Origin of the sequence: Micromonospora sp. CA-244673 (assembly GCF_050948395.1) — a bacterium.
In the GTDB taxonomy this organism is placed as follows: domain Bacteria; phylum Actinomycetota; class Actinomycetes; order Mycobacteriales; family Micromonosporaceae; genus Micromonospora.
The window spans coordinates 4,642,002-4,757,344 of record NZ_CP192019.1 but is presented as its reverse complement, the minus strand read 5'-3'; the positions used below and the strand labels follow the sequence as shown (position 1 = coordinate 4,757,344).

The window sequence follows — 115,343 nt, the reverse complement described above, 5'->3', positions numbered from 1 at the left end:
CCGCTCGCCACCGCGACCGGACCACCGATCGGTTGCGGCAACCACGACGCCTCGCAGGTGACCGGCGAGGCCGGCGCGGTCGACACGGTCCCGGATGGTGACGCCGCGAGGACCGGCGTGTCCGGAACCGGCCGGCCGGCCGCCCCGCTGAGCTGGACGGCGCCCACGACGCCGAGCCCGCCCAGCACCGTCACCGCAGCGATCCCGCCGACGCGGCGGCGCCGGCGGCGACGCCGGCCGTCCCGGACCGCACGGCCCACGTCAACCCGCGGCTCGGGAACCGGCGCCGCCCGCAGCAGCGCGGCAATCCGCTGGTCGTCCAACGTGCTCATCTCGAATTCCTCCCGGCCGTCTCGGTGACGTCGAGCACCTGGCGGACCGCCACCAGCGCCCGGGCCGTCTGTGACTTCACGTTGCCTTCGGAACAGCCCATCGCTGCCGCCGTGTCGGCGAGCGACATGTCGCACAGGAACCGCAGGACCAGTACGGTGCGCTGGCCGCGGGGGAGATGGGCGAGCGCGGTGACCACGCTGTCCCGCTCGGCCAGCGCGTCATGCGGCGTGACCGGCGGGCGCTCCGGCTCCGGCACCGACCCCAGCAGCCGGACCTTCGCCCAGCTCAACCGCTTCTCGTCGACCAGCTTGTGGACCAGCATCCGGTGCACGTACGCGTCGACGTTGTCGGCCCGGCTGACCCGGCGCCAGTTCACGTACAGCGCCGTAATCGTCTGCTGCACCACGTCATCGGCCAGGTGGGCGTCGCCGCACATCAGGAATGCGGTCCGGTGCAGGCTCGGCAGTCGCGCGGAGACGTACTCCACGAACTCATGCTCGGCATCCGCCATCGAGGCTCCCTCCTCCGCTCGCTTGACGGGTCCGGACGACCATCGGGTTGCGTCATCGCCGTGACGAGATGATCCGCGAGATGTGGGAGCCGGACGGCATGTCGCCTGCACTGCTTCAGTCAGCCACGGCCGGCTGTTCACCTCGTGCCCGCTCATCATGCAGCCGGGATTCAGACGTCTCGCCGACACAGCGTGGGAGCTGCCCTCAGGGCGGCCGCGGCCGTTCCCCTTCCGCCGCCGAGGCCGAAGGGGAACGGGCCGCGGGCCGCAAGGATGTGATCACCTAACTAGCCTCGGCCGCGGATCATCGACATCAGCAGCCCGTGGGTCTCGGCGTCCCCGGCCACCACAAGCCCGCGGCCTGCCGGCCCCGTCGGGGCGCCGTCGATCCCGGTGACCACGCAGCCGGCGGCCCGGCACAGCGCGATCCCGGCGGCGAAGTGCACGCTCCCGGTCAGGTCACCGCCGTCGGTGACGTACGCGGCGCGCTTGCCGGCCGCGACCCAGGCCAACGCCAGCGTGGTGGACACGACCCGCGGCCGGAACCGCTCGACGAACCCGGGGTGGGCCAGCAGGTCGACGGCCCGGAATCCGGGCGCGCTCGGAAACGGCGGATCCAGGTTGACGTCCACCAGCTGGGTGGCGGGAGTGGGCGTCAACCGCGCGTCGACACCGTCCTGCCGTACCCAGGCGGTTTCACCGTCGGTGCAGAAGACCTCGCCGCTGAACGGGTCGGCCACCGCCGCCGCCCTGTCGCGCAGCGCGACGTTGACGGCCACCAGCATGTTGCCGACCGCGTAGTTCAGCGTGCCGCACAGCGGATCCACCAGCCACTGGCGGGCGGCGTCGGCCGCGCCCTGCTGCCCGCCTTCCTCGCCGAGCACCGCGTCACCGGGGCGAGCGGCGCGGAGGACGCCGAGGATCGCCTGCTCTGCCTCCACGTCGGCGGCGGTGGCGAAGTCGCCCGCGCCCTTCTCGATGCGGCTGAGCCGTTGGCCGTACCTGGTGCGCAACACGTCGGCGCCGGCACGGGCCGCGGCGATCGCGACCCCGGCATCGTCGAGGCCCGCATACGAGTTGATCATGTTGGGCACAATATCGGGGCGAGGCTGTCTCCCGGTCGGTCAGGGCAGCGTGGCCCCGGACTCAGTGGGGTAGGAGTCAGCGCTGCCCGGAGGCGGGTGGGGGCACTATCGTTCGGGCGTGCACATCCGTTTTGACGTCCCCGCCGATCCCGCCTACCCGGGCCGTGTGGCCGCCGCGCTCAGCAGTGTTCGGCTACGCAGGTACGGCTATGTCGGCGCGGTGCTGGCGGCGGTCGGGGCGATCGGCTTCGCCGTTTCACGGGGGTTCACGTGGGGCGACAAGATCTCGTCGCTGTGCACGGCGCTGGTCGCGGGTGGCCTGCTGTCGATGCTGTACGCGCCGTGGGTGCGGTGGCGCGCCCGGCGCCGCTCCGGTCGCTACGCCGTCGAGGGCGCCTACGAGATCACCGACGACAACATCATGATGCGCAGCGGGTCGGAGTCCGGCGGCATCGCCTGGGACGGGGTCGCCCAGGTACGGGACACCCCGGACTTCTGGATCGTGTACGTCGGCCGGATGCCGGCGACGGTGATCCCACGCCGCTTGATGTCCGCCGAGGACGCCGAGACGTTGCGAGCCTTCATGGCCGAACGCGGGCTGCTCCAGCCTCGGTGAACCGGTCTGCCGCGTGGACGCTCGTCACGGGCCGCGGACAGTGCCGGGCGGACCTGCTGCCACGGGCCGGACGGAGAGCGGCGCGCAGGCCAGCCGGGGAACTCAGATCATGCGTCGTAGCGCGGTCTCCACGGCGTCGATCAGCGGATCACCTCCGGTCCGTGGGTGCCGTGCGAGACCGAGCTCGACGTCCGGCAGGGCGGGCAGGGCGTCCACGTCGTGGCAGGCCATGGCCGGTTCGAGGTTCGCTGGCATGAGCGCCGAGACGCCGAGCCCGGCCCGTACCGCGGCGAGCACGCCGAGCAGGCTGTTGCTCTCGAACGCCACCCGCCAGCGCCGATCGGCGCGGTCCAGCGTTTCCAGCACCGACGTACGCCAGAAGCACGGGTTCGAGAACAGCACCACCGGCAGCGGATCGGCAGCCACGTCCACACCCTGGCCGATCGCCCAGACCAGCGGGCGGCGTACCGTCCAGCGCGGCGGCCCGGGGAGGTACGGCACCTCGTCGAGCACGAGTTGGACGCGGCCCGCGTCGTAGGCCTCGCGCATCGCGGCGCTGGGAAAGGTGAGCACCTCCAGCGTCGCGCCGGGGTGCAGCCCGGCGAGGTCGGCGAGGGCCTGTGGAAGCTGGGACGCGGCGAGGTCTTCGAGCAACCCGACGCCGCAGCGGCCGGTGAGCGCGTGGCCGGTTGCGGTAAGTGCCTGTGCGGAGAGCGAGAGAATGCGCTCGGCGTACGGCAGGAGCTCCTCACCCGCCCGGGTCGGCGAGACGCCGGACGGCGACCGGTAGAGCAGCGGGCGGCCGACGGCGCTCTCGAGCTTGCGCAACTGCTGGCTGAGCGCGGGCTGGGTATGCCCGAGCGCGGTCGCGGCGCGGCTGATGCTGCCCGCCCGCACGGCGGTGACGAACGACCGCAGCAATGCCGTCTCAAGATCCCTCGCCATAAGCATTCATTATGCCGGACCAAACAAATCAGCCAGTTCCTACGAGCTGACGGATGACCTAGCGTCCGGCAGGTGACCGGATACCGCCAGGTGCTCGCCGTGCCAGGGTTGGCACCGCTGCTGGGCGTTTCGCTGCTCGCCCGCACCGCGATCACGGCCGACGTGATGGCGCTGACGATGTATGTCGTGCTGGGCCTGGGCATGAGCTACGCGGCGGCGGGTGGTGTCGCGGCGGCTCTGACCGCCGGGGTGGCGCTGGGCGGGCCGCTGCTTGGTCGCCTGATCGACCGGCGGGGCCTGCGCACCGTGCTGCTGGCAACCGTCGCGGTGCAGGTCATGTTCTGGCTGAGCGTGCCGATCCTGCCGTACGGGATCCTGCTGGGCGCCGCCTTCGCGGCGGGTCTGCTGATGGTGCCGGCTCAACTGGTGACCAGGCAGGCGATCACCGCGATGACGACGACGGGGCAGCGCCGGGCCGCGTTCGCGCTGGAATCGGTGCAGGGCGAGCTGTCGTACATGGTGGGCCCGGCCGTCGTGATCCTCGGTGCGGCGACGATGTCCCCCGGCCTGGTCGCCTGGGGCGTCGGCGCCGCGATCGTGGCCGGCGGGGCCGGCATTGCCTTGCTCAACCCGCCGCTGCGTACCGAGGACGAGGCGGATGCCGGCACGGCGGGACGGCCCCCGCGCCGGGAGTGGCTGGGCGCCCGCCTGATTGCCGTACTGACGATGGCGTTCGGTGCCACGATGCTGCTCAGCGGGGTCGACCTCGCCATCGTGGCCACGCTCAGAGAAGCAGGTCAGGTGTCCTGGGCCGCCGTGGTCGTCGCCGTGTTCGGCGTGGCCTCCGTCGCCGGCGGGCTGATCTATGGCGCGCAGTCCCGGCCGCTGCCCACGTGGCTGCTGCTCGGCCTGCTCGGACTCGTGACGATTCCCGCCGGGCTTGCCCACGACTGGCGCTGGTTGTGCGTGGCAGTCGTCGGCGCCGGGCTGCTCACCGCGCCGACCCTCGCCACGGTGGCCGACGCGGTGAGCCGGCTGGCGCCGGCCAGCGTGCGGGGTGAGGCGACAGGTCTGCAGTCCTCGGCGCTGAGCGCGGGGTTCGCGCTCGGGTCCCCGATCGTCGGGCTGGCGATCGACGTCTCCGTGCCGGCGGGCGGCTTCGCGGCAGCCGGGCTGGCCGGCCTCACTGCCGCGCTGGCCGGATGCCTGCTGTCGCGCCGACCGCCCGCTCGAACGCGGCCTCCCGTGGGGTCTCGCACGGCGGTGCCGGCCACGACCACCCAAGGGCGCTAGTAATAGTTGTCGATCGGCTGGCGTGCCTCGTCGAACAGTGCCGGCCCCTCGTACCGTACCGGGGGCAGCGGCGGGGCAGCCGGCTTGATCTCTTCGAACTGTTCGGCGGACAGGGCGTACACTACCCGGCCGAGGCCGGACCGGTCGATTGCGGTCGCGCACATCGGGCAGGGCTGGCAGCTGGTGAACATGGTGGTCCGTGCGGCCACGTCGGGGGCGAGTTCCCGAGCGGCCCAGCGGGCCAACTTGAGTTCCGGATGAGCGGTGATGTCCGAGTCGGAGACCACGGTGTTGTGGTCCTCGATCAGGACGGTGCCGTCAGCACCGGCCAGCAACGAGCCGAACGGCCGTTCGCCGGACGCCCCGGCGCTGTTGGCGAGTTCCACGGCACGGCGGAGAAGCTTCTCGTCGTCGGGGGTCATCGGTCCTCCTGGGTTTTGTGGTACGCGGCCACGGCCGCAAGGGTCTGCCAGGCGCGTTCGGGCTGACGGATCTCGGCCAGATCGCCGTTGAACGGGTCGAGCACCACCGTCTGCGCGCCGAGCAGACGGATCTGGTCGAGGTCGGCGATGATCTGGTCGATGGTGCCGACACCGGCGAGCCGGTCCGGGGCGGTGACCGCTTCCCGGGTCTCCTGGAGCTTGATACGCGGCGTCAGCGCGGGCGCCGGGCGGCCCAGTTCCTCGGCGGTGGCCTTCAGCCGCCCGGCTGCGTCCGCGAGCCATCCGGCCGTGACCCGCAGCGGGTGCCAGGCGTCACCGAGCAGCACCGCGCGACGGATGCCGGCGTCGCTGTTGCCGCCGACCCAGATCGGGATCGCCGCCGTGTCGTAGTCGTCGGTGTTCCGCCAAGCGTCGCGCATGGCATGCAGGTACTCGTCGGTCAGCGCGCCGCGCCGCCGGAACGGCACGGCGAGCGCCTCGAACTCCTGCCGGGCCCAGCCGACACCGACACCGAGGACGAGCCGGCCGCCGCTGAGTCGGTTGAGGTTCGCAGCCATCCGGGCGGTGAGCAGTGGGTGCCGGTACGGGACGATGAGCACCGTGGTGCCCAGCCGGACCCGGCGGGTCACCCCGGCCAGCCAGGACAGCGTGGTGAACGGCTCGTAGAACGGCGCCGGATACTGCTCGGCGACGTCCGGGGTCACCGCGATGTGATCGGAGACCATCAGCAGATCGAAGCCGAGGCCCTCGACCGTCTGTGCCCACTGTCGCAGCACCTCGGGGTCAGTACCCGGGCCGAAGTTCGGTACGTTCACGCCAATTTGCACGGCTCCCACGCTAGTCACGGCGGGTGCGGGCTGTGAACAACGTCTTCCCGGCCTTGGCTGGTCTGCGCCGTGAATCCGCCGGTAGGTTGGCCCCATGGCCGAGGATCTTGATGCCATCGATTGGTCCATCCTGACCGAGCTGCAGGGCGACGGCCGCCTGTCCATCACCGAGCTGAGCCGCCGGGTCAAGCTGAGCGCATCGGCCACCACCGAACGGGTGAGGCGGCTGGAGGCGACCGGTGTGATCACCGGTTACCGCGCCGAGGTCGACCTGCCCAAGGCGGGCTTCGCCGTGCTCGCGGTGGTCCGGCTGAAGTATCCCGGCAGCCGGCACGACCCGCTGCACAAGCTGCTGGAGCGCCGGCCGGAGATCCTGGAGTGCCTGCGCACCACCGGAGACGACTGTTACGTGCTGAAGGTGGCCGCGACCTCGATGGCGCACCTCGAACAGGTCGTCAACGAACTCGCCGCGTTCGGCAGCACCACCACCAACGTGTCTACAGCGCCACCCTGCCCTATCGCGGCCCGCGCCTGGCACCGCCCCACTCCTGACCCTGATCGAGGCCCTCAGCTACCACCGATGACGCGCGGGTCCGGTCAGGACGGTCCCGAGGAGGCCGCGCCCAGCCGGTACGGCAGGTCGGCCCGCCGCCGGACCCGCAGCTTGCGATAGACCCGGGTGAGGTGCTGCTCCACGGTGCTGACGGTGACGGACAGCTGGTCGGCGATCTCCCGGTTGGTCAGGCCCTGGGCGGCCAGGGTGGCGACGCGGCGTTCCGCCTCGCTCAGCGCGGCGACCTGCTCGGCGTCGACGCGGAGCGTGGCGGTGCCGCCGCCGTCGTCGTGGGTCCGCCGTCCGGAACCGGGGAACCCGCCCTGCTCGGCCACCTGCCGGGCGCGCCGGGTCGACATCCGGCCCTGGATGGTGTTGCCGACCGCGTGGTGCGCCGCGGCCTCGTCGTTGAGGGCCCGCACCAGGGCGAGGCGGTCGCCGGCCTCCTCCAGGATGTCCACCGCCTCGCGCAGCAGCGGCAGCCGCTCCGGCAGCGGGCTGACGGCCGCGGCGACCAGCAGGGTGAGCCCGCGGCTGCGGCTGCGCCGGTCGCCGACCATCCGCATCTGCTCGTCGGCGAGCCGCGCCGCCTCGGCGGTGCGGCCCAGCGAGAGGTAGACCCGGGCCGCCTCGGTGCGCCAGGGGACCAGGGCGGGCAGGTCGACCTCCCAGACGCGCATCAGCTCCCCGCACGTGTGGAAGTCGACCAGTGCGGCGTCGGGGCGTTGGGTGGCGGCGTAGTAGCGGCCCCGGGCGTGCAGGAAGTGCAGGCCGAACGGGGTCTGGAAGGTCGCCGGGGGCAGCGGCTGGTTGACCACCTGAGCGGCCTCGTCCAGGTGCCCCGTGGACACCAGCGTCAACACCCGGGTGGAGACCGGCCCGCCGACCGCCACCCCCCAACCGTCCCGGTCGACCAACGCCAGCGCCCGCTCGGTCTCGGCGGCGGCGACCCGCAGGTCACCCTGCCGGCGGGCCGCCTCGCCGTGCAGGGCCGCCAGGATCGCCTGCCAGGTCGGCGGGAACCGCCTGCCCCGTCCGGCGGCCAGCCGTGCGGCCCACCGGGCCGCCCGGTCGGCCCGGTCGTCGCACACCAGCGCGATCAGCGCCGCCGTGAGGTCCACCGGGTTCAGCCGGTCGTAGCGCTGTTCGAGCAGCCGTTCGAGCTGCCGGTGCCGGCCGGTCACCCCGTCGACGGCGGCGAGGAGCAGCTCCGCCGGGTCGCCGTCCGGGGCGGCGTGCGGCGCCGGCGCCGCACAGGGGTCGCCGAGCAGCGTGCGCAGCCGCCGCCCGACCGCCGGGTACGCGTACGCCAGGAGGTTGCGGGACCGCGACAGCAGGCGGGCCGTGCGCGGGTCGTCGACGGTGAACCGGGCGTGCCGCAGCACCTCCATGGCCTCGTCCACCCAGCCGTGCCAGAGCAGCTGCTGGGCGGTGGCCACCCCGGCCCGGGGCCCGAACCCGCCGTCCCGGGCCATCGCCGCCAGCCCCTCCAGGTGCCGGGCGGCGAGGGACGGGTCGAGCTGCCACTCGACGCTGCTCATCAGCACCTTGAGCCCGATCCGGTCGCCCGCCTCGGTGGCGCCGGTGTGGGCCAGCTCCAGCAGGTCGATGGCGCCGTGCAGGTCGCCGTCCACCACCGCCTGCCGGGCGGCCTCGCGGAGCACCGGCACCGCCCAGTCCTCCGGGGGCGTGCCGGCGGCGACCAGCTGCCGGGCCACCTCGGCCGGAGCCGCGCCCTCCCGGTGCAGCAGCTCGGCCGCCCGCCGGTGCTGCTCCGGCCCCTCCTCGGCGATGAGGTGACGCAGCACCACCTCCCGGGCGGCTGGGTGGCGGAACCGGCCCTCCCGCAGCAGCCCGGACGCGGTGAGCAGGTCCAGCGCGGACCGGGTCGAGTCGGCGTCGGCGTCGGCCAGCCAGCTCAGCGTGGTGGGTCGGCTCGCGTCACCCAGCACGGCGAGCGCCCGCGCCACCCGCAGCGTGGTCGGCGTGCCCTGGTAGAGGCAGTCGAGCACGGCCTCGGTGAAGGCGTCCCCCACGACGACCGACCCGGGCCGGCCGCCTGGGCTGTTGCGGGCGTCCTCGACGAGGGCCTTGACCAGCAGGGGATTGCCCCCGCTGACGGCGTGGTGGTCGGTGGCCAGGGCCGCGTCGATCAGCCCGTCGGTGTGCTGCGCCAGCAGTGTGGCGACCCCGTCGACGGAGAGCGGTTCGAGCGGCAGCAGCTGCCGGCCCGGCGCGTCGATCAGGGGCGCGTACGCCCCGCCGGCGCCGGGCGAGGCGGCGAGGAACAGCAGGATCCGGTGGTCCTCGAGCCGGCGCCCCAGCTCGACCAGGCAGTGCACGGAGGCGAGGTCGGCGTGGTCCACGTCGTCGGCGGCGATCACCAGCGGGGTGGACCGCGCGGCGCGCAGCACCTCGGCGCAGATCCGGTCGACCAGCGACGGGTCGGCCCGCTCGGGCGGACCGGACATGGTGCCGAGGGCGATGGTGCCGTCCAGGAAGCGGGCGGCGGAGGCGAGTGCCGGGTCCTCCGCGCCGCTCGCGAGCAGCTGCCGGATGACGCCGTAGGGGAGTCCGGCCTCGCGCCGCGAACCGGTGGCGAGCAGGACGGTGGCGCCGGCGGCCCGGGACTGCGCGGCCAGCGCGGACAGCAGCGCCGTCTTCCCGGTGGCCGCCGCGCCGACGGCGACCACCTGCCGGCCGTGGCCGGCCAGCGTGTCCCGCAGCGCCGCCCGCAGCCGCGACAGCACCTCGTCCCGTTCCACCAGCCCCACGGCAGCCCCCAGGTTCCGCTCAGGCGGGGGGAACGGTTCGGCCGGCACGGGTGCTCAGCCGCCGGGAGGCGGCGCCCCCCGGAAGGCGTTATTCACCTCCCCCTCTGCGGCGCAATTCCGGACACCATGAAGCGATCCGCAGCTCGGTGAATGCGACTGAACTGCGGGCGGCAAAACAATTCCTCCCCAGGGCGATCATTTTGCCACCGCGCCAGTTGGCGGGCAACCGACGTCGGATTGTTGTCGCTGCCCAGTATGTGGACGACAAATCGGCGGGCGAGTGGACCTTTGCCTCTACAGTGGACACGCTTCGTTTCGCGGCGCCGGGCAGGCGTCGGCCGGGTGGTCAGTCCCCCTCGCCGGGTGCGGCGTGGGCGACGCCCTGCCGGGCGCCGGCCGCGGCCAGCGACCGGCGCAGGGCGCCGAGCAGCACCGGGGCCGAGTCGCGCAGGAAGAAGTGACCGCCGGGGATCGGCTGGAGCTCGAACCCGCTCGTGGTGTGCCCGGCCCACGGCATGGCCTCGGCGGGCGTCATCAAGGGGTCCCGGTCGCCGACGAACGCGGTGATCGGCGTGGGCAGCGGTGCGTCCGGGACGTGCCGGTAGCTGTGGCACACCCGCAGGTCGTCGCGGACCAGGTCGATCGCGGCGTCGCGCCACTCGGGGTAGTCGAGCAGCATCTCCGACATGCCGCCGATGCGGACCAGCAGCGCGGCGAGATCGTCCGCCGCCATCCGGGGCACGTCCGTCATCAGTCCGGGGCGGTCGGGGGCGGGATAGGCCCCGACCGCGAGCAGCGTCGGCAGCGCGGCGCCCCGGTCGCGCAGCCGCTGGGCGACGGCGTACGCCAGCAGGGCACCCATGCTGTGCCCGTAGAACGCGAACGGCGGGCGGAAATGGTCCCCCAGCTCGCGTACCAGCTCGTCGACCAGCCTGGTCATGTCGGTGGCCCGGGGCTCGGACAGCCGTCCCTCGCGGCCCGGCAGCTGCACGGGCAGCACCTCCGCCCGGGGGCCGAGCCCGCGCTGCCAGGTGGCGAACGCGGCGGCCGAGCCGCCGGCGTGGTGGAAACAGAACAGCCGCAGCCCGTCGGCCGTGGGGGTGGGGGCCCGCAGCAGGTACGGGGTCAGCATGTCCGCTCCGTTCCGCCCCGGGGGAGCGGCCACGCCCCGCCCGGGATCCACGACGAGTCGAGGTCGGTCACCGGACCGCCTCCTTCCCTGTCGGTCGACGTCGGCCAGCCGATGGTGGCCCGGCTCGCCAAAGCCGCCCCAAACGGGCCGCTGCGGGTCCACCCTCGACGGCCGGCGGCGGCACCTCGCAGGGTGTCCGCACCGCTACTTTGCGGTAGTCAGTACTTGTTGACGAGCCCACAAATTCGCCATAGGCTGACCGCATGGCGGCAATTCGTACGTTCGGCCCTTAGTACGTCAGCCAAACTATGAATTCACGGTCTTCGTCCGCAGTAAACGCCGAGGCGTGGCAAATGGGGCGGCCGCGCAATCGGGACCATCCAGCGCCGTGTCGAATGGTCGACTGACGGTGCGCGGTTGCGCCTGCGGACCTGGTGGGGAACTGCCCGGCCACGATTCCCGCGGTCGGAAGGAGTCCCTCCCACCGAGCTGGCACCGCCGGCCCTCCCGTGCGCACCACGACGGGATGTCCGGCAACGCCCCCGACCGGCGCGCCGGTCACCACCGTCTCCGCGAGCGGGTCGACACCGCCCGGGCCGCGACCGGCGGGGTGTGGCCGCGTGGGAACAGGGGAGGACTGGCATGGCCGACATCCGCGCCCGGTGGGACGGACGCATCCGGTGGGCGGGCCCGGCCCGGACGACCGGTGTGGATGGAGCGCTCCGCCCAGGGCACGGGTCGTGAGGCCGGGCCCGGTCGAACTGGACGAGGTGATGGCGCGGCTGGCCGCCGGTCGGCTCTGGGCGGTGCGCCGGCTGCCGTCGGCGGCGAGCGCCGTCCTGGCCGTGATCACCGCGGTGTGCCCGGCGCCCGACGTCGGGACCGGCAGCGCCGTCCAGGATCCGCGCCCGACGGCCTTCCCGGCTGATCCCCGCTGGGTCGCGTACGTCGACCCGGTGACCGTCCTGCTCACCCCGGTCGAGGAACTCGGGTGGTGGCTGCTCCACCAGGTGGGCCACCTGCTGCGCGGGCACGCCACCCGGTCGCCCCTGCGGTCCGGCCCGGCCGCCGGCACCGATGTGCGGCTCGGGCGCCGCTGGCGCGTGGCCGCCGACGTCGAGGTGAACGAGGATCTGGCCGACCACGGGCTGCGCCCGCCAGCCGGTCAGCCGACGGCTGCGTCGCTCGGGCTGCCGCCCGGCCGCACCGCGCAGGAATACCTGGCCCTGCTCGTCCGCGACGACCGGGACCCGGTGCCCGCCACGGACTGCGGCAGCGCCGTCGACGGTGTCCGGCGCCGCTGGGACGACGCCCGGATCGACGGTCTCGACGCGCTCACCCGGGCGGCGCTGCGGCGCACCGGGCCGGGCCGGCCGAACTAGACCGCCCTGGTGCGGCGCGCCGGGCCGGCTGAACTGGACCGCCCCGGTGCGGCGGGCCGGGCCGGCCGAACCGGACCGCCCCGCTCACCCCCGCCGACCGCCCTCGGTCTGCAGCTCCCACGGCAGGTCGGTGCGGCGCCGGACGTTGAGCTTGCGGTAGACCCGGGTGAGGTGCTGCTCCACGGTGCTGATCGTGACGAAGAGCTGGTCGGCGATCTCCCGGTTGGTGTGCCCGGACGCGGCCAGGCCGGCGACGCGCCGTTCCGCGTCGCTCAGGTCGGTGACCCATTCGTCCGGCACGGTCGGCAGCGCCTCCTCGGTCACGTCCACCCGCACCGTCGCCGGCAGCAGCCTCCGTACGCTGGCCTCCGCACCGCACTCGCGCGCCCAGAGCTGCGCCTGGCGGGCGGCGGCCTCGGCCTGCGGCCGGGCGCCGAGCAGCTCCTGGGTTCGGCTGATGTCGGCGAAGACCAGGGCCAGGTTCAGCCGGTCACTGCACGCCTCGAAATGGGTCAGCGCGTCGTGGAGCAGGGCGGGCCGCTCGGCCGGCGCGACGGTGCCCGCCAGCACCCGCAGGGTCAGCCCCCGCGCCCGGTGCTGCCCGGGCGCGAGCAGGTCCAACTGCTCGCGCAGCAGCTCCCGGGCCCGCTCGGGGCGGTCGAGCGCCAGCAGGGCCAGGGCGGCGTCGCTGCGCCACGGCAGCATCGCCGGTTGGTCCCGATTCCACCGGCGCAGCATCTCGCCGCACCGCTCGAAGTCCGCCAGGGCGGCCGGGAAGTCCCGCGCGGCCAGGTGGTAGCGCCCCCGGGCGTGCAGGTAGGTCAGGCCGAACGAGGTCTGGAACAGCCCCGGCGGCATGGCCACGCCGAGGCACGCGGCCGCGTCCTCCAGGTTGCCCAGCCCCACCGCGGTCAGGATCAACGTGGCGATGGGGATGGCCAGCGCGACGCCCCAACTGGCGGCCGGGAGCAGCTTCAACGCGTCGCGGGCCTGCCGCTGCGACTCCCGCAGGTCGCCCTGCCGGCCCACGATGCCGGCCCGCATCGCGGTGAGCAGGGCCTGCCACATGGGCGCCCGTCGGCCGTCGAGGGCACGGAGCAGGCGGTCGCACCACGACCCGGCCTTCTCCAGCTCGTCGGCGTACATCAGGGCGGCCAGCGAGGTCACGATCGTGCCGAGGGTCAGCTCGTCCGGGTCGCACTTGGCCAGCAGCTGCTCGGACCTGGCCACGTCGTCGCCGCGGGGCGCCGCCCCGGCCAGAGCGTCCACGCCGTGCAGGGTCGGGTCGGCGAGGACGCGCGGCGGGCGCAACGCGGCGGAACGCGGCTGGCGGCTCTCCAGCAGCTGCCCCAGCTCCGGGAAGGCGTGGCCGAGCCACGGGCGGAGCGCCGCGATGGTGACCGCCGCCTCGCCGGTGGGCGGCCCGGGCCGCTCCACGAGCCGGGTCAGCGCCGCCCGTGCGGTGTCGATCTGGCCGGACCAGAGCAGGAACTCGATGACGATGGCCTCGTGCCGCCCGCTGATGAGGCCCTGCCGCAGCGCGTCGACCAGGTCCGGCAGGTGCCGGCTGGCGGTGCCCGGGTCGATCCGCCACTCGATCGCGGCCAGCGTGGTGCGGATGGCGGCCCGCTGCCGCGCGTCCGAGCACTGGTCGTCGGCCAGGCGCAGGCAACTCAACGCCAGGTCCAGCTCGCCCTGCGCGAGGGCCTGCTCGGCGCCGTCGGTGAGCACCCCGATGGTCCATCCCGCGCTCGGATGGCCGGCGGCGACCAGGTGCCGCGCGACGGCCAGCGGCGGGCCGCCCTGCCGGTGCCGCAGGACGGCGGCGCGGGCGTGCAGGTTCACCAGGTCGTCGGGGTCGAGCGTCTCCAGGACGGCGGCCCGGGCGCGGGGGTGCCGGAAGCCGCCGGGGCCGAGCAGGCCGGCGGCGCGCAACGCGGTCATCGCCTCGTCGACCAGCACGGGATGCACGTCCAGCAGGTCGGCGACCAGCGCCGGGTCGCCGTCGTCGCCGAGCAGCGCCACGCCCTGGCCCACCCGGCGGACGATCCCGTCGGTGCGGTGCAGGCAGGACACCACCGCGCGGGTGAACCCGTCACCCACCACCAGCCCGGGCCCCGCCTCCGCGCCGAGGCGCCGGTTGTCCACCAGCAGACCGCGGGCCAGCAGCGGGTTGCCACCGGTGAGCGCGTGCGCCTCGGCGGCCACCGCCGGCGGCTCCCGCACACCCGACACCTCGCCGAGCAGGGCAGCCAGACCGGCAGGGGACAGCGGGGCGAGCCGGAGCCGCCGGCAGTGCGGCAGCCGCAGCAGCTCACCGCGGAGTGCGGACCGCCCCGGATCGGCGTCGGCCGAGAGCGTGAACACCAGCATCACCCGGCCGGTGCTGGCCCGGCGAGCCAGGAACAACAGGGTGGTCAGCGACGGAACGTCGGCGTACTGGAGGTCGTCGACCACGACGACGATCGGCCGGGCCCGGGCCAGGGTGGCGAGTTCGGTCCAGAGCCCGTGCAGGACCGCCGGACGGACGTGGTGCGCGTCGTCGGCGCCGTGCATGTGCAGCGTCGCGGTCAGCACCGCGTTCTCGGTGAGCTGCCGCAGTTGCGCCGAGTGCGGCTCGGCCTGCCGCATGAGCTGGGCGACCAGCCCCAGCGGGCGGTCCCGGTGGCCGCGCGTGGCGGTGGCCGAGAGCAGCACCGCGCCGCGTTCACCGGCGGCGCGGGCGAAGGCCTGCACCAGCTCCGTCTTGCCCACGGCAGTCGGTCCGCTCACCAGGACGACCCGCCCGTCACCTCCCGTCGTGCTGCACAGCTCGCCGATCAGCGAGTTCATCTCGTCGGTCCGCTCGATCAAGGTCATCGTCGAACGCCCCCGGTCGACCCGTCGTTGTTCCCCCGCGACGGCTCCGAAGAGTGACCGCGCGACAGTGCCGAGTGAAGTTTGCCCGCCGCGTGTTTCCACCGCAATACCCGTCGATGGCCGCCGCGGAACGGCGGATCGGCGCCACGGTGACCCGCCCGCCCCTCCTGGCTGGCCGCCCGGCGGCGACGAGGGCGGTTGGGTCCGCTTTGTGGATCCTTCAGCTCCCGATGGTCGGCTCGACGGCGACACGCGGCCAACGGGCGAGGGGCGGACGGGCATGGAGGTGGTGGGACGGGGCTTCCTCGGCCGCGGCCTCGCCCGCCTGGCCGACGCGTACCCCGACGTGACGGTCCTGGCCGCCGGCGTCTCCAGCACCCGCACGGCCGCCGACGACGAGTACCGCCGCGACCGGTGCCGGGTGGCCGAGGTCGCCGGGCGGTGCCGCCGCGACGGCCGGCTGCTGGTCTACCTCTCCTCGGCCGCGGCCGACGTGTACGGGGCACCCGGCTGCCGTGGCCGCGAGGACGAGCCGGTCACCCCGCGCTCCGCGTACGGCCGGCACAAGGTCGGCCTGGAACGGCTGGTGCGCGATTCGGGGGTGCGCCACCTGATCGTCCGCCTCGGCTACGTGGTGGGCCCCGGCCAGCCCGACCACCAGCTGCTGCCGGTCCTGACCCGGGCGGTCCTCGCCGGGCAGGTCGACGTCTTCCGGGGCGCGTACCGGGACCTCATCGCGTTGGACGACGTGGTGCGCATCCTCGACCGCCTGCTCGACGCGCGGGTGGACGGCCAGGTGGTCAACGTGGCCTCCGGCCGGGCGGTGCCGGTGGAGGACATCATCGACCACCTGGAACGGCGGCTCGGCGTGGTCGCCCAACGGCGCTTCGTCGACGGCCACCAGCGATACCAGGTGTCGCTGGCGAAGCTGCGCCGGCTGGTGCCGGACCTGGCCGGGTTCGGCCCGCACTACTACCGGGACGTCATCGATCGGCACCTCGCCCTGAGCCGGTCGGCCTGACCGGTCGCCCCACCGAGGAGGTACCCGTGCGAGTCCTGTTCATCCCCATGGGCTGGTCCAGCCACTACTACCCGATGGTCCCGCTGGCCTGGGCGTTCCGCGCCGCCGGCCACGAGGTGCGGGTGGCCGGGCAGCCGCCGGTGGTGGAGCCGGTGCTGCGCTCCGGGCTGGTCGTGGCGCCGGTCGGTGCCGGCTACGACCTGATGGCCGGCGTGGCCGGGCTCAACGACCGGATCCGCCAGGCCCGGGGCCGGATGCCGGCCAGCGTGGAGGGCATGCGCGCGCTGCCCCCCGAGGTGCTCCGCGACTTCCGCAACCTCCAGTACACCCCGCACGTGGCCGCCGCGACGGCGATGGCCGACGAGGTGGTCGACCTGGCCCGTCGCTGGCGCCCCGACCTGGTGGTGACCGACCCGGTGACGCTGGTCGGGCCGGTGGCCGCCGCGGCGGCCGGCTGCCCGCTCGTGCACCACCTGTGGGGCCCGTACATGCCGGGGCTCGACCACTTCCCGGGGCTCGGCTCCGACCCGGCCGACTGGCCCACGGACCTGCGCGCCCTCTACGCCCGGCTGGGCGTAACCGAGCGGACCCGGTACGCGGCGGCCACCGTGGACCCCTGCCCGGCGAGCCTGCAGAGCGTCGGCGTGCCGGACCGGATCCCCGTGCGCTACGTGCCGTACAACGGCTCGGGCGCCGTGCCGTCCGGGCTGGCCGAGCCGGCCGGTCGACCCCGGGTGTGCGTGTCGTGGAGCATGTCGAACACCCTCGCGGTCGGCGCCGACGGCTTCCAGGTCCCGGAGATCATCACCGCGCTGCGCCGGCTCGACGTCGAGGTCGTGGCCACGGTGAAGGAGTCCGACCGGGCGGCGCTCGGCGACCCGGGCCCCGGGGTCCGGCTGCTGACCGAGACGCCGCTGCACCTCATCCTGCCCGGCTGCGCCGCGGCGGTGCACCACGCCGGCGCCGGCACCATGCTCACCGCCGCGGCCTGCGCCGTGCCGCAGGTGATGGTCACCCCGGTGCCCGACCAGACCTTCAACGCCGAGCGGCTCGCCGCCACCGGCGCCGGCATCGCCCTGAAGGCCGACGGGACCACGGTGGACGACATCGCCACGGCGGTCTCCACGGTGCTCGCCGATCCGGGTTGGGCGGGCGCGGCCGCCCGGCTGCACGCGGAGATCGTCGCGCAGCCCAGCCCGGCCGAGGTGGTGTCCGCGCTGGTCGGGCTGTGAGCCGCCGGCGCACCCAGATGTGGAGCTGGTCCGCGGCCGCACGCCCGGACCGAGGAAGGGGTTGACGTGACGGAACGACAGGTCTTCGCGCCGGACGCGCTGGCCGGCCAGGTCGCGGTGGTGACCGGCGGCGGCACCGGCATCGGGTACGGCATCAGCCGGGCCCTGCTTCGCCACGGCGCCACGGTGGCGATCGCCTCCCGCAACGCCGAACGGCTCGCCGCGGCGGCCGAGGCGCTCAAGGTCGACACCGGCGGCACCTGCGTGGCGGTGCCCTGCGACGTACGCGAGGAGGGGGCCGTGCGGGCCCTGGCCCGCGGCGTCCGCGATCAGCTGGGCCCGGTGTCCCTGGTGGTGAACAACGCGGCCGGCAACTTCCGGATGGCGGCCGAGAAGGTCAGCGCGCGGGGCTTCCGCACCGTGGTGGACATCGATCTCTTCGGCACGTTCCACGTCAGCCAGGCATTCGTCCGCGACATGATCGCCGCCGGCGGCGGTTCCATCGTCTCGATCCTGATGCCGGACCCGGAGCGGGGCTTCCCGCTCTACTCGCCGGCCGGGGCGGCGAAGTCGGCCATCCTCTCGCTGACCCGCTCCTGGGCGCGGGAGTGGGGGCCGCACGGCATCCGGGTCAACGCCATCGGCCCCGGCCCGATCCCCACCGAGGGCGTGGCCGTGAACATGATGGGCATGTCGTCGCAGGAGAGCGCCGACGTGTTCGGCAACATGCGCGACACCCTGCCGCTGCGCCGGCTCGGCACCGCGGACGACGTGGCCGCCGCGGTGGTCTTCCTCGCCTCGCCCGCCGGCTCCTGGATCACGGGAAACCTGCTCAACGTGGACGGCGGCGTCTCCCTGCCCTGACGGGGACGGCTCCCGCCGCCCGGCCGGGCGGCGGGAGCCGTCGCCTCACAGCGGGATGTTGCCGTGGTGGCCGCGACGGGCCGGCGCGGCCGCGATCGCCTCCGCCACCCGGCGCCGGGTGTCCGCCGGCTCGATGATCTCGTCGACCACACCGAGCGACAGCCCCCGGTCCAGCCCGCCCGCCTCGACCTCGTGGGCGGCGACCAGCCGGGTCAGCAGGGCCGGCCGTTCCTCGTCGGAGGCCGCGGCGAGCGCCCGGCGGTGCAGGACCTCCACCGCCGCCTGCGCGCCCATCACCGCCACCTCGGCGTCGGGCCAGGCCAGCACCGCGCTGGCGCCGAGCGAGCGGGAGTTCATGGCGATGTACGCGCCGCCGTACGACTTGCGGGTGATCAGCGTGACCCGGGGCACCACCGCCTCGCCGAAGGCGTGCAGCAGCTTCGCGCCGCGCCGGACCACCCCGCCGCTCTCCTGGCCCACCCCGGGGAGGTAGCCCGGCACGTCGACGATCACCAGCAGCGGCACCCCGAACGAGTCGCACATCCGCACGAACCGTGACGCCTTCTCGGCCGACAGCGAGTCCAGGCAGCCACCCTTGTAAAGCGGGTTGTTGGCGATGACGCCGATGGCCCGCCCGCCCAGCCGGCCGAGCCCGGTCACGATGTTGCGCGCCCACCGGGGCTGCGACTCTTCGAAGTCCCGGTCGACGATGGCGCGGACCAGCGGCCGCACGTCGTACGCCCGGCGGGCCGTCTCGGGCAGCAACGCCCGCAGGTCGCGTGGCTCGGCGACGGCGGTGGGGTCGACGACGCCGGGATGCGCGAGGAGCGCGGTGAACCGGCGGGCCCGCTGGTAGGCGTCGGCCTCGGAGTCGGCGATGACGTGGGCCACCCCGGACGACCGGCTGTGCGTCCCGGCGCCGCCGAGGGTCTCCATGTCGACCTGTTCGCCGGTCACCCGGCGGACCACGTCCGGCCCGGTGACGAAGAGCCGGCCGTTGGTCGCGGAGAGGATGACCAGGTCGGTCAGGGCCGGCCCGTACGCGGCCGCGCCGGCCGCGGGACCGAGGACGACGGAGAGCTGCGGGACCCGGCCCGAGGCGCGGATCATCGCGGCGAACATCTGCCCGACGCCGTCCATCGACTCGATGCCGTCGGCGAGCTTCGCGCCCCCGGAGTGCCACAGCCCGACGACCGGGCAACCCCGGTGCAGGGCCAGGTGGATCGCCTCGACGATGTTGCGGGCCCCGCGCGCCCCCAGCGCGCCCCCCATCCGGGTGGCGTCGGTGCAGTACGCCACCGCACGGGCGCCCGCGATCCGGCCGGTCGCCACGGCGACCCCGGCCTCGTCGGCGGGTCGGAACACCGACATGGTGCCCGGGTCGAACAGTTGGCCGAGCCGGACCAGGGGATGCCGCGGATCGGTGGTCGCCTCGACGCCGACGGCGGGGGACACGACGGTGACGGTCATGCGCACTCCTCAGCTTCAGCGCGGCGGACGCGGCGATCGACGCCGGAAATGTGGTCGGACAGTCGCCGCACCCGCGCCAGCATGAGGCGGCGGACTAAAGCCGCGGCAATGCGCGGCCATCGACCGACCAGCATTTCCGGTAGGGGTGCGGATAAGGGTTGGCGGGGCTGTGTGATCTGGCTAACTTGAGCCCTGGTCGGGGTCGGACGAATCCGGTCCGCCCCGCCGCCGACAGCCCGCTGACCACGCGTTACCCGTGGCTCGACCACCGTCGTTCGAGGTTCGTCCCCGTCCGGGAAAACACGTCCACGTCACCGGTCCACACATTCGGCGAATTGCCGCCGACGCCGCCGAATGCGGTGCGGCGACATTGAGGTGAAAGGTTCTCGTGATGACTGACATTTCGCAGCCCACCAGCACCTGTCCCGCCCCGTACGACGGTCTCGACCCCATCGGCCGGGCGGCGGAGGCAGCCCGGCTCATCGACGTCGTCCTCGAGGGCGGACCGCGGCACCTGCCGCCGGAGTGGCGGTCGCAGCGGCTCGCCCCCACCGACCAGAAGGTCAAGCTCGCGCACAACGGCGGCTACGAGCACTTCGAGCACGACGGTGTCGTCCCGGCCGACGGCGAGCCGGTGGTGTTCCGCTGGACCCGCCGCACCCGGGTCGCCGAGTAGCGTGTCGTCCGTGGCGCGTGGACCCGCCGCGCCCGCCGTCCAGGGAGCCTGATCCGCATGCTGCTCGACGCCCTGCACGCCGGCGCCGACCACCCGGCCGCGCTGCGCCTGCGCGGCCGGGACCTGTCCCGGCAGGAGCTGCTCGGCTGGGCCGGGTCGGTGGCCCGGGACATCCGCGGCGCACCGGCCGTGGCGGTCCGGGCGGAGCCCACCGTGACCACCGCCGTCGCGGTGGTCGCCGGGCTGCTGGCCGGCGTGCCGGTCGTCCCGGTGCCGCCGGACGCGGGCCCCGCCGAGCGGGGGCACATCCTCCGCGACTCCGGCGCGGCGCTGCTGCTCACCGGCGACCGGGAGCCGGCCGCCGACGGCGAGCCGCCGGGGCTGCCCATCGAGCGGGCTGGCCGGGCCGACGTCGACTGGGCGCCGCCCGGCCCGCAGCAGCCCGCCCTGATCCTCTACACCAGCGGCACCACCGGCGCGCCCAAGGGCGCGGTGATCCCGCACGCCGCCGTCGCGGCCGGCCTCGACGCCCTCGCCGAAGCCTGGCGGTGGACCGCCGACGACGTGCTGGTCCACGGGCTGCCCCTGTTCCACGTGCACGGTCTGGTGCTGGGCCTGCTCGGCCCGCTGCGCATCGGCTGCCGGCTCGTGCACACCGGGCGGCCCACCCCGCAGGCGTACGCGGCAGCCGGCGGCTCGCTCTACTTCGGCGTCCCCACCGTGTGGTCCCGGATCGCCGCCGACCCCGCCGCCGCCCGGGCGCTGCGCCCGGCCCGCCTGCTGGTGTCCGGCAGCGCCGCCCTGCCGGTGCCGGTCTTCCACCGCCTCGCCGCCTGGTGCGGCCAGCCGCCGCTGGAGCGGTACGGGATGACCGAGACGCTGATCACCGTCAGCGGACGCGCCGCGGGCGACCGCCGCGCGGGCCAGGTCGGGCTGCCGCTGTCCGGCGTGCGGACCCGCCTGGTGGACGACGCGGGCACGCCCGTGCCGGCCGACGGCAGCTCCATCGGCCGCCTCCAGGTCCGCGGGCCGACCCTGTTCAGCGGCTACCTCAACCGCGAGCCGGTGCCCATGCCGGACGGCTGGTTCGACACCGGCGACATCGCGGTGATCGGGCCCGACGGCTGGCACCGGATCGTCGGGCGCGCCTCGATCGACCTGATCAAGACCGGCGGCTACCGGGTCGGCGCCGGCGAGGTCGAGGACGCGCTGCTGGCCCACCCGGCGGTCACCGAGGCCGCCGTGGTCGGCGCCCCGCACCCCGACCTGGGCGAGGAGATCACCGCGTACGTGGTGGCCGACGGGGCCGAGCCGCAGCAGCTCATCGACTTCGTCGCCCGGCACCTGTCCGTGCACAAGCGACCCCGCCGGGTGCACCTGGTCGACCGGCTGCCGCGCAACGCGCTCGGCAAGGTGCAGAAGACGCTGCTGCGGGACCCCGCGCCGGTTAGGGGCGACTAGGGGGTTGGCGCGTCGCACCCCCGTCACTAGCGTCGGGACCCACCACAGCACCGGGAGGTGAACGACGTGGGGCGACCCCGCACCGGCAACCTGCTCGCGGTCAGCGACCTGCACGTCGCGTACCAGGAGAATCGCGACGTGGTGGCCGGCCTGCGTCCGGAGACGGACGACGACTGCCTGATCGTCGCCGGCGACGTCGGCGAGCTCTTCGGCGACGTCGAGTGGGCGCTCACCCTGCTCAGCAGCCGGTTCGCCACGGTGGTCTGGGCGCCGGGCAACCACGAGCTGTGGACGCCCCGGGAGGACCCGGTGCAGTTGCGCGGCGAGGCGCGCTACCGGGAGCTGGTGCGGCTCTGCCGCGAGCTGGGCATCCGCACCCCGGAGGACGACTACCTGATCTGGACCGGTGCGGGCGGCCCGGTGGCCCTCGTGCCGCTCTTCCTGCTCTACGACTACTCGTTCCGCGCCCCGGGCGCCACGACGAAGGCCGACTCGCTGGAGCGGGCGTACGCCGCCGGTGTGGTCTGCACCGACGAGATGCTGCTGCACCCCGACCCGTACCCGAGCCGGGAGGCCTGGTGCTGGGCCCGGGTGGCCGAGACCGGACGCCGGCTGGCCGCGCTGGACCCCGCCGTCCCGACCGTGCTGATCAACCACTTCCCGCTGGTCCGGGAACCGACCCGGATCCTGCGCTATCCCGAGTTCGCGCAGTGGTGCGGCACCGAGCTGACCGCCGACTGGCACCTGCGTCACCACGCCGCCGCCGTGGTCTACGGCCACCTGCACATCCCGCGCACGACCGTCCACGACGGCGTGCGCTTCGAGGAGGTCTCGCTGGGCTACCCCCGCGAGTGGCGGCGGCGCGCCACCCCGCCCCGACCGGTGCGCCGGGTGCTCCTGCCGGAGCCGGTCCGGTGATCGGGGAGCTGCTGCCGGCCGGGGTCGCCGCGGCCGAGGCGTACGGGGACCCGCCGGACGCCCGCCTGTTCCCGGCCGAGGAGGCGCTGGTGGCCGGCGCGCTGGAGAAGCGGCGCCGGGAGTTCACCACCGGCCGGCATCTCGCCCGCCGGGCCCTCGCCGAGCTGGGCGTACCCCCCGTCGCACTGCCGGCCGGAACGCGCCGGGAACCCCTCTGGCCGGACGGCACGGTCGGCAGCATCACCCACTGCACCGGCTACCGGGCCGCCGTCGCCGCCCGCGACGGCACCCTGCTCAGCGCCGGCATCGACGCGGAGCCGAACGAACCGCTCCCCACCGGGGTGCTCGACTCGATCTCCCTGCCCGGCGAGCGGGCGCGCGTCGCCGAGCTGCTGCGGCACGACCCGGCGGTGTGCTGGGACCGGCTGCTGTTCAGCGTCAAGGAGTCGGTCTACAAGGCCTGGTTCCCGCTGACCGGGCGCTGGCTGGACTTCGAGGAGGCCGACGTGAGGATCGAGGCGGCCGGCACCTTCCGGGCCCGGCTGCTGGTGCCGCCGCCGACCCTGGCCGACGGCCGCCCGCTCACCGGCTTCACCGGCCGGTGGCTCGCCCGGCACGGCCTCGTGCTCGCCGCCATCGCCGTACCCGTGGCCACCCCGACCGTGCCGCACCGCACGGCCCACCCGGCGGGCGCCCGCCGCGGGTCCGGCTGACCTCCGCGCGACCCCAACGCGCGCTTCAAGCTGCCTTTGGCCCGGTCCCGCACGATGGCCCCCTACGCCGCCCGGTCGAACCCGTCGCCCGGCACGGATTGGAGGCCCACGATGAGCGTGGACGGTAAGTGGAACCTGGTGATCGAGTCGCCGATGGGTCGCCAGCAGGTGTCCGTCGATCTCGTGGAGGACGCGGGCACGGTGACCGGCACGATGGTCAACACCGGCCAGAACCTGTCGACGGAGATCTTCGACGGCACGGTCGACGGCGACGCCCTGCAGTTCAAGGCCAAGCTGCCGCACCTGAAGATGACCGTCACCTTTCACCTGGCCGTGCACGGCACCGAGCTGTCGGGCAAGGTCAAGGCGGGCAAGTTCGGCGGCTTCAAGGTGTCCGGCGAGCGTGCCTAGTGAGCCGCCCGAACCGGGTCTCTTCGGCGCTGCGCGCCTGGTGGCGCGAGTACTGGGCGGCCCTGCCCCACTTCGCCGTGACGATGAGCGGCTGGGTTCCGCTCGCGTCGCCCGGCGGCATCGTGGCGGGCCCGCCCGACGGGTGGACCACACCGGCCGGCGGCCCGCCGCCCGGCTGGGCTCCTCCCGCCGCGGGCCCGGCCGGGCGGAACTCGCCCCCGACCGTCCCGGCACCGCGCCGCGATCCTGACGGCGGGCGGTACACGCCCGACCCCCGTCCCGGCTACCGGCCGGCGCCGCCGCTGAGCCGCCGGGAGCGGCGGGCCTGGGCGGCCCTCACCGGCTCGACGCGGCTCACCTCCGGTGAGGACCCCGGGCGGGCGGACCCGCCCGTGCGCCGCTGAGCCGGAGGTCCCGCACGGCGACATCAGGCCCGGGGTGGCGACACCCCGGGCCTGACCGTGTACGGGGGCTGCGCGCCCCCGCCACCGTCACCCCACCTTCCGGCCCAGCTCCTGGTCGATGAAGTCGAAGATCTCCGTGGTCGACGCGGTGTTGATCCGGCCGTCCAGATCGCCGTCCTCGGCGGCCTCCCACCGCTTGCCCAGCAGCGCCAACCTCCGCTGCAGGCGGTTCCGCACCTCCTGGAAGGTGGCCTCGTCGAGGGTGGCCTCGGCCAGCACCCGGTCCAGCCGGGCGAGTTCGTCGAGCACGTCCCCGGGGCGGCCGTCCCCGGTCACCGGGATCCGGGCCAGCAGGTACGTGGCCAGGGCGTCCGCCGTGGGGTGGTCGAAGACCAGCGTGGCCGGCAGCCGCAGCCCGGTGGCGGCGTTGAGCCGGTTGCGCAGTTCGACCGCGGTGAGCGAGTCGAACCCGAGGTCCTTGAACGTGCGCTGCGGCTCGACGGCCTGCGGATCGGTGTGCCCGAGGACGGTCGCGATCTGCTCGCGTACCAGCCCGAGCAGGTAGGGCAGCCGCTCGGGCTCCGCCAGTGCGCCGAGCCGATCGGCCAGCGCCACCTGGGGGGCCACCGGGCGGCGGGACTCGGGCAGCAGGCCCCGCAGGATCGCCGGCACCGGGCCGGTGCGCAGGGCGGCCAGGTGGAGCGCGACCGGCACCAGCGCCGGCTGCCCCGACGCCAGGGCGGCGTCGAGTAGGGCGTGGGCGTGGTCGGTGGGTATGGGGAGGAGTCCGGTGCGTGCTAGCCGGTGTTGGTCGGTGGTGGTGAGGTGGTTGGTCATGCCGGTGGTTTGTTGCCAGTAGCCCCAGGCGAGGGCGGTGGCGGGGAGGCCGTGGGTGTGGCGGTGGTGGGCGAGGGCGTCGAGGTAGGTGTTGGCGGCGGCGTAGTGGGCTTGTCCGGGGCTGCCGAGGGTGCCGGCGGCCGACGAGTAGAGGACGAACGCGGCTAGGTCGAGGTCGAGGGTGGCGTGGTGCAGGTGCCAGGCGGTGTCGATTTTGGGTTGGAGGACGGTGTGGATGTGTTGGGGGGTGAGGGTGGTGAGGGTGGCGTCGTGCAGGGTGCCGGCGGTGTGGAAGACGGCGGTGAGGGGGTGTTCGGTGGGGATGCCGGCGAGGAGTGATTGCACCTGGTGGGGGTCGGTGGTGTCGCAGGCGATGGTGGTGACGGTGGCGCCGAGGTTTTGCAGCCGGGTGGTGAGTTCGGGGGCTCCGGGGGCGTGGGGGCCGCGGCGGCTGGCGAGGAGGAGGTGTCGGGTGCGGCCGGTGGTGGTGAGGTGTTCGGCGAGGAGGGCGCCGAGGGTGCCGGTGCCGCCGGTGATCAGCACCGTCCCCTCCGGATCCAGCGCGGCGGGAGCCGCGGCCTCGACGGCCCGGTACCGGGCCAGCCGGGGGGCCAGCAGCGCGCCCTCGCGTACCGCCAGTTGCGGTTCGTCGGTCGCCGCCGCCGCCCGCAGCGCCTCCGCGCTGCGCGGGTGGTCGTCCGTGTCGACCACGACGAACCGGTCCGGGTGCTCGACCTGGGCGCTGCGGAGCAGCCCCCACAGCGCCGCCCCGGCCAGGTCCGACACCGCGTCGCCGGGACGGGCCGCCACGGCCTGCCGGGTCAGCACGACCAGCCGGCTGTCGGCGGCGCGGTCCTCCCGCAGCCACGCCTGCAGCGCGGCCACGGTCCGCTCGACCACCTCGTGCACGGCTGCCGGCTCACCCGTCGCCTCCTGAGCGGTGGCCCGGACGAGGACGGTCTCCGGCACGGGCTCGGCCGCGGCCAGGAGAGCCGCCAGGCCGTCCAGATCGAGGACCGGCGGCACGGCCGGCGGGAGCGCGCCGGTGGTGACCGCCGGCGACCAGGTCACCCGGTGGAGCAGATTCTGGCTGCCGGCGTGCCGTAGCTGCTCGGCCGGCATGGGGCGGACGGTCAGCCCGGCCACCGTCACGACCGGCGCGCCGGCGGGGTCCGTGGCGGTCACCCGGACGGTGTCCGGTCCCGTGGCGACGAGCCGTACCCGCAGTTCCCGGGACCGGGTGGCGTGCAGGGCGACGCCGGTCCACGCGAACGGCAGCCGGAGGCCGTCGGCGTCGCCGGTCAGCGCGAGCGGGTGCAGGGCGGCGTCCAGCAGCGCCGGGTGGATGCCGTACCCGTCGACGTCGACCTCGTCGGGGAGGCGGACCTCGGCGTGCACGTCGTCGCTGTCCCGCCAGACCGCCCGGACGCCCTGGAACGCCGGCCCGTACCCGAGACCGGCCGTCGCCAGGTCGGGGTAGGCGGTCGTCACGTCGACGGGGGTGGCCGTGGTGGGCGGCCATTCGGCCGGCCCGGCGCCCGGTTCCGCCGGGGCGGGGGTGGTGGTGAGGATGCCGGTGGCGTGCCGCGTCCACTCCTGACCGTCGCACCGGGAGCGGATGGTGACGGCGCGCCGGCCGGTGTCGTCGGGCGCGCGCACCTCGACCTGGAGCTGCACGTCGCTGTCGGCGTCGAGGGTGAGCGGCGCCTCGATGGTCAGCTCGTCCAGGTGCGGGTGTCCGGTGTGGTGGCCGGCGTGCAGGGCCAGGTCGACGTACGCGGTGCCGGGCAGCAGGACGGTGTCGGTGACGGCGTGGTCGGGGATCCACGGCTGCCGGTCGAGGGTGAGCCGGCCGGTGAACAGCACTCCCTCCTGGTCGGGCAGCTCGATCGCCGCGGCGAGGAGGGGATGGTCGGCCGCGCCCTGGCCCAGGTCGGCCGGCTCCCCGGCGGCGGCCCGGGTGGTGAGCCAGTAGCGCCGCCGCTGGAACGGGTACGACGGCAGGTCGATCGGCGGGATCACGGCGGGCAGCAGCGGCTGCCAGTTCACCGGGAGGCCGTGGGTGTGTGCGGTGGCCAGGGCGGTGGTGAGTTGGCCGGTGGTGTCGCGGCGCATGCTGGGTAGGGCGATGATGTCGCGCTGGTCGGCGGTGTCCTCGATGGGTTGGATGAGGACGGGGTGGGGGCTGAGTTCGATGAAGGTGGTGTGGCCGTCGCGCAGGAGTGCTTCGGTGGCGGTCTGGAACTGCACGGGGTGGCGGAGGTTGTCGTACCAGTAGTCGCTGGTGAGGGTGTCGGTGTCGATGCGGTCGCCGGTGTAGGTGGAGTAGAAGGCGACATCGGTGGGGGTGGGGGTGATGCCGTCGAGGGCGGCGAGGATTTCGTCGTGCAGTGCTTCGACGTGCGGGGTGTGGGAGGCGTAGCCGACCGGCAGGATCCGGGCGGGGATGTCGCGGTCCTTGCAGTGGGCCACGATCGCGGCGACGGCGTCGGGGTCGCCGGCGATGACGGTGGCGTTGGGTCCGTTGACGGTGGCGATGTAGGCCCGAGGGGTGGCGTCGGGTCCGTCGGCGGTGACGGCGGATTCGTCGGCGGTCGTGATGGTGTGCAGGAGTTCGGTGACTTGGTCGGCGGGTAGGGCGAGGGAGGCCATGTCACCGTGTCCGATGAGTGCCGTCAGTGATCGGGCGCGTAGGGCGACGATCTTCGCGGCGTCGTCGAGGGTGAGCGCCCCGGCGGTGTGGGCGGCGGCGATTTCGCCTTGGGAGTGGCCGATGACGGCGTCGGGGGTGATGCCGTGGTGCCGCCAGACGGCGGCGAGGCCGGTCATGACGGCGAACAGCACGGGTTGGACCACGTCGACGCGGGTGAGCCAGTCGGGGTCGTCGTCGTGCAGCACGGCGTGCAGGTCCCAGTCGACGTAGGGGCGCAGCGCATCGGCGCAGGCGTCGAGGTGAGCGGCGAACACGTCGCTGTGGGTGGCGAGTTCGCGGCCCATGCCGAGCCATTGGCCGCCCTGGCCGGGGAACACGAACACGGTCCGGCCGCTGTGGGAGGCGGTGTGCTGGAGCAGCGCGGGATGCGGCCGGTCCTCGGCGAGCGCGCGCAGCGCCTCGGTCGGGTCCGGGGTCGGCAGCACGGCGGCGCGGTGCGCGAACACCGCCCGGCCGCCGGCCAGCGCGGCGCCGATGGCCACCCGGTCCACCTCGGGCCGCCGGGCGACGTACCCGACGAGTCGCGCGGCCTGGTCCCGCAGCCCGGCGGGGGTCTTCGCGGAGAGCAGCCACGGCAGCGGCACGGACGCCGCCGCTGCGGCCACCTTTTCCGGCTCCGGGGCCTGCTCCAGGACGATGTGCGCGTTCGTGCCGCTGATCCCGAACGAGGAGACGGCCGCGCGGCGCGGCCGGCCCTGCTCCGGCCACCGCCGGGCCTCGGTGAGCAGGGCCACCGCGCCGGCGTCCCAGTCGACGTGGCCGCTGGGCCGGTCGACGTGCAGGGTGCGGGGCAGCACCGCGTGGCGCAGCGCCTGGACCACCTTGATGATGCCGGCGACCCCGGCGGCCGCCTGGGTGTGCCCGATGTTCGACTTGATCGAGCCGAGCCAGAGCGGCTCGTCACCGGCGCGCTGCTGGCCGTACGTGGCGAGCAGCGCCTGCGCCTCGATCGGGTCGCCCAGTGTGGTGCCGGTGCCGTGCGCCTCCACGGCGTCCACGTCGGCCGGGCCGAGGCCGGCGGCGGCGAGCGCCTGGCGGATCACCCGCTGCTGGGACGGCCCGTTCGGCGCGGTCAGCCCGTTGCTCGCGCCGTCCTGGTTGACCGCCGAGCCGCGGATCACGGCGAGGATCCGCCGGCCGTTGCGGCGGGCGTCGCTGAGCCGCTCCAGCAGGATCAGCCCGGCGCCCTCGCCCCAGCCGGTGCCGTCCGCCGCGTCCGCGAACGACTTGCACCGGCCGTCCGGCGACAGGCCCCGCTGCCGGCTGAACTCGAGGAAGATCTCCGGCGTGGCCATGACGGTGGCGCCGCCGGCCAGCGCGAGGGTGCACTCGCCGCTGCGCAGGGCCTGCACCGCCAGGTGGGTGGCCACCAGCGACGACGAGCATGCGGTGTCCACGGTCACCGCCGGCCCCTCCAACCCCAGCGCGTACGCCACCCGGCCCGAGGCGACGCTGGTGGTGTTGCCGGTCATCAGGTAGCCGGCCACCTCCGAGGCGCCGTGCTGGGTGGTGGGGGCGTAGTGCTGGGCGACGACGCCGGTGAACACGCCGGTGGGGGTGGCCCGCAGGGCCGCCGGGTCGATGCCCGCGTGTTCGAGGGTCTCCCAGGCCGTCTCCAGGAGCAGCCGCTGCTGCGGGTCCATGGCGGCCGCCTCCCGCGGGTTGATCCCGAAGAAGTCGGCGTCGAACACGTCGGCGTCGTGGACGAAGCCGCCGTGCCGCGTGTACGTGGTGCCGATCCGGTCCCGGTCGGGGCTGTAGAGACCGTCGACCGGCCAGCCCCGGTTGGTGGGGAACGTGGACATGGCGTCGACGCCGTCGGCCACCAACCGCCACAGCGCGTCGGCCGAGTCCGCGCCGCCGGGGAACCGGCAGGCCATGCCGACCACGGCGATCGGCTCGTCGGTCGCCGTGGTGACCGGGGCCGCCGTGGTGGCCGGCCCGGTGCCCGGGTCGGTCAACTCGTGCAGGTGCCCGGCGAGCGCCTCGGCGGTCGGATGGTCGAAGACGAGCGTCGCCGGCAGCCGCAGCCCGGTGGCGGCGTTGAGCCGGTTGCGCAGCTCCACCGCGGTCAACGAGTCCAGCCCGAGGTCCTTGAACGGGCGCCGCGGGTCGACCGCACCCGCGTCCGGATGCCCGAGCACCGCGGCGATCTCGGTGCGGACCACCCCGAGCAGGTACGGGCGGCGCTCGTCGGCGGCGAGCCGGGCCAGCCTCCCGGCCAGCCCGTCGGATCCACCGGCGCCCGCGGCGGCCCGCCGGCCCGTGCCGCGGACCAGGTCGCGCAGCATCCCCGGGAGCGGTCCGGCGGCGGCCCGGGCGCGCAGCGCGGCGAGGTCGAGCGCGGCCGGCACCAGCGCCGGCCGGCCGCCGGCCACCGCCGCGTCGAGCAGGTCGAGCGCGGCCGGCGCGGAGAGCGGGCGCAGGCCGCTGCGCGCGATCCGGGCCTGGTCGGTGGCGTCGAGCTGACCGGTGATGCCGCTGGTGTCGGCCCACAGCCCCCAGGCCAGCGCGGTGCCCGGCAGGCCGGCCGCCCGGCGGCGCTCCGCCAGCGCGTCGAGGAACGCGTTCGCCGCCGCGTAGTTGCCCTGCCCCGGGCCGCCCAGCGTGCCGGCGATGGATGAGTAGAGGACGAACGCGGCCAGGTCCAGGTGCCGGGTGGCCCGGTGCAGGTGCCACGCGGCGTCCACCTTGGGCCGGAACACCGCCCGCAGCTGCTCGGGGCGCAGGGTGTGCAGCGCGGCGTCGTCGGTCACGCCCGCGGTGTGGTAGACGGCGGTGAGCGGATGCTCGGCGGGCACCCCGGCGACCAACCCGGCGACCGCCGCCGGGTCGGCCGTGTCGCAGGCGGCGACGCTGACCGTCGCCCCGAGCGCTTCCAGTTCGGCGACCAGCTCCGGCGCCCCGGGCGCCGACGCGCCGCGCCGGCTGGCCAGCAGCAGGCGCCGGGCCCGGCCGGTACGCACGAGATGGGCGGCGAGAAGCCGGCCGAGCGTGCCCGTGCCGCCGGTGACCAGCGTCGTGCCGTCCGGGTCCGGCGGCGCCGGCAGGGTGACCACCACCTTGCCGACGTTGCGCGCCTGCGCCAGGTGGCGGAACGCGGCGGGCGCCTCCCGCACGTCCCAGGCGGCGAACGGCAGCGGCCGCAGCGCGCCCCGGTGGAAGAGGGCGGTGAGCTCGCCCAGCATCTCCTGGATCCGGTCCGGGCCGGCCTCCATCATGTCGAACGCCCGGTACGCCACGCCCGGGTGCGCGGCAGCGACCTCGTCGGGCTGCCGGATGTCGGTCTTGCCCATCTCGATGAACCGGCCGCCGCGCGGCAGCAGCCGCAGCGACGCGTCGACGAACTCGCGGGCCAGGGCGTCCAGCACCACGTCCACGCCGCGCCCGCCGGTGGCGGCCAGGAAGGCCGGCTCGAAATCGAGGGTACGGGAGGAGGCGAGGTGGTCCTCGGCGACGCCGAGGCCCCGTACGGCGGGCCACTTGCCGGGGCTGGCCGTCGCGTACACCTCGACGCCCCAGTGCCGGGCCAGTTGCAGCGCGGCCATGCCGACGCCCCCGGCGGCGGCGTGCACCAGCAGCGTCTCGCCGGGGCGCAGGCCGGCCAGGTCGACCAGGCCGTAGTACGCGGTCAGGAAGGTGACCGGCACGGTGGCCGCCTCGGCGAAACTCCACCCCGGCGGCATCCGGGTCAGCAGCCGCCGGTCGGTCACCGCGTACGGGCCCATCCCGCCGGTGACCAGGCCCATCACCCGGTCGCCGGGGGCCAGGCCGGTGACGTCGCCGGCCACCTCGACCACCACGCCCGCCGCCTCGGTGCCGATCAGCGCGCTGCCCGGATACATGTCGAGCGCCAGCAGCACGTCACGGAAGTTGAGGCCGGCCGCGCGGACGGCCAGCCGAACCTGCCCCGGGGCGAGCGGCTGCTCGTCGGCGTCGCAGGGCACCAGCTCCAGGCTCTCCAGGGTGCCCGGCGCCGGCACGTCCACCCGCCAGGCGGCCACCCCCGCCGGCGGGGTGAGCCGCTGGCCGTCGGTGAGCCGTCCGAGCCGTGGCGCGTACGCCTCCCCGTCGCGGAACGCGAGCTGCGTCTCGCCGACGCTCAGCGCCGCCGGGAGCGCCTGCCAGGACGATGGCAGGCCGTCCAGGTCGGCGACCACCACCCGACCCGGGTACTCCGACTGGGCGGTGCGGACCAGCCCCCACACCGCGGCGCCGCCCAGGTCGTCGACGGTGTCCCCGGAGCCGACCGCGACCGAGCCCACGGTCAGCACCAGCAGCGGCACGTCCGGGTACCGCTCGTCGGCAAGCCCGGACCGGAGCAGGTCGAGGACCTGCCGGACCGATTCGTACGCGCCCTCCGGCACGTCCGTCCCGGTCGGCGTGGGGGCGGCGAACGCCAGCACGTCCGGCAGCGGCGCCCCCTCGGCGAGCGCCTCGTCCAGCGCGGCGAGGCTGTCGTACCGCAGGTCGGTGACGCCGTCGGGGACGGCGGCCGGGCCGACCAGCGCGATTCGGGACGGTCCGGGGCCGGCCGGCGGGCCGAGCGGCGTCCAGTCCACGGCCAGCAGGTCACGGGGGCTGCCGCGCCGCTCACCGGGGCGGGGGGCGGCCCGCATGGCCAGCGCCTCGACGGTGACCACGGGCTGCCCGGCCGGGTCGGCCACGGCGACGGCGACCGCACCACCCGGGGCGGGAGCGACCCGGACCCGCACCTCCCGGGCCCCCGTCGCGGCCAGGCTCACCCCGGACCAGGCGAACGGCAGCCGCACCGCGGGCGGCGCGCCGGGCGGGGCGTCCCGCAGCGCGCCCAACGCGATCGGGTGCAGGGCGGCGTCGAGCAGGGCGGGGTGCACCCCGTACCCGTCGTCCGTCACCTCCTCGGGGAGGACGACGTCGGCGTAGACGACGTCGCCGTCGCGCCACGCGGCGCGTACCCCCTGGAACGCCGGGCCGTACCCGACGCCGGCGTCCACCAGTTCGGCGTAGAGCGTGTCCACCTCGACCGGTGCGGCGCCCGGCGGCGGCCACGCCGCCGGGAACGGCTGCTGCGCGACCGGGGTACGGCTGAGCGTGCCGCTGGCGTGCCGGGTCCAGGTCCCGTCCTGTTCCTCGGCGGCGGGCCGGGAGTGGATGCTGACCGGCCGGCGGTCCCCGTCCGGCGGCCCCAACTCGATCTGGAGGTCGACGGCGTGGTGGCCGGCGAGGGCGAGCGGCGCCTCGATGGTGAGGTCGTCCAGGTGGGGGTGTCCGGTGTGGTGGCCGGCGTGCAGGGCGAGGTCGACAAAGGCGGTGCCGGGGAGCAGGGCCGTGCCGGCGATGACGTGCTTGGCGAGCCATGGGTGGGTGGCGGTGGAGATCCGGCCGGTGAAGAGGTGGGTGTCCGCGTCGGCGAGGCTGAGCGCGGCACCGAGCAGCGGGTGCCCGGCGCTGTTGAGGCCGAGGTCGGTGGCGTCGGTGACGGTGGCCGGCGGGGTGAGCCAGTACCGCTCGTGCTGGAACGCGTAGGTGGGCAGCGGAATGGTGGGTGCGGGTTCGCTGGGGAGCAGGGGTGTCCAGTCGACGTCGATGCCGGTGGTGTGGGCGGTGGCCAGGGCGGTGAGCAGTGTCGTGGTGCCGTCGTGTCCGCGCTGCTGGGTGGCGATGGTGGTGATGTCGGTGAGGGTTTCCCCGGTGAGGGTGCTCAGCGTCGCGTCCGGTCCGACTTCGATGTAGTGGGTGACGCCGAGGCTGTGCAGGGTTTCGGTGCCGGTGGTGTAGGACACCGTCTCGCGGATGTGGCGGGTCCAGTAGTTGGGGTCGGCGAGTTGTTCGTCGGTGGCGAGGTGTCCGGTCAGGTTGGACACGATGGGCAGCGCCGCCGGCCGGTAGGTGACCCGGGCGGCGGCTTCCCGGAAGTCATCGAGGATCGGGTCGGTGTGGGCCGAGTGGAAGGCGTGGGCGACGTGCAGCTTCCGCGCTCGCACACCCTGCTCGGTCAGCTGGGCGGCGATGGACTCGATGGCGTCGGTGTCGCCGGCGAGGACGAGTGAGGTGGGGCTGTTGTGCCCGGCCAGGCTCACGTCGGGGTGGGCGCTCAAAACCGGTTCGATCTGGTCCAGGGGTGAGGTGACGGCGAGCATCGCGCCGGCAGGCATGGCGTGCATGAGCCGGGCGCGGGTGGTGACGAGCTGGGCAGCGTCGTCAAGATCCAGGACGCCGGCGACGTGCGCGGCGGTGAGTTCGCCGATGGAGTGCCCGATGAGGTGGTCCGGTCGGACGCCGAAGCTGTCAAGGAGCCGGACCATGGCGACCTCGGCGGCGAACAGGGCCGGCTGGGTGTAGCGCGTCTGCCCGAGGAGGTCGGTGGACGCGCCGCACATGACTTCCCGCAGTGGGTGGTCCAGGTGCGGGTCCACCGCGGCGCAGACCTCGTCGAGGGCGGCGGCGTAGACGGGGAAGCGGGCGTACAGGTCGGCGGTCATGCCGGGGTGCTGGGCGCCCTGGCCGGTGAAGAGGAACGCCACCTTCCCGACGGTCCCGGCCGCGCCGGTGACCAGCGCCGGGTGCGAGCGGCCGGCGGCGAGCGCGTGCAGGGCGGCGATCAGGTCCGCGGCGGCGTGCGGCTCGGTGCCGGTGGGGCGCGACGCCGCTGGGACGATCGTGGCGCGGTGGGCGAAGGTGGTCCGGGTGGTGGCGAGGGCGTGCGCGACCTGGGCCGGGTCGAGGTCGGGGTGCTCGTCGAGGTGTCCGGCCAGCCGGGCCGCCTGGGCGCGCAGCGCCGCCGGCGTCTTCGCCGACAGCAGCCACGGCGCGGTGATCTCCGGGGCGCCGCCGTCCGCATTCCGCCCCTCCGGCGTGGTGCCGACCGCCAGCTCGCCGACCGCCGGCTCGCCGGCCTCCGGCGACCGGCTCCCGGCCCCGGCCGCTGTCGGGCGCGGTGCCGTCGAGCGGGCTGCCGTCGCACCGGTTGCGGTCGGTCGGCCGGGCTCCGGGTCGTCGATCGGGTCGGACGCCGGGGCTTGTTCGATGATGACGTGGGCGTTGGTGCCGCTGATGCCGAAGGAGGAGACGGCGGCGCGGCGGGGCCGGTCGTGGTCGGGCCAGGTGGTGTTCTCGGTGAGCAGGGCGACCGCGCCGGATGTCCAGTCCACGTGCGACGAGGGCGCGTCGACGTGCAGGGTCCTCGGCAGTGTCCCGTGGCGGATGGCCTGGACCATCTTGATGATCCCGGCGACGCCGGCGGCGGCCTGGGTGTGGCCGATGTTGGACTTGATCGACCCGAGCCGGAGTGGCGTCTCGCGGTCCTGCCCGTAGGTGGCGAGCAGGGCCTGGGCCTCGATGGGGTCGCCGAGGGTGGTGCCGGTGCCGTGGGCCTCGACGGCGTCGATGTCGGTGGGGGTGAGGCGGGCGTTGGCCAGGGCCTGGCGGATGACCCGCTGCTGCGACGGTCCGTTGGGGGCGGTCAGTCCGTTGCTGGCGCCGTCCTGGTTGACCGCCGAGCCGCGGATGACCGCGAGGATCGGGTGGCCGTTGCGCTGGGCGTCACTGAGCCGCTCCAGCAGGATCAGGCCGACTCCCTCGGCGAAGTTCGTCCCGTCCGCCGTGTCGGCGAACGCCTTGCACCGGCCGTCGGGGGCGAGCCCGCGCTGCCGGCTGAACTCGATGAAGGCGCGCGGCGTCGGCAGGACGGTCGCGCCGCCGGCCAGCGCCATGGTGATCTCGCCCTGGCGCAGCGCGTGGCAGGCCAGATGGGTCGCCACCAGCGAGGACGAGCAGGCCGTGTCCAGTGTCACCGCCGGCCCCTCCAGCCCGAGGGTGTACGCGATCCGGCCCGACGCCACGCTCGTCGTGGTGCCGGTCAGCAGGTAGCCCTCGTACGACCGGGCCTGCTCGTGGGTGCGCGGGCCGTAGTCCTGCGCGATCACGCCGGTGAAGACCCCGATGGCGGCCCTGGCCAGGCGGGTCGGGTCGAGCCCGGCGCCCTCGAACGCCTCCCAGCTCGTCTCCAGCAGCAACCGGTGCTGCGGGTCCATGGTGAGCGCCTCACGCGGGTTGATCCCGAAGAAGTCCGCGTCGAACCCGCCCGGGTCGGTGAGGAACGCCGACTCGCGGACGTAGATCCCCCCGGCCCGGTCCGGGTCCGGGTCGTAGAACTCGTTGACGTGCCAGCCCCGGTCGGTCGGGAAGGGACCGACGGCGTCACCGCCCGCGACGAGCAGCCGCCACAGGTCGTCCGGGGTGCGGACCCCGCCCGGGTAGCGGCAGGCCATCCCGACGACGGCGATCGGCTCCTGCCGGCGTGACTCGACCGCCTGCAGCCGCTGTCGCGTGCTGTGCAGGTCGGCGGTCACCCGCTTCAGGTAGTCGCGGAGCTTTTCCTCGTTGGACATGTGGGGCCCCTCGCGGCGGTCGGTGATCAGAGTTCGTTGTCGATGAAGGCGAAGAGGTCGTCGTCGCTGGCCGTGGCGAGCTGCTCCGCCACCGCCTCCGGCGCGTCCGGGCCCGGTGTGTCCGCCTCCTCGAGCCGGGCGAGCAGGTGCTGCAACCGGGCGGCCAGCCGGCTCCGGGACTCCCCGTCCGCGGTGAGGTCGCCGAGCCGGCTCTCGGCCTGCTCCAGCTCCACCAGCAGCGCGTCGACCGGCGACGCCTCGGCCGGCGCGAGCTGCTGGCGCAGGTACTCGGCCAGCACGTCGGTCGTGGGGTAGTCGAAGACCACCGTGGCGGGCAGCCGCAGCCCGGTCGCCCCGTTGAGGCGGTTGCGCAGCTCCACCGCGGTCAGCGAGTCGAAGCCCAGTTCCTTGAACGCCCGGCCGTCGTCGATCCCGTCCGGGGAGGCGTGGCCCAGCACCGTGGCCACCTGCGCGCGGACCAGCCCGCGTAGCTGCTCGTGCTGTTCCTCCCGGGACGACCCGGCCAGCCGCCGGCCCCAGCCGTCGGCGCCGTCCCCGGCCGGCACCTGCGCCCCGGCGGCCGCCCGCCGCGCCGGGGCGCGGACCAGGCCGCGCAGGATCGCCGGCAGCGCCTCGGGGTCGGCGCCCAGCGCGCGCACGTCAAGACGGGTCGGCACGACGTGCGGCAGGGCCAGGGCCCGGGCGGCGTCGAACAGCGCCAGTCCCAGCTCGGTGGGGATCGGGCTGACCCCGGCGCGGGCCATCCGCACCAGGTCGGCCTCGCCGAGGTGGCCGGTCATCGTGCTGGTCTGCGCCCAGAGGCCCCAGCCCAGAGCGGTGGCCGGCAGGCCCTGCCCGTGCCGCCGCACGGCGAGCGCGTCGAGGAAGGCGTTGGCCGCCGCGTAGCTGCCCTGCCCGGGGGTGCCGAGGGTGCCGGCGGCCGACGAGAAGAGGACGAACTCGGCGAGGTCCAGCCCGCTGGTCAGCTCGTGCAGGTGCCACGCCGCGTCCACCTTCGGACGCAGCACCGCGTCGACCCGCTCCGGGGTGAGCGCGGCGATGACGCCGTCGTCGATGACTCCGGCGGCGTGCACCACCATGGTCAGCGGATGTTCGGCCGGCATCCGGTCCAGCAGGGCGGCCAGCGCGTCCCGATCGGCGGCGTCGCACGCCGCCACGGTCACCCGGGCGCCCAGCGCGGTCAGCTCCGCCCGCAGCTCCTCCGCCCCCGGGGCGGCCGCCCCGGTACGGCTGGTCAGCAGCAGGTTCCTCATTCCGTGCCCGGTGACCAGGTGCCGGGCCAGGTGCCCGCCGAGGACGCCGGTGCCGCCGGTGATCAGGACGGTGCCGGCCGGGTCCGCCTGCGGCGGCATGCTCAGCACGACCTTGCCGACGTGCTGGGCCGTGCTCAGGTAGCGCAGCGCCTCCGGCGCCCGGCGGATGTCCCAGACGGTCACCGGCGGCGGCCGCAGCGCGCCGCTCTCGAAGAGCGCGGCGAGCGTGGCCAGCATCTCCTGCACCCGGTCCGGGCCCGGGTCCATGATGTCGAACGCCTGGTAGAGGACGCCCGGGTGGGCGGCGGCGACGTCGCCGGCCGGGCGGATGTCGGTCTTGCCCATCTCGATGAACCGGCCGCCCTCGCCGAGCAGCCGCAGCGACGCGTCGACGAACTCGTGGGCGAGGGCGTTGAGGACCACGTCCACCCCGCGGCCGCCGGTGGCCGCCCGGATCCGCTCCTCGAAGTCGAGGGTCCGGCTGGAGGCGATGTGCCGGTCGTCCAGGCCCTGCTCCCGCAGCGCCGGCCACTTCGGCGGGCTCGCCGTGCCGTAGACCTCGACCCCCCAGTGCCGGGCCAGTTGCAGGGCGGCCATGCCGACCCCGCCGGAGGCCGCGTGCAGCAGCAGCGTCTCGCCGGGCTGGATCCGGGCCAGGTCGGCGAGCCCGTGGTACGCGGTCAGGAACACCACCGGCACCGCTGCCGCCTCGACGAACGACCAGCCGGAGGGCATCCGCGCTATCAGCCGGTGGTCGGCCAGCGCCAGCGGACCGATGCCACTGATCATGAGGCCCATCACCCGGTCGCCGACGGCCACCGTGGTGACGTCCGGCGCCACCTCGACCACCACACCGGACGCCTCACCCATCACCGGGCGGGTGTCGGTGGTGACCATGCCCAGCGCCAGCAGCGCGTCCCGGAAGTTCAGGCCGGCGGCCCGCACGGCGACGCGTACCTGGCCGGGTGCGAGGGGCTGCCCGGCCTCGTCGTGCGGCACCACGGCGAGGCTGTCCAGCGTGCCGGACCCGGTGAGGACCAGCCGCCACAGCTCGTCGGGCAGGGCGAGCATGCCCTCGGTGCCGGCATGCGCGAGCCGCGCCGCGTGGACGACGCCCCGGCGGATGGCGAGTTGCGGCTCGCCGGTGGCCAGCGCTGCGGGCAGCGCCGGTGCGGACGCCTCGTGCCCGTCGAGGTCGGCCAGGACCAACCGGTCCGGGTTCTCCGCCTGCGCCGTCTTCAGCAGGCCCCACACCGCCGCCCCGGCCAGGGCCGCGGCGGTGTCGCCGGGCCGGGCCGCCACCGCGTCCCGGGTCAGCACCACGAGCCGCGACCCGGCCAGCTCCGGGCGGCCCAGCCACGTCCGGACCAGGTCCAGGGACCGGTGGGTCGCGGTCCGGGCCAGGTCGGCGCCGGCCGGACCGTCCGCGTCCGCGGTCACCAGCACCGCCTCGGGTACGCCGGCGCCGCCGGCCAGCGCGGTGGCCAGGGCCTCCAGATCCGGGTACGCCTCGACGGGCACCCCGAGTCCGGGCGGCACGGCCCCCAGCGCGGCCCACCGCGGGCCGGTGACCCCGGGCAGGTCGGTGACCGGCGCCCAGTCGAGCTGGAACAGGCTCTCCCGGACGGCACGGTCGCCGCCGAGGTGTCCGGCGGGCAGGGGCCGGACGGTGAGGGCGTCGACGGTGACGACGGGCGCGCCGGTGGGGTCGGTGGCGTGCAGCCGGAGGGTGTCGTCGCCGGTCGCTTCGAGCCGGACCCGCAGGTGCCGGGCGCCGACGGCGTGCAGCGTGACCCCGGCCCAGGCGAACGGGAGCCGGATGCCGTCAGCGCCGCCGGCGAGAGCCATCGGGTGCAGGGCGGCGTCGAGCAGCGCCGGATGGACGCCGTGGCCACCGGCGGCCACGGCGTCGGGCAGGTGGACGTCCGCGTGCAGGGTGTCGCCGTCGCGCCAGACCGCCTTGACGCCCTGGAACGCCGGACCGTAGTGCAGGCCGGTGGCGGCCAGGGTGTCGTAGAGGGCGTCGATGGCGATCCGGGTGGCGCCGGGTGGCGGCCAGGCGGTGGGGTCGTCGCCGGCCGGGGTGGGCCCGCCGGTGGTGAGGGTGCCGGTGGCGTGCCGCGTCCAGGTCTCGTCGTGGGCGGGCCGGGTGTGGATGCTGAGTGTGCGACGCCCGTCCCGGTCGGGTCCGACTTCGACGTGCAGTTGCAGGTCGCTGTCGGTGTCGAGGGTGAGTGGGGTTTCGATGGTGAGGTCGTCGAGGTGGGGGTGTCCGGTGTGGTGGCCGGCGTGCAGGGCCAGGTCGACGTAGGCGGTGCCGGGCAGGAGGACGGTGCCGGTGACGGTGTGGTCGCGGAGCCAGGGTTGCCGGTCGGGGGTGAGTCGGCCGGTGAAGAGGTGTCCCTGGTGGTCGGGCAGCTCGATGGCGGCGGCGAGCAGCGGGTGGACGGTCGGGTCCTGGCCTAGGTCGGCGGCGTCGCTGATGGTGGTCGGGGCGTGCAGCCAGTAGCGCTGCCGTTGGAAGGCGTAGGTGGGTAGGTCGACCGCCGGGACCGCGGCGGGCAGCAGCGGCTGCCAGTTCACCGGGAGGCCGTGGGTGTGTGCGATGGACAGGGCGGTGGCGAGTTGGCCGGTGGTGTCGCGGCGCATGCTGGGCAGGGCGACGATGTCGCGCTGGTCGGCGGTGTCCTCGATGGGTTGGATGAGGACGGGGTGGGGGCTGACCTCGATGAACGTGGCGTAGCCGTCACGCAGCAGGGCCTCGGTGGCGGTCTGGAACTGCACGGGGTGGCGCAGGTTGTCGTACCAGTAGTCGGTGGTGAGGGTGTCGGTGTCGATGCGGTCGCCGGTGAACGTGGAGTAGAACGCGACGTCGGTGGGGGTGGGGGTGATGCCGTCGAGGGCGGCGAGGATTTCGTCGCGCAGTGCTTCGACGTGGGGGGTGTGGGAGGCGTAGCCGACCGGCAGGATCCGGGCGGGGATCTCCTGCTCCTTGCAATGGGCGACTGCTGCGGCGACGGCGTCGGGGTCGCCCGCGATGACCGTGGCGTTGGGTCCGTTGACGGTGGCGATGTGCGCCCGTCCGTCGAAGGCAGCCAGGAGTTCGGTGACCTGGTCGGCGGGCAGGGCGAGAGAGGCCATGTCACCTTGGCCGATGAGTGCCCGCAGGGCTTGGGCGCGCAGGGCGACGATCTTCGCGGCGTCGTCGAGGGAGAGTGCCCCGGCGGCGTGCGCGGCCGCGATCTCGCCCTGGGAGTGGCCAATCACGGCGTCAGGGACGATCCCGTGGTGCCGCCACACGGCGGCCAGCCCGGTCATGACGGCGAACAGGACGGGTTGGACCACGTCCACCCGGGTCAACCAGTCCGGGTCGTCGTCATCCAGCACCTCACGCAGGTCCCAGTCGACGTGCGGACGCAGCGCCCCCGCGCAGGCGTCGAGGTGGGCGGCGAACACCTCGCTCTGCGCGGCCAGTTCGCGGCCCATGCCGAGCCATTGGCCGCCCTGGCCGGGGAACACGAACACGGTCCGGCCGGTGTGGGTGGCGGTGTGCTGGAGCAGGGCGGGGTGCGGCCGGTCCTCGGCCAGCGCGCGCAGCGCCGCCATCTGCTCGGCGCCGGGCAGCACCGCCGCCCGCTGGGGGAACGCTGCCCGCCCGGTGACCAGCGCCGCCGCGACCGCGGCCGGCTCGACCTCCGGGTGCCCCTGCGCGTACGCCATCAGGCGAGCGGCCTGGTCGCGGAGCGCGGCCGGGGTCTTCGCGGAGAGCAGCCACGGCAGCGGCACGGCGGGTGACGGCTGGTCGGGCTCGGCGCCGGCCGGCGTCCCGACCGCGACTGCGCCCGCCACCACCGGGCCGGACCCGGACGGTGCCGGCCCGCCGGCCGGGGCCTGCTCGATGATGAGGTGGGCGTTGGTGCCGCTGATGCCGAAGGAGGAGACTCCGGCGCGGCGGGGCCGGTCGGTGTCGGGCCAGGGTTGGGCGTCGGTGAGCAGGGCGACGGCGCCGGCGTCCCAGTCGACGTGGGAGCTGGGTGTGTCGACGTGCAGCGTCTTGGGTAGGACGCCGTGGCGGATGGCCTGGACCATCTTGATGATTCCGGCGACGCCGGCGGCGGCCTGGGTGTGCCCGATGTTCGACTTGATCGACCCGAGCCACAACGGCTCGTCGCGGTCCTGCCCGTAGGTCGCCAGCAACGCCTGAGCTTCGATCGGGTCGCCCAGGGCCGTGCCGGTGCCGTGGGCTTCGACGGCGTCGACGTCGATGGGGGCGAGGCGGGCGTTGGCCAGGGCCTGGTGGATGACGCGTTGCTGGGCGGGTCCGTTGGGGGCGGTCAACCCGTTGCTGGCCCCGTCCTGGTTGACGGCGGAGCCGCGGATGACGGCGAGTACGTGGTGGCCGTTGCGGTGGGCGTCGGAGAGGCGTTCCAGCAGGATCAGTCCGGCGCCCTCGCCCCAGCCGGTGCCGTCGGCGGTGTCCGCGAAGGACTTGCAGCGGCCGTCGGCCGACAGGCCCCGCTGGCGGGCGAACTCCACGAACGTGGTCGGCGTGGCCATGACGGTCACGCCGCCGGCCAGCGCGAGACTGCAGTCGCCGTTGCGCAGGGACTGGATCGCCAGGTGGGCGGCGACCAGGGACGAGGAGCAGGCCGTGTCCAGGGTGACCGCCGGCCCCTGCAGCCCGAGGGTGTACGCCAGGCGGCCGGAGGCAATGCTGCCGGCGCTGCCGTTGCCGAGATAGCCCTCGAAGCCCTCCGGCACCTGCTGGAACCGGGTCGCGTAGTCGTTGTACATGACGCCGGTGAAGACGCCGGTGGCGGACGCGCGCAGGCCGTCGGGGTCGATGCCCGCCCGTTCCAGGGCTTCCCAGGCGGTTTCGAGGAGGAGTCGCTGTTGGGGGTCGGTGGCGGCGGCTTCGCGGGGGCTGATGCCGAAGAAGTCGTTGTCGAACTCGTCGGCGTGGTGCAGGAACCCGCCGTGCCGCGCGTACGTGGTGCCGGGGTGGTCCGGGTCGGGATGGTAGAGCCGGTCGAGGTGCCAGCCACGGTTGGTGGGGAATCCGCTGATCGCGTCCGTGCCGTCGGAGACCAGTCGCCAGAGTTCGTCGGGAGTGGTCACGCCGCCGGGGTAGCGGCAGGCCATCCCAATGATGGCGATCGGCTCGTCGGCGGCGAGGCCCGCCGCGGCGGCGCGGGCGGCCGCCCCGTCCCCGGCAGGCCGGAGCTGCGCGTGCAGATGCCCGGCGAGGGCCTCGGCGGTCGGGTGGTCGAAGACCAGGGTGGCGGGCAGCCGCAGGCCGGTGGCGGTGGCGAGCTGGTTGCGCAGGTTCACGGCGGTGAGTGAGTCGAAGCCGAGGTCCCGGAACGTCCGCCGTGGGTCGACGGCGTCGGCGTCGGCGTGGCCGAGCACTCCGGCGATCTCGTCGCGGACCAGGTGGAGCAGCAGGCGTTCCTGCTCGGCGTGGGTGAGCGTGGCGAGCCGGTCCGCCAGCCGCCGGCCGCCGGCCGGGGCGTCCGCCGCCGTACGCCGCGCGACCTCGGGGTTGAGCAGGCGCAGGGCGGTGGGGGTGAGTTTGGCGGGGATGAGGGTGGGGTGGCCGGTGTGCAGGGCGGTGTCGAGCAGTCGCAGGGCTTCGTGGGTGGGCAGGGGGAGGATGCCCGCCTGTGCGATCCGGGTCTGGTCGGTGGTGTCGAGGGTGGCGGTGATGTCGCTGGTGTGGGCCCAGAGTCCCCAGGCGAGGCTGGTGGCGGGTAGGCCTGCGGTGTGGCGGTGGTGGGCGAGGGCGTCGAGGTAGGTGTTGGCGGCGGCGTAGTTGGCTTGTCCGGGGCTGCCGAGGGTGCCAGCGGCCGACGAGTAGAGGACGAACGCGGCGAGGTTGAGGTCGAGGGTGGCGTGGTGCAGGTGCCAGGCGGCGTCGACTTTGGGTCGGAGGACGGTGTGGACCTGTTCGGGGGTGAGGGTGGTGAGGGTGGCGTCGTCGGTGGTGCCGGCGGTGTGGAACACGGCGGTGAGGGGGTGCTCGGCGGGGATCCCGGCGATGAGTGAATCCACGGCGTTGGGGTCGGTGGTGTCGCAGGCGGTGATGGTGACGGTGGCGCCCAGGTTCTGAAGGCGGGCGGCGAGCTCCGGTGCCCCGGGGGCGTCCGGGCCGCGGCGGCTGGCGAGCAGGAGGTGCCGGGTGCGGCCGGTGGTGGTGAGGTGTTCGGCGAGCAGGGCGCCGAGGGTGCCGGTCCCGCCAGTGATCAACACCGTTCCCTCCGGGTCCAGCTCGGGGACCGGGTTCTCCGCCGTCGTGGTGACGCGGGAAACCCGGGGCGCCAGCAGCCCACCATCCCGGATCGCCAGCTGCGGCAGGCCCGTGGCGGCCGCGGCCGCGACCAGCTCCTCCCCGGCGGCGTCGACGTCGACCAGCACGATCCGGTCCGGGTTCTCCGCCTGCGCCGAGCGGACCAGCCCCCACAGCGCGGCGGTGGGCAGGTCGACGTCCTCGCCGGCCCGCGTCGCCAACGCGCCACGGGTCAACACGACCAGGCGGCCGGCGGCGGACCGGTCGTCGGCGAGCCACTCCCGCAGGGCCGTGGTGGCCCGCTCGGCGAGATCGTGGGTCGCGGCGACCACGTCCCCGTCCCCGGCCGGCTCGACCCGCACCACCACGAGCTCCGCCCCGTCCGCGACGGCACCCGCCGCGAGGCCAGCCAGGTCCACGACGGCCGGCAGCGGGCCGTCGGCCCGACCATCCGGTACGGCCACCCAGACGACCCGGTGCAGGTCCCGGCTGCCGCCGGAGTCGCCGATCACGGCCGGGCGGACGGTCAACGCCTCGACGGTCACCACCTCCGCCCCGGCCGGGTCCGTGGCGGTGAGCCGGACCGTGTCCGTACCGGCGGCGCTCACCCGGACCCGCAACGTGGTGGCATCGGTGGCGTGCAGGGCGACCCTGGTCCACGCGAACGGCAGGCGTACACCGTCCCCCACGAGCAGGAGGGCGAGCGGGTGCAGGGCGGCGTCGAGCAGGGCCGGGTGGATGCCGTACCCCCGGGTGCTCACCTGCTCCGGCAGCACCACCTCGGCGTGGACGGTGTCCCCGTCCCGCCACGCGGCGCGTACCCCCTGGAAGGTGGGCCCGTAGTCGACGCCCGCGTCGGCGAACGCCGCGTACAGGGCGTCCACGTCGACCAGCTCCCCGGCCGGCGGCCACACGGCGGCCGGCGAGCCCGCGGCGGGTGCGGTACGGGACAGGACGCCGGACGCGTGGAGGGTCCACTCGCCGTCCGGGTCGTCCTGCGCCCGTGACCGGATGCTCACCGGTCGCCGGTGGCCGTCCGCCGCACCCAGTTCCACCTGTAGGTGCCGGGTGGTGTCCGGGCCGAGGGTGAGGGGCGCCTCGATGGTGAGGTCGTCCAGGTGGGGGTGCCCGGTGTGGTGGCCGGCGTGCAGGGCGAGGTCGACGTACGCGGTGCCGGGCAGCAGGGTGGTGCCGGCGATGGTGTGGTCGGCCAGCCAGGCGTGGGTGTGTGGGGACAGCCGTCCGGTGAAGAGGTGTCCCTGGTCGTGGGGAAGTTCGATGGCCGCGCCGAGGAGCGGGTGTCCGCTGCTCCGCAGGCCGAGGTCCTCGGCGTCGCTGACCACGGATTCGGCGTGGAGCCAGTAGCGCCGGTGCTGCCAGGGATAGGTGGGCAACGGGACCGGCGGGACCGGGGTGGCGGGCAGCAGGGGCGCCCAGTCGACGGTCAGGCCGCTGGTGTGGGCGGTGGCGAGGGCGGTGAGCAGCGTTGTGGTGCCGTCGTGTCCGCGCTGTTGGGTGGGGATGGCGGTGGCGTCGGTGAGGGTTTCCTGGGTGAGGGTGCTCAGTGTCGCGTCGGGTCCGACTTCGATGTAGTGGGTGACGCCGAGGTGGTGCAGGGTTTGGGTGCCGGCTTTGTAGTTGACGGTTTCGCGGATGTGGCGGGTCCAGTAGTCGGGGTCGGCGAGTTGCTCGTCGGTGGCGAGCTGTCCGGTCAGGTTGGACACGATGGGCAGCGCCGCCGGCCGGTAGGTGACCTGGGCGGCTGCTTCCCGGAAGTCGTCGAGGATCGGGTCGGTGTGGGCGGAGTGGAAGGCATGCGCGACGTGCAGCTTCCGGGCTCGCACCCCGTCGGCGGCGAGCTGCGCGGCGATGGTGTCGATTGCCTCGGGGTTGCCGGCGAGGACGAGTGACGTGGGGCTGTTGTGCCCGGCCAGGCTCACGTCGGGGTGGGTGCCGAGGATCGGTTGGATGCGGTCCAGGGGTGCGGTGACGGCGAGCATCGCGCCGGCGGGCATGGCGTGCATGAGTCGGGCGCGGGTGGCGACGAGCTGGGCGGCGTCGTCAAGATCCAGGATGCCGGCGATGTGGGCGGCGGTGAGTTCGCCGATCGAGTGGCCGATGAGGTGGTCGGGTCGGACTCCGAAGCTGTCGAGGAGCCGGACCATGGCGGTCTCGGCGGCGAACAGGGCGGGTTGGGTGTAGAGCGTCTGTCCGAGGAGGTCGGTGGAGGCGCCGCACATGACTTCCCGCAGTGGGTGGTCCAGGTGCGGGTCCAGGGCGGCGCAGGCCTCGTCGAGGGCGGCGGCGTAGACGGGGAAGCGGGCGTAGAGGTCGGCGGTCATGCCGGGGTGCTGGGCGCCCTGGCCGGTGAACAGGAACGCCACCTTCCCGACCGTGCCGGCCGCGCCGGTGACCAGCGCCGGGTGCGACTCGCCGGCCGCGAGCGCCCGCACCGCCGTGGCCAGCGCGCCGTCCGCCGCGCCGTCCGCCGCGTCGAGCGCCGGCACGAACGCCGCCCGGTGGGCGAGGAACGCCCGGCCCGTCGCGAGGGTCCGGGCCACTGCCGCCCGGTCCAGGGCCGGGTCCGCCTCGAGCAGCTCGGCCAGCCGTCCCGCCTGGGCGCGCAGCGCCGCCGGACTCTTCGCCGACAGCAGCCACGGCAGCGGCGCCACCGGCTCGCCCGCCGGCACGGCCGACCGCGCCGGCGCCTCCTCCAGGATCACGTGGGCGTTCGTGCCGCTGATGCCGAACGACGACACCCCGGCCCGGCGCGGCCGGTCCGCGCGTGCCGGCCAGGGCCGGGCCTCGGCCAGGAGCGCGACCGCGCCCGCCGCCCAGTCGACATGCCGGCTGGGCGCGTCGGCGTGCAGCGTCGGTGGCAGCTCGCCGTGCCGTAGCGCCTCGACCATCTTGATGATCCCGGCGACGCCCGCGGCGGCCTGGGTGTGCCCGATGTTGGACTTGACCGACCCGAGCCACAGGGGCTCGTCGCGCTCCTGGCCGTAGGTGGCCAGCAGCGCCTGGGCCTCGATGGGATCGCCGAGGGTCGTACCCGTGCCGTGTGCCTCGACCGTGTCGATGTCGGTGGGGGTGAGGCGGGCGTTGGCCAGGGCCTGCCGGATGACCCGCTGCTGCGACGGCCCGTTCGGGGCGGTCAGGCCGTTGCTGGCGCCGTCCTGGTTGACCGCGGAGCCGCGGATGACCGCGAGCACCGGGTGGCCGTGGCGGCGGGCGTCGGAGAGCCGTTCCAGCACCAGCAGGCCGGCGCCCTCGCTCCAGCCCGTGCCGTCGGCGGTGTCCGCGAAGGACTTGCACCGGCCGTCGGGGGCGAGCCCCCGCTGGCGGGCGAACTCGACGAAGGTGGTGGGCGTGGCCATCACCGTGGCCCCGCCGGCCAGGGCCAGTTCGCACTCGCCGTTGCGCAGCGCCTGCATGGCGAGGTGGGTGGCGACCAGCGACGACGAGCAGGCGGTGTCCACGGTCACCGCGGGGCCTTCCAGCGCCAGGGTGTACGCGAGCCGCCCGGAGGCGATGCTCGGCGCGCTGCCGTTGCTCAGATGACCCTCGTAGCCGTCCGGGATGTGGTGCTGCAACCGGGTGGCGTAGTCGTTGTACATGATCCCGGTGAACACGCCCGTGTCACTGTGCCGCAGCCCGTGCGGGTTGATCCCCGCCGACTCCAGCGCCTCCCAGGCGGTCTCCAGCAGCAGCCGGTGCTGCGGGTCCGTGGCCGTGGCCTCGCGCGGGCTGAGGCCGAAGAAGTCGGCGTCGAAGCCGTCGGCGTCGTGCAGGAAGCCGCCGTGGCGGGTGTAGGTGGTGCCGGGGTGGTCGGGGTCGGGGTGGTGCAGGCGGTCGAGGTGCCAGCCGCGGTTGGTGGGGAATTCGCTGATGGCGTCGATCCCGCCGGCGACGAGCTGCCACAGCTGCTCGGGGGAGGCGACCCCGCCGGGATAGCGGCAGGCCATGCCGACGATGGCGATCGGTTCGTCCACGGCGGCCGCGGTGGCGACGGCCCGGCCGGCGGTGGGCCCGGCAGTGGGGTCGAGCTGCGCCAGCAGGTGGGTGGCGAGGGCCTCGGCGGTGGGGTGGTCGAAGATCAGGGTGGCGGGTAGCCGCAGGCCGGTGGCCGCGGTGAGCCGGTTGCGCAGGTCCACGGCGGTGAGCGAGTCGAACCCGAGGTCCTTGAACGCCCGCTGCGGCGCCACACTCCCGGCGCCGGAGTGACCCAGCACGGTGGCGATCTCGACCCGGACCAGGTCCAGCACCAGCCGCAGCCGCTCCGCCGGCCCGAGCCCGGCCAGCCGACCGGCCAGCCCCTGCGCGGCGGCGGCGGTGGCGGCGTTGCGCCGTCCGGCGGCCGGGGACAGCCCGTACAGCCCGCTCAGGGTGAGGTTCGCCGCGACGACGGCGGGGCGCCGCTGGTCGAGCGCCACGTCGAGCAGGGCGAACGCCTCGTCGGCGGCCAGCGGACGCAGGCCGCCCCGGCCGATCCGGGCCTGGTCACCCCGGCCCAGACCGGCGGTCATCCCGCTCTCCTGCGCCCACAACCCCCAGGCCAGGGACGTGGCCGGCAGCCCCTGCGCGGCGCGGTGCCACGCCAGAGCGTCGAGGAACGCGTTCGCGGCGGCGTAGTTGCCCTGACCCGGGCTGCCCAGCGTCCCGGCGACCGAGGAATACAGCACGAACGCCGCGAGCGGCAGGTCCCGGGTGGCCCGGTGCAGATGCCACGCACCGTCCACCTTGGGCCGCAACACCGCGTGCAGCTGGTCCGAAGTGAGGGTGTGCAGCGCCGCGTCGTCGACCACCCCGGCCGTGTGGAAGACGGCCGTGAGCGGGTGCCCGGCCGGGATCCCGGCGACCAGGGCGGCCACCGCCTCCGGGTCGGTGACGTCGCACGCCGCGACGGTCACCTCGGCGCCCGCCTCGGCCAGCCGGTCGAGCAGGTCACCGGCGCCGTCGCCGCCACGCCGGCTGACCAGCAGCAGCCGCCGGGCCCGGCCGGCGCGTACCAGATGCTCGGCCAGCATCCCGCCCAGCGCGCCGGTGCCGCCGGTGATGAGCACCGTGCCGTCCGGATCGAACGATGGTGCCGGCGGGGCGGCCGGCGGGGCGAGCCGGGTCAGGTGCGGGGCCAGCAGGTCGCCGTCGCGGACGGCGAGCTGCGGTTGCCCGGCGGCGACCGCCGCGCCGATCCGCTCGTCGCGGACGTCGTCGGCGTCAACCAGCAGGAACCGGTCCGGGTGCTCGGCCTGGGCGCTGCGGACCAGGCCCCAGAGCCCCGCCCCGGCCAGGTCGGTCACCTCGTCCTCGGCCCGCGCCGCCACCGCGCCGCTGGTCACCACGACCAGGCGGGCCGCGGCGAACCGGTCGTCGGCGAGCCACCGCCGGAGCAGGCCGAGGGTCTCCTCGACCCGCTGGTGGGTCGCGGCCACCGGCTCGTCGCCGCCGGTCGTGGCGTGCAGCAGCACCGTCTCCGGCACCGGCCGCCCGTCCGCGTCGAGCAGCGCGCCCAGCTCGGCGGGGGAGAGCAGGTCGCCCGCCGGCGCGGAAACCCCCGACGGTACGGGGCTCCAGGCCACCCCGAGCAGCTGGCCGGCCCGGGCGCCGGTGAGCTGCTCCGGCACGGCCCGCACGGTCAGCGCCGCCACCGTCACCACCGCAGCGCCGGCCGGGTCGGTGGCGGTGAGACGCACCGTGTCCGGGTCGACCCGGTGGAAGTCCACCCGCAGCGTCCGGGCGCCGGTGGCGTGCAGGGCGACCCCGGTCCACGCGAACGGCAGCCGCATCCGGTCGTCGCCGGTGAGGGCGATCGGGTGCAGCGCGGCGTCGAGCAGGGCGGGGTGCACGCCGTACCCGGTGGGGTCCACCTCCTCGGGGAGGGTGACCTCGGCGTACAGGTGGTCGTCGGCGCGCCAGGCGGCGTGCAGGCCGCGGAAGCTCGGCCCGTACGCGACGCCGGCGTCGTGCAGCCCGTCGTAGAAGTCGGCCAGGCCGACCGGGGTGGCCCCGTCCGGCGGCCACTGCGTCGCACCCGCGGTGGCCGCCGGCCCGACGGGGTGGAGGGTGCCGGTGGCGTGCCGGGTCCACGGGCCGTCCGACCCGGCGGGCCGGGAGTGCACGCTGACCGACCGCGCCGGGCCGGCCGGCGTCACCTCCACCTGGAGGTCCAGCGCGCCCTGCCCGGGCAGGGCGAGCGGCGCCTCGATGGTCAACTCGTCCAGGTACGGGTGTCCGGCGTGGTGGCCGGCGTGCAGGGCGAGGTCGACGAACGCGGTGCCGGGGAGCAGCGCCGTGCCGGCGATGACGTGCTCGGCGAGCCAGGGGTGGGTGGCGGTGGAGATCCGGCCGGTGAAGAGGTGGGTGTCCTGGTGGGCCAGGGTGAGGGCCGCCCCGAGCAGCGGATGCCCGGCGCCGGCCAGGCCCAGGTCGCCCGGCTCGGTCAGGGTGGTCCCGTGGTGCAGCCAGTACCGCTGGTGCTGGAACGGGTAGGTGGGCAGCGGGACCGGTGGGACCGGGCCGGAGGGGAGCAGCGGTGACCAGTCGACGGTCAGGCCGCTGGTGTGTGCGGTGGCCAGGGCGGTGAGCAGCGTGGTGGTGCCGTCGTGTCCGCGCTGCTGTGTGGCGATGGTGGTGGCGTCGGTGAGGGTTTCCTGGGTGAGGGTGCCCAGCGTCGCGTCTGGGCCGACTTCGATGTAGTGGGTGACGCCCAGGTCGTGCAGGGTTCTGGTGCCGGCGTTGTAGTCGACGGTTTCGCGGATGTGGCGGGTCCAGTAGTCGGGGTCGGCGAGTTGCTCGTCGGTGGCGAGGTGTCCGGTCAGGTTGGACACGATCGGCAGCGAAGCCGGCCGATAGGTGACCTGCGCGGCGGCTTCCCGGAAGTCATCGAGGACCGGATCGGTGTGTGCGGAGTGGAAGGCGTGCGCGACGTGCAGCTTCCGGGCCCGGATGCCGTCGGCGGTGAGGCTTGCGACGATGGTGTCGATTGCCTCGGGATTGCCGGCGAGGACGAGTGACGTGGGGCTGTTGTGCCCGGCCAGGCTCACGTCCGGATATGCGGCCAGGAGAGGTTGGATCCGGTCCAGGGGCGCGGTGACGGCGAGCATGGCCCCGGGCGGCATGGCGTGCATGAGTCGGGCCCGGGTGGTGACGAGACATGCGGCGTCGTCAAGGTTTAGGACGCCGGCGATGTGCGCGGCGGTCAGTTCGCCGATGGAGTGCCCAATGAGGAAGTCGGGTCGCAGCCCGAAGCTGTCGAGGAGCCGCACCATGGCGGTCTCCGCCGCGAGCAGGGCCGGCTGGGTGTAGCGGGTCTGTCCGAGCAGGTCGGTGTGCTCGCCGCACATGACCTCCCGCAGCGGGTGTTCCAGGTGCGGGTCCACAGCGGCGCAGACCTCATCCAGAGCGGCGGCGTAGACCGGGAAACGGGCGTAGAGGTCGGCGGTCATGCCGGGGTGCTGGGCGCCCTGGCCGGTGAACAGGAACGCCACCTTGCCGTCGCGCACCGATCCCTGTACCAGGGTCGGGTGGGAGCCGCCGGTGGCCAGGGTGCGCAGGGCGGCGATCAGGTCCGCCGTGGTGTGCGGCTCACCGTCCGGGCCGTCCACCGGCGGAACGATCGCCGCCCGGTGGTCGAACGCCGCCCGGCTGGTCGCCAGCGCGTGGGCGACCTGGGCCGGAGCCAGGTCCGGTCGCTCGTCGAGCAACTCCGCCAGCCGGGCCGCCTGGTCGCGCACCGCCGCCGGGGTACGCGCCGACAGCAGCCACGGCATGGGTGCGGGCGCCTCGGTTGGCGCCGACGCCGCCGTCTCCGGCGCCTCCTCGATGATCAAGTGGGCGTTGGTGCCGCTGATGCCGAACGACGACACCCCGGCCCGGCGCGGCCGGTCCACCCGGCGCGGCCATGCCCGCGGCTCGGTCAGCAGCGCCACCGACCCGAGCTCCCAGTCGACCCGGCTGCTGGGTGTGGCGGCGTGCAGGCTGCGCGGCAGCAGGTCGTGTTCCAGGGACAGGACGAGTTTGATGATGCCGGCGACGCCGGCCGCGGCCTGGGTGTGGCCGATGTTCGACTTGACCGACCCCAGCCACAGCGGCTCCTCGCGCTCCTGCCCGTACGTGGCGAGCAGCGCGTGCGCCTCGATCGGATCGCCGAGGACGGTGCCGGTGCCGTGCGCCTCCACCGCGTCCACCTCGGCCGGCGAGAGCCGGGCGGCCGTCAGGGCCTGCCGGATCACCCGCTGTTGCGCGGGCCCGTTCGGCGCGGTCAGCCCGTTGCTGGCCCCGTCCTGGTTCACGGCCGAACCGCGGATCACCGCGAGCACCCGGTGCCCGTTGCGGCGCGCGTCGGAGAGCTTCTCCAGCACCACGAGCCCGGCGCCCTCGCCCCAGCCGGTGCCGTCGGCCTCCGTCGAGAAGGACTTGCACCGCCCGTCGGTGGCCAGGCCCCGCTGCCGGGCGAACTCCACGAAGATCTTCGGGGTGGCCATGATGGTCGCCCCGCCGACCAGGGCCAGCGAGCACTCGCCGTCGTGCAGCGCGCGGATCGCCAGGTGCGCCGCCACGAGCGAGGAGGAGCAGGCCGTGTCGATGGTGATCGCCGGGCCCTGCAACCCGAGCGCGTACGCGATCCGGCCCGACGCCACGCTGGTGGTATTGCCGGTCAGCAGGTAGCCGGCCAGGTCGGCCGGGGGCGCCAGGGTCGCCGGGGCGTACTCCTGGGCGACCACGCCGGTGAACACCCCGGTCACGCTGCCCCGCACCGACGACGGGTCGATGCCGGCGTGCTCCAGGGCCTCCCACGCGGTCTCCAGCAGGAGCCGCTGCTGGGGGTCGGTGGCCAGGGCCTCCCGCGGGCTGATCTGGAAGAAGTCGGCGTCGAACCGGTCGGCGCCGGAGAGGAAACCGCCGTGCCGGGTGTACGTGGTGCCCGGCTGGTCCGGGTCGGGCGAGTAGAGGGTGTCCAGGTGCCACCCCCGGTCGGTGGGGAAGTCGCCCATGGCGTCGGTGCCGTCGGCGAGCAGCCGCCACAGCTGCTCCGGGCTGTCCGCGCCGGGGAACCGGCAGGCCATGCCCACGATGGCGATCGGCTCGTCGGCGCCGGCCGGGCCGGTGAGCGTCGCGACCGGTCCGGCCGGCTCGGCCCCGGCCAGCAGGGTGACCAGGTGCTGGGCGAGCGCGGCCGGCGTCGGGTGGTCGAAGGCGAGGGTGGTGGGCAGCCGCAGCCCGGTCGCGGTGGCCAGCCGGTTGCGCAGCTCCACAGCGGTCAGCGACTCGAAGCCGAGGTCCTTGAACGGCTGCGCCGCGCCGATCTCCGCGGGGTCGCCGTGCCCGAGCACCACGGCGATCTCCGCGCGTACCACCTCGAGCAGCGCCTGCCGGCGGCCCGCCGGGTCCAGACCGGCCAGCCGCCGGCCCAGGTCGTCGCTGCCGGCGGGGGCCGGCCCGGCCGGGGCGTCGGCAACCGGTACCAGCGGGCGCAGCAGGTCCGGCAGGTCACCCCGGCCGGCCTGCTCGCGCAGCGCCGGCACGTTCCACAGCGTCGCCACCACCTGCGGAAGCCCGCTGTCCAGCGCCGCGTCGAGCATGGCGAGACCCTGGTCGTCGGGGAGCGGCAGCAGCCCCGACGCGGCGATCCGGGCGTGCTCCTCCGCGCCGAGGTGTCCGGTCATGCCGCTGACCCGGGCCCAGAAGCCCCACGCCACGCTCGTGCCGGGCAGGCCGAGGGCGCGGCGACGGCGGGCCAGGGCGTCCAGGAAGCTGTTCGCCGCCGAGTAGTTGGCCTGGCCGGCGCCGCCGAGGGTGCCGGCGATCGACGAGTAGACGACGAAGGCGTCCAGCTCCAGGCCGGCGGTCGCCTCGTGCAGGTGCCAGGCCGCGTCGACCTTGGGGCGCAGCACGGCGTCGACCTGCTCGGTGGTCAGCGTGTGGACCGCCGCGTCGCGCAGCACGCCGGCGGTGTGGAAGACCGCGGCGAGCCGCCGTTCCCGGGACGCCTCGGCGACCAGCGCCCGCACCGCCTCGCCGTCGGCGGTGTCGCAGCCGACCACGCGTACGCCGGTTGCGCCGGCCGCCATCAGCCGGCCGACCAGCTCCTCCGCCCCGGGAGCCTCGGCGCCGCGGCGGCTGGCCAGCACCAGGTGCCGGGCCCGCCCGGTGGCCACCAGGTGTTCGGCGAGCAGCCCGCCGAGGGTGCCGGTGCCGCCGGTGATCAGCACCGCGCCGTCCGGGTCGATCCCGGTCGGCGCGCCGGTGGGTATGACCCGTTCGATCCGGGGCAGGAGCATCCGGCCCTCGCGCAACACCAGCTGCGCCGCGCCGGACTCCACGGCCACGCTGAGCAGATCCCCGCTCGCCGGCGTGCCGTCGGTGTCGACCACCACGAACCGGTCCGGGTGCTCGGTCTGCGCCGACCGCAGCGCACCCCAGACGGCCGCGCCGGCCAGGTCCGCCACGTCCTCCCCGTCGTGCGCGCCGACCGCGCCGCGGGTCAGCACCACCAGCCGGGTGCCGGCCAGGTCGGCGTTGCGGCACCAGGCGCCGACGACCCGGACCACCTCGGCCACCACCGCGTGGGTGGCGGCCACCGGGTCACCGTCCGCGCGGGGCGTCCAGACCACCACGTCGGGCGCGTTCCAGGGGGCGGCCAGCACCTCCTCGACCTCACCGGTCGAGAAGACCTCGACGTCGTACGCCGCGGCGCGGTCGACGGACTCCGCCTCCACCCAGACGAGCCGGTGTACGGGCGGCGCGCCCAGCGCGGCGGTGTTCAGTGGGCGGGTGTGCACCGCCGCCACGGTCAGCACTGGGCTGCCGTCGGCCGCGGTGAGCTGGAGTGCGGTGCGGCTGCCCTCGGTGCGGGCGGTGCTGCGCAGGCTGCCGCCCGCCTCGCCGTGCAGGGTCACCCCGGTGAAGCTGAACGGGATGTCGATCGTGCTGCCGGCGGCCGGCGTGCTCGTCGTGGCCGCCGAGTGGATCGCCGTGTCGAGCACGGCCGGGTGGATGGCGTACCCGGCCGGATCGAGGTCGGCGTGCCGGGTCAGCTCGGCGTACACGGTCCCGGTCCCGCCGTGCCAGGCCCGGCCGATGTTGCGGAACGCCGGGCCGTAGTCCAGTCCCGTGTCGCGCAGCGCCAGGTAGAACGGCGCGGTGTCGTACGCCTCGGCGCCGGCCGGCGGCCAGCCCGACGGGGGCGCGACCGGCGCGACGGCGGCCGTACCGAGGGTGCCGGTGGCGTGCGCGGTCCACACCCCGTCCGGCTCGTTCTCCGGCCGGGTGCTGACGGTGATGGTCCGCCGGCCGGCCCGGTCCGCCGGCTGCACGTGGATCTGCAGATGGACCGGCACGTCCGGGTCGAGGGTGACCGGCGTCTGGATGGTCAGCTCCTCGACGTGCCGGTGGTCGGTCCGCGCGGCGGTGTGCAGGGCGAGTTCGAGCAGCGCGGCGCCGGGCAGGACGGCCCGCCCGTTGATGGTGTGCTGGGCGATCCAGCGGTGCTCCCCGACGGTGATCCGGCCGCTCGCCAGGTACGTCCCGTCCGGCGTGGTGACGGCCGCGCTGACCAGCGGGTGACTCGTGGAGGCCAGGCCGTGCAGGGTCGGCGCGCTGCCGCGCGGCGAGCCGGTCAGCCAGAAGCGCTGGTGCTGGAAGGGATAGGTCGGTAGTGGGAGGTGGGTCCGCGGCGTCGGGAGGTGCCAGTTGACGGTGAGGCCGTGGGTGTGGGCGGTGGCGAGGGCGTGCAGGAATTGGCGGTGGCTGTCGTGGTCGCGTTTGAGGGTGGCGTAGGCCCGCGGTTCGTCGGCGCCGTCCCAGGTGTCGAAGGTTTGTTGGAGGGTGGGGGTGAGGATCGGGTGGGGGGTGGCTTCGATGTAGGTGAGGTGTCCGTCGGTGAGCAGGGCCTTGGTGGCGGTGTGGAGTTGGACTGGTTGGCGGAGGTTGTCGTACCAGTAGTCGGCGGTGAGGGTGGTGGTGTCCCGCTCGGCGCCGGTGACGGTGGAGTAGAAGGCGGTCTGCGAGGGCCGGGGTGCGATGGTGTCGAGTTCGGTGAGGAGGGTGTCGCGCAGGGGTTCGATGTGGGGGGTGTGGGAGGCGTAGTTGACGGCGATGAGGCGGGCTCGGACGTTCTGGTTCTGCAGGGTGTCGACGAGTGCCTGCACTTGGGTGGTGTTGCCGGCGATGACGGTGGTGGTGGGGCTGTTGTGGGCGGCGATGTGCAGGTCGTCGTGCCCGGTGAGCAGGGGGGTGACCTGGTCGGCGGGTAGGGGGATGGAGGCCATGGTGCCGGTGCCGTGCAGCGTGGTGATCTGGCCGGCGCGGGCGGCGGTGATGGTGATCGCGTCTTCGAGGGTCAGTGCGCCGGCGTGGTAGGCGGCGGCGATTTCTCCTTGGGAGTGGCCGAGGACGGCGTCGGGGGTGATGCCGTGGTGGTGCCAGAGGGCGGCGAGGCCGGTCATGACGGCGAAGAGGGTGATCTGGGTGGTGTCGTCGCGGTCCAGCGGTGTGCCGCTGGTCAGCGTCTCCGCGATCGACCAGTCGAGGCCGTGGGTGGTGAGGGCGGTGTCGCAGGCGTGGATGTGGGCGGCGAAGACGGGGTGGGTGAGCAGTTCGCGGGCCATGGCGGGGTGTTGGGAGCCTTGGCCGGCGAAGATGAGGGCGATGCGGCCGGGGTCGGTGGCGTGGCCGGTGACGACGTCGGGGTGCGGCTGGTCGCTCGCGAGGTGTTGGAGTGCGTCGGCGGCGTGGGCGTGCGAGTCGGTGATGATGACGGCGCGGTGGTCGAGGTGGGCGCGCTGACTCGCCAGGGTGCCGGCGAGGTCCGTCAGCGCGGTGTCGGGGTGGGCGGTCAGGTGCGCGGCGAGGCGGGCGGCCTGGTCGCGTAGCGCGGCGGCGGTCTTGCCGGACAGCAGCAGCGGCACCGGCGTGCCGCCCTCGGCCGTGCCGCCCTCGGCCGTGCCGCCCTCGGCCGTGCCGCCCTCGGCCGTGTCGGCCGGTGGGAGGTCCTGTGCGGCCTCGGCTGCGCCCACGGTCGCGGTTCCGCTCGTGGTTGCGCCGGTGGTGCCGTTCGTGGTGTCGGTGCCGCGGGAACCTGCGGCGTGAGCGGGGGCACCGGTCCCGGGCGCCGTGTTGTCTGCCGGGGGTGCTTCGAGGATGAGGTGGGCGTTGGTGCCGGAGAGGCCGAAGGAGGAGATGGCGGCGCGGCGTGGCCGGTCGGGGTGTGCGGGCCAGGGTTGCGGTTGGGTCAGCAGTGCCACCGACCCGCCCGACCAGTTGACGTGGCTGCTGGGGGTGTCGACGTGCAGGGTTTTGGGCAGCTGGCCGTGGTGTAGGGCTTGGACCATTTTGATGATGGCGGCGACGCCGGCGGCGGCTTGGGTGTGTCCGAGGTTGGATTTGATGGAGCCGAGCCACAGGGGTTGGTCACCGTGGCGGTGGCGGCCGTAGGTGGCCAGGAGGGCTTGGGCTTCGATGGGGTCGCCGAGGGTGGTGCCGGTGCCGTGGGCTTCGACGGCGTCGATGTCGGCGGGGGTGAGGCCGGCGTTGGTGAGGGCGTGGTGGATGACGCGTTGTTGGGCGGGGCCGTTGGGGGCGGTGAGTTGGCTGCTGGCGCCGTCCTGGTTGATGGCGGATCCGGCGATGAGGGCGTGGATGGGTAGGTGGTGTTCGTGGGCGTAGGACAGTCGGGTGAGCAGGAGCAGCCCGACGCCTTCGCCCCAGACGGTGCCGTCGGCGGCGTCGGCGAATGCCCGGCACCGGCCGGTGGGCGACAGCGCCCGCTGCCGGCTGAACTGGGTGAAGGCCTTCGGCGTCGCCATCACGGTCGCGCCACCGGCGAGGGCCATCTCGCACTCGCCCTTGCGCAGTGACTGCGCGGCCAGGTGCACGGAGACCAGGGAGGAGGAGCAGGCGGTGTCGACCGTGATCGCCGGACCTTCGAGGCCGAACGTGTACGCGACCCGCCCGGAGGCGATGCTCGGCGCGCTGCCGCTGCCGATCAACCCCTCGAAGCCGGCCGGCGGGGCGTGCTCCAGCCGGGACGCGTAGTCGTCGTACATGACGCCGACGAAGACACCGGTGGCGCTGCCGCGGACGCCGGTGGGGTCGAGGCCGGCCCGCTCGAACGCCTCCCACGCCGTCTCCAGCAGCAGCCGCTGCTGCGGGTCCGCCGCCAGGGCCTCGCGCGGGTTGAGCCCGAACGGGGTCGGGTCGAACAGGGTCGCGTCGTGCAGGAACCCGCCCTCGCGCACGTACGTCCGGCCCGGCGCGTCCGGGTCCGGGTCGTACAACGCCTCGACGTCCCAGCCCCGGTCGGTGGGGAACCCGGAGATCGCGTCCCGGCCGTCGGCCAGCAGCCGCCACAACTCCTCCGGCGACCGCACCCCACCGGGCAACCGGCACGCCATCCCCACCACCGCGATCGGCTCGCGCGCCACCGCCTCCACATCGACCAGACGCTGCCGCGTCTGCTGCAGCTCGGCGGTGGCCCGCTTCAGGTATTCGCGCAGCTTGGCTTCGTTGCTCATGGTGTCAAACCCCTAAAGCCCGTTGTCGATGAGGCTGAAGATCTCGTCGTCGGTCGCGGCGTCCAGGTCGGTGCCGGCGGATCCGCCGTCCGTCGCCTGCGGCGGCGTGCCGGTGAGCCGGCCGAGCAGGTCCTGGAGCCGGGCGACCACGTCCCGGTGGTGGTCGGACCCGGTGGGCAGCTCGTCGGCGGCGGTGGCCAACCGGTCGAGTTCGGTCAGCAGTGGCGCGAACACCGCCGCCGGGTCCGGCGCCAGCTCCGCCTTGAGGTGGTCGACCAGTGCGATCGGCGTCGGGTGGTCGAAGACCAGCGTGGTGGGCAGTTGCAGCCCGGTGGCCGCGTTGAGCCGGTTGCGCAGCTCGACCGCGGTCAGCGAGTCGAAGCCCATCTCGATGAAGCCGCGCCGCAACTGCACCGTCGCCGGGGTGGCGTGTCCGAGCACCCCGGCCACCTGCTGGCGTACCAGATCCAGCAGGAGCCGGTCGCGCTGCGGGCCGGGCAGCGCGGCCAGTTGGCCGGCCGCGGCGGGCGTCGCGGCGGTGGCGGCCGGACGCCGTGCCGGCGTGCGGACCAGACCCCGGAGCACCGCCGGCACGTCCGGGCCGCGCAGGCCACGCAGGTCCAACCCGACGGGTACGACCACGGCGTGGTCCTCCGCCAGCGCCGCGTCCAGCGCGGCCAGCGCGGCGGCGCTGTCCAGCGGGCGGATGCCGGCGCGGGCCATCCGGGCCCGGTCCGCGTCGTCCAGCCCGCCGGTCATGCCGCTGGACTCCGCCCAGAGGCCCCAGGCGAGGGCGGTGCCGGGCAGGCCCCGGGCCCGCCGGTGCCCGGCCAGCCCGTCGAGGAACGTGTTGGCGGCGGCGTAGTTGGCCTGGCCGGCGCCGCCGAGGATCCCCGCCGCCGACGAGTAGAGCACGAACGCGGCCAGCGGCAGGTCCCTGGTGGCCTGGTGCAGATGCCAGGCCGCGTCCACCTTCGGCGCGAGCACGGCGTGGAGCCGTTCCGGGGTCAGCGTGTGCAGCGTCGCGTCGTCGACCACCCCGGCGGTGTGGAACACCGCGGTCAGCGGGTGCCGGGGATCGACCCCGGCGACCAGGGCGCGGACCGCCGCCGGGTCGCCGAGGTCGCAGGCGGTCACCTCGACCTCCGCGCCCAGGGCGGCCAGCCGCGCGACGAGGTCCACGACGCCGGGGGCGTCCGGGCCGCGCCGGCTGGCCAGCAGCAGCCGCCGCACCCCGTACCGGCCGACCAGGTGACCGGCGAGCAGCCCGCCGAGGGTGCCCGTGCCGCCGGTGACCAGCACCGTGCCGGCCGGGTCGAGCGTGACCGGCGGGGCGTCGGCCGCCGGGCCGCGCACCAGCCGCGGCAGCGCGGCCACGCCGCCCCGCACCGCGAGCTGTGGCTCGCCGTCGGCGACCGCGGCGTCGACCACCGCGGGCAGGGCGGCGAGGGTACGCGGGTCGTCGTCGTGGTCGAGCAGGAGCAGCCGGTCCGGGTGCTCGCTCTGTGCCGCCCGGACCAGGCCCCAGAGCGCCGCGCCGGGCAGGTCGGGTACGTCGTCGCCGTCCCCGACGGCGACCGCACCGCGGGTGAGCACCACCAGCCGTCCGCTGCCGTCGCCGGCGTCGAGCCAGCCGCGCACGGCCGCGAGCACCTGCTCCACCGTCCGGTGCGTTCCGGCGGGCACGTCGCCGTCGACCGGGTCCGGCCGCAGCAGCACCGTGCCGGTGGGCATGGTCCCGTCGGCGAGCGCCGCTTCCAGGGCCGCCGGGCCGACCGTCGGGTACGTGCCGGCCGCCGGAGCCGGATCGGCCAGGGGCACCCAGTCCAGCAGGTACACCGGCGCCGGTTGCGCGGCGCCGGCCAGGTCGGCGGGGAGCGGCCGGACGGCCAGCGAGGTGACGGTGAGCACCGGTGTGCCGGCCCCGTCGACGGCGTCGAGGCTGACGCGCTCCGGACCGGTCCGGCTCAGCCGGATCCGCAGCGAGCCGCCCGCCGGGGCGTGCAGCCCGGCGCCCGCCCAGGAGAACGGCAGCCAGGCGCGGACACCGTCCACCGGGTCGAGGAACGCCATGGTGTGCAGCGCCGCGTCCAGCAGCGCCGGGTGGACGCCGTACCCGCCGGTGTCGGTGCCCTCCGGCAGGCTCAGCTCGGCGTGGATGGTGTCCCCGGCGCGCCAGGCCCGCTGCACGCCCTGGAACACCGGCCCGTAGTGCAGGCCGGAGGCCGCCAGGTCGGCGTAGAGGCCGTCCACGTCGACCTCGACGGCGCCGGCCGGCGGCCAGGCCGGTTCGGGGGTGGCCGGCGCGGGCGCGACCGCGCTCAGCGTGCCGGTGGCGTGCCGGGTCCAGTCACCCTCGGTGCGCGCGGCGCGGGAGCGTACGGTCAGCGGCCGCAACCCGGCGTCGTCCGCGGCGCCGACCTCGACCTGGAGCCGTACGGGGGTGCCGCCGTCGAGCGCCAGCGGCGCCTCGATGGTCAGCTCGTGCAGGTACGGGTGCCCGGTGTGCGCGCCGGCGTGCAGCGCGATGTCCACGAACGCCGTGCCGGGCAGCAGGTGCGCGCCGCCGACGGTGTGGTCCCCGATCCACGGGTGCGCCGCGGCGGAGAGTTGGGCGGTGAAGAGGTGCCCCTGGTCGTGGGGGAGTTCGATGGCGGCGCCGAGGAGGGGATGCCCGGCGCTGCTGAGACCGAGGTCCTCCGCCTCACCGACGGCGGCGTCGGCGTGCAGCCAGTACCGCTGCTCCTGGAAGGCGTAGGTGGGCAGCGGGACGGTGGGTGCGGGTCCGCTGGGGAGCAGGGGCGCCCAGTCCACGTCGATGCCGGTGGTGTGGGCGGTGGCCAAGGCGGTGAGCAGCTGGGTAAGGCCGTCCTGTCCGCGCTGCTGGGTGGGGAGGGCGGTGATGCCGGTGAGGGTTTCCTGGGTGAGGGTGGCCAGCGTCGCGTCGGGTCCGACTTCGATGTAGTGGGTGACGCCCAGGTCGTGCAGGGTTCGGGTGCCTTCGGTGTAGTCGACCGTTTCGCGGATGTGCCGGGTCCAGTAGTCGGGGTCGGCGAGTTGTTCGTCGGTGGCGAGGTGTCCGGTCAGGTTGGACACGATGGGCAGCGCAGCTGGCCGGTAGGTGACCCGGGCGGCGGCTTCCCGGAAGTCATCGAGGATCGGATCGGTGTGGGCCGAGTGGAAGGCGTGGGCGACGTGCAGCTTCCGCGCTCGCACTCCCTGCTCGGTCAGCTGGGCGGCGATGGACTCGATGGCGTCGGTGTCGCCGGCGAGCACCAGTGAGGTGGGGCTGTTGTGCCCGGCCAGGCTCACGTCGGGGTGGGCGCTCAAAACCGGTTCGATCCGGTCTAGGGGTGCGGTGACGGCGAGCATCGCGCCGGCGGGCATGGCGTGCATGAGTCGGGCGCGGGTGGTGACGAGTCGTGCGGCGTCGTCAAGGTCGAGGACGCCGGCGATGTGGGCGGCGGTGAGTTCTCCGATGGAGTGGCCGATGAGATGGTCGGGTCGCACCCCGAAGCTGTCGAGGAGCCGGACCATGGCGGTCTCTGCCGCGAACAGGGCGGGTTGGGTGTAGCGGGTCTGTCCGAGCAGGTCGGTGTGCTCGCCGCACATGACCTCCCGCAGCGGGTGTTCCAGGTGCGGATCGAGGGCGGCGCAGACCTCGTCGAGGGCGGCGGCGTAGGCCGGGAAGCGGGCGTAGAGGTCGGCGGTCATGCCGGGGTGTTGGGCGCCCTGGCCGGTGAACAGGAACGCCACCTTCCCCGCGCTGGTCTGCTGCTGCTCCTCGGCGGGCGTCCGGACGAGACCGGTGTGGGAGGCGCCGGTGGCCAGGGCACGCAACGCGGCGATGAGGTCGGCGGCGGTGTGCGGCTCGTTGCCGGGTGTGCCGGCCGGTGGGACGATCGCCGCCCGGTGGGTGAACGTGGCCCGGGTGGTGGCGAGGGCGTGCGCGATGGTGGCCGGTTCCAGCTCGGGGTGCTCATCGAGGTGCGCGGCCAGCCGGGCCGCCTGGGCGCGCAGCGCGGCCGGCGTCTTCGCCGACAACAGCCACGGCAGGGGGCCGGACGCCGGCGCGACGGCCGGCGGGCGCGCCCCCTCGGCGGGCGCCTCCTCCAGGATGAGGTGGGCGTTGGTGCCGCTGATGCCGAACGAGGAGACGCCGGCCCGGCGCGGCCGGTCCGCGTGAGCCGGCCACGGCTGTGCCTCGGCCAGCAGGGCGACCTCGCCCGCGTCCCAGTCGACGTGGCTGCTGGGCGTGTCGGCGTGCAGGCTCGGCGGGAGCAGCCGGTGCCGCAGCGCCAGGACCATCTTGATGATGCCGGCGACCCCGGCCGCGGCCTGGGTGTGCCCGATGTTCGACTTGATCGACCCGAGCCACAACGGCTCGTCGCGGTCCTGCCCGTAGGTGGCGAGCAGGGCCTGGGCCTCGATGGGGTCGCCGAGGGTCGTGCCGGTGCCGTGGGCCTCGACGGCGTCGACGTCGGTGGGGGTGAGGCGGGCGTTGGCCAGGGCCTGGCGGATGACCCGCTGCTGCGACGGCCCGTTCGGGGCGGTGAGTCCGTTGCTGGCCCCGTCCTGGTTGACCGCCGATCCCCGGATCACCGCGAGCACCGGGTGGCCGTGGCGGCGGGCGTCGGAGAGCCGCTCCAGCAGCAGCAGGCCGGCGCCCTCGGAGAGGGCGGTGCCGTCCGCGCCGTCGGCGAAGGGCTTGCAGTGCCCGTCCGGCGCGAGCCCCCGCTGCCGGCTGAACTCCAGCAGCGAGTGCGGGGTCGCCATCACGCTGACGCCGCCGGCCAGCGCGAGCGTGCACTCGCCGTTGCGGAGCGCCTGGATGGCCAGGTGGGTGGCGACCAGCGACGACGAGCAGGCCGTGTCCACGGTGATCGCCGGCCCCTCCAGGCCCAGCGTGTACGCCAGCCGCCCGGAGGCGACACTGGGCGCGCTGCCGTTGCCGAGGTACCCCTCGTAGCCCTCCGGAGTGTGCTGGTGCAACCGGCTGGCGTAGTCGTTGTACATGACACCGGTGAAGACACCCGTCGGCGTGGTCTTCAGCGACGTCGGGTCGATGCCGGCGCGCTCCAGGGCCTCCCAGGCGGTCTCCAGCAGCAGCCGCTGCTGCGGGTCGGTGGCCAGGGCCTCCCGGGGGCTGATGCCGAAGAACTCGGCGTCGAAGCGGTCCGCCCCGTGCAGGAAACCGGCGACGCGGGTGTAGACGGTGCCGGCGTGGTCGGGGTCCGGGTCGTACAGGCCGTCCAGGTCCCAGCCGCGGTTGGTGGGGAAGTCCGACATGGCGTCCCCGCGCTCCACCAGCAGCCGCCAGAGTTCCTGCGGATCGCGTACCTCACCGGGGAACCGGCAGGCCATCCCGACGATGGCGACCGGCTCGTCGACCGGTCGCGCCGCCGGCAGCGGGGCGTGGCCGGGCGCCGCCTGGTCGGGCAGCAGCCGGGCCAGCAGCTCGCCCGCCAGGGCGTACGCGGTCGGGTGGTCGAAGATCAGCGTGGCCGGCAGCCGCAGCCCGGTGGCGGCGTTGAGCCGGTTGCGCAGCTCGACGGCGGTGAGCGAGTCGAAGCCCAACTCCTTGAACGCCCGCTGCGGGTCGATCGTCTCCGGTACGCCGTGCCCGAGGACCGCGGCGACCTGACCGCGGACCACGCCGAGGAGCACCTCGCGGCGCCCCGCGTCGTCCAGCGCCGCGAGCCGGCCGGTGAGCCCGGAGTCGGTGGCCGCGCCGGCCGCCGCCCGTGGGGCGGCCGGCCGGACCAGGCCGCGCAGCAATGCCGGGACCGTCCCGCCGCGCAGGCCGACGAGGTCCAGCCGCATCGGTACGGCCGCCGGCTGCCCCGACGCCAGGGCGGCGTCGAGTAGGGCGTGGGCGTGGTCGGTGGGCATGGGGAGGAGTCCGGTGCGTGCAAGTCGGTGTTGGTCGGTGGTGGTGAGGTGGTCGGTCATGCCGGTGGTTTGTTGCCAGTAGCCCCAGGCGAGGGCGGTGGCGGGGAGGCCGTGGGTGTGGCGGTGGTGGGCGAGGGCGTCGAGGTAGGTGTTGGCGGCGGCGTAGTGGGCTTGTCCGGGGCTGCCGAGGGTGCCGGCGGCGGAGGTGTAGAGGACGAATGCGGTGAGGTTGAGGTGTTGGGTGGCGTGGTGGAGGTGCCAGGCGGCGTCGATTTTGGGTTGGAGGACGGTGTGGATGTGCTCCGGGGTGAGGGTGGTGAGGGTGGCGTCGTGCAGGGTGCCGGCGGTGTGGAAGACGGCGGTGAGGGGGTGTTCGGCGGGCACTGCGGCGAGGAGTGATTGCACCTGGTGGGGGTCGGTGGTGTCGCAGGCGATGGTGGTGACGGTGGCGCCGAGGTCCTGAAGCCGGGTGGTGAGTTCGGGGGCTCCGGGGGCGTGGGGGCCGCGGCGGCTGGCGAGCAGGAGGTGTCGGGTGCGGCCGGTGGTGGTGAGGTGTTCGGCGAGGAGGGCGCCGAGGGTGCCGGTGCCGCCGGTGATCAGCACCGTCCCCTCCGGGTCCAGGGCCGGGACGGGCCCCTCCGGCGTACCCGCCCGGGCCAGGCGCGGCACGAGCAGCCTGCCGTCGCGGACGGCGAGCTGCGGCTCCCCGGTCGCCAGCGCCGCCGCGAGCGCGCCGGTGCCGTCCCCGTCGACCAGGACGAACCGGTCCGGGTGCTCGACCTGGGCGCTGCGGAGCAGCCCCCACAGTGCCGACGCGGCCAGGTCGGTGACGTCCTCCTCCGGGCCGGCCGCGATCGCCCCCGAGGTGAGCACGACGAGGCGGGCGGCGTCGTACCGCTCGTCGGCCAGCCACGCCTGGAGCGCCTCGGTGGTCCGGGTGACCAGGTCGTGGGTCGCCTCCGGTCCGCCGTCGGTCCCGCCGCCGGGCGCCAGGATCACCAGCTGCGGGGTGGCGTCCGAGGCGAGCAGGTCGGTGAGGCCGGTCAGGTCGAGCACCGGCGGTACGTCCACCGCCGCCCCGCCCGGCGCGTCGATCGGGGTCCAGCGGACCCGGTACAGCGGGTCACCGCCGCGCGGGCCGGCGCTGAGCTGCTTCCCGGCGAGCGGCCGGACGGTCAGCTCGCCGATGGTGACCACCGGCTGGCCGAGCGGGTCGGTGGTGTGCACGGCGACCGAGTCCGGGCCGGTACGGGTCACCCGCACCCGCAGCCGGGTCGCCCCGACGGCGTGCAGGGTGATCCCGCTCCAGGCGAAGGGCAGGCGTACGCCGTCGTCGCCGGCGGTGAGCGCCATGGGGTGCAGGGCTGCGTCGAGTAGGGCGGGGTGGATGCCGTGGCCGGTGGTGTCCTGGTCGTCGGGGAGGTGGATGTCGGCGTACAGGGTGTCGCCGTCGCGCCATACCGCGTGGACGCCCTGGAAGGCGGGGCCGTACTGGAGGCCGGTGCCGGCGAGGGTGTCGTAGAGGTCGGTGAGGTCGACGGGGGTGGCGCCGGGTGGTGGCCATTCGCTGTGGGTGGTGGGTTCGGGTGCTGGTGCGGTGTTGGTGAGGGTGCCGGTGGCGTGTCGGGTCCAGGTGTCGTGCTGGTGGCTGTGGATGGTGATGGGGCGGTGTCCCGGCTGCTGTTCGGGTCCGACTTCGACGTGTAGTTGCAGGTCGCTGTGGGTGTCGAGGGTGAGTGGGGTTTCGATGGTGAGGTCGTCGAGGTGGGGGTGTGCGGTGTGGTGGCCGGCGTGCAGGGCGAGGTCGACGTAGGCGGTGCCGGGGAGCAGGACGGTGTCGGTGACGGTGTGGTCGCCGATCCAGGGTTGCCGGTCGAGGGTGAGTCGGCCGGTGAAGAGGTGTCCCTGGTGGTCGGGGAGTTCGATGGCGGCGGCGAGGAGGGGGTGTTCGGCGGTGGTTTGGCCGAGGTCGGCGGCGTCGCTGATGGTGGGTGGGGCCTGGAGCCAGTAGCGCTGGCGTTGGAACGGGTAGGTGGGTAGGTCGATTGGGGTTGCCTGCGCCGGCAGCAGGGGTGACCAGTCGACGGGCAGCCCTCGGGTGTGTGCGGTGGCCAGGGCGGTGGTGAGCTGGCCGGTGGTGTCGCGGCGCAGGGTGGGCAGGGCGATGATGTCGCGCTGGTCGGCGGTGTCCTCGATGGGTTGGATGAGGACCGGGTGCGGGCTGACCTCGATGAAGGTGGTGTGGCCGTCTCGCAGCAGGGCTTCCGTTGCGGTCTGGAATTGGACCGGGTGGCGGAGGTTGTCGTACCAGTAGTCGGCGGTCAACGTGTCGGCCTGGATGCGGTCGCCGGTGAACGTCGAGTAGAACGCGACGTCGGTGGCGGTGGGGGTGATGCGGTGCAGGGCGGCCCGGATCTCGTCACGCAGTGCTTCGACGTGTGGGGTGTGGGAGGCGTAGCCGACGGGGAGCACCCGGGCGGGGATGTCGCGGTCCTTGCAGTGGGCCACGATCGCGGCGACGGCGTCGGGGTCGCCGGCGATGACGGTGGCGTTGGGTCCGTTGACTGTGGCGATGTAGGCGCGGGGGGAGTCGTTGGGGCCGTTGACGGTGGCGCGGTGTGCCCGGGCATCGGGTCCGCTGTCGCTGCCGTTGCCGCTGCGGTTTCCGTTACGGCTGCCGCTGCCGCTGCCGCTGCCGCCGCCGCTGCCGTCGACGTCGCCGTTGCCGTTGTCGTGGGCGCGTCGGCCGTCGTCGGTCGGGGTCGGCTTGTTGGCCTGCAGGGTGTTGAGGAGTTCGGTGGCCTGGTCGGCGGGTAGGGCGAGGGAGGCCATGTCACCGTGGCCGATGAGCGCGCGGAGCGCTTGGGCGCGCAGCGCCACGATCCTGGCGGCGTCGTCCAGGGTCAGGGCTCCGGCGGCGCAGGCGGCGGCGATCTCGCCTTGGGAGTGGCCGATGACGGCGTCGGGGGTGATGCCGTGGTGCCGCCACACGGCGGCGAGCCCGGTCATGACGGCGAACAGCACGGGTTGGACCACGTCGACGCGGGTCAGCCAGTCGGGGGTGTCGTCGTGCAGCACCTCGCGCAGGTCCCAGTCGACGTAGGGGCGCAGCGCATCGGCGCAGGCGTCGAGGTGGGCGGCGAACACGTCGCTCTGCGCGGCCAGTTCGCGGCCCATGCCCAGCCACTGGCCACCCTGGCCGGGGAACACGAAAACGGTCCGGCCGGTGTGGGTGGCGGTGTGCCGGAGTAGGGCCGGGTGCGGCCGGTCCTCGGCCAGGGCCCGCAGCGCCTCGGTCGGGTCCGGAGTCGGCAGCACGGCGGCGCGGTGCGCGAACGCCGCCCGGGACGCGGCCAGCGCCGCGGTCAGCGCCCCCGAGGACAGGTCGGGTCGCCCGTCGACCAGCTCGGCCAGGCGGGCCGCCTGCTCCCGCAACGCGGCCGGCGCCTTGGCCGACAGCAGCCACGGCAGGGCCACCACCGGCTCGGCCGCCGGCCCGGCCTCCGCCTCCGGGGCCTGCTCCAGGATGACGTGCGCGTTCGTGCCGCTGACGCCGAACGAGGAGACGCCCGCCCGGCGGGGGCGGCCGTGCTCCGGCCAGGGCCGGGCCTCGGTCAGCAGGGCCACCGCCCCGGCGGACCAGTCCACGTGGGGGCTGGGCTCCTCCACGTGCAGCGTCCTGGGCAGCGTGCCGTGCCGGAGCGCCTGGACCATCTTGATGATCCCGGCGACGCCGGCCGCGGCCTGGGTGTGGCCGATGTTCGACTTGACCGACCCGAGCCACAACGGCTCCTCGCGCTCCTGCCCGTACGTGGCGAGCAGCGCCTGCGCCTCGATCGGGTCGCCGAGGACGGTGCCGGTGCCGTGCGCCTCGACGGCGTCCACGTCGGCCGTGCTCAGGCCGGCCGCCGCCAGGGCCTGGTGGATGAGGCGTTCCTGGGACGGCCCGTTCGGCGCGGTGAGGCCGTTGCTGGCCCCGTCCTGGTTCACCGCCGACCCGCGGATCACCGCGAGCACCCGGTGGCCGTTGCGCCGGGCGTCGGAGAGGCGTTCCAGCACCAGCAGGCCGACGCCCTCGCCCCAGCCCGTGCCGTCGGCGCCCGCCGCGAAGGACTTGCACCGGCCGTCCGGGGCCAGCCCGCGCTGCCGGCTGAACTCGATGAACGTGGTCGGGGTGGCCATCACCGTCACGCCGCCGGCCAGCGCCAGGGTGCACTCGCCCTTGCGCAGGGCCTGCATGGCCAGGTGGGTGGCGACCAGCGACGACGAGCAGGCGGTGTCGACGGTCAGCGCCGGCCCCTCCAACCCGAGGGTGTACGCGAGCCGCCCCGAGGCCACGCTGCCGGCGCTGCCGTTGCCGAGGTAGCCCTCGTAGCCGGCGGGCACCTGGTGCTGCAACCGGCTGGCGTAGTCGTTGTACATGACGCCGGTGAAGACACCGGTGAGGCTGGAACGCAGCCCCTGCGGGTTGATGCCGGCCCGCTCCAGGGCCTCCCAGGCGGTCTCCAGCAGCAGCCGCTGCTGCGGATCCGTGGCCGCCGCCTCGCGCGGGCTGATGCCGAAGAAGTCGGCGTCGAAGGCGTCCGCCTCGTGCAGGAAACCGCCGTGCCGGGTGTACGCGGTGCCCGGGTGGTCCGGGTCCGGGTGGTACAGGCCGGCCAGGTCCCAGCCCCGGCCGGTGGGAAAGTCCCCGATCGCGTCGACGCCCTCGGCGACCACCCGCCACAGCGCCTCCGGCGAGTCGACCCCGCCCGGATAGCGGCAGGCCATCCCGACGATGGCGATCGGCTCGTCCGACGGCCCGCCCGCCACCGCGGACGGCCGGGCGGTCGCCACCGCGTCCTCCGGCACCAGCCGGCCGCGCACGTACCGGGCGAGCGCCTGCGCGTTCGGGTGGTCGAAGACCAGCGTGGCCGGCAGCCGCAGGCCGGTCGCCGTGTTCAGCCGGTTGCGCAGCTCCACCGCGGTGAGCGAGTCGAAGCCCAGGTCCTTGAAGGACCGCTGCGGCTCGATCAGCTCCGGGCTGCCGTGCCCGAGCACCCCCGCCACCTGGGTGCGGACCAGGTCCAGCAGCAGCCGCTGCCGTTCGCCGTCGCCGAGCCCGGCGAGCCGGCCGGCGAGACCGGTGTCCACCGCCGCGCCCGCCGCGGTGCGCCGCGCCGGGACGGTACGGACCAGGCCGCGCAGGATGGTCGGGACGGTGTCCGCCCGGCGCAGCGCGGCAAGGTCGAGCAGCACCGGCACCGGCGCCGGGTCGTCCCCGGCGAGCGCGGCGTCCAGCATCCGCAGCGCGGGCGCGCTCTCCAGCGGCAGCACCCCGTCCCGAGCCATCCGGGCCCGCTCGCCCGGGTCCAGGTGGCCGGTCATGCCGCTGGCCTCGGCCCAGAAACCCCAGGCGATCGAGGTGCCGGCCAGCCCGTACGCGGCGCGGTGCTGGGCGAGCGCGTCGAGGAAGGTGTTGCCGGCGGCGTAGTTCGCCTGCCCGGCGCTGCCCAGCACGCCCGCCGCGGAGGAGTAGAGCACGAACGCGGCCAGGTCGAGGTCCAGGGTGGCCCGGTGCAGGTGCCAGGCGGCGTCGACCTTGGGGCGCAGCACGGCGTGGATCTGTTCGGGGGTGAGGGTGTGCACGGCGGCGTCGTCCAGCACCCCGGCGGTGTGGAACACGGCGGTGAGCGGGTGGGCGGTGGGGATGCCGGCGATGAGGTCGGCGACGGCGTCGGGGTTGGCGGTGTCGCAGGCGACCACGGTGGTGGTGGCGCCCAGTTGGGTGAGCCGGTCGACCAGGTCGGTTGCTCCCGGTGCGTCGGCGCCGCGTCGGCTGACCAGTAGCAGGTGCCGGGCCCGGCCGGTGTGGGCCAGGTGCTCGGCGAGCAGCGCGCCGAGGGTGCCGGTGCCGCCGGTGATCAGCACCGTGCCGTCGGGGTCGAGCGGCCGCCGCGCGTCCGGGTCGGGTCGCCCGGCGCGGGCCAGCCGGGGCACCAGCACCCGGCCGGCGCGTACGGCGACCTGCGGCTCACCCGTCGCGACCGCCGCGCCGAGCCCCGCCACGCTGGCCGGGGTGCCGTCGGAGTCGACCAGGACGAACCGGTCCGGGTGCTCGGACTGGGCGCAGCGCACCAGCCCCCACAGGGCGGCAGCCGGCAGGTCGGTGACGTTCTCCTCCGGGCCGGTGCCGACGGCGTCGCCGGTCAGCACCACGAGGCGGCTCGCGGCGTACCGCTCGTCGGCGAGCCAGTCCTGCAGGAGGCGGGCGACCTGCTCGGTCAGCCGGTGGGTGGCGGCCACCACGTCGCCGCCGGAGGCCGGTACGCCGAGCACGACCAGCGGCGGCGCGGGCGCGTCGCCGGCCAGCAGGTCGGCCAGCCCGGACGGGTCGACCGGGGACGGCAGCTCCGCCGAGCCACCCACCGGCACCGGCGTCCAGTCGACCCGGTACGAGGGGTCGCCACCGGTGGCGACCGGGAGCTGACCGGCCGGCAGCGGCCGTACGGTGAGCGAGCCGATGGTGGCGACGGGCGCGCCGGTCGGGTCGGCGGCGGTCACGGTGACCGCGTCCGGGCCGTCGACGGTGAGGCGTACCCGCAGGGCCCGGGCGCCGGTGGCGTGCAGGCCCACCGCCGACCAGGCGAAGGGGAGCCGGACGGTCTCGGCGCCGGCGGCGAGGGTGATCACGTGGAGGGCGGCGTCGAGCAGGGCGGGGTGGATGCCGTACCCGGCGTGGTCGATCTCGTCCGGCAGCCGCACCTCGGCCCAGAAGTCCCGGCCGGCGCGCCAGGCGCGGTGCAGGCCCTGGAAGGCCGGCCCGTAGCCGAGGCCGGTGGCGGCCAGTTCGGGGTAGAACCCGTCGAGGTCGACCGGGGTGGCGTCGGCGGGCGGCCAGGCGCTGAGGTCCGCGGCTGGGGGCGCCGCCGTCGCCCCCAGCGCGCCGGTGGCGTGCCGCAGCCACTCGCCGTCCTGCCCGGCGCGGGAGCGGATGGTGACCGGCCGGTGGTCGGTGGCGTCGGGGGCGCCCACCTCGACCTGGACCTGGACGGGCCCGGTGCCGGTCAGGGCCAGCGGCGCCTCGATGGTGAGGTCGTCCAGGTGCGGGTGTCCGGTGTGGTGGCCGGCGTGCAGGGCGAGCTCCACGAACGCCGTGCCGGGCAGCAGGACGGTGCCGGTGACGGCGTGGTCGGCGATCCACGGCTGGCTGGTGGTGGTGAGCCGGCCGGTGAACAGATGGCCCTGCTGGTCGGGCAGCTCGATCGCGGCGGCCAGCAGCGGGTGGTCGGCGCCGCCGAGGCCCAGGTCCGCCGGCTCGCTGAGCGCGTCCCGGGTGGTGAGCCAGTAGCGCTGGTGCTGGAAGGCGTACGTGGGCAGCGGCACCGGCGGGGTCGCCGCGGGCAGCAGCGGCGACCAGTCGACCGGCAGCCCCCGGAGGTACGCGGTGGCCAGGGCCGTGGTGAGTTGGCCGGTGGTGTCGCGGCGCAGGGTGGGCAGGGCAATGATGTCGCGCTGGTCGGCGGTGTCCTCGATGGGCTGGATGAGGACGGGGTGGGGGCTGACCTCGATGAACGTGGTGTGGCCGTCGCGCAGGAGTGCTTCGGTGGCGGTCTGGAACTGCACGGGGTGGCGGAGGTTGTCGTACCAGTAGTCGGTGGTGAGGGTGTCGGTGTCGATGCGGTCGCCCGTGAACGTGGAGTAGAAGGCGACGTCGGTGGGGGTGGGGGTGATGCCGTCGAGGGCGGCGAGGATCTCGTCGCGCAGTGCTTCGACGTGGGGGGTGTGAGAGGCGTAGCCGACCGGCAGGATGCGGGCGGGGATGTCGCGGTCCGTGCAGTGGGCCACGATCGCCGCGACGGCGTCGGGGTCGCCGGCGATCACGGTGGCGTTGGGTCCGTTGACGGTGGCGATGTAGGCCCGAGGGGTGGCGTCGGGTCCGTCGGCGGTGACGGCGGGTCCGTCGGCGGTGGTGGCGGGTCCGTCGGCGGTGGTGGCGGGTTCGTCGGCGGTGGCGGCGGGTTCGTTGACGGTGGTGAGGTGGGCTTTTCCGCGTCGCGCGGCGCGGCCGATCTTCGTGCGGTCGTCGCCGACGGTCGTGATGGTGTGCAGGAGTTCGGTGACCTGGTCGGCGGGCAGGGCGAGGGAGGCCATGTCACCGTGTCCGATGAGCGCCCGCAGCGCCTGAGCGCGCAGCGCCACGATCTTGGCGGCGTCGTCCAGGGAGAGGGCTCCGGCGGCGTGGGCGGCGGCGATCTCGCCCTGCGAGTGGCCAATCACCGCGTCGGGGGTGATGCCGTGGTGCCGCCACACGGCGGCCAGGCCGGTCATGACGGCGAACAGGACGGGTTGCACGACGTCGACGCGGGTGAGCCAGTCGGGGTTGTCGTCGTGCAGGACGGTGTGCAGGTCCCAGTCCACGTAGGGGCGCAGCGCCTCCGCGCAGGCGTCGAGGTGGTTGGCGAACACGTTGCTGTGGGTGGCGAGTTCGCGGCCCATGCCGAGCCATTGGCCGCCCTGGCCGGGGAACACGAAAACGGTCCGGCCGGTGTGGGTGGCGGTGTGCTGGAGCAGGGCGGGGTGCGGCCGGTCGGCGGCGAGGGCCCGCAGCGCCTCGATCGGATCGCCGCCGGGGAGCACCGCCGCGCGCTGCGCGAACGCGGAGCGGGTGGTGAGCAGGGCGGCGGCGACCGCGCCTCGGTCCAGATCCGCGTGCTGGTCGACGTGGGCGGCGAGGTTGGCGGCCTGGTCCCGCAGCGCGGCGGGCGTCTTCGCCGACAGCAGCCACGGCAGCCCGACGACCGCTCCCGCGTTCACCGCGGGCGCTGCTTCCCCGTTCGCTGCGGCCGTCGTTTCCCCGTTCACCGTGGGCGCCATGACCGGGGCCTGTTCGATGATGAGGTGGGCGTTGGTGCCGCTGATGCCGAAGGAGGAGACGCCGGCGCGGCGGGGCCGGTCGTGATCCGGCCACGCGGTGTTCTCCGTGAGCAGGGCGACGTCCCCGGCCGACCAGTCCACGTGCGACGAGGGGGCGTCGGTGTGCAGGGTCTTCGGCAGGACGCCGTGGCGGATGGCCTGGACCATCTTGATGATGCCGGCTACGCCGGCGGCGGCCTGGGTGTGGCCGATGTTCGATTTGATCGACCCGAGCCACAGGGGTTGGTCGTCGGTGCGCTGCTGGCCGTAGGTGGCGAGCAGGGCCTGGGCTTCGATGGGGTCGCCGAGGGTGGTGCCGGTGCCGTGGGCTTCGACGGCGTCGATGTCGGTGGGGGTGAGGCCGGCGTTGGCCAGGGCCTGCTGGATCACGCGCTGCTGGGAGGGTCCGTTGGGGGCGGTGAGTCCGTTGCTGGCACCGTCCTGGTTGACGGCCGACCCGCGGATGACGGCAAGCACCGGGTGGCCGTTGCGGCGGGCGTCCGAGAGGCGTTCCAGCACGAGCAGCCCTGAGCCCTCGCCCCAACCGGTGCCGTCGGCGGCCTCGGCGAACGGCTTGCACCGCCCGTCCGGGGCCAGCCCGCGCTGCCGGCTGAACTCGACGAAGATGCCCGGGGTGGCCATGATCGTGGCGCCGCCGGCCAGCGCCAGGGTGCAGTCGCCGCTGCGCAGCGCCTGCACCGCCAGGTGCGTCGCGACCAGCGACGACGAGCACGCCGTGTCCACCGTGATCGCGGGGCCGACCAGCCCCAGCGCGTACGCGATCCGGCCGGAGGCGACGCTCGTGGCGTTGCCGGCGAGCAGGAAACCCTCCAGCTCCCGCGGCTTCTGCCCGGCACGCGGCGCGTACTCCTGGGAGATGACGCCGGTGAAGACGCCGGTCGGGGTGGTCTTCAGGGTGGTCGGGTCGATGCCGGCGCGCTCCAGGGCCTCCCAGGCGGTTTCGAGGAGGATCCGCTGCTGCGGGTCGGTCGCCAGGGCCTCCCGGGGGCTGATGCCGAAGAAGTCGGCGTCGAACGCGTCCGCGTCGTGGACGAAGCCGCCCTCCCGGGCGTACGTGCGGCCCGGCTGGTCGGGCCGGGGGTCGTAGAGCCCGTCGAGGTCCCAGCCCCGCCCGGTCGGGAAGCCGCTGACCGTGTCCACCCCGTCGACCAGCAGCTGCCACAGCTGCTCCGGGGTGTCCGCCGCCCCCGGGTAGCGGCAGGCCATGCCGACGATGGCGATCGGCTCGTCGGCCGCCGCGGTCACCGTGGTCGGGGCCGCCGCCCCGGCCGGCCCGGTGCCGGCGACCTCCGCCCCGATCCGGTCGGCCAGCGCGGCCGGCGTCGGGTGGTCGAAGATGATCGTGGTGGGCAGCCGCAGCTCGGTGGCCGCGTTGAGCCGGTTGCGCAGCTCGACGGCGGTGAGCGAGTCGAAGCCCAGGTCCTTGAACGCGCGGTCCGGGCCGATGCCGTCCACGTCGGCGTGCCCGAGCACCAGGGCGACCTGCGCGCGGACCAGGTCGAGCAGCAGCCGGGCGCGGTCGGCGTCGCCGAGCCCGGCGAGCTGCCGGCCCAGGGAGGAGGTGGCTCGCCCGGCGGACGCGCCGGCCGAGCGCCGCCGGGGGCTCCGCACCAGGCCGCGCAGGATCGCCGGCACGCCGACCTCGGCGGCCTGGGCCCGGAGCCGGGCCAGGTCCAGCGTGGTCGGCACCAGGGCCGGCCGGTCCTGGGCGAGTGCCGCGTCGAGCAGGGCGAGCGCGTGCTCGCTGGCCAGCGGCACCAGCCCGGTACGGGCGATCCGCGCCTGGTCGGCCCGGTCGAGGTGACCGGTGATGCCGCTGGTCTGCGCCCAGAAGCCCCAGGCCAGGGCAGTGGCCGGCAGGCCGTGCGCCCGCCGGTGGTGGGCCAGCGCGTCGAGGTAGGTGTTCGCGGCGGCGTAGTTGCCCTGCCCGCCGGTGCCGAGCGTGCCGGCCACCGAGGAGTAGAGCACGAACGCGGCCAGCGGCAGGTGGGCGGTGGCCGCGTGCAGGTGCCAGCCGGCGTCGACCTTGGGGCGCAGCACGGTGTGGATCTGTTCGGGGGTGAGGGTGTGCACCGCGGCGTCGTCGACCACGCCGGCGGTGTGGAACACGGCGGTGAGCGGGTGGGCGGTGGGGATGCCGGCGATGAGGTCGGCGACGGCGTCGGGGTCGGCGGTGTCGCAGGCGACCACGGTGGTGGTGGCGCCCAGTTCGGTGAGCCGGTCGACCAGGTCGGCCGCTCCCGGTGCGTCGGCGCCGCGTCGGCTGACCAGCAGCAGGTGCCGGGCCCGGCCGGTGTTAGCCAGGTGTTCGGCGAGCAGCGCGCCGAGGGTGCCGGTGCCACCGGTGATCAGCACCGTGCCGTCCGGGTCCACCGCGGCCGGACCGGCGGCCGGCGTCGCGGCGCGGGCCAGCCGCGGGGCGAGCGCCGCGCCGTCGCGGAGGGCGAGCTGGGGCTCCCCGCCGGCCACGGCGGCCGGCAGCAGGTCGAGGCTGCCCGGGGCGCCGTCGTGGTCGACGACCACGATCCGGTCCGGGTGTTCGGACTGCGCCGACCGGAGCAGACCCCAGAGCGGGGCGGCGGCGAGGTCCTGGACGTCCTCGTCCGGGCGGGTGCCGATCGCCCGGCGGGTCAGCACCACGAGCCGGGACGACCCGGTCCGCTCGTCGCCGAGCCAGGCGGTGAGCAGCGCCGCCGTGCGCTCCACCAGGGCGTGCGCGCCCGCGACGCCGGGTTCCGGCGCGGCCGGTGCGACCACCAGCACGTCGGGTACGGCGGCGGCCGTCCCGAGCAGCTCGACGGCCCCGTCGAGGGTGCTGACCGGCCAGGGGTCGGTGTGCGCCGCGGCGGTCGGCACCGCCACCCAGTCGACCTGGTACAGCGCGTCGTCGGCGCGGGCCGGCGCCGGCGTGCCGCGCTCGACCGGGGTGAGGGTGAGCGCGTCGACGGTCACCACGGGCCCGCCGGCCGGGTCGGCCGCGTCGAGGCGGTACGTCCCCGCGTCGCTCGGCGTCAGGCGTACCCGCAGGTCGGTGGCGCCGCCGGCGGGCAGTGCGACGCCCCGCCAGGCCGACGCCGTCCGGGCGGCCGGCGCCGGGTCGGCGAGGGCGACCACGTGCAGCGTCGCGTCGAGCAGGGCAGGGTGGATGCCGTACCCGGTGGGGTCGACGTCGTCGGGGAGCCGGACCTCGGCGTAGAGGTCGTGGCCGGAGCGCCAGGCGGCGGTGAGGGTCTGGTACGCGGGCCCGCAGGCCAGGCCGGTGTCGGCGAGGCCGGTGTAGCAGGTCGTGGTGTCCAGCGGCACCGCTCCGGGCGGCGGCCACGCGGCCGGCTCCGGCTCCGGACCGCCGGCCGGCGCGGCGGTGAGGCGCCCGGCGGCCAGCTCGGTCCACCGGTCGGCGGCCCAGTCGTCGTCCGCGCCCTCCGACGGCCGGGAGTGCACGGCCACCGGCCGGTGCCCGTCCGGCCCGGCCCCGCCGACCTCCACCTGGAGGTGGACGGAGGCGCCGGCGGCCAGCGCCAGCGGCGCCCGCACGTCGAGTTCCGCCAGGTACGGCAGGCCGACCTGTTCGCCGGCCTGCAGGGCCAGCTCGACCAGGGCCGCCGAGGGCAGCAGCACGTGGCCGTCGACGGTCTGGTCGGCCAGCCACGGGTGGGTGCCGGTGGCGAGGCGGCCGGTGAACAGGTAGCTGTCGTGGTGCGCCAGCCGGGTGGCGGCGGCGAGCACCGGGTGGCCGCTGGCGTGCAACCCGGCGGCGCTCACGTCGGCGCCGTTGCCGGCGTGGAGCCAGAAGCGCTGGTGCTGGAAGGGGTAGGTGGGCAGCGGCACCGGTGCGGGGGCGGGCACCGGGTGCAGCGGCGACCAGTCCACGGGCAGGCCGCCGGCGTGCAGTGCGGCCAGGGCGGCGAGCAGCGTGTCGGTCGGCTGCTGCCCGCGTCGCTGGGTGGCGGTGGCGCGGGCGTGCCCGGGCAGCGTCTCGTGGGTCAGCGTGGTGAGCGTGCCGTCGGGGCCTAGTTCGACGAAGTGGGTGACGCCCAGCTCGTGCAGCCGCCGGGTCCCGTCGGCGTAGCGGACGGCGTGCCGGATGTGTCGGGCCCAGTAGTCGGGGTCGGCCAGCTCCTCGTCGGTGGCGAGCGCGCCGGTGAGGTTGGAGACGATCGGGATCCGGGCCGGGTGGAAGGTGACCGCCGCGGCGGCCTGCCGGAACTCGTCCAGGATGCCGTCGGTGTGCGCGGAGTGGAACGCGTGCGCCACGTGCAGCCGCCGCCCGTCGTGGCCCTGTTCGCGCAGGGCCGCGGCGAGCGCGTCGATCTCCGCGCGGTCGCCGGCGAGCACCAGCGAGCCGGGGCTGTTGTGCGCGGCGAGGCCGACCCCCGGGTGCCCGGCGAGCAGCGGGGTGACCTCGTCGAGGGTGGCCGCCACGCTGAGCATGGCGCCCGGCGGCATGGCGTTCATGAGCGCGGCCCTCGTGGTGATCAGGGCGGCCGCGTCGGCCAGGGTGAGCACCCCGGCGAGGTGGGCGGCGGTCAGCTCGCCGATCGAGTGGCCGATCAGGTGGTCGGGGGCGATGCCGAAGCTGCCCAGCAGCCGGAACATGGCGGTCTCGAAGGCGAACAGCGCCGGCTGGGTGTAGCGGGTCTGCCCGAGCAGGTCGGTGTGCCGGCCGGACATCACCTCGCGCAGCGGGTGTTCCAGGTGCGGATCGACGGCGGCGCACACCTCGTCCAGGGCGGCGGCGAAGACTCCGAACCGCTCGGCCAGCTCCGCGCCCATCCCGGGGTACTGGGCGCCCTGGCCGGTGAGCAGGAACGCCACCGCGCCGACCGGCACGGCCGTGTCCCGCACCACGGTGGGGTGTGGCTCCCCGGCGGCCAGGGCCCGCAGGCCGGGCAGCACGTCGCCACCGGCGAGGACGGCCGCCCGGTGCTCGAACGTCGCCCGGGTGGTGGCCAGCGCGTAGCCGACCCCGGCCGGGGCGCACCCCGGCTCCTCCTCGACGTGCACCACCAGTTGCGCGGCCTGGGCACGCAGCGCGGCGGGCGTCTTCGCCGACAGCAGCCAGGGCAGCGCGACCTGGGCGACCGGCGGCTCCGGGGTGGCGGCCGGCGGGGCCGCGGTCGGTGGGGCCTGTTCGATGATGAGGTGGGCGTTGGTGCCGCTGATGCCGAAGGAGGAGACGGCGGCGCGGCGGGGCCGGTCATGGTTGGGCCACGCGGTGTTCTCGGTGAGCAAAGCGACGGCCCCGGTGTCCCAGTCCACGTGGGACGAGGGCGTGTCGACGTGCAGGGTCTTCGGCAGCGTCCCGTGGCGGATGGCCTGGACCATTTTGATGATCCCGGCGACGCCGGCGGCGGCCTGGGTGTGGCCGATGTTGGACTTGATCGACCCCAGCCAGAGCGGCTCGTCACGGTCCACGCCGTAGGTCGCCAGCAACGCCTGGGCTTCGATGGGGTCGCCGAGGGTGGTGCCGGTGCCGTGGGCTTCGACGGCGTCGACGTCGGTGGGGGTGAGGCCGGCGTTGGCCAGGGCCTGCTGGATGACCCGCTGCTGCGAGGGTCCGTTGGGGGCGGTGAGTCCGTTGCTGGCGCCGTCCTGGTTGACCGCGGAGCCACGGATGACGGCGAGCACCTGGTGGCCGTTGCGACGGGCGTCCGAGAGCCGTTCCAGCACGAGCAGCCCCGAGCCCTCGCCCCAGCCGGTGCCGTCCGCGCCGTCGCCGAACGACCGGCAGCGCCCGTCGGGCGAGAGCCCCCGCTGGCGGCTGAACTCCACGAAGATGCTCGGCGAGGCCATGACGGTCACGCCGCCGGCCAGCGCCAGGGTGCACTCGCCGTTGCGCAGCGCCTGCACGGCCAGGTGGGTGGCCACCAGCGACGACGAGCAGCCGGTGTCGATGGTGATGGCCGGCCCCTCCAGACCGAGGGTGTACGCCAGCCGCCCGGATGCCACGCTTGTCGTGTTGCCGGCGAGCAGGAAGCCCTCGACCTCGTGGTGGCGCTGCCCGGCGCGGGGCGCGTACTCCTGGGAGATCACGCCGGTGAAGACGCCGGTCGGGGTGGTCTTCAGGGTGGTCGGGTCGATGCCGGCGCGCTCCAGGGCCTCCCAGGCGGTTTCGAGGAGGATCCGCTGCTGCGGGTCGGTCGCCAGGGCCTCCCGCGGGCTGATCCCGAAGAACTGCGCGTCGAAGGCGTCGGCGTCGTGCAGGAAACCGCCCCGCCGGGCGTACGTGCGGCCGGGCTCGTCGGGGCTCGGGTGGTAGAGCGCCTCCAGGTCCCAGCCCCGGTTGACCGGGAAGTCGCTGGTGGCGTCGGCCCCGTCGAGCACGAGCCGCCACAGGTCCTCCGGGGTCCGGGCGTCGCCCGGATAGCGGCAGGCCATGCCGACGATGGCGATGGGGTCGTCGGCGGCCGAGGCCCGGGGGCGGGGCGCCGGCCCGGTGCTCACCGGGGCGCCGAGCAGTTCGGTGCGCAACCGGTCCACGACGGACTGCGGGTTCGGATGGTCGAAGACGACGGTGGCGGGCAGCCGCAGCCCGGTGGCCGCGTTGAGCCGGTTGCGCAGCTCGACCGCCGTGAGCGAGTCGAAGCCGAGGTCCTTGAAGGTCCGGTGCGGCTCGACCGCCTCCGGGCTGCGGTGCCCGAGAACGACCGCCACCTGCGCGCGGACCAGGTCGAGCAGCATCCGGTCCCGGTCGGCGCCCGCCAGGCCGGCGACCTGCTGCGCCAGGTCCGAGCCGGCGACCACCGCCGCGGCCGCCGCGCGGCGGGTCGGCGTGCGGACCAGCCCGCGCAGCACCGCAGGTACGCCGGCGCCGCCGGTGTTGCCGCGCAGCACCGCCAGGTCCAGGGCCAGCGGCACGAGGGCGGGCCGGTCTCCGGCGACCGCGACGTCGAGCAGGGCCAGCGCGTCGTCGGTGGGCAGTGGGCGCAGCCCGGCGCGGGCCATCCGGGCCTGGTCGGCCTCGTCGAGGTGCCCGGTCATGCCGCTGGCCTGCGCCCAGTAGCCCCAGGCGAGGCTGGTGGCGGGCAGGCCGTGCGCGTGCCGGTGCTGGGCGAGCGCGTCGAGGAAGGTGTTGGCGGCGGCGTAGTTGCCCTGACCGGGGCTGCCCAGGATGCCGGCGGCCGAGGAATAGAGCACGAACGCGGCCAGGGGCAGGTGGGCGGTGGCCCGGTGCAGGTGCCAGGCGGCGTCCACCTTGGGCCGCAGCACGGTGTGCAACTGTTCCGCGGTCAGGGTGTGCAGCGTGGCGTCGTGCAGCACGCCGGCGGTGTGGAAGACAGCGGTGAGCGGGTGGGCGGACGGTACGCCGTTGACCAGGGCGCGGACCGCGTCCGGGTCCGCGGTGTCGGAGGCGACGACGCGCACGGTCGCGCCGAGTGCCTCCAGCCGGGCGGTCAGCGCCGGTGCCTCCGGTGCGGCCGGGCCGCGGCGGCCGGCCAGCAGCAGGTGCCGGGCCTGGCCGGTGCGGACCAGGTGCTCGGCGAGCAGCGCGCCGAGCGTGCCGGTGCCGCCGGTGACCAGGACGGTGCCCGACGGGTCCAGCGGCGAGGCGGTGGGCTCGGACGGCGTCCGGAGACGGGTGAGCCGCGGCGCGAGCAGGGTGCCGGCCCGGAGGGCGAGCTGGGGTTCGCCGGTGGCGACGGCCGCGGCGACGAGCCGCGGGTCGGCCTCGTCCGCGTCGATGACGGTCACCCGGTCCGGGTGTTCGGACTGGGCCGAGCGGACGAGCCCCCACAGGGCGGCGGCGGGCAGGTCCGTGACGTCGTCGTCGGCCCGGGCGGCGACGGCCCCGCGGGTCAGCACCACCAGCCGGCTGCCGTGCAGCCGCTCGTCGGTCAGCCAGTCGCGCAGCGCGGCGGCCACCCGGCCGGCCAGCTCGTGGGTCGCCGCGGCCACGTCGTCCGTCGGTGCGGTCACCTCGACGACGACCACCTCGGGCGGGGGCTCCTCCCCGGCGAGCAGCGTGTCGAGGCCGGTCAGGTCGGTCACCGGCCAGGGCCGGCGGGCCGGTGCGGCGTTCACCGGCCGCCACTCGACCTGGTGCAGCGAGTCCCGGGCGGAGCCGGCGCCGGCTCCGGCCGTGACGGGGGCCAGGGTCAGCGCGTCGACGGTCACCACGGGGGCGCCGGCCGGGTCGGCGGCCGACAGGGTGACGGTGTCCGGGCCGGTGCGGGCGATCCGCACCCGTAGGGCGCGGGCGTCCACCGCGTGCAGGGTGACCCCGGTCCAGGCGCGCGGGAGTTGCGGCAGCGCGGGGTCACCGTCGACGGCCAGGGCGTGCAGGGCGGCGTCGAGCAGCGCGGGGTGGATGCCGTAGCCGCCGGCGTCCACCTCCTCGGGCAGGTGGAGCTCGGCGTACGTGGTGTCACCGGCGCGCCAGACCGCCCGGACCGCCCGGAACGCCGGGCCGTACTCCCGGCCGGCCCGCGCGAGGTCGGGGTAGAGCCGGTCGGCGTCGAGCGGCTTGGCGTCGGCGGGCGGCCAGGTCGCCCGCCCGGCGTCGGGGCCGGTGCCCGGCGCCGCGCCGGCGCTGAGCCGGCCGGTGGCGTGGTGGGTCCACTCGGTGCCGGGGCTGATGCCGGTACGGGAGTGGATGGTGATCGGCCGCCGGCCGGACTCGTCGTCCTCGCCGACCTCGATCTGGATGTGCACGGCCCCGTGCTCGGGGAAGGTGAGCGGCGTCTCGACGGTCAGCTCGTCGAGGCGGGCGTACCCGACGTGGCTGCCGGCGTGCAGGCTCAGCTCGACGAAGGTGGCGGCCGGTACCACGGTGCCCGCCGCGACCACGCTGTCGGCCAGCCAGGGGTGGGCGTGCAGGGACAGCCAGCCGGTGAGCAGGTAGCCCTCCCCGTCGGCGAGTTCGACGGTCGCGCCGAGCAGCGGGTGGTCCGCGCCGCTGAGGCCCAGCTCGGCGGGTTCCCCGCCCCGGGTGCCGGCCTGCAACCAGAACCGCTGGTGCTCGAAGGGGTAGGTGGGCAGCTCGACCGGCGGCGCCGCCGGCAGCAGCGGCCGCCAGTCGACGGGCAGGCCGTGGGTGTGCGCGGTGGCCAGGGCGGTGGTGAGCTGGCCGGTGGTGTCGCGGCGCAGGGTGGGCAGGGCGACGATGTCCTGCCCGTCGGCCGTCTCCTCGATGGGTTGGATGAGGACGGGGTGGGGGCTGACCTCGATGAAGGTGCTGTGGCCGTCCCGCAGGAGTGCTTCGGTGGCGGTCTGGAACTGGACGGGGTGGCGCAGGTTGTCGTACCAGTAGTCGGCGGTGAGCTGTGCGGTGTCGATCCGTTCGCCGGTGTAGGTCGAGTAGAAGGCGACGTCGGTGGGGGTGGGGGCGATGCCGTCGAGGGCGGCAAGGATCTCCTCGCGCAACGCCTCCACGTGGGGGGTGTGGGAGGCGTAGCCGACGGGCAGGACGCGGGCCGGGATGTCCCGCTCCGTGCAGTGGGCCACGGCGGCGGCGACGGCGTCGGGGGCGCCCGCGATCACCGTCGCGTTCGGGCCGTTGACCGTGGCGATGAATGCCCGGGCGGTGCCACGGTCGCCGTCAGCCGGGGCCGGCTCGGCGACGTCGAGCGCGGCGAGGAGGTCGGTGACCTGGTCGGCGGGTAGGGCGAGGGAGGCCATGTCACCGTGGCCGATGAGCGCCCGCAGGGCTTGAGCGCGCAGCGCGACGACCTTGGCGGCGTCGTCGAGGGTGAGGGCGCCGGCGGTGTGGGCGGCGGCGATTTCGCCTTGGGAGTGGCCGATGACGGCGTCGGGGGTGATGCCGTGGTGCCGCCACACGGCGGCCAGGCCGGTCATGACGGCGAACAGAACGGGTTGCACCACGTCCACGCGGGTGAGCCAGTCGGGGTTGTCGTCGTGCAGCACCTCACGCAGGTCCCAGTCGACGTAGGGCCGTAGCGCCTCCGCGCAGGCGTCGAGGTGGGCGGCGAACACGTCGCTGTGGGTGGCGAGTTCGCGGCCCATGCCGAGCCATTGCCCGCCCTGCCCGGGGAACACGAACACCGTCCGGCCGCTGTGGGAGGCGGTGTGCTGGAGCAGGGTCGGGTGCGGCCGGTCCTCGGCGAGGGCCCGCAGCGCCTCGACCGGGTCGTCGTCGGGCAGCACGGCGGCCCGGTGGTGGAAGGTCGCGCGGCTGCCGATCAGGGTCGCCGCCACCCGGTCGTGGTCCAGGTCCGGGCGTTCCTGCGCGTACCCGGCGAGGTTGGCCGCCTGCGCGCGCAGCGCCGCCGGGGTCTTCGCCGACAGCAGCCACGGCAGCGGCACGGCGGGCTGCGCGTCGGCGCTGCCGGCCTGCTCGTCCTGGCCGGCCGGCTCGTCCGGGGCCGGATCCTCGCCGGCCGGATCGGCGACCGGGGACTGTTCCAGGATCAGGTGCGCGTTGGTGCCGCTGATGCCGAACGAGGAGACCCCGGCCCGGCGCGGCCGGTCCCGCTCGGGCCAGGGGGTCGGCTCGGTCAGCAGGGCCACCGCGCCGGCCGACCAGTCCACGTGCGAGCTGGGCGCGTCGACGTGCAGGGTGCGCGGCAGCAGGCCGTGGCGCATCGCCTGGACCATCTTGATCACCCCGGCGACGCCCGCGGCGGCCTGGGTGTGACCGAGGTTCGACTTGACCGACCCCAGCCACAGCGGCCGGTCCGCGGGCCGGTCCTGCCCGTACGTGGCCAGCAGCGCCTGCGCCTCGATCGGGTCGCCCAGCCGGGTGCCGGTGCCGTGCGCCTCGACCGCGTCGACGTCCGCACCGCCGAGGCCGGACGCGGCGAGCGCCTGCCGGATGAGCCGCTCCTGGGACGGCCCGTTCGGGGCGGTGAGGCCGTTGCTGGCGCCGTCCTGGTTCACCGCCGAGCCGCGGATCACGGCGAGCACCTGGTGGCCGTTGCGGTGCGCGTCCGACAGCCGCTCCAGCAGGACCAGGCCGACGCCCTCGCCCCACGCGGTGCCGTCGGCGGCCTCGGCGAACGGCTTGCACCGCGCGTCCGGTGCCAGCCCGCGCTGCCGGCTGAACTCGACGAACATGCCCGGCGAGGCCATCACGGTGACGCCGCCGGCCAGCGCCATGGTGCACTCGCCCTGCCGCAGCGCCTGGGCGGCGAGGTGGATCGCCACCAGGGAGGAGGAGCAGGCGGTGTCCACGGTCACCGCCGGGCCCTCGAAGCCCATCGTGTACGCCAGCCGGCCCGAGGCGACGCTGGTGGTGCTGCCGGTCAGCAGGAAGCCCTCGTAGCCCTCCGGCGCCTGGTGCAGCCGGGGCCCGTAGTCGAGGAACGTCGCACCGACGAAGACGCCCGCGCGGGAGCCGCGCAGCCCGGTCGGGTCGATGCCGGCGCGTTCCAGGGTCTCCCAGGCGGTCTCCAGCAGCAGCCGCTGCTGCGGGTCCATCGCCGCCGCCTCACGCGGGCTGATCCCGAAGAAGCCCGGGTCGAAGTCGCCGGCGCCGTAGAGGAAGCCGCCCTCGCGGACGTAGCTGGTGCCGCCGCGCTCGGCGCTCGGGTCGTAGAGCGCGTCCAGGTTCCAGCCCCGGTCGGTGGGGAAGCCGGAGATCGCGTCGACCTCCTCGGTGAGCAGCCGCCACAGCTCGGTCGGCGACTCGGCTCCGCCCGGGTAGCGACACGCCATGGAGACGATCGCGACGGGTTCGTCGGTCACCGTGGCCGGGGCGTCGATCGCGCCGGCCGGCACGGCGCCGACGAGCCGGGTACGCAGGTGCGCCGCGAGCGCCTCCGGGGTCGGGTGGTCGTAGAGCAGCCCCACCGGCAGGCTCAGGCCGGCGGCGGCGGCCAGCCGGTCCCGCAGCTCCACCGAGAGCAGCGAGTCGAAGCCCAACTCCTTGAAGGTGCGGCCGTCCGCGACCGTCTGGGCGGTGACGTGCCCGAGGACGATCGCGACGTGGGTGCGGACCAGGTCGAGCAGCACGCGCTGCCGGTCCGCCTCGGCGAGCCCGGCGAGCCGGTCGGCCAGCGGGTTCCCCGGCGCGCCCCCGGACGGCGCGGCCGGCGCGGGTGCCACCGCGGCCGGCGTGGCGGCCGGCTCGGTCCGGGCCCGGGTGGCCACCCCGTCCAGCCAGTACCGGCGGCGCTGGAACGCGTAGGTGGGCAGCGGCACCCGGCGCGGCGCCGGACCGCCCGGCCAGGCCAGCACCGCCGGCCAGTCGACCGGTACGCCCCCCACGTACGCGGCGGCCAGGGCCAGCAGGACGGAGCGGGTCTCCGGCAGCCGGGGCCGGAGCAGGGGCAGGAAGGTGCCCCCGCCCTCGGGCAGGCAGTCCCGGCCCAGGCCGGACAGCACCCCGTCCGGGCCCACCTCGACGAAGGTCCGCACGCCCTGTTCGTGCAGGGTGCGTACGCCGTCGACGAAGCGGACCGCCCGGCGGACGTGCCGCACCCAGTAGTCCGGGTCGGTGAGCTCAGCCGGCTCCGCCACGGCGCCGGTCAGGTTGGACACGATCGGGATGGTGGGCGGGGCGAAGCTGAGCCGTTCCGCCACGGCGCGGAAGTCGTCGAGCATGGCGTCCATGTGGGGCGAGTGGAACGCGTGGCTGACCCGCAGCCGCTTGGTCCGCCGGCCACGGTCGCGCCACTGCCCGGCGAGGGCGAGGACGGCGTCCTCGTCGCCGGCCACCACCGTCGAGGTGGGACCGTTGAGGGCGGCCACGTCGACCCGCCCGCCGGCGGGCAGGCTCGCCCGGACCTCGTCCTCGGTGGCCTGCACCGCCACCATGGCGCCGCGCTCGGTGAGCGCCTGCATGAGGCTGCCGCGCGCGGCCACCAGCGCGCAGGCGTCCGGCAGCGACAGGACGCCCGCCACGTGCGCGGCGGCCAGCTCGCCGACGGAGTGGCCGAGCAGCAGGTCCGGGGTGAGCCCCGACTGTTCGGCCAGCCGGTACAGCGCCACCTCGACGGCGAAGAGCGCCGGCTGGGTGAAACCGGTCCGGTCGAGCAACGCGGCGTCGGCGGAGCCCTCCGGCGCGGCGAGCAGCTCGCCCAGCGGCCGGGGCAGGTGCGGGTCCAGCTCGGCGAGGACCTCGTCCAGGGCCCGGGCGAAGGCCGGGACGGCGGCCCGCAGCTCCTGGCCCATCCGCACCCGCTGGCTGCCCTGCCCGGAGAAGAGGAAGGCGACCCGGCCGGGGTCGGTGGCCGTGCCCCGTACGACGCTCGCGGTGGGCTCGCCGTCGGCCAGCGCGGCCAGCCCGGCCCGCAGCGTCTCCGGGTCACCGTCGTCGGCCACCACCACGGCCCGGTGCGGGAACGCGGCCCGGGTGGTGACCAGCGAGTACGCCACGTCGCGCGGCGCGTCCCCGGTGCCGTCGGCCAGCCGGTCGAGCAGCCGCCGGGCCTGCCCGCCCAGCGCGCCGTCGTCCCGCGCGGAGAGCACGTACGCGTTCGCGGCGAGCGCCGGCGTGCGCCCGCGCTTTCCCCGGCGCCCGGCCGTGCCCCGCCGCGCCCGGTCCGGACCGGCGGCCCGGCCCCGGGACGCGGGCGGCTCGGTCAGCACCACGTGGCAGTTGGTGCCGCCCATGCCGAAGGAGCTGACCCCGGCGACCAGCGGCGCCGCCGGGTGGGGCCAGTCGCCCAGCTCGGTCTGCACCCGCAGGCGCAGCTCGTCCAGGGGGATGTCCGGGTTCGGGGTGGCGAAGTTGAGGCTCGGTGGCAGCTGCCGGTGCCGGATGCTCAGCGCCGCCTTGATCAGGCCGACCACCCCGGCCGCGCCCTCCAGGTGGCCGACGTTCGTCTTGGCCGAGCCGACGGCCAGCGGTGTCCCGGTACGCCCCGACCCGAGCGCGGCGCCCAACGCCGCCGCCTCGATCGGGTCGCCGACCGGGGTGCCGGTGCCGTGCAGCTCGACGTACTGCACCGTGGCCGGGTCGACGCCCGCGTTCGCGTACGCGTCGCCGAGCACCCGTCGCTGGGCGTCCACGCTGGGCACCGTGAGCCCCTCGGTGGCGCCGTCGTTGTTGACGGCGCTGCCGCGGATCACGCAGTAGATCGGGTCGCCGTCGGCCAGCGCGTCGGCGAGCCGCTTCAGCACGACCACCGCGCCGCCCTCGCCCCGCACGTAGCCGTTGGCCCGGGCGTCGAAGGTGAAGCACCGGCCGTCGGGGGAGAGGCCGCCGAACCGCGCCGACCGGATGGTGCTCTCCGGAACGATCATCAGGTTCGCGCCGCCGGCCAGAGCCAGCGAGGACTCGCCGCTGCGCAGGCTGGCGCTGGCCATGTGCACGGCGACCAGGGAGGACGACTGGGCCGCGTCGATGGTGAGGCTCGGCCCGTGCAGCCCGAGAGTGTACGAGACCCGGTTGGCGATGATGCTGCGGTGCGTGCCCGTGACGCTGTGCTGGCCGATCACCTCCGTGCCCTGCCGGGACAGCAGGGTGGCGTAGTCGTCCCAGATCGCGCCCACGAAGACGCCTGTCCGGCTGCCGCGCAGGGTGCCCGGCACGATGCCGGTGTCCTCCAGCGCCTCCCAGGCCAGCTCCAGCACGAGGCGCTGCTGCGGGTCCATGGCGCTGGCCTCGCGGGGCGAGATGCCGAAGAAGTCGGCGTCGAACTCGTCCACCCGCTCCAGGAAGCCGCCGTGCCGGACCGCGCCCGGGTCGTCCCAGCGGTCCGCCGGTGTCTCGCCGATGGCGCTGCGCCCGTCGCGCAGCAGCCGCCAGAACGCCGACGGGTCCGGGGCCAGGGGTAGGCGGCAGGACATGCCGATCACGGCGATCGCCGGCCCGCCCGCGTCGACCGGCTCCGGGACGACCGGGTCGTGGTCATGCTTCATGCGGATCACTGCCCCTCACTCGACCTCGTGCGGACGCCACCGGCGCACCCCTCGGGATGGCACCCACGCCCGGCGCGCTCGACAGCGTGACCAGAGCCCCCAACGGCGGCCTTGTCGGTCGTTAAAGCCGTTCCTGACCGGTGCGGGCCGGGCCGGGCAGCTTTGCCTCCCCTTTAGCCGCCGCGCCGACGATGGCGGGATGACGCCGTCACCCGAGCTGAAGTCGAAACCCCCGAGCCTGACCGACGCCCCGGTCCTGGGGCGCACCGCGCCGGTGCGGCAGATCGCCCTCCCGCACGGCGCTCTCGCCTGGCTGATCACCAACGGAGACGAGGTCCGTCACGCGCTCGCCCACCCGCACCTGATCAAGGACGGCCCGCTGGAGGGCGGCTTTCCCGGCCTGCCGCCGGAGCTGGCCCTGGCGATGAGCAGCGACGTCCTGCACAGCAACCCGCCCGACCACGGCCGGCTGCGCAAGCTGGTCAGCGCCGCCTTCACCCGCCGGCGGACCGAGGCGCTGGCGCCGCGGATCCAGGAGCTGACCGACGAGCTGCTGGACGCGTTCGCCGACCGGGACCAGGTCGACCTGGTGCCCGCGCTGACCTTCCCGCTGCCGTTCAAGGTCATCGCCGAGCTGCTCGGCGTGCCCGCCGAGGACTCGGAGATCTTCCAGGGCTGGGCCAACACCATCACCCAGGGCACCCTGGCCCGCCCCGAGGAGTTCATCGGCGCCGCCACCAAGCTGGTCGAGTACGCGCGCACGCTGATCGAGTTGAAGCGCCGGGAGCCGGCCGACGACCTGCTCTCCGGGCTGGTCGGAGTCAGCGACGGCGGCGACCGGCTCAGCGAGGACGAGCTGACCTCGATGGTGTTCCTGATGCTGATCGCCGGGCACGCCACCACCACCAATCTGATCGGCAACGGGGTGCACGACCTGCTCACCCACCCCGAGACGCTGGCCGCCGTGCGGGCCGACCCGGAGCGGCTGCCCACCGCGATCGAGGAGTTCCTCCGCTACGAGGCGCCCCTGCGGATGGCCACCCCACGCCGGGCCGCCGAGGACGTGTCGATCGGCGGGGCCACCATCCCGCGCGGGGACATGGTGTTCATCTCGCTGGTCGCGGCCAACCACGACCCGGCGCTGTTCGCCGAGCCGGAGCGGTTCGACATCGGCCGGGAGAAGAACGCCCACCTCTCCTTCGGGCACGGGCTGCACCACTGCATGGGCGCCCCGCTGGCCCGGCTGGAGGCGCGGATCGCCATCGGCACGCTGCTCGCCCGGTTCCCGAAGCTGCGGCTGGCCGTGCCGCCGGAGCAGTTGACGCGGCAGACGAGCATCCTGATGAACGGGTGGGAGTCGCTACCCGTCGCGCTGCGCTGACCGTCCCCTACCGCCGGAGAAGCCCGGCCCGGACATCCGGGCCGGGCTCTCGCGTGGCTCAGGCGTTCGGGACGGGGGCCCGCAGCGTCCCCAGGTACGGGTGCCACAGGTGGTCGGGGTTCTTCTCCACGGCCGCCACCGCCTCCCGCATGGCCACCAGCGCCTTCGGCTCCTCGTCGTCGTAGACGTCGCCCTGGAGCATCTTCAGCACGTCGATGCGGTAGCGCGGGTCCTGGACGAAGGCGGTGAAGAGCACGTTGAGCCGGTAGTAGATGGAGATGAACTCGTACCAGTAGCGGACGCCCCGGCGCAGCTTCCGCTCGTACTCGCCGAAGCGGGCCCGCGAGTAGTCGCCGGCCGCGTGGGCGGCGATGATGTCCTTCGCCGCGATCCGGGCGCTGTTCAGCGCGACGCTCACCCCGCTGGAGAAGATCGGGTCGACGAACCGGGCGGCGTCCCCGATGAGCACGAACCGGTCGCCGCAGATCTCCTTCATCGAGTAGCTGTAGTCGCCCTCGGCCTTGAAGGGGCGGACCTGCCGCGCGTCCTGCAACGCCTTGTGCAGGTCGGGCCGGCTGGACAGGAACTCCCAGAAGAACGCCTCGCGGTCGGTGTTGGCCTCGGCGAAGAGTTTCTTCTGGGTGACCACGCCGACGCTGGTGATGGTGTCGGTGATCGGGATCTGCCACACCCAGGTGTCCTGGATCGGCAGGAAGTGGACGAAGATGTAGTCCTGCTTCTCCGCCGACGGCGCCACCGCCGCCCGGTCCAGGTCCTCGAACCAGGTGTGCACGGCGTACTGGTTGAAGACCGGGTCGGAGACCTTGTACTTCAGCTGCCGGCCGAGCAGCGTGCTCCGGCCGGAGGCGTCCACCACCATCCCCACCCGGAACGGCACCTCCCGAGGGCCGAACCGCACCCTCAGCTCCACCGCCTCCGGGTCGTCGAAGTCCACCTTGAGCACCCGCGCACCGGAGAAGACCTTGGCGCCGCGGCCCTCCGCGTGCTTGAGCAGGATGAGGTCGAACTTGCCCCGGTCGACGTGGAACGTGTAGTCCCGGTCGACGCCGGGCTGGTCCCGCTCGACGAACATCACCTCGGCGGCCCGGAAGTCGTGGTCCAGGCCGGTGAAGCCGTTGTGCGGCACGTTGCGCGACTCGGCCGACGTCCAGGCCGCGCCGTACTTGCGGGGGAAGCCCGCCGCCTCGATGTCGTCCAGCACGCCGATCTCGGACAGCACCGGGGTGGTGGCCGGCACCAGCGACTCGCCGACGTGCTCCCGGGGGAACAGCTCGCTCTCGAACAGCACGACCGACAGGCCGGCCCCGGCCAGGTAGGAGGCGACGGTCGAGCCGGCGGGCCCGCCGCCGATCACCGCCACGTCATAGTCCACGCTCATGCCGGCCCCCTCAGTTCCGTGTGCTCGTCAGGCCGCCGACGAGCGCGGCGATGGTCCGGATGCTCCGGAAGTTGGCCGCGTCGATCAGCTGCGGCGGCACCGGGGTGCCGAGCCCGTCGCGGATGTAGTTGAGCAGCATCGCCGTCTTCAGCGAGTCGAGGATGCCCAGCTCCAGCAGCGGGGTGTCTTCGTCGATGTCGTACGGCGCGTCCTGCGCGAGGTTCTCCTTGATGAAGGTCGTCAACGCGGCGCTGACGTCGTCCTCGGACACGGTTCTCTCCTCTCCTGGTGGTGCCGGTCGCGCCCCGGTGGGGCGGGTCGGGGATCGGGGGCGGTCACGGCTGGGCGCCGGCGGGGGCGGCGGTGAGCGCGTCGACCAGGTGCTCGGCGATCGCGGAGACGGTGGGCTGGTTCCACAGCAGGGTGGCCGGCAGCGGGCGGCCGAACCGCTTCTCCAGCCGCCGCCGGATCACCAGGGTCATCACCGAGTCGAGCCCCTGCTCCAGCAGGGACCGACGGGTGTCCAGGTCGGACACCGGCAGCCGCATCTCGGCCGCGATCTGGGCGCCCACCTCGCTCTGCACGGTGGCCCGCAGCTCCTCCGGCGGCAGGTCGGCGAGCCGGGCCGCCGGTGCCTGCTCGGCCGCGCCCTCCCCGGCGTCCTCCCCGCTGGGCAGCTGGGCCAGCAGCGGCGGGCGGTCCGTGGCCGGGCCGGCCGCCAGCACCCGCAGCACCGGCAGGTGACCGCCGCCGTGGCGGTGGGCGTGCTGCCAGGCGGCGAACGCCTGCTCGGGCTCGATGGCGGCCACGGCCCGGGCCTTCAGCTCGTTGTCCACCACGGCGTTGACCGCCATGCCCTGTCCCTGCCAGGAGGTCCACCCGAAGCTGGTGGTGTCGTCGGCGCCGAGCGTGCGGCGGTGGGTGGCGAGCGCGTCGAGGAACGCGTTCGCCGCGCCGTAGCTGGCCTGTCCGGCCAGCCCGAGCAGCTGGCCGCAGGAGGAGAAGAGGGTCAGGAAGTCGACGCTGCCGGGCGGGAAGAGCTGGTGCAGCACCCACGCCCCGTCGACCTTGGGACGCAGCACCCGGCGCAGCGACGCCTCGTCCAGGCCGGCGGCGAACCGGTTGTCCAGCACGCCGGCGGCGTGCACGACGCCGCACACCGGGGGCAGGCCCAGCGTGTCCGGGTCGAGCTGCCGCCGGACCGCCTCCGCGTCGGCGATGTCGACCGCGAGCACGCGTACGGTCACCCCGCGCGCCTCCAGCGCGCGGACCCGGGCGATCCGGTCGCGGGTGGCCGCGTCCGGGCCGCCGTCGCCCGCCGGCCGGTCCCAGCGGCCCCGCGGCGGCAGCCCGGCCCGTCCGGCCAGCACGAGGCGGCGGGCCCCCTGGTCGGCCAGCCAGTCGGCCACCGCCAGGCCCAGGGTGCCCAGCCCGCCGGTGATCAGGTACGTCCCGTCCGGCCGGCAGCGCAGCGGCGGCCGTACCGAGGGCCGGTCCAGCGGGACCAGCCGGGCCACCGACGTGCCGGTGCCGCGCGGGGCGAGCACGTCGTCCGGCGTGGCGGCGCCCAGCAGGCCGGGCAGCGCGTCCAGCCCGCCCTCGTCGGCCGGGTCCAGGTCGACCAGGCCGCCCCACAGTTCGGGATGCTCGGTGGCGAGCACCCGGCCCAGCCCCCACAGCGGCGCGTCGGCCAGCGCCGCCGGGTCGGCGGACTCCCGTACGCCCCGGGTCACCGCCCACAACCGCGGGAAGGCGTTCCGGTCGCCGGCCGCGAGGACGTGCGTGACCCCGGTGAGCAGCCAGGCCTGCCGGGCGGCCGCGGCCGGCACGTCGGCGTCGTCGCCGGGCAGGACCAGCACCGCGCCGGACGGGTCCGGCGGCGGGTCGAGCCCGGCCAGCCCGGCGGCGTCGGCCACGGCACGCAGCGGTACGCCGGCGCCGCTGATCCGCCCGCGGATCGCCGCCGCCAGCGGCCCCGCGCCGCCGACGAGCACCACCTCCCGGGGCGCCCGGTGGTCCGCCGGGGGCGCCGGGCACGGCGTCCAGGCGATCTCGTACACGAGGTGTTCGGGCCGCACGGGCGCGGTGACCGGCCCGTCGAGCACGCCGAAGCGCACCCCGCGCAGCCGGGCCAGCACCGTGCCGGCGGGATCGGCGACGGTGACGTCGGCACGGTCCGGGACGCTGCCGTCGACCCGCACGTCGACGACCACCTCGGCCGGCGGTTCACCGTCCACCGTCACCTCGTCGACGCCGGCCACGACGCGCAGGACCGGCGGGCCGCCGAACGCGGCGGGGGCGGCGGAGAGCGCGGCGTCGAACACCGGCGCCCAGGTCGGCGCGGGGGCGGGCTGGTCGACCCGGACCAGGGCGCGCAGCACGCTGTCGCTCTGGGACAGCTCGCGCACCTGCCACGAAAAGGCCATCGACGGTACGCCGACGGTGGCGAGGTGGTCGGTGACCAGGCTCGCCGCACCGGGCGTCAGGTCGTCCCGGGCCGGCGCCGGCCCGGCGGGCCTGGGCGCGGCGGCCGGGCGTAGCGCCGCCGAGGCGTGCTGCTGCCAGGCCGCGTCATCGGCGGCGAGGGTCCGCGAGGCGAGTCGTACCGTGCCGTCCTCGGCGACGACCTGGATCTCCCGGGGGTCGGCCGTGGGCAGCGGGACGCGCAGCGCCACGTCGGTGAGCACCGGCGGGAGACCCTGCTCGGCGCCCGCACGCAGGAACGTGCTCAGCAGCACGGCCGCCGGCACCACCTCGGTGCCGTGGATGGTGTGGTGGCCGGGGTAGGGACGGCTCTCGTCGTCGAGCCGGGTACGCCACACCCCCAGCCCGGCGCCGGCCACGCTCACCGGCGTGCCGACCAGGGTGTGGCTGTCCGGGTCGTGGCCCATGCCGCCGCCCGGCCCGCCGGACGGCGCGTCCCGCCAGTGCCGGCGGTGCTGCCAGGGGGTCAGCGGCAGGTCGACCAGCGTGCCGGACGGCTGCAGCCGGGTCCAGTCCACCGGGACCCCGTGGCAGTGTGCGGCGCCCAGGTTGGTGAGGAAGGTGGCCCGCTCAGGGTAGTTGCGCCGCAGCGTCGACCCGACGTACGTCCGGTCCTCATCGGCGAGGGTCTCGCCGATCGAGTGCGCCACCACCGGGTGCGCGGAGATCTCCACGAACGCCCGGTGGCCGTCCTCCGCGGCCGCCGCCACGGCGTCGCCGAGGCGCACCGGGTTGCGCAGGTTGCCGGCCCAGTAGGCGCCGTCCAGGGGCGCGGCGCATCGCGGGTCGGCCAGCGAGGTGCGGTACATCGGCACCACCGGCACGGCGGGGGAGAGGTCGCCGAGGGCGGCGGCCAGGTCCGGGCAGAGCGGGTCCATCTGCGGGCTGTGGAACGCCACGTCCGAATTGACCTGCCGGACCAGCACCCCCTCGGCCTGCCAGTGTTCCCGCACCTCGGCCACGGCTTCCGGGTCCCCGGCGACCACGGTGGACGCCGGCGAGGCGGCGATCGCGGCCACCACGTCGGTCCGGTCGGCCAGCCGCCGCGCCGCCTCGTCGAACGGGATGGCAGCCATGGCCATGGCGCCCGCCCCGGCGACCCGGCGCAGCAGGATCGACCGCCGGCAGCTCAGCCGCGCCCCGTCGGCGAGGCTGAGCCCGCCGCAGGCCACCGCCGCCGCGATCTCGCCGACCGAGTGGCCGATCACCGCGGCCGGGGTCACCCCGTATGCCCGCCAGACGGCGGCCAGGCCGACCTGGGTCGCGAAGATCATCGTCTGGATCCGGTCCACCGCGCCCAGGTCGCCGGAGGTGAGCACCTCGCGCGGCGTGAAGCCGATCTCGGCCTGGAAGACCGGGGCCAGCTCGTCCATGACGGCGGCGAACGCCGGCTCGTCGGCGAGCAGCCCCTGCCCCATGCCGGGCCACTGGGAGCCGTGACCGGAGAAGACCCAGACCGGACGCCGCTCGTGCTCGCCGGACCCGGGCAGCGCCCGCCCGGTCGCGACGTGCTGCGCCTGCTCGCCCCGGGCCACGTGGCGCAGCCGGGCGACCAGCTCGGCCCGGTCGGTGGCCACCACCGCGGCCCGGTGCTCCAGGTGGGCGCGGCGCCGGGACAGGGTGTGCCCGAGGTCGGCCGGCGACAGTCCCTCCGCCGACTCCAGCAGCTCGACCAGGTCACCGGCGTGCCGGCGCAGCGTCTCCGGCGACCCGGCGGAGAGCGGGAAGAGCAGCCCGGCCGGGCCGGCCGGCGCCGGCGGCGCGTCGGGCGGCTGTTCGAGCAGGACGTGCGCGATGGTGCCGCCGTAGCCGAAGCCGGAGACACCGGCCCGGCGCGGGCCGGATCGCCGCGGCCACGGCCGGTGCTCGGTGACCACCCGCAGTCCGGCGTTGGCCCAGTCGATCGCCGGGTTCGGGGTTTCGAGGTTGAGGCTGCGCGGGATCTCCGCGTACCGCAGCGCGAGGATCGCCTTGATCAGGCTGGCCACCCCGGCGGCGGCCTCCAGGTGGCCGATGCTGGCCTTGACCGACCCGATCAGGCACGGCTCGCCGGGCTGCCGGCCGGCGCCATAGACCGCGCCGAGCGCGCCCGCCTCCAGCGGGTCGCCCAACCGGGTGCCCGTGCCGTGCGCCTCGACGTAGTCCACCGAGGTCGGCGCGACGCCCGCCTGCCGGCAGGCGCGCACCATGAGCTGCTCCTGCGCGTCCCGGCTGGGGGCCATGATGCCGTTGGTCCGCCCGTCCTGCTGCACGGCGCTGCCGCGGATCACCGCCAGCACCCGGTCGCCGTCGCGTTGCGCGTCGGCCAGCCGCTTGAGCACCAGCACGCCGCAGCCCTCACCGCGGCCGTAGCCGTCGGCGGCGGCGTCGAACGACTTACACCGCCCGTCCGGCGAGGTCGCGCCGGCGGCGTCCAGGGTGAGGGTGAGGCCGGGCGCGAGGATCAGGTTGACCCCGGCGGCGATCGCCAGCGAGCTCTCCCCGGTGCGCAGGCTCTGGCAGGCCAGGTGCACCGCGACCAGCGAGGCGGAGCAGGCGGTGTCCACGGCGAGGCTGGGCCCGCGCAGGTCCAGCGCGTACGAGATGCGGTTGGCGACCGCGCACATGGCCGCGCCGATGCCGGTCCACGCCTCGATCCGGGGCAGGTCCTCCAGCAGCCGCCGGCCGTAGTCGTCGGACCCGACGCCCACGAAGACGCCGGTGTCGCCGCCGGCGAGGCGGCGGGCCGGGATGCCGGCGTGTTCCAGCGCGTTCCAGGTGACCTCCAGCAGGATCCGCTGCTGCGGGTCCATCAGCTCCGCCTCGCGGGGCGTCACGCCGAAGAACTCGGCGTCGAAGCCCTCGACGTCGCGCAGGAACGCGCCGTGCCGGGTGGCCCGGCGCAGCGCGGCGGCGAACTCCGGCCCCAGGTCGCGGTAGTGGTCCCAGCGCTGCCCGGGCAGCTCGCCGATGCCGTCCCGGCCGTCGCGCAGCAACGCCCAGAAGCTGTCCGGGGAGTCCACGTCGCCGGCCAACCGGCAGCCCATCCCGACCACGGCGACGGCCGCGGGCGGCGTGCCGCTGTTCGCATCGAACACCGGATTGCTCTCCTTCGGGGTGGACCGGTCGGCGGCGTCGGTCACGGCCAGGCCGGTGGGTGGATGATCTGGACGACGGCGCAGGAGACGGTGACGCCCGGCCCGACGCCGAGCATCAGCAGGTGGTCCCCGGGGCCGAGCTGTCCGGTGGTGACCAGGTGCTCCAGCGCGACGACCTGGTCGCTGGCGCCCAGATGCCCGAGGCCGCGCCCCCAGTCCCAGGTGGACGCCGACAGCGGCAGACCGAGGGCGGAGGTGCACCGCTGCTCGACGATCTCCCGGGAGTAGTTCATGTAGGCGACCCGGGTGACGTCGCCGATGTCGATGCCCGCCTCCGCGAGGGTGCGGTCGACGACCTGGAGCGTCTGCCGCTGAATGTCCATCAGCACGGCGGTGCCGGCGCCGCCGCGCAGGGCGGCCCGGCGGAACTCGGCGCTGCGGGCGGTGAAGTCCAGGGGCCGGGCGGCGGTCGGCCCGGGCGGGAACAGCGCCTCCCCGGCCCGGTGCAGCTCCTCGGCGAGGGCGACGGTGACCGAGCCGACGGCGAGCAGCCGGGCGAAGCCGGGCCGGGTGGTGAGCACCAGGGCGCTGCCCGCGTCGCCCATCAGGTAGCCGGGGCCGCCCAGCCAGCGGTCGATCATGGGGGTGCCGAAGTTGTCGGCGGCGACGAGTAGGGCGGTGTGTCGGTCGGGGTGGGCGGTGAGGTAGCTGGCGGCGAGTTCGAGGGCGGTGAACATGCCGTTGCAGCCGTGGTGGAGTTCGACGGCGAGGCAGGTGCCGCCGGTGAGGTGGTGTTGCAGGTAGTACTGGGGTTGCCAGCCGTCGGGTCCTTGGTGCCAGCTGTCGGCGTAGAGGAGGAGGTCGACCTGGGTGGGTGGGTGTTCGGCGCGGGTGAGGGCCTGGGTGGCGGCGTGCAGGGCCATGTGGGGGGCGGGGGTGTCGCCGGCGACGGCGGCGCCGGTGAGGCCGTGCAGGTCGACCTGGTCGGCGGGGTAGTGGCCGTCGGCGACGGCCCTCTCGACGCTGACGATGTCGGGCAGCCAGACCCCGATTCCGCTGATGAACGTCTCCGGCGTACGCACCGTCCGGTCCCTCCCTGCGCCGTTCGTCGGTCGTGTCCGGCCCGGTGCCGTCGGCGCCGGGCCGCGGGGTCAGTCGCGGCCCGGCCGCAGCCGGTCGGCCAGCCGGCCGGCCCGGGCCAGCCCGCCGACCAGCGCCCGTCGGGGCCCGCGCTCGCCGCGCAGCCGCAGCAGCGAGGAGAGCGTCCAGAGCTGGGAGCTGACCACGTGCCGGGGCGAGCCGTGGGTGTCGTCGTTCTCGACCAGGTGCAGCCGGCGCAGCCGCTGGGGCAGCCGGGCCGCCTCGGCCGGTGGGATGATCTCGTCACGCCGGCTGGCCAGGTACGCCACCGGGATCCCGACGGCGGCCAGCTGGGCGTCGGTGAGCGCCCAGGCGTCGAGCCCGGCGACCAGCTCGGCCCGCTTCGTGCCGGTCAGGTGGGCGAGGGTGTCCATGGTGACGTCCGGCACCCGGGCCTGCCAGGCCTGGTCGGTGAAGAACTCCCGCACCGGCGCCCCGGCGGTCACGATGCCGGCGAGCCGCGGGTCCTCGGCGGCGGCGCGCAGCGCCAGATGCCCCGCGAAGCTGAACGCGATGGCGTAGGTGCGCGACACGTCGGCCCGGCCGGAGAGCCGGTCGAGCAGGTCGGGCAGCATCCGCCAGCTCTCCGGGCCGTAGCGCAGGGTGTTCTCCCCGGCCCCGGGCAGCTCGGTGCCGACGGCGGCGAACCCCAGTTTCGCGAAGAGCGGCAGGGTGGGGGCCCACTGCTCCTTGACGCTGACGATGCCGCCCAGCACCAGCAGCAGCGGCCGGCGCCCGGCGCCGTCCAGCCCGGCCGTCCAGCAGCCGACCCGGCCGCCGGGCAGCTCCAGGTCGAGCCGCTCGACGCCCCCGTCGTCGTCGCGCCAGCGGTCGAAGGCCGCCACGCAGCGGCGCAGGGCCTCCGCGCGGGCCGGGCCGTCGACGTACGGGAAGCGGGCCATGGCGAAGTGCCGGGCGGCGTCGAGGGGCCGGCCCTCCCGCTCCAGCCGGTCGCCCCGGTCGCTCCACTCCCGGACCCAGGAGCCCGGCTCGTCCCCGGCGTCGGTGCGGATCCGGGCCAGCAGCGCCGGCAGGTCGGGGATCCGCTGGCCGCGGGCGTGCACGGTGATGTAGCGCTTCAGTTCGTCCAGGTCGTTCATGCCCGCTCCAGGTCCGGCTCGCGCGTCGGGTCGGCTTCGTGCGCCGGCGCGTCGCGGGCCGGTGCCGCCGCCGGCCCGGCGCCGAAGCTCTCCAGGCCGGTCTTGATCTCGGTGAGTACGTCGGCCGCCTCGGCGCCGTCGATCACGCGGTGGTCGAAGGCGAGGCTGAGCCGCATGAGCGGGGCGATGGCCAGTTCGCCGCCGCGGACCACCGGCCGGTCGGCGATCTGCCCGACCCCGAGGGTGACCGTGGTGCCGCCCACCGAGTGGAAGCTGTCCACCGGGCGGTGGCCCAGCGAGGTGACCGCGAAGGTGCCGAAGGCGTCGCCGCGCCGGCGCAACGGCCGGGTGCCGAGCCGGAACACCGCCCGGCCGAGCAGCGAGGGCGCCTGGTGCAGCTTGCGGAGCGTGGCGAACTCCGGCATCCGGTCCGGGTCGCCGTCGCGGTAGTGGTCCACCTGGCGCTGGATCTCGTCCAGGGTCGCGGTGTGCAGGTCCGGCAGGACCGCCGCGAGCACCACCCGCTGGCCGTCGACGGTCTTGTCCAGGGTGAGCTTGCCGTTCACCCGGTCGTAGCGGGCCACCCGGGCGCGCAGCCGGCCGCTGATCGCGGCGTTGGCGTCCGGGTGCGCGGCGAGCACCCGGCCGGTCACCCGCAGCAGGTACGTCACCACCGAGTACCGGTGGCCGTCCACGCGCGCCGCCGCCCGGTGCCGGCCCACCGCCGTCATGTCCACCTCGGTGTCGAGGAAGACCGGCGAGAAGTCCCGGATCTGGTCGAGGAAGAAGAACGTGTGCCGGCGCTGCCGGGCGACGGGGGTGATCCTCATGCCGTCACCGCCAGGTCGTAGATGTCGGCGAGGCTGCGGGCCTCCAGCACGTCGGGCAGCGCGAGGGTCCGCCCGGTCCGCTGCTCCAGCACGGTGAGCAGGGTGAGCAGGTGCACCGAGTCCCACCCGGCGACCTGGTCGAGGTCGCCGCGGGCGTCCTCGGCGCTGACCGGGATGCCCACCTCGTCGGTGACGAGGTGGAGGAAGTCGTCGAGGCTGTTCATGCGGCGTCCACTCCAATGGGGTCGGTCAGGCGGATGTGCTCGGGCACCGCGGGGATGTCGTGCAGGTCGTGGCGGAAGGTGGTGGCGCCGGCGTCCTCGCCGAGGGGCGTGAAGCCGTACCGGGGCCACAGGTCCGCGACGATCCGGTTCTTGGCGGTCGGCCGGTAGCTCGCCAGCACGGCCGAGGCCCCGCCGGCCCGGGCGTGGCGCAGCACCGCGGCCAGGCACGCCTGCTCGATCCCACGGCCGAAGACCCGGCAGCTGAGCAGGAAGTTCTCGATCCGTACCAGGTCGCCGTCGCGGCGCAGGAACAACGCGCCGACCAGCCCGTTCTCGCCGAACCGGTCCCGGCTGCGCACGGTGAGCACCCGCGCGTACGGGTCGTCGAGCAGGTCGCTGACGTCCCGCGGCTGCAAGCGCCAGGTGGTCGGGTTGAACTGGTTGGTGCGCAGCGACAGCTGGGACACCCGGGGCACCTGCTCCGGCCCGGCCTCGCCCAGCTCCACCTTCACGGCCAGCTCGGCCAGGTAGTCGGTGAGCGAGGAGAACGACCGGCGGAAGTCCTGCCGGGCCAGCTCGTCGCGGTAGCCGGCGGCCCGGTCCCGGTCCTCGGCGGTGAGCTGGCGGGTGGTGAACCAGCCGTCACGCAGGAGCTTCACCACGTGCAGCGCCGGTTCGTCGTCGACCTGGACCACGGCGGTGCCGGGCAGGGCGTGCCGGATCAGCCCGCACTCGAAGGGGCTGTCGTCGACGAAGACGAAGCTGTCCGGGTGCAGGTTGAGTGCCTGCGCGAGCTCGGTGAGGTTGTCGTGCTTGGGCCGCCAGTTGGCCACCACCCGGACGAAGTCGTCCTCGCGCAGCGTCATGCCGGGGTGCTCGCGCAGCACCTGCTCGACGGCGCTCGCCTCGTTCTTGCTCACCGCGGTGAGCAGCACCCCCTGCGCGCCGAGCTGCCGGGCGACCCGCTGGAAGGCGCGGTGCGCCTCGCCGCGGTAGCTCTCGGCCACCTCGATGCCGTCGATGCCGTCGTCGCCGAGGATCCCGCCCCACACCGTGCCGTCCAGGTCCAGGGCCAGGCACTTCTTGGTCTGCCCGGTCAGGTTCCGGGCCAGGTGGCCGACCTCCCGGGCGTACCCGGCGAGCAGCGGCTCGGACAGGTGCGCCTTGGCGTACACGGTCAGCCGGGGGTCGCAGGCGGGGGACCCCTCCGCGAGTAGGGGGTCGAGGTCGATCACCACGAGGGCGGGGTTCGCCGCGGCCAGGCGCAGCAGCCGGGCGTTGGCCTCCCGCCAGAGCGCGCCCAGCTCGGCCCGGGAGGTCAGGTCGAGGAGCTGGGCGGTGTGCCGCCGCGGCAGCGGCAGCGTGTTCAACACCAGGGTGCCGCGCGAGGTGGACCGGAAGGTGGCGGCCAGCCGCTCGACGAGGTCGACCTTCTCGGCGAGCACGCGGGCCACGTCGGCGGGCCGCCACGGCACCGGCACCTCGTCGAAGACGACCATCGGGTCGAGCACGCAGAGCACCAGGTCGGGCGCCGCCCGGTACAGCTCGCTGTCGGGGTCGGCCAGGTCGAAGACGTACGAGTCGAACGGGGACAGCCGGGCGCGCAGCAGCAGGCCGTGCCGGGCCAGCTCGGCGGTGAGCGCGGGCAGCAGCGGGGCGAGCGTGCCGTGGCCGGTCACCGCCACGGCGACCGTGGGGACGTTCGGGTGCGCGGCGCGTACCTCGTCGGGGTCGAGGCGGGCGAGCAGCCGGCCGGCGCGGGCGAGCTCGTCGTAGTCCAGCCCGTCGAGCAGGGCGCGGACCTCCGGGTAGCGCGCCACCAGCTGCCCCGACCGGTGCAGGTCGAGCAGCGTCCCGGCGGCGGGGGTCGGGGTGTCCACTCAGACCGCCTCCAGCGCGAACCCGGCCTCGATCCACTTGCTGGACTCGATGGCCACACCGACTGCGCGGTCGCCCGCCGCCATCTTCGGCAGCACCTGTTCGAGCTGGAAGAAGGGGAGCGCGTTGCCGGTGTTGCCGATGTCGGCCACGCAGCTCACCTCCACCGCGCCGGTGAGACCGAGGGCCGCGGTGATCCTGGTGGTCATCCGCCCGGACAGCTGCGGTGGGAGCAGGTAGTCGACCTCGTCGTCCGGCCAGTCCAGCTCGTCCAGCACCCGTCGCAGGGTCCGCTGGGCCATCGGCGGCACCGACTCCTCGATCGCCTTGTAGTCCTCGACGACGGGGGCGGTGGGCGGGCCGTCGCCCGCGCCGAACCACTCGACCACCTGGCCCGGCGCCCGGCCCCGGCCGACCAGGCGCAGCTCCACGTGGCGCACCTCGAGCGCGCCGGGCACCGGGTCGGTCCGCAGCACGGCGGCGCCCGCACCGTCGCCGAAGAGCACGCCGTTGACCTGCTCGGCCGGGTCCGCCCCGCTGGTGTTCGCGTGCACGTCCAGGTGTTTGGCGCAGCTGTCCGCGCCGAGCACCAGGGCGGTGCGGTAGGGCCCGACCAGGAGCAGCTTGTGCGCCACGTCGAGGGCCTGCACCGCGCCGGTGCAGCCGGACTGCATCTGGTACGTGGGGACGCCGTCGATGCCCAGCCGGTCGGCGACCATGTTGACCGTCGCCGGCATCAGCCGGTCCGGCGAGGAGGTGCCCAGCACCACCAGGTCGACCTCGTCGGGGCCGACCCCGGCGGCGGCCAGGGCCCGGGCGCCGGCCGTCTCGCAGAGGTCGGTGAGGGAGTAGCGGACCTCGCCGGTGTCCAGATCCCGGGCCAGGTGCCGGTTGCGGGTGCCGATGAAGGTGTCCACCCACTGCTCCCAGACGCCGGGCAGACCGAACCGCCGGGCCAGGTGGGCGTTCGACAGGGCCGGCCCGGGCAGCGCGGTGCCGACGGCGAGGAGGTAGGCGGCACGGCCGTCCATGGGGGTCCTTTCTGCAGCGGCGATCCGGCGGCCATCATCGGCACGCCGGCTAAAGCGAGGCTTTCCCCCGGCCGACATTTCCCGTGGTCCGCCACATTGGCCGGGGCGGATCGGTACCCCGGTCACCGGGGTATAGGGGTTGGCCCGCCCGCGGTTGTGGGGTTGGCCCCCCATCCGCCGGTGGATATCTTTCTGCCGAGCCGATTCGGCGGGGGACGACAGGGACCGTCGCCAGCCCGACCAGCAATTTCCGGATCGCCGGTTCCCGGTGTACGGAATTGGTCAGCCGAATTGGTGCTCGTCGGTGCCGTGTCCGGGGGAGGGCCGTCGACCCGCCCCTGCGTCGCGCCGCCGGCCACGACGAAGAGGTGAACGCATGACGCTGTCCTCCACCCTGGCGACATCGACGTACCGTCCGGTCGTCGACGTCAGCGCGATCCGCTACGGCCTGCTCGGGCCGTTGCGGGTGTTCGGCGGCGCGGGTGACACCACCATCGGTGCCCGCAAGATCCAGATCCTGCTCTGCGTGCTCCTGATCCGGTCCGGCCAGGTGGTCTCCATCGACCAGTTGACCGCGGAGCTGTGGGGCGACAACGCGCCGCGGCGCTCGACGGCCGCGCTCCAGGTCTACGTCTCCCAGTTGCGCAAGTTCCTGCAGCGTCCGGAGGACGCGCAGAACCCGATCGTCACCCGGCTGCCCGGGTACGTGCTCAACGCCGGCGCCGAGCAGGTCGACGTGCACGTCTTCCAGAACCTGGTGCGCCAGGGCCGGCAGGCGGCCCGCGGCCACGACCACGAGGCCGCGGTGGCACTGTTCGAGGAAGGGCTGGCGCTGTGGCGCGGGCCCGCCCTGATGGGCCTGCGGGACAGCCCCGCGGTCAGCGTCTTCGCCACCTGGCTCGACGAGTTCTACCTGGAGTGCGTCGAGGCGATGGTCGAGTCGAACCTCGCTCTCGGCCGGCACCGCGACCTCATCGGCACGCTCCAGGCCCTCGCCGCGGAACATCCGCTGCGGGAGGCGTTCTACCGCCAGCTCATGCTGGCCCTGTACCGCTCCGAACGGCAGGCCGACGCGCTGCGGGTCTACCAGAACGCACGCGCCGTGCTCAGTGACGAACTGGGCCTGGAGCCGTGTCGGGGCCTGCGCGATCTCCAGGCGGCGATCCTCTCCGCCGACGACCGGCTGGACTTCCGGCCGGCCGCGTGATCGCGCGATTCCGCACCCCCCTCGCAAGGAGGCTCCATGACCGACCTCGACAGCTCGGTGACCGGCCTGCCCGTCGCCCGGCGCTGCCCCTTCGACCCGCCGGAGGAACTGGCGGCCCTGCGGACCCGGGAACCGATCACCCGGATGCGCTACCCGGACGGCCACGACGGCTGGTTGGTGACCGGGCACGCGCTGGCCCGGGCCGTGCTGGCCGATCCGCGGTTCAGCGCCCGGCACGAGCTACGGCACTCGCCGGTGCCCACCCCCGCGAAGCCGATGGCGGCGATGCCGGGCGTGTTCATCGGGATGGATGCACCGGACCACACCCGGTACCGGCAGCTGATCAACCGGCACTTCACCGTCCGGCGGGTCCGTGAGCTGGAACCGATGATCGAGCGGGTGGTGGCGCACCGGCTCGACGCCATGGCCGCCGCAGGCCCCACGGTCGACCTCATGCGGGCCTTCGCCCTGCCGGTTCCGGCGCAGATCATCTGCGAGCTGCTCGGTGTGCCGGAGGAGAGCCACGAGGAGATCCAGCGGCACCGGATGGCCACCGTGGACCCGGAGTCCAACCCCCAGGCGGCCATGGCCGCCACCCGCGCGACCATGGCGTTCATGCTGGAACTGGCCCGGCGCAAGCGCGCCGAGCCCGGCGACGACCTGCTCAGCGGGCTGATCGCCGACGGCGGGCTCGACGACCAGGAGCTGGCGGGCATCGCCCTGCTGATGCTCATCGCGGGTCACGAGACCACCGCCAACATGCTGGGGCTCGGGGTGTACCTGCTGGTGGAGCGGCCGGATCTGGCGGAGGGGATCCGTGGCCGTGACGGCGCGCTGACCGAGACCGCGGTCGACGAGTTGCTGCGGCACCTCGCCGTGGTGCAGTTCGCCTCCCGCGCGGCGCTCACCGACGTCGAGCTCGACGGGGTCACCGTCCGGGCGGGGGAGACGGTCACCGTCTCGCTCTCCGCCGCCAACCGGGACGCGGCGCGGTTCGACGACCCGGAGGAGTTCCGGGCGGACCGCCCGAGTGGCGGGCACCTCTCGTTCGGCCACGGCGCCCACCAGTGCCTGGGCCAGCACCTGACCCGCGCCGAGCTGCGCATCGGGCTCTCCGCGCTGCTGCGGCGCTTCCCCGGCCTGCGGCTGGCCGTCTCCCCGGCGGAGATCGCCTTCCGTGAGGCGGTGCCGACCGTCGGGGTGACCAGGTTGCCGGTGAGCTGGTAGCCGTCCGGCGACCTGCCGGTCAGACGCGGTGGACGGGAGCCACCGCGTCTGACCGTGCGCCCAGCCCGGCCGCCACGGCCGCCCCGGAGCGCACGGCCGTCCGGGGCCGCAGCCCGAGCACGGCGCGCAGGATGGTGAAGAACTCGGCGGGTGCGTCCCGGACGAAGAAGTGACCGCCCGGCACCCGGTGCAGCCGGAACCGCCCGTCGGTGTACCGTACCCAGCCGGCGGCCTCGGCCAGGGCCATCAGCGGGTCGCTGTCGCCCGCGAAGGCGTGCAGGTCGCAGGGGATCGGCACCGGTCCGGGCGTGTAGCTGTGGCAGACCAGCAGGTCGTCGCGGGTCAGCCCGGTGGCGGCGTCCCGCCAGGCGGGGTAGCGCAGCACCAGCTCGGACATCCCGCCGATGCGCCGCAGCAGGCGGGTCAGGTCCTCCGGTGACATGTCCGGCACCTCGCGGATGAAGCGGTGCTGGTCCGGCGCCGGATACGCCCCGACCAGCACCGCCTCCGGGAGGGCGCGGCCGCGGGCGTGCAACGCCTCGGTCAGCGCGTACGCCACCAGCGCGCCCATGCTGTGCCCGTAGAACGCGAACGGCGGGCGCAGGTCACCGGCCAGCTCGGCGATCAGCTGGGCGACCAGGGTGTCCATCCGGCGCAGCCGGGGCTCGCCGATCCGGCCCTCCCGACCGGGCAGCTGGATCGGCAGCAGGTCCACCTCGTCGCCCAGCGCCCCGGCCCAGTCCGCGTACGCCGACGCGGCGCCGCCGGCGTGGTGCAGGCAGAACAGGCGCAGCCGGCGATCGGGCGCCGGGGCCCTGGTCAGGCAGCCGGTCAACACAGCACGATCGTCACGTCGTAGCGGGGCGACTCGTCGTCGCCCTCGGTGAGCACCAGCGTGCGGAAGCCGCTCCGGCCCGCGTACCGGCCGCTGATCCCGGTGACCGGGATGGTGGCGGTGAGGCCCTGCACGATGGACGTGGCGTCGACCACCCCGACCGCCTCGAGGCTGCCGTCCGGGAGCTCCGTCACATTGCGGTGCAGCTGCCACATGTGCGGCATCATGTCGAGCACGACGGCCCGCCCGGTGATCGTGCCGACCCGGCGGCCCTCCGCGTCGAGCAGCGCGTCGGTGTACTCGGCGATCGTGCCGGGGCCGGGCCCCGCCTCGCCGGCGTGGATGACCATCTTCTCCACGACCTCGGTGAGCCCCTCCAGGACGACGCACTCGGCCAGCACGTCCGCGCCGGCCACCTCGTGCGGCTGGATCCGGCCGGCTGCCAGCGCCGCGGCCGTGGCCAGCGCGCGGGTGCTGATCGGGTTGGCCTCGGACTCCTTCTCCTGCTCCTTCGCCAGCTCGGCGCGGATGTCGGTCAGTTCGGTCTCGGGCATCGCGCGGTTCCTTCCGCCGGAGCCGGCCGTGGTCGACCGGCCGCGCCGCCAGCCGGCGCGAGCCCATGGTCGGCGGGCGCCCCAAAGCCGGCCCAAACTCCGGCCGCCGTCCGATGTGGGCCGCTCGTGGCCTTGTGCCCGACGCGTGACGTTGGTGCCGCCTTGTCGGCGGTTCAGCCGGAACTGCTGCGCTGGCCCTCCCTCGCAGCCGCCCCGACCGAGAGGAGCCTCCCGTGCGCGTCCTGTTCCTGCCGATGGCCTGGCCCAGCCACTACTACCCGATGGTGCCGCTGGCCTGGGCATTCCGCGGCGCCGGTCATGACGTCCGGGTCGCGGTCCAGCCCACCGCGGCCGCGTCGATCACCGCCTCCGGGCTCACCGCCGTCCCGGTCGGCGGCTCGTACGACCTGATGGCCGGGCTGGCCCAGGTCAACGACGCGGTACGCCGCCAGGGCGGCCAGTTGCCGTCGAGCTTCGAGGCGTTGCGGGCGCTGCCCCCGGCCGAGCTGCGCCGCTTCGTCGAGCTGCGCACCGCCCCGCACGTGCACGCTGCCGAGGCGATGGCCGACGATCTGGCGGCGCTGATCCGGGTGTGGCGACCCGACCTGGTGGTCGCCGATCCGATGGTGATGGTGGCGCCCCTGGTCGCCGAGCTGGCCGGCGCGCCGCTGGTCCGGCATCTGTGGGGTCCGCAGGTGCCGTCGCTGCTCGGGTCGCCGGGGGCCGGGGCCCCGGTCGACCAGTGGCCGGAGGACCTGCGCAAGCTCTTCGACCGGTTCGGTGCCGAGGTACGCGAGGAGTACGGCTCGCGCACCGTCGACCCCACCCCGTCCAGCCTGCAGAGCCAGACCGTGCCGCAGCGGCTGGCCACCCGGTACGTGCCGTACAACGGCCCGGGGGAGCTGCCCGGCTGGCTGCTGCGCCCCGCCGAGCGGCCCCGCATCGGCATGTCCTGGACCACGTCCAACCGGGTGCAGCTCGGTGCCGGGCACTCGCCCGTGCGCGACGCCGTCCTCGCCCTGTCCGCGCTCGACGCGGAGATCGTGCTGACGGTGCCCGCGGCGTCCCGGCCGGGGCTGGGCGAGCTGCCGGAGCGGGTACGCGTGGTGGAGGAGGTGCCGCTGCAACTGCTGATGCCCAGTTGTGTGGTGACGGTGCACCACGGCGGGGCGGGTTCCATGCTCACCGCGGCCTGTTTCGGCGTGCCCCAGGTGATCGTCCCGCAGGCGCCCGACCAGATGCTCAACGCCGAGCGCCTCGCCGCGGCGGGCGCGGGGGTGACCCTGCCCGCCGAGGCGGCCGCGCCGGAGGCAATGCTGGCCGCCGTGGAGGGGATGCTGACCGACGACCACTGGGCCGCCGGGGCGGCCCGGCTCTGCGACGAGATCGCCGGCCAGCCGTCGCCCGCCGAGGTCGTCGCGGAGCTGTCTGCCGGCCGCTGAGCCGGCGCGTCGTCCCTGCTCAGGGGCCGTCGGCGCGCGGATTTGTCAGCTAAGGTTGACGCCGCGCGCCGGCGCTCCTAAGCTGGAGGCATGGAAGTCACTCGGCTGGTGAGTCTCGTGAACGCCACCGACGACGACGACCCCCGGGTCGCCCTCGCCGCCACCGCGGAGGCGGCGAAGGAGTTCGAGCGGATCCAGACGGTCCTGGTCCGCCGGGCGCGGGCGCAGGGCGTGACCTGGGCGGAGATCGCCGCCGCGCTCGGCGTCAGCAAGCAGGCGGTGCACAAGAAATACGGCGGCCGGGGGCTGTTCCGCAAGGAGGACTGAATTCCGGTCCCGCCCATCATTCGTCGACACTTCACCTGAAATTGTCCTGAACGACGTCGTGCCCATGTGCGAATCGTCGTTGTAACAACCTGTCAATAAATTGACGATTCCTCGCTGCCCGAAGGATGGCAGGGGCGGCAATTCCTGCCCGGAATCAGGCCGTACCGGTGGGTCGTGACTATGACGAGGAGCAATGCGATGGGAAAGCTGTCGGTGGTACGAGAGGCGGTCGCCGTGGCGGTCTCGGCGAACCTGCCGGTGATCCTGTGGGGTTCCCCCGGCACCGGCAAGACCTCGTCCGTGCTTGCCCTGGGTGAATCGCTCGGCCTGCCCGTCGAGGTCGTGGTCGGCTCCATCCGGGAACCCAGCGACTTCGCCGGGCTGCCGGTGCTGCGCGAAGGGCACACCTGGTTCGCCCCGCCGCGCTGGGCCGAGCGGCTCGCCGCCACCGGCTCCGGGCTGCTCTTCCTCGACGAGCTGACCACCGCGCCGCCCGCCGTGCAGGCGGCCATGCTCCGGGTCGTGCTCGAACGCACGGTGGGAGACCTGGTCCTCCCCGCCGACGTGCGGATCGTCGCCGCGGCCAACCCCCCGGCCGAGGCCGCGGACGGATGGGACCTCTCCGCACCCCTGGCCAACCGCCTGATCCACCTGCACTGGGAGGTCGACGCCACCGCGATCGCGGAGGGCTTCACCCACGGATTCGGCGTGCCCGAGCTGGCCCACAAGGAGCCGCCGGGCACCGACGAGATCGCCCGGGCGCGGGCCCTGGTCGGCGCCTTCCTGCGCATCCGGCCGGAGCTGCTGCTGGTGGTCCCGTCCACACCCGACCAGGCCGGCCGGAGCTGGCCCAGCCCGCGTACCTGGGAACTGGCCGCGGTGGCGCTCGCCGCCTGCGCGGCCGCCGGGGTCGACGACGCGGTCCGCGCCCAGCTGGTCGTCGGCGCGGTCGGGGAGGCGGCCGGCTTCGAGCTGCTCACCTGGATCCGCAACCTGGACCTGCCGGACCCGGCCACCCTGCTGGCTGATCCGTCGGCGCCGCTGCCGTCCCGGATGGACCAGCTGCACGCGCTGCTCGGGGCGGTCGTGGCGTACGTCCGGTCCGACGGCACCGCGCAGACCTGGCAGCAGGCCTGGACCGTGGTGGCCCGGGTGGCCGGCACCGCCCCGGACGTGGCGGCCAGCGCGGCCAAGGGGCTGGCCCGCTGCCGCCCCACCGGGACCAGCCTGCCGACCACGATGCTCGACCTGGTTCCGATCCTCAGAGCCGCGGGACTGCTGCGGTGAGCCGGCCCGTCGCCCCGTACAGCGAGGAGCTGGCCACCCGCCTCGCGGCGGCCCGGGTCTGGGCCGCGCACCGGGCGCCGTACCTGGCGAACGCGGTGTTCTCGCTGGTGATGGAACCGCTCGCGCCGAGCACGGCGGAACGCACCGGGGAGCTGGTCGCCGATCCGGAGTTCGCCGCGTTCCCCACCGACACCCGCTGGGTGATGCACGTCGACCCGGGCACCGCGCTGACCACCCCGGTCGAGGAGACCGGCTGGTGGATCCTGCACCAGATCGGGCACCTCGTCCGCGGTCACGCCCAGCGTTCGCCGGTCCGGCCGGCCTCCGGACCCGACGCCCCGCTGCACGCGGTCGGCTACGCCGGCGCCCGGGACGAGGACGCCCACCGGTGGAACCAGGCCGCCGACGCCGAGATCAACGACGACCTCGAAGCGGAGGAGCTGGCCGGGCCGGCCGGGGTGATCTCCCCACCGGCGCTGGGCCTGCCGTCGAACCGGCTCGCCGAGGAGTACCTGCCGATGCTCGACGAGCTGGTGGAGCTGCTGCGGGGCACCGGCCGGGACCTCTCCGCCGGGCTGGACTGCGGCAGCGGCGCCGACGGTATCGACCGGCGCTGGGACTCCACCGGCGCCGGCGGGCTCGGCGAGCTGGAGCGGGAACTGCTGGAACGCTCGGTCGCGGTGGGCATCCAGGAGCGGGTCAGCGCCCGCAGCGAGGTGCCGATGGGATGGCAGCGGTGGGCCGAGGAGCGGCTGCGGCCGCGGGTCGACTGGCGGGCACGGGTCGGCTCGCTGGTCCGCAAGGCCGCCAACCGCAGCTCCGGCCGGGTCGACTACAGCTACCGCCGGCCGTCGCGGCGCTCCGCCGGGCACCCCGACATCATCACCCCGCAGCTGGTCCGCCCGGTGCCCGACACCGTCCTGGTGCTGGACACCTCGGGCAGCGTACGACGCCCGCAACTGGACCAGCTGGTCGCCGAGGTCGCCGAGATCCTGGCGAAGGTCGGCCGGCGGCGACTCCGGGTCATCTGCTGCGACCTGCAGGCACATCCGGTGCAGGAGATCCGCCGCGTCGAGGAGCTGCGCATCGTCGGCGGGGGCGGCACCGACATGCGGGCCGGCCTCGCCGCCGCGACGGAGCTGCGTCCCCGACCCGACCTGGTGGTGGTGCTGACCGACGGGCACACGCCCTGGCCCGACCGCCGGCCGCCCTTCGAGTCACTGGTCTGCCTGGTGGGTGACGGCGGCGAGGCGCCGGACTGGGCGTCGTCCGTGCACATCCCCGAGATGGGAGCGACATCATGACCGTGTTCGCCACGGGCGAGGAGGAGCCCCGCCCCAACCCTCTGCGTGAGTGGCTCGACCGGGGATTCACCCTGGCCGAGGCCCGCCGCTGGCGGGAGGCCGGTTTCGCGCCGCAGGGCGCCGAGCGGTGGCGGGAGGCGGGCGTGTACCGGCCGCGGACCGCCGCGGAGTGGCGTACGGCGGGAGCGACGCCGGCCACCGTGGACACCTGGATCCGGGCCGGCATGTCCCCCCGGGACGCGGTGCGCTGGCGCGAGTTCGGGGTGTCGCCCGAGGACGCGGTGCAGCGGTACCTCGCCGGTGAGGAACCGGGCCTGCGCAGCTTCGTCTCCCGGGTGCTGCGGCACCGCTCCGTGCGCGCCGCGGGGCGAGCCTTGGAGCCGAAGAAGTCCGAGGCGATCCGGCGGCTGCTCAAGGCCGGGGTCAGCGCCGAGAGGGCCCGGGGGTACGTGGAGAGCGGCTGGGACGGCAAGACGGCCCTGGAGTGGGCCCGGCGCGGCGTGGCGCCGGTGGACGCGGCCGTCCTGCACGCGCTCGGCTTCACCGCCGCCGAGGCGCAGCGGGTGCTGGCCGACGACGTCCCGGCCACCGAGGTGATGACCACCTGGTGGCGTGCGGGCGTCCCGATCGACGAGGTCGCGGCCTGGTGTGCGGCGGGTTTCACCGCCGAGGAGGCGGCCGAGCAGCGCCGACAGGGCGCGGACGTGGAACGGGCCAAGGTGCTGCGGGCCCTGACCGAGGACGAGCAGTGAGCAGTTCCGACAGATCCGACCGGCGAGCAGAAGGAGCAACCATGAGCACGGCACCGCAGCCGGCGGCCGGTGCGCCGCAGGCGTCGATAGGCAAGCTGGCCCTCGTCATCCTGCTGGGCGGCGTCATCGTCCAGCTCGACTCGACGATGACCAACGTCGCGATCAACACGTTCATCCAGGACTTCCACTCCACCATCTCCACCATCCAGTGGGTCGGCACCGGCTACCTGCTGGCCATGACCCTGGCCATCCCGGCCACCGGGTGGGCGATGGAGCGGTTCGGTCCGCGTACCCTCTGGACCGTCACCGTGCTGGTGTTCCTGCTCGGCTCGGTCCTGGCCGGCTTCGCCTGGTCGGCGGAGAGCCTGATCATCTTCCGGATCCTGCAGGGCCTCGGTGGCGGCATGATCGTGCCGATCGCCCAGGCGGTGCTCGCCCAGGCCGCCGGGCCGGACCGGCTCGGCCGGCTCATGGCGGTGATCGCGGTCCCCGCCATGCTCGCCCCCGTGCTCGGGCCGGTGATCGGCGGCTGGCTGGTCACCGATGTCAGCTGGCGCTGGATCTTCTTCATCAACGTGCCGATCTGCCTGCTCACCATCGCGCTCGCCTGGCGGTACATGTCGGGGGAGAAGGCGGTCGTCAACGGCCGGCCGTCCCGCCTGGACTGGATGGGTCTCGCCCTGCTCTCACCGGCCTGCGCCGCGGTGGTCTACGGCCTGGCCCGCGCCGGCAACAAGGGCACCTTCGGCGAGTCCGGCGTCATCGCCTTCGTGATCGCCGGGGTCGTGCTGCTCATCGGTTTCGTGCTGCACGCGCTGCGGGACGACGAGCCGCTGCTGGACCTGCGGCTGTTCCGGGCCCGCAGTTTCGCCGCCTCGGCGTCGGTGGTGTTCCTGTCCGGCATCGTGCTCTTCGGCGCGATCATCCTGCTGCCGCTCTACTACCAGCAGGTGGCCGGGCTGACCCCGCTGCGGGCCGGCCTGCTGCTCGCGCCGCAGGGCCTCGGCATGGCGATCGCCCTGATCATCGCGGGCCGGCTCAGCGACAAGATCGGCCCACGGCCGATCGTGCTGGTCGGCATCGCCCTGGCCGCGGCGGGTGCGCTCGTCTTCACCCAGGTCGAGGCCGACACCAGCCGGTGGCTGCTGAGCGCGGCGCTGGGCGTCAGCGGCGCGGGGCTCGGCGCGGCGACCGTGCCGGTCCTCGTCGGCGCGTACCGGGGACTGCGGCAGGAGCAGATCCCGCGGGCGACCACCGCGATCCGGATCTTCCAGCAGCTCGGCGGAGCCTTCGCCGGCGCCGTGCTGGCGGTGGTGCTCCAGCACGCCAGCGCCAGCGCGGCGACCGCCGGCCGGGGCGTACGGCCGGACCCGTCGGCGCTGGCCGACGCGTACGGGCAGACGTTCTGGTGGGTGCTCGGCTTCGCCGCCGTCGCGCTCATCCCGGCGCTGCTGCTGCCCGGCAGCCCGCCGGAGAAGCGGACCCCGCCGCAGACCCCGGCCGCGGAGGAGACGCCGGTCGCCAGTTGACCCGGCCACCCGCCCGCCGGCGGCCCCGCGACCGCCCCTCCGGTCGCGGGGCCGTCGGCGTACCAAGCCGGCACAAATGCGGGCTTGGTACCGCTTAAGCCGCCCGGCCCACAGTGGGCGGACCCGAGCGGGAGGAGACGTGGTGCGTACGCCGGAGACGTTCATCAGCGGAATCGGGGTCTGGCTGCCCGACATCGTCAGCGTCGAGAGGGCCGTCGCCGACGGCCACTACCCCGCCGACCAGGTCGACCTGCACGGCCTCACCGGCGCCGCCGTCGCCGGCGACACCCCCGCCCCCCACATGGCCCTGCACGCCGCCACCCAGGCCCTCACCCGCGCCGAACACCCACCCACCCAGGTCGACCTGCTCCTCTACGCCGACAGCTGGCACCAAGGACCCGACGGCTGGCAACCCCAGTACTACCTGCAACACCACCTCACCGGCGGCACCTGCCTCGCCGTCGAACTCCACCACGGCTGCAACGGCATGTTCACCGCCCTCGAACTCGCCGCCAGCTACCTCACCGCCCACCCCGACCGACACACCGCACTGCTCGTCGCCGCCGACAACTTCGGCACTCCGATGATGGACCGCTGGCGGTCCGGGCACGAACACCTGATCGGGGACGCCGGCAGCGCGGTGGTGCTCACCACCCGGCCGGGCTTCGCCCGGCTGCTGGCGGTGGGGGCGGTCGCCGTACCGGAGGCGGAGGAGCTGCACCGGGCCGGCGAGCCGCTGTTCCCGCCCGGGGCGACGCTCGGCCGGACCGTCGACTTCGTGGCCCGGGGCGAGGCGTTCCAGAAGCAGCTGGCGGACAGCCCGGACGCCGCCGCGATGGCGAAGATCGGCGGCAACCTGGTGGCGCTGATCCACCGGACGCTGGACGAGGCGGGCCTGGGCATGGGCGACGTCACCCGGGTCGCGCCGATGAACTTCTCCCGGGCGCTGATCGAGCGCCTGATGGGCGGGCTCGGCCTGACCATGGCGCACTCCACCTGGGACTGGGGCAGCACGGTCGGCCACCTCGGCGCCAGCGACCAGGTGGTGGCCCTGGACCACCTGCTCGCCACCGGCGGGCTCGGCCCCGGGGACCACCTGCTCATGCTCGGCATCGGGCCCGGCGTCACCCTCTCCTGCGCGGTGGTCGGCATCGAGAGTCTCCCCGGGTGGCTGCCGTGACCGGGGCCGGGACGGCGCCCCTCGCGGCGACCGCCCCGGTCCCCGTGATCCCCGCTCACAGCCTGCTCGTCTTCCTCCTCGGGCTGGGCGTGCTGCTGCTCGTGGCGCTGCTGCTCGGCCGGCTCGCCCAGCGGTGCGGCCTGCCCGCCGTGGTGGGGGAGCTGACCACCGGGATCCTGCTCGGGCCCACCGTGCTGGGTGCCGTGGCCCCCGGCGTGTCCGACTGGTTCCTGCCCCGGCAGGCGGAGCAGTTCCACCTGCTCGACGCCGTCGGGCAGGTCGGCGTGCTGCTGCTCGTCGGGCTGACCGGGGTGGAGGTCGACCTCGCGTTCGTCCGCCGGCGGGGCGGCGCCGCCGCCCGGATCAGCCTCGCCGGCCTGCTGCTGCCGCTCGGGCTCGGCATCGCGACCGCGTACCTGCTGCCGGGGTCGCTGCTCGGCGCCGACACCGACCGTGACGTCTTCGCGCTCTTCCTCGGTGTGGCGATGTGCGTCAGCGCGATCCCGGTCATCGCCAAGACGCTGCTCGACATGAAGCTGCTGCACCGCAACATCGGTCAGCTCACCCTGGCCGCGGGCGTCATCGACGACATCTGCGGCTGGCTGCTGCTCTCGGTCGTCTCGGCGCTCGCCACCACGGGGGTGCGGGCGGGAACGGTGCTCTTCTCGGTCTGCGCGGTGATCGGCTTCGTCGTCTTCGCGGCGCTGGTCGGCCGGCCGGCCGGCGCCGCGGCGCTGCGGGCCGCCGGGCGCGCCGAGGGCTCCGGGCCGCTGGTCGCGACCACGGTGGTGCTGATCATGCTCGGCGCGGCGCTCACCCAGTCGCTGGGTCTGGAGGCGGTGTTCGGCGCGTTCGTGGTCGGCTTCGTGATCGGCTCGGTCCCGGGGCTCGACCGGGCGCGGCTCGCCCCGCTGCGCACCACCGTGCTGGCCGTGCTGGCGCCGATCTTCTTCGCCAGCGCGGGCCTGCGGATGGACCTGACCGCGTTGGCCGACGCGCCGGTGCTGGCCGCCGCGCTGGCCGTCATCGCCGTGGCGATCCTGGGAAAGTTCACAGGTGCGTTCCTCGGCGCCTGGAGCAGCCGGCTGAATCGGTGGGAGGCGCTGGCGCTGGGCGCCGGGATGAACGCCCGGGGCGTCATCGAGGTGGTGGTGGCCACCGTCGGCCTCCGGCTCGGTGTGCTCAACACGGCGACGTACACCATCGTGGTGCTGGTCGCCGTGGTCACCTCGGTGATGGCGCCACCGATCCTGCGCCGGGCCATGAGCCGGGTCGAGCAGACCGCCGAGGAGGAGCTGCGCCGGCTCGGCGCCGGCGACCGCTCCGGCGTGGCCGACCTGCGCGGCGGCTGAGCGCCGCGAATCCTGGGAGGATCCCAGGAACCTCGGGACCGTGTCCAGCTTCGCCGGGAAGGCTGTTGCCGTGATCGAGACGACCCACCTGACCAAGCGGTACGGCCCGACGACGGCCGTCGACGACCTGACCTTCGAGGTACGCCCCGGGCTGGTCACCGGCTTCCTGGGGCCCAACGGCGCGGGCAAGTCGACCACCATGCGGCTGATCCTCGGCCTGGACGCCCCGACCAGCGGCTCCGCCCGGGTCGACGGGCGGCGCTACACGGACCTGCCGGCGCCCATGCGGCACGTCGGCGCCCTGCTCGACGCCC

49 protein-coding genes (2 of these 49 cut by a window edge) are annotated in these 115,343 nt (G+C 75.0%); 25 read left to right on the top strand and 24 right to left on the bottom strand.

What is annotated here, in order from left to right; translation table 11 throughout:
* The 3 genes from ACQP12_RS21705 to ACQP12_RS21695 form a co-directional block, all read right to left on the bottom strand.
* A protein-coding gene (locus tag ACQP12_RS21705) for a hypothetical protein (RefSeq protein ID WP_433281507.1) crosses the window boundary here: on the bottom strand, positions 1-332 show its 5' end (the start). The gene continues 838 nt to the left of window position 1, outside the view; 332 of the gene's 1,170 nt are visible here — the first part of the coding sequence; its start codon is at positions 330-332; its stop codon lies off the left edge, out of view.
* Positions 329-844, bottom strand: a complete 516-nt coding sequence (locus tag ACQP12_RS21700; protein WP_433281505.1) for a SigE family RNA polymerase sigma factor — start codon at positions 842-844, stop codon at positions 329-331. The genes ACQP12_RS21705 and ACQP12_RS21700 overlap by 4 nt, the downstream gene beginning before the upstream one ends.
* Before the next feature lie 287 nt (positions 845-1,131).
* Positions 1,132-1,929, bottom strand: a complete 798-nt coding sequence (locus ACQP12_RS21695) for an inositol monophosphatase family protein (RefSeq protein WP_433281503.1) — start codon at positions 1,927-1,929, stop codon at positions 1,132-1,134.
* 118 nt (positions 1,930-2,047) lie between these two features.
* Between ACQP12_RS21695 and ACQP12_RS21690 the strand changes: the two genes are divergently transcribed.
* Positions 2,048-2,545 (top strand): YcxB family protein, encoded by a 498-nt coding sequence (locus tag ACQP12_RS21690; RefSeq protein ID WP_433281501.1) that lies wholly within the window; start codon positions 2,048-2,050, stop codon positions 2,543-2,545.
* A 102-nt stretch (positions 2,546-2,647) separates the two neighbouring features.
* Here the strand turns inward: ACQP12_RS21690 and ACQP12_RS21685 are convergent, their stop codons facing one another.
* On the bottom strand, positions 2,648-3,490 hold the full coding sequence (locus ACQP12_RS21685; protein WP_433281499.1) for a LysR family transcriptional regulator: 843 nt from the start codon (positions 3,488-3,490) through the stop codon (positions 2,648-2,650).
* Positions 3,491-3,562: 72 nt separating this feature from the next.
* Between ACQP12_RS21685 and ACQP12_RS21680 the strand changes: the two genes are divergently transcribed.
* Positions 3,563-4,783: an MFS transporter gene (locus tag ACQP12_RS21680; protein ID WP_433281497.1), complete on the top strand. Its 1,221-nt coding sequence runs from the start codon at positions 3,563-3,565 to the stop codon at positions 4,781-4,783.
* Here the strand turns inward: ACQP12_RS21680 and ACQP12_RS21675 are convergent.
* Positions 4,780-5,205: a nucleoside deaminase gene (locus tag ACQP12_RS21675; protein WP_357948496.1), complete on the bottom strand. Its 426-nt coding sequence runs from the start codon at positions 5,203-5,205 to the stop codon at positions 4,780-4,782. The genes ACQP12_RS21680 and ACQP12_RS21675 overlap by 4 nt on opposite strands.
* Positions 5,202-6,002, bottom strand: a complete 801-nt coding sequence (locus ACQP12_RS21670) for a TIGR03619 family F420-dependent LLM class oxidoreductase (protein ID WP_433281494.1) — start codon at positions 6,000-6,002, stop codon at positions 5,202-5,204. The genes ACQP12_RS21675 and ACQP12_RS21670 overlap by 4 nt, the downstream gene beginning before the upstream one ends.
* A gap of 145 nt (positions 6,003-6,147) precedes the next feature.
* Between ACQP12_RS21670 and ACQP12_RS21665 the strand changes: the two genes are divergently transcribed.
* Positions 6,148-6,726, top strand: a complete 579-nt coding sequence (locus ACQP12_RS21665) for an Lrp/AsnC family transcriptional regulator (protein ID WP_433281492.1) — start codon at positions 6,148-6,150, stop codon at positions 6,724-6,726.
* Here ACQP12_RS21665 and ACQP12_RS21660 read toward each other — a convergent pair.
* Together ACQP12_RS21660 and ACQP12_RS21655 are read right to left on the bottom strand one after the other, a co-directional pair.
* The gene (locus tag ACQP12_RS21660) at positions 6,651-9,371 is read right to left on the bottom strand and encodes an ATP-binding protein (RefSeq protein ID WP_433281490.1); all 2,721 of its coding nucleotides are present in this window, start codon (positions 9,369-9,371) and stop codon (positions 6,651-6,653) included. The genes ACQP12_RS21665 and ACQP12_RS21660 overlap by 76 nt on opposite strands.
* A gap of 355 nt (positions 9,372-9,726) precedes the next feature.
* Entirely contained in the window at positions 9,727-10,512 is a 786-nt protein-coding gene (locus ACQP12_RS21655) for a thioesterase II family protein (RefSeq protein WP_433281488.1), read from the bottom strand.
* Between the two features lie 740 nt (positions 10,513-11,252).
* On the opposite strand from ACQP12_RS21655, the gene ACQP12_RS21650 reads away from it, so the two are divergent.
* Entirely contained in the window at positions 11,253-11,894 is a 642-nt protein-coding gene (locus tag ACQP12_RS21650) for a DUF2201 family putative metallopeptidase (protein ID WP_433281486.1), read from the top strand.
* An 84-nt stretch (positions 11,895-11,978) separates the two neighbouring features.
* Here ACQP12_RS21650 and ACQP12_RS21645 read toward each other — a convergent pair whose 3' ends face one another.
* The gene (locus tag ACQP12_RS21645; protein WP_433281484.1) at positions 11,979-14,753 is read right to left on the bottom strand and encodes an ATP-binding protein; all 2,775 of its coding nucleotides are present in this window, start codon (positions 14,751-14,753) and stop codon (positions 11,979-11,981) included.
* Between the two features lie 280 nt (positions 14,754-15,033).
* Here ACQP12_RS21645 and ACQP12_RS21640 point away from each other — a divergent pair, with 280 nt between their 5' ends.
* The 3 genes from ACQP12_RS21640 to ACQP12_RS21630 all read left to right on the top strand — a co-directional run bounded on the left by ACQP12_RS21640 (position 15,034) and on the right by ACQP12_RS21630 (position 17,870).
* Positions 15,034-15,774: an NAD-dependent epimerase/dehydratase family protein gene (locus tag ACQP12_RS21640; RefSeq protein WP_433281482.1), complete on the top strand. Its 741-nt coding sequence runs from the start codon at positions 15,034-15,036 to the stop codon at positions 15,772-15,774.
* A gap of 26 nt (positions 15,775-15,800) precedes the next feature.
* Positions 15,801-17,006, top strand: coding sequence for a nucleotide disphospho-sugar-binding domain-containing protein (locus ACQP12_RS21635; protein ID WP_433281480.1), 1,206 nt, complete (start codon positions 15,801-15,803; stop codon positions 17,004-17,006).
* Positions 17,007-17,072: 66 nt separating this feature from the next.
* Entirely contained in the window at positions 17,073-17,870 is a 798-nt protein-coding gene (locus tag ACQP12_RS21630; RefSeq protein ID WP_433281478.1) for an SDR family oxidoreductase, read from the top strand.
* Positions 17,871-17,915: 45 nt separating this feature from the next.
* On the opposite strand, the gene ACQP12_RS21625 is transcribed toward ACQP12_RS21630, so the two are convergent.
* A complete protein-coding gene (locus ACQP12_RS21625; protein ID WP_433281476.1) occupies positions 17,916-19,340 on the bottom strand; it encodes an acyl-CoA carboxylase subunit beta in 1,425 nt (474 codons plus the stop codon).
* 391 nt (positions 19,341-19,731) lie between these two features.
* On the opposite strand from ACQP12_RS21625, the gene ACQP12_RS21620 reads away from it, so the two are divergent.
* The 6 genes from ACQP12_RS21620 to ACQP12_RS21595 all read left to right on the top strand — a co-directional run bounded on the left by ACQP12_RS21620 (position 19,732) and on the right by ACQP12_RS21595 (position 23,923).
* Complete coding sequence (locus ACQP12_RS21620) at positions 19,732-20,016, top strand: DUF5988 family protein (RefSeq protein WP_433281474.1); 285 nt, start codon at positions 19,732-19,734, stop codon at positions 20,014-20,016.
* A 57-nt stretch (positions 20,017-20,073) separates the two neighbouring features.
* Positions 20,074-21,477 carry an AMP-binding protein gene (locus ACQP12_RS21615; RefSeq protein ID WP_433281472.1) on the top strand — a complete coding sequence of 468 codons (1,404 nt, stop codon included), beginning with the start codon at positions 20,074-20,076 and terminating at the stop codon, positions 21,475-21,477.
* A gap of 66 nt (positions 21,478-21,543) precedes the next feature.
* Positions 21,544-22,395: a metallophosphoesterase family protein gene (locus tag ACQP12_RS21610; protein WP_433281470.1), complete on the top strand. Its 852-nt coding sequence runs from the start codon at positions 21,544-21,546 to the stop codon at positions 22,393-22,395.
* The gene (locus ACQP12_RS21605) at positions 22,392-23,108 is read left to right on the top strand and encodes a 4'-phosphopantetheinyl transferase family protein (protein ID WP_433281468.1); all 717 of its coding nucleotides are present in this window, start codon (positions 22,392-22,394) and stop codon (positions 23,106-23,108) included. Before ACQP12_RS21610 ends, ACQP12_RS21605 begins: the two co-directional genes overlap by 4 nt.
* Before the next feature lie 111 nt (positions 23,109-23,219).
* The gene (locus tag ACQP12_RS21600) at positions 23,220-23,519 is read left to right on the top strand and encodes a hypothetical protein (protein WP_357951212.1); all 300 of its coding nucleotides are present in this window, start codon (positions 23,220-23,222) and stop codon (positions 23,517-23,519) included.
* A complete protein-coding gene (locus tag ACQP12_RS21595) occupies positions 23,519-23,923 on the top strand; it encodes a hypothetical protein (RefSeq protein ID WP_433281466.1) in 405 nt (134 codons plus the stop codon). The genes ACQP12_RS21600 and ACQP12_RS21595 overlap by 1 nt, the downstream gene beginning before the upstream one ends.
* Before the next feature lie 87 nt (positions 23,924-24,010).
* On the opposite strand, the gene ACQP12_RS21590 is transcribed toward ACQP12_RS21595, so the two are convergent.
* From ACQP12_RS21590 to ACQP12_RS21580, 3 genes are all read right to left on the bottom strand, one after another.
* Positions 24,011-35,806: an SDR family NAD(P)-dependent oxidoreductase gene (locus ACQP12_RS21590; protein ID WP_433289361.1), complete on the bottom strand. Its 11,796-nt coding sequence runs from the start codon at positions 35,804-35,806 to the stop codon at positions 24,011-24,013.
* Between the two features lie 65 nt (positions 35,807-35,871).
* A complete protein-coding gene (locus ACQP12_RS21585; protein WP_433281464.1) occupies positions 35,872-57,918 on the bottom strand; it encodes an SDR family NAD(P)-dependent oxidoreductase in 22,047 nt (7,348 codons plus the stop codon).
* A gap of 12 nt (positions 57,919-57,930) precedes the next feature.
* Positions 57,931-87,489, bottom strand: a complete 29,559-nt coding sequence (locus ACQP12_RS21580) for an SDR family NAD(P)-dependent oxidoreductase (RefSeq protein ID WP_433281462.1) — start codon at positions 87,487-87,489, stop codon at positions 57,931-57,933.
* 199 nt (positions 87,490-87,688) lie between these two features.
* Between ACQP12_RS21580 and ACQP12_RS21575 the strand changes: the two genes are divergently transcribed.
* Positions 87,689-88,870 (top strand): cytochrome P450 family protein, encoded by a 1,182-nt coding sequence (locus tag ACQP12_RS21575; protein WP_433281460.1) that lies wholly within the window; start codon positions 87,689-87,691, stop codon positions 88,868-88,870.
* Positions 88,871-88,928: 58 nt separating this feature from the next.
* Here the strand turns inward: ACQP12_RS21575 and ACQP12_RS21570 are convergent, their stop codons facing one another.
* The 9 genes from ACQP12_RS21570 to ACQP12_RS21530 all read right to left on the bottom strand — a co-directional run bounded on the left by ACQP12_RS21570 (position 88,929) and on the right by ACQP12_RS21530 (position 102,033).
* Positions 88,929-90,269: an NAD(P)/FAD-dependent oxidoreductase gene (locus ACQP12_RS21570; RefSeq protein ID WP_433281458.1), complete on the bottom strand. Its 1,341-nt coding sequence runs from the start codon at positions 90,267-90,269 to the stop codon at positions 88,929-88,931.
* Positions 90,270-90,279: 10 nt separating this feature from the next.
* The gene (locus ACQP12_RS21565) at positions 90,280-90,540 is read right to left on the bottom strand and encodes an acyl carrier protein (RefSeq protein ID WP_357949854.1); all 261 of its coding nucleotides are present in this window, start codon (positions 90,538-90,540) and stop codon (positions 90,280-90,282) included.
* Between the two features lie 64 nt (positions 90,541-90,604).
* Complete coding sequence (locus ACQP12_RS21560; protein WP_433281455.1) at positions 90,605-95,875, bottom strand: type I polyketide synthase; 5,271 nt, start codon at positions 95,873-95,875, stop codon at positions 90,605-90,607.
* A complete protein-coding gene (locus ACQP12_RS21555) occupies positions 95,872-96,912 on the bottom strand; it encodes a ketoacyl-ACP synthase III family protein (protein WP_433281453.1) in 1,041 nt (346 codons plus the stop codon). Before ACQP12_RS21555 ends, ACQP12_RS21560 begins: the two co-directional genes overlap by 4 nt.
* Positions 96,913-96,981: 69 nt before the next feature.
* Positions 96,982-98,070: an alpha/beta fold hydrolase gene (locus tag ACQP12_RS21550; protein WP_433281451.1), complete on the bottom strand. Its 1,089-nt coding sequence runs from the start codon at positions 98,068-98,070 to the stop codon at positions 96,982-96,984.
* Entirely contained in the window at positions 98,067-98,900 is an 834-nt protein-coding gene (locus tag ACQP12_RS21545; protein ID WP_433281449.1) for a 2-oxo acid dehydrogenase subunit E2, read from the bottom strand. Before ACQP12_RS21545 ends, ACQP12_RS21550 begins: the two co-directional genes overlap by 4 nt.
* Complete coding sequence (locus ACQP12_RS21540; RefSeq protein ID WP_357949869.1) at positions 98,897-99,124, bottom strand: phosphopantetheine-binding protein; 228 nt, start codon at positions 99,122-99,124, stop codon at positions 98,897-98,899. Before ACQP12_RS21540 ends, ACQP12_RS21545 begins: the two co-directional genes overlap by 4 nt.
* Positions 99,121-101,004: an HAD-IIIC family phosphatase gene (locus ACQP12_RS21535; protein ID WP_433281447.1), complete on the bottom strand. Its 1,884-nt coding sequence runs from the start codon at positions 101,002-101,004 to the stop codon at positions 99,121-99,123. The genes ACQP12_RS21540 and ACQP12_RS21535 overlap by 4 nt, the downstream gene beginning before the upstream one ends.
* Positions 101,005-102,033 (bottom strand): 3-oxoacyl-ACP synthase III family protein, encoded by a 1,029-nt coding sequence (locus ACQP12_RS21530; RefSeq protein ID WP_433281445.1) that lies wholly within the window; start codon positions 102,031-102,033, stop codon positions 101,005-101,007. It abuts the gene before it with no gap.
* Between the two features lie 376 nt (positions 102,034-102,409).
* On the opposite strand from ACQP12_RS21530, the gene ACQP12_RS21525 reads away from it, so the two are divergent.
* Both ACQP12_RS21525 and ACQP12_RS21520 read left to right on the top strand, forming a co-directional pair.
* Positions 102,410-103,240, top strand: a complete 831-nt coding sequence (locus ACQP12_RS21525) for an AfsR/SARP family transcriptional regulator (protein ID WP_357949877.1) — start codon at positions 102,410-102,412, stop codon at positions 103,238-103,240.
* A gap of 36 nt (positions 103,241-103,276) precedes the next feature.
* Complete coding sequence (locus ACQP12_RS21520; protein ID WP_433281443.1) at positions 103,277-104,467, top strand: cytochrome P450; 1,191 nt, start codon at positions 103,277-103,279, stop codon at positions 104,465-104,467.
* 19 nt (positions 104,468-104,486) lie between these two features.
* Here ACQP12_RS21520 and ACQP12_RS21515 read toward each other — a convergent pair whose 3' ends face one another.
* Together ACQP12_RS21515 and ACQP12_RS21510 are read right to left on the bottom strand one after the other, a co-directional pair.
* On the bottom strand, positions 104,487-105,305 hold the full coding sequence (locus ACQP12_RS21515; protein ID WP_433281441.1) for a thioesterase II family protein: 819 nt from the start codon (positions 105,303-105,305) through the stop codon (positions 104,487-104,489).
* Positions 105,299-105,856 (bottom strand): allene oxide cyclase barrel-like domain-containing protein, encoded by a 558-nt coding sequence (locus ACQP12_RS21510; protein ID WP_433281439.1) that lies wholly within the window; start codon positions 105,854-105,856, stop codon positions 105,299-105,301. Before ACQP12_RS21510 ends, ACQP12_RS21515 begins: the two co-directional genes overlap by 7 nt.
* Before the next feature lie 233 nt (positions 105,857-106,089).
* Here ACQP12_RS21510 and ACQP12_RS21505 point away from each other — a divergent pair, with 233 nt between their 5' ends.
* The 9 genes from ACQP12_RS21505 to ACQP12_RS21465 form a co-directional block, all read left to right on the top strand.
* Positions 106,090-107,298: a nucleotide disphospho-sugar-binding domain-containing protein gene (locus ACQP12_RS21505; RefSeq protein WP_433281436.1), complete on the top strand. Its 1,209-nt coding sequence runs from the start codon at positions 106,090-106,092 to the stop codon at positions 107,296-107,298.
* 90 nt (positions 107,299-107,388) lie between these two features.
* Positions 107,389-107,625, top strand: a complete 237-nt coding sequence (locus ACQP12_RS21500; protein WP_046562917.1) for a helix-turn-helix domain-containing protein — start codon at positions 107,389-107,391, stop codon at positions 107,623-107,625.
* A gap of 198 nt (positions 107,626-107,823) precedes the next feature.
* Complete coding sequence (locus ACQP12_RS21495; RefSeq protein ID WP_433281433.1) at positions 107,824-108,912, top strand: AAA family ATPase; 1,089 nt, start codon at positions 107,824-107,826, stop codon at positions 108,910-108,912.
* The gene (locus ACQP12_RS21490; RefSeq protein WP_357949893.1) at positions 108,909-110,216 is read left to right on the top strand and encodes a vWA domain-containing protein; all 1,308 of its coding nucleotides are present in this window, start codon (positions 108,909-108,911) and stop codon (positions 110,214-110,216) included. The genes ACQP12_RS21495 and ACQP12_RS21490 overlap by 4 nt, the downstream gene beginning before the upstream one ends.
* Complete coding sequence (locus ACQP12_RS21485; RefSeq protein WP_433281431.1) at positions 110,213-110,968, top strand: hypothetical protein; 756 nt, start codon at positions 110,213-110,215, stop codon at positions 110,966-110,968. Before ACQP12_RS21490 ends, ACQP12_RS21485 begins: the two co-directional genes overlap by 4 nt.
* Positions 110,969-111,009: 41 nt before the next feature.
* Entirely contained in the window at positions 111,010-112,497 is a 1,488-nt protein-coding gene (locus ACQP12_RS21480) for a DHA2 family efflux MFS transporter permease subunit (protein ID WP_433281429.1), read from the top strand.
* Positions 112,498-112,639: 142 nt separating this feature from the next.
* Complete coding sequence (locus ACQP12_RS21475; protein ID WP_433281427.1) at positions 112,640-113,677, top strand: ketoacyl-ACP synthase III family protein; 1,038 nt, start codon at positions 112,640-112,642, stop codon at positions 113,675-113,677.
* On the top strand, positions 113,665-115,029 hold the full coding sequence (locus ACQP12_RS21470; RefSeq protein WP_433281424.1) for a cation:proton antiporter: 1,365 nt from the start codon (positions 113,665-113,667) through the stop codon (positions 115,027-115,029). Before ACQP12_RS21475 ends, ACQP12_RS21470 begins: the two co-directional genes overlap by 13 nt.
* Positions 115,030-115,099: 70 nt before the next feature.
* Positions 115,100-115,343 carry the beginning of an ABC transporter ATP-binding protein gene (locus ACQP12_RS21465; RefSeq protein ID WP_433281422.1) on the top strand. It continues 677 nt past the right edge of the window, so 244 of the gene's 921 nt are visible here — the first part of the coding sequence; it begins with the start codon at positions 115,100-115,102; its stop codon lies off the right edge, out of view.

Excerpts from the sequence above, each read along its gene's own strand:
- ACQP12_RS21665 (WP_433281492.1), top strand. The coding sequence starts at position 6,148 with ATGGCCGAGGATCTTGATGCCATCGATTGGTCCATCCTGACCGAGCTG.
- ACQP12_RS21700 (WP_433281505.1), bottom strand. The coding sequence starts at position 844 with ATGGCGGATGCCGAGCATGAGTTCGTGGAGTACGTCTCCGCGCGACTG.
- ACQP12_RS21640 (WP_433281482.1), top strand. The coding sequence starts at position 15,034 with ATGGAGGTGGTGGGACGGGGCTTCCTCGGCCGCGGCCTCGCCCGCCTG.
- ACQP12_RS21575 (WP_433281460.1), top strand. The coding sequence starts at position 87,689 with ATGACGCCGTCACCCGAGCTGAAGTCGAAACCCCCGAGCCTGACCGAC.
- ACQP12_RS21485 (WP_433281431.1), top strand. The coding sequence starts at position 110,213 with ATGACCGTGTTCGCCACGGGCGAGGAGGAGCCCCGCCCCAACCCTCTG.
- ACQP12_RS21625 (WP_433281476.1), bottom strand. The coding sequence starts at position 19,340 with ATGACCGTCACCGTCGTGTCCCCCGCCGTCGGCGTCGAGGCGACCACC.
- ACQP12_RS21495 (WP_433281433.1), top strand. The coding sequence starts at position 107,824 with ATGGGAAAGCTGTCGGTGGTACGAGAGGCGGTCGCCGTGGCGGTCTCG.
- ACQP12_RS21510 (WP_433281439.1), bottom strand. The coding sequence starts at position 105,856 with ATGCCCGAGACCGAACTGACCGACATCCGCGCCGAGCTGGCGAAGGAG.
- ACQP12_RS21615 (WP_433281472.1), top strand. The coding sequence starts at position 20,074 with ATGCTGCTCGACGCCCTGCACGCCGGCGCCGACCACCCGGCCGCGCTG.
- ACQP12_RS21540 (WP_357949869.1), bottom strand. The coding sequence starts at position 99,124 with ATGAACAGCCTCGACGACTTCCTCCACCTCGTCACCGACGAGGTGGGC.
- ACQP12_RS21585 (WP_433281464.1), bottom strand. The coding sequence starts at position 57,918 with ATGAGCAACGAAGCCAAGCTGCGCGAATACCTGAAGCGGGCCACCGCC.
- ACQP12_RS21500 (WP_046562917.1), top strand. The coding sequence starts at position 107,389 with ATGGAAGTCACTCGGCTGGTGAGTCTCGTGAACGCCACCGACGACGAC.
- ACQP12_RS21620 (WP_433281474.1), top strand. The coding sequence starts at position 19,732 with ATGACTGACATTTCGCAGCCCACCAGCACCTGTCCCGCCCCGTACGAC.
- ACQP12_RS21530 (WP_433281445.1), bottom strand. The coding sequence starts at position 102,033 with ATGGACGGCCGTGCCGCCTACCTCCTCGCCGTCGGCACCGCGCTGCCC.
- ACQP12_RS21480 (WP_433281429.1), top strand. The coding sequence starts at position 111,010 with ATGAGCACGGCACCGCAGCCGGCGGCCGGTGCGCCGCAGGCGTCGATA.
- ACQP12_RS21645 (WP_433281484.1), bottom strand. The coding sequence starts at position 14,753 with ATGACCTTGATCGAGCGGACCGACGAGATGAACTCGCTGATCGGCGAG.
- ACQP12_RS21685 (WP_433281499.1), bottom strand. The coding sequence starts at position 3,490 with ATGGCGAGGGATCTTGAGACGGCATTGCTGCGGTCGTTCGTCACCGCC.
- ACQP12_RS21520 (WP_433281443.1), top strand. The coding sequence starts at position 103,277 with ATGACCGACCTCGACAGCTCGGTGACCGGCCTGCCCGTCGCCCGGCGC.
- ACQP12_RS21545 (WP_433281449.1), bottom strand. The coding sequence starts at position 98,900 with ATGAGGATCACCCCCGTCGCCCGGCAGCGCCGGCACACGTTCTTCTTC.
- ACQP12_RS21600 (WP_357951212.1), top strand. The coding sequence starts at position 23,220 with ATGAGCGTGGACGGTAAGTGGAACCTGGTGATCGAGTCGCCGATGGGT.
- ACQP12_RS21525 (WP_357949877.1), top strand. The coding sequence starts at position 102,410 with ATGACGCTGTCCTCCACCCTGGCGACATCGACGTACCGTCCGGTCGTC.
- ACQP12_RS21695 (WP_433281503.1), bottom strand. The coding sequence starts at position 1,929 with ATGATCAACTCGTATGCGGGCCTCGACGATGCCGGGGTCGCGATCGCC.
- ACQP12_RS21580 (WP_433281462.1), bottom strand. The coding sequence starts at position 87,489 with ATGAAGCATGACCACGACCCGGTCGTCCCGGAGCCGGTCGACGCGGGC.
- ACQP12_RS21655 (WP_433281488.1), bottom strand. The coding sequence starts at position 10,512 with ATGCTGACCCCGTACCTGCTGCGGGCCCCCACCCCCACGGCCGACGGG.
- ACQP12_RS21675 (WP_357948496.1), bottom strand. The coding sequence starts at position 5,205 with ATGACCCCCGACGACGAGAAGCTTCTCCGCCGTGCCGTGGAACTCGCC.
- ACQP12_RS21550 (WP_433281451.1), bottom strand. The coding sequence starts at position 98,070 with ATGAACGACCTGGACGAACTGAAGCGCTACATCACCGTGCACGCCCGC.
- ACQP12_RS21570 (WP_433281458.1), bottom strand. The coding sequence starts at position 90,269 with ATGAGCGTGGACTATGACGTGGCGGTGATCGGCGGCGGGCCCGCCGGC.